The sequence below is a fragment of the Leucobacter rhizosphaerae genome, assembly GCF_022919175.1.
Lineage (GTDB): Bacteria > Actinomycetota > Actinomycetes > Actinomycetales > Microbacteriaceae > Leucobacter > Leucobacter rhizosphaerae.
This window is the reverse complement of record NZ_CP095043.1, coordinates 2,624,169-2,739,511: the sequence shown is the minus strand read 5'-3', so window position 1 is coordinate 2,739,511 and position 115,343 is coordinate 2,624,169. Positions and strand designations below refer to the sequence as shown.

97 protein-coding genes and 1 pseudogene (2 of these 98 cut by a window edge) are annotated in these 115,343 nt (G+C 68.7%); 30 read left to right on the top strand and 68 right to left on the bottom strand.

What is annotated here, in order from left to right; all coding sequences use genetic code 11:
- A pseudogene (locus tag MUN76_RS12670) lies at positions 1-278 on the top strand (pyridoxal phosphate-dependent aminotransferase) (it extends 924 nt beyond the left edge of the window).
- 84 nt (positions 279-362) lie between these two features.
- On the opposite strand, the gene MUN76_RS12665 reads toward MUN76_RS12670, so the two are convergent.
- From MUN76_RS12665 to MUN76_RS12620, 10 genes are all read right to left on the bottom strand, one after another.
- Positions 363-1,301, bottom strand: a complete 939-nt coding sequence (locus MUN76_RS12665) for a lytic murein transglycosylase (protein ID WP_244685138.1) — start codon at positions 1,299-1,301, stop codon at positions 363-365.
- Complete coding sequence (locus tag MUN76_RS12660; RefSeq protein ID WP_244685137.1) at positions 1,298-2,944, bottom strand: Ig-like domain-containing protein; 1,647 nt, start codon at positions 2,942-2,944, stop codon at positions 1,298-1,300. The genes MUN76_RS12665 and MUN76_RS12660 overlap by 4 nt, the downstream gene beginning before the upstream one ends.
- 4 nt (positions 2,945-2,948) lie before the next feature.
- Positions 2,949-3,410 (bottom strand): hypothetical protein, encoded by a 462-nt coding sequence (locus MUN76_RS12655; protein WP_244685136.1) that lies wholly within the window; start codon positions 3,408-3,410, stop codon positions 2,949-2,951.
- A complete protein-coding gene (locus MUN76_RS12650; RefSeq protein ID WP_244685135.1) occupies positions 3,407-4,126 on the bottom strand; it encodes a biliverdin-producing heme oxygenase in 720 nt (239 codons plus the stop codon). The genes MUN76_RS12655 and MUN76_RS12650 overlap by 4 nt, the downstream gene beginning before the upstream one ends.
- Before the next feature lie 111 nt (positions 4,127-4,237).
- Positions 4,238-8,725 (bottom strand): Ig-like domain repeat protein, encoded by a 4,488-nt coding sequence (locus MUN76_RS12645; RefSeq protein ID WP_244685134.1) that lies wholly within the window; start codon positions 8,723-8,725, stop codon positions 4,238-4,240.
- Positions 8,726-8,892: 167 nt separating this feature from the next.
- Positions 8,893-11,274, bottom strand: a complete 2,382-nt coding sequence (locus tag MUN76_RS12640; RefSeq protein ID WP_244685133.1) for an HtaA domain-containing protein — start codon at positions 11,272-11,274, stop codon at positions 8,893-8,895.
- Entirely contained in the window at positions 11,271-12,302 is a 1,032-nt protein-coding gene (locus tag MUN76_RS12635) for a hypothetical protein (RefSeq protein ID WP_244685131.1), read from the bottom strand. Before MUN76_RS12635 ends, MUN76_RS12640 begins: the two co-directional genes overlap by 4 nt.
- The gene (locus MUN76_RS12630) at positions 12,299-13,195 is read right to left on the bottom strand and encodes a heme ABC transporter ATP-binding protein (protein ID WP_244685130.1); all 897 of its coding nucleotides are present in this window, start codon (positions 13,193-13,195) and stop codon (positions 12,299-12,301) included. Before MUN76_RS12630 ends, MUN76_RS12635 begins: the two co-directional genes overlap by 4 nt.
- A complete protein-coding gene (locus MUN76_RS12625) occupies positions 13,192-14,367 on the bottom strand; it encodes a FecCD family ABC transporter permease (protein ID WP_244685129.1) in 1,176 nt (391 codons plus the stop codon). Before MUN76_RS12625 ends, MUN76_RS12630 begins: the two co-directional genes overlap by 4 nt.
- Positions 14,364-15,443 carry a heme/hemin ABC transporter substrate-binding protein gene (locus tag MUN76_RS12620; RefSeq protein ID WP_244685128.1) on the bottom strand — a complete coding sequence of 360 codons (1,080 nt, stop codon included), beginning with the start codon at positions 15,441-15,443 and terminating at the stop codon, positions 14,364-14,366. Before MUN76_RS12620 ends, MUN76_RS12625 begins: the two co-directional genes overlap by 4 nt.
- Positions 15,444-15,636: 193 nt before the next feature.
- Between MUN76_RS12620 and MUN76_RS12615 the strand changes: the two genes are divergently transcribed.
- Complete coding sequence (locus MUN76_RS12615) at positions 15,637-19,350, top strand: S8 family serine peptidase (RefSeq protein ID WP_244685127.1); 3,714 nt, start codon at positions 15,637-15,639, stop codon at positions 19,348-19,350.
- Positions 19,347-20,003 (top strand): class F sortase, encoded by a 657-nt coding sequence (locus tag MUN76_RS12610; RefSeq protein ID WP_244685126.1) that lies wholly within the window; start codon positions 19,347-19,349, stop codon positions 20,001-20,003. The genes MUN76_RS12615 and MUN76_RS12610 overlap by 4 nt, the downstream gene beginning before the upstream one ends.
- Here MUN76_RS12610 and MUN76_RS12605 read toward each other — a convergent pair.
- The 3 genes from MUN76_RS12605 to MUN76_RS12595 form a co-directional block, all read right to left on the bottom strand.
- Positions 19,977-20,552, bottom strand: coding sequence for a TetR/AcrR family transcriptional regulator (locus tag MUN76_RS12605; RefSeq protein ID WP_244685125.1), 576 nt, complete (start codon positions 20,550-20,552; stop codon positions 19,977-19,979). The two genes, MUN76_RS12610 and MUN76_RS12605, sit on opposite strands and share 27 nt — an antisense overlap.
- Positions 20,553-20,629: 77 nt before the next feature.
- Positions 20,630-22,777 (bottom strand): YhgE/Pip family protein, encoded by a 2,148-nt coding sequence (locus tag MUN76_RS12600; RefSeq protein WP_244685124.1) that lies wholly within the window; start codon positions 22,775-22,777, stop codon positions 20,630-20,632.
- 35 nt (positions 22,778-22,812) lie between these two features.
- Positions 22,813-23,499: a hypothetical protein gene (locus MUN76_RS12595; protein ID WP_244685122.1), complete on the bottom strand. Its 687-nt coding sequence runs from the start codon at positions 23,497-23,499 to the stop codon at positions 22,813-22,815.
- A 302-nt stretch (positions 23,500-23,801) separates the two neighbouring features.
- Between MUN76_RS12595 and MUN76_RS12590 the strand changes: the two genes are divergently transcribed.
- The 3 genes from MUN76_RS12590 (at position 23,802) to MUN76_RS12580 (ending at position 26,280) form a co-directional block, all read left to right on the top strand.
- Positions 23,802-24,992, top strand: coding sequence for an LLM class flavin-dependent oxidoreductase (locus MUN76_RS12590; RefSeq protein WP_244685121.1), 1,191 nt, complete (start codon positions 23,802-23,804; stop codon positions 24,990-24,992).
- A 10-nt stretch (positions 24,993-25,002) separates the two neighbouring features.
- The gene (locus tag MUN76_RS12585) at positions 25,003-25,446 is read left to right on the top strand and encodes a MarR family winged helix-turn-helix transcriptional regulator (RefSeq protein ID WP_244685119.1); all 444 of its coding nucleotides are present in this window, start codon (positions 25,003-25,005) and stop codon (positions 25,444-25,446) included.
- Positions 25,447-25,566: 120 nt separating this feature from the next.
- On the top strand, positions 25,567-26,280 hold the full coding sequence (locus MUN76_RS12580; protein ID WP_244685118.1) for a CE1759 family FMN reductase: 714 nt from the start codon (positions 25,567-25,569) through the stop codon (positions 26,278-26,280).
- A 289-nt stretch (positions 26,281-26,569) separates the two neighbouring features.
- Here the strand turns inward: MUN76_RS12580 and MUN76_RS12575 are convergent, their stop codons facing one another.
- Both MUN76_RS12575 and MUN76_RS12570 read right to left on the bottom strand, forming a co-directional pair.
- The gene (locus MUN76_RS12575) at positions 26,570-27,958 is read right to left on the bottom strand and encodes an aspartate aminotransferase family protein (RefSeq protein ID WP_244685116.1); all 1,389 of its coding nucleotides are present in this window, start codon (positions 27,956-27,958) and stop codon (positions 26,570-26,572) included.
- Positions 27,959-27,968: 10 nt separating this feature from the next.
- A complete protein-coding gene (locus tag MUN76_RS12570) occupies positions 27,969-29,453 on the bottom strand; it encodes a CoA-acylating methylmalonate-semialdehyde dehydrogenase (RefSeq protein WP_244685115.1) in 1,485 nt (494 codons plus the stop codon).
- A 183-nt stretch (positions 29,454-29,636) separates the two neighbouring features.
- On the opposite strand from MUN76_RS12570, the gene MUN76_RS12565 reads away from it, so the two are divergent.
- Positions 29,637-31,346, top strand: coding sequence for a PucR family transcriptional regulator (locus MUN76_RS12565; RefSeq protein WP_244685113.1), 1,710 nt, complete (start codon positions 29,637-29,639; stop codon positions 31,344-31,346).
- Positions 31,347-31,424: 78 nt separating this feature from the next.
- On the opposite strand, the gene MUN76_RS12560 is transcribed toward MUN76_RS12565, so the two are convergent.
- Genes MUN76_RS12560 through MUN76_RS12550 form a run of 3 tightly spaced genes read right to left on the bottom strand, consistent with a single transcriptional unit; the run spans position 31,425 to position 33,670 of the window.
- Positions 31,425-32,069 (bottom strand): Maf family protein, encoded by a 645-nt coding sequence (locus MUN76_RS12560; protein ID WP_244685111.1) that lies wholly within the window; start codon positions 32,067-32,069, stop codon positions 31,425-31,427.
- Between the two features lie 42 nt (positions 32,070-32,111).
- Entirely contained in the window at positions 32,112-32,846 is a 735-nt protein-coding gene (locus tag MUN76_RS12555; RefSeq protein WP_244685110.1) for an ABC transporter permease, read from the bottom strand.
- Complete coding sequence (locus tag MUN76_RS12550) at positions 32,843-33,670, bottom strand: ABC transporter ATP-binding protein (RefSeq protein ID WP_244685108.1); 828 nt, start codon at positions 33,668-33,670, stop codon at positions 32,843-32,845. The genes MUN76_RS12555 and MUN76_RS12550 overlap by 4 nt, the downstream gene beginning before the upstream one ends.
- Before the next feature lie 34 nt (positions 33,671-33,704).
- Between MUN76_RS12550 and MUN76_RS12545 the strand changes: the two genes are divergently transcribed.
- Positions 33,705-35,039, top strand: a complete 1,335-nt coding sequence (locus tag MUN76_RS12545) for a class I SAM-dependent RNA methyltransferase (protein ID WP_244685106.1) — start codon at positions 33,705-33,707, stop codon at positions 35,037-35,039.
- Positions 35,040-35,407: 368 nt separating this feature from the next.
- On the opposite strand, the gene MUN76_RS12540 is transcribed toward MUN76_RS12545, so the two are convergent.
- Genes MUN76_RS12540 through MUN76_RS12530 form a run of 3 tightly spaced genes read right to left on the bottom strand, consistent with a single transcriptional unit; the run spans position 35,408 to position 37,754 of the window.
- On the bottom strand, positions 35,408-35,782 hold the full coding sequence (locus MUN76_RS12540; RefSeq protein ID WP_244685104.1) for a cupredoxin domain-containing protein: 375 nt from the start codon (positions 35,780-35,782) through the stop codon (positions 35,408-35,410).
- A gap of 46 nt (positions 35,783-35,828) precedes the next feature.
- Positions 35,829-37,268, bottom strand: coding sequence for an NAD(P)H-quinone dehydrogenase (locus MUN76_RS12535; protein WP_244685102.1), 1,440 nt, complete (start codon positions 37,266-37,268; stop codon positions 35,829-35,831).
- 45 nt (positions 37,269-37,313) lie between these two features.
- Positions 37,314-37,754, bottom strand: coding sequence for an SIP domain-containing protein (locus MUN76_RS12530; protein WP_244685100.1), 441 nt, complete (start codon positions 37,752-37,754; stop codon positions 37,314-37,316).
- Between the two features lie 296 nt (positions 37,755-38,050).
- On the opposite strand from MUN76_RS12530, the gene MUN76_RS12525 reads away from it, so the two are divergent.
- The 3 genes from MUN76_RS12525 (at position 38,051) to MUN76_RS12515 (ending at position 43,375) form a co-directional block, all read left to right on the top strand.
- Complete coding sequence (locus MUN76_RS12525) at positions 38,051-40,864, top strand: aminotransferase class I/II-fold pyridoxal phosphate-dependent enzyme (RefSeq protein WP_429952743.1); 2,814 nt, start codon at positions 38,051-38,053, stop codon at positions 40,862-40,864.
- A 215-nt stretch (positions 40,865-41,079) separates the two neighbouring features.
- A complete protein-coding gene (locus MUN76_RS12520) occupies positions 41,080-41,883 on the top strand; it encodes a purine-nucleoside phosphorylase (protein ID WP_244685099.1) in 804 nt (267 codons plus the stop codon).
- Between the two features lie 187 nt (positions 41,884-42,070).
- Complete coding sequence (locus tag MUN76_RS12515) at positions 42,071-43,375, top strand: flavin monoamine oxidase family protein (protein WP_244685098.1); 1,305 nt, start codon at positions 42,071-42,073, stop codon at positions 43,373-43,375.
- A gap of 162 nt (positions 43,376-43,537) precedes the next feature.
- Here the strand turns inward: MUN76_RS12515 and MUN76_RS12510 are convergent, their stop codons facing one another.
- The 10 genes from MUN76_RS12510 to MUN76_RS12465 all read right to left on the bottom strand — a co-directional run bounded on the left by MUN76_RS12510 (position 43,538) and on the right by MUN76_RS12465 (position 54,768).
- Positions 43,538-45,166, bottom strand: coding sequence for an amidohydrolase (locus tag MUN76_RS12510; protein ID WP_244685097.1), 1,629 nt, complete (start codon positions 45,164-45,166; stop codon positions 43,538-43,540).
- A 13-nt stretch (positions 45,167-45,179) separates the two neighbouring features.
- Positions 45,180-45,533: a cupin domain-containing protein gene (locus MUN76_RS12505; protein WP_244685096.1), complete on the bottom strand. Its 354-nt coding sequence runs from the start codon at positions 45,531-45,533 to the stop codon at positions 45,180-45,182.
- Between the two features lie 104 nt (positions 45,534-45,637).
- Positions 45,638-47,008 (bottom strand): NAD(P)/FAD-dependent oxidoreductase, encoded by a 1,371-nt coding sequence (locus MUN76_RS12500; RefSeq protein ID WP_244685095.1) that lies wholly within the window; start codon positions 47,006-47,008, stop codon positions 45,638-45,640.
- Entirely contained in the window at positions 47,005-47,676 is a 672-nt protein-coding gene (locus MUN76_RS12495; protein WP_244685094.1) for a helix-turn-helix domain-containing protein, read from the bottom strand. The genes MUN76_RS12500 and MUN76_RS12495 overlap by 4 nt, the downstream gene beginning before the upstream one ends.
- 129 nt (positions 47,677-47,805) lie before the next feature.
- A complete protein-coding gene (locus MUN76_RS12490) occupies positions 47,806-49,332 on the bottom strand; it encodes an amidohydrolase (protein ID WP_244685093.1) in 1,527 nt (508 codons plus the stop codon).
- The gene (locus MUN76_RS12485; protein WP_244685091.1) at positions 49,329-50,426 is read right to left on the bottom strand and encodes an ABC transporter ATP-binding protein; all 1,098 of its coding nucleotides are present in this window, start codon (positions 50,424-50,426) and stop codon (positions 49,329-49,331) included. Before MUN76_RS12485 ends, MUN76_RS12490 begins: the two co-directional genes overlap by 4 nt.
- An 11-nt stretch (positions 50,427-50,437) precedes the next feature.
- Positions 50,438-51,226 (bottom strand): ABC transporter permease, encoded by a 789-nt coding sequence (locus tag MUN76_RS12480; RefSeq protein ID WP_244685089.1) that lies wholly within the window; start codon positions 51,224-51,226, stop codon positions 50,438-50,440.
- Positions 51,223-52,122 (bottom strand): ABC transporter permease, encoded by a 900-nt coding sequence (locus tag MUN76_RS12475; RefSeq protein WP_244685087.1) that lies wholly within the window; start codon positions 52,120-52,122, stop codon positions 51,223-51,225. The genes MUN76_RS12480 and MUN76_RS12475 overlap by 4 nt, the downstream gene beginning before the upstream one ends.
- Positions 52,104-53,696, bottom strand: a complete 1,593-nt coding sequence (locus MUN76_RS12470; RefSeq protein WP_244685085.1) for an amidohydrolase — start codon at positions 53,694-53,696, stop codon at positions 52,104-52,106. Before MUN76_RS12470 ends, MUN76_RS12475 begins: the two co-directional genes overlap by 19 nt.
- A 4-nt stretch (positions 53,697-53,700) precedes the next feature.
- Positions 53,701-54,768: an ABC transporter substrate-binding protein gene (locus MUN76_RS12465; RefSeq protein WP_244685083.1), complete on the bottom strand. Its 1,068-nt coding sequence runs from the start codon at positions 54,766-54,768 to the stop codon at positions 53,701-53,703.
- Positions 54,769-54,894: 126 nt separating this feature from the next.
- Between MUN76_RS12465 and MUN76_RS12460 the strand changes: the two genes are divergently transcribed.
- Complete coding sequence (locus tag MUN76_RS12460; protein WP_244685081.1) at positions 54,895-55,485, top strand: TetR/AcrR family transcriptional regulator; 591 nt, start codon at positions 54,895-54,897, stop codon at positions 55,483-55,485.
- Positions 55,486-55,490: 5 nt separating this feature from the next.
- Here MUN76_RS12460 and MUN76_RS12455 read toward each other — a convergent pair whose 3' ends face one another.
- The 6 genes from MUN76_RS12455 to MUN76_RS12430 form a co-directional block, all read right to left on the bottom strand.
- Positions 55,491-56,594, bottom strand: coding sequence for an arginase family protein (locus MUN76_RS12455; RefSeq protein ID WP_244685080.1), 1,104 nt, complete (start codon positions 56,592-56,594; stop codon positions 55,491-55,493).
- Positions 56,595-56,667: 73 nt separating this feature from the next.
- Positions 56,668-57,069, bottom strand: a complete 402-nt coding sequence (locus MUN76_RS12450; protein ID WP_244685078.1) for a cupin domain-containing protein — start codon at positions 57,067-57,069, stop codon at positions 56,668-56,670.
- Positions 57,033-58,157 carry an ABC transporter ATP-binding protein gene (locus MUN76_RS12445; protein WP_244685076.1) on the bottom strand — a complete coding sequence of 375 codons (1,125 nt, stop codon included), beginning with the start codon at positions 58,155-58,157 and terminating at the stop codon, positions 57,033-57,035. Before MUN76_RS12445 ends, MUN76_RS12450 begins: the two co-directional genes overlap by 37 nt.
- Positions 58,154-58,972, bottom strand: a complete 819-nt coding sequence (locus MUN76_RS12440; protein ID WP_244685074.1) for an ABC transporter permease — start codon at positions 58,970-58,972, stop codon at positions 58,154-58,156. The genes MUN76_RS12445 and MUN76_RS12440 overlap by 4 nt, the downstream gene beginning before the upstream one ends.
- Positions 58,969-59,820 carry an ABC transporter permease gene (locus MUN76_RS12435; protein WP_244685073.1) on the bottom strand — a complete coding sequence of 284 codons (852 nt, stop codon included), beginning with the start codon at positions 59,818-59,820 and terminating at the stop codon, positions 58,969-58,971. The genes MUN76_RS12440 and MUN76_RS12435 overlap by 4 nt, the downstream gene beginning before the upstream one ends.
- 69 nt (positions 59,821-59,889) lie before the next feature.
- On the bottom strand, positions 59,890-60,948 hold the full coding sequence (locus MUN76_RS12430; RefSeq protein ID WP_244685071.1) for an ABC transporter substrate-binding protein: 1,059 nt from the start codon (positions 60,946-60,948) through the stop codon (positions 59,890-59,892).
- 148 nt (positions 60,949-61,096) lie between these two features.
- On the opposite strand from MUN76_RS12430, the gene MUN76_RS12425 reads away from it, so the two are divergent.
- From MUN76_RS12425 to MUN76_RS12415, 3 genes are all read left to right on the top strand, one after another.
- Positions 61,097-61,861: a TetR/AcrR family transcriptional regulator gene (locus MUN76_RS12425; RefSeq protein ID WP_244685069.1), complete on the top strand. Its 765-nt coding sequence runs from the start codon at positions 61,097-61,099 to the stop codon at positions 61,859-61,861.
- A gap of 136 nt (positions 61,862-61,997) precedes the next feature.
- Positions 61,998-63,248 carry a M24 family metallopeptidase gene (locus MUN76_RS12420; protein ID WP_244688783.1) on the top strand — a complete coding sequence of 417 codons (1,251 nt, stop codon included), beginning with the start codon at positions 61,998-62,000 and terminating at the stop codon, positions 63,246-63,248.
- A gap of 158 nt (positions 63,249-63,406) precedes the next feature.
- On the top strand, positions 63,407-64,771 hold the full coding sequence (locus tag MUN76_RS12415) for an MFS transporter (RefSeq protein WP_244685068.1): 1,365 nt from the start codon (positions 63,407-63,409) through the stop codon (positions 64,769-64,771).
- A gap of 118 nt (positions 64,772-64,889) precedes the next feature.
- Here the strand turns inward: MUN76_RS12415 and MUN76_RS12410 are convergent, their stop codons facing one another.
- Genes MUN76_RS12410 through MUN76_RS12395 form a run of 4 tightly spaced genes read right to left on the bottom strand, consistent with a single transcriptional unit; the run spans position 64,890 to position 68,912 of the window.
- Positions 64,890-66,071 (bottom strand): ABC transporter ATP-binding protein, encoded by a 1,182-nt coding sequence (locus MUN76_RS12410; protein WP_244685067.1) that lies wholly within the window; start codon positions 66,069-66,071, stop codon positions 64,890-64,892.
- A 5-nt stretch (positions 66,072-66,076) separates the two neighbouring features.
- Complete coding sequence (locus MUN76_RS12405; protein WP_244685066.1) at positions 66,077-66,862, bottom strand: ABC transporter permease; 786 nt, start codon at positions 66,860-66,862, stop codon at positions 66,077-66,079.
- Positions 66,862-67,779 (bottom strand): ABC transporter permease, encoded by a 918-nt coding sequence (locus MUN76_RS12400; RefSeq protein ID WP_244685065.1) that lies wholly within the window; start codon positions 67,777-67,779, stop codon positions 66,862-66,864. Before MUN76_RS12400 ends, MUN76_RS12405 begins: the two co-directional genes overlap by 1 nt.
- A gap of 5 nt (positions 67,780-67,784) precedes the next feature.
- Entirely contained in the window at positions 67,785-68,912 is a 1,128-nt protein-coding gene (locus MUN76_RS12395; RefSeq protein ID WP_244685064.1) for an extracellular solute-binding protein, read from the bottom strand.
- Between the two features lie 359 nt (positions 68,913-69,271).
- On the opposite strand from MUN76_RS12395, the gene MUN76_RS12390 reads away from it, so the two are divergent.
- Positions 69,272-70,786 carry a PucR family transcriptional regulator gene (locus MUN76_RS12390; RefSeq protein ID WP_244685063.1) on the top strand — a complete coding sequence of 505 codons (1,515 nt, stop codon included), beginning with the start codon at positions 69,272-69,274 and terminating at the stop codon, positions 70,784-70,786.
- Positions 70,787-70,804: 18 nt separating this feature from the next.
- Here the strand turns inward: MUN76_RS12390 and MUN76_RS12385 are convergent, their stop codons facing one another.
- From MUN76_RS12385 to MUN76_RS12315, 15 genes are all read right to left on the bottom strand, one after another.
- Entirely contained in the window at positions 70,805-71,599 is a 795-nt protein-coding gene (locus MUN76_RS12385) for a crotonase/enoyl-CoA hydratase family protein (RefSeq protein ID WP_244685062.1), read from the bottom strand.
- Entirely contained in the window at positions 71,596-72,369 is a 774-nt protein-coding gene (locus tag MUN76_RS12380) for a VOC family protein (protein WP_244685060.1), read from the bottom strand. Before MUN76_RS12380 ends, MUN76_RS12385 begins: the two co-directional genes overlap by 4 nt.
- A gap of 20 nt (positions 72,370-72,389) precedes the next feature.
- A complete protein-coding gene (locus MUN76_RS12375) occupies positions 72,390-73,751 on the bottom strand; it encodes an acetyl-CoA carboxylase biotin carboxylase subunit (RefSeq protein WP_244685059.1) in 1,362 nt (453 codons plus the stop codon).
- Between the two features lie 39 nt (positions 73,752-73,790).
- A complete protein-coding gene (locus tag MUN76_RS12370; RefSeq protein ID WP_244685057.1) occupies positions 73,791-74,006 on the bottom strand; it encodes a biotin/lipoyl-binding carrier protein in 216 nt (71 codons plus the stop codon).
- 69 nt (positions 74,007-74,075) lie between these two features.
- Positions 74,076-75,644, bottom strand: a complete 1,569-nt coding sequence (locus MUN76_RS12365; RefSeq protein WP_244685055.1) for an acyl-CoA carboxylase subunit beta — start codon at positions 75,642-75,644, stop codon at positions 74,076-74,078.
- Between the two features lie 5 nt (positions 75,645-75,649).
- Positions 75,650-77,152, bottom strand: coding sequence for an AMP-binding protein (locus MUN76_RS12360; protein WP_244685053.1), 1,503 nt, complete (start codon positions 77,150-77,152; stop codon positions 75,650-75,652).
- Between the two features lie 53 nt (positions 77,153-77,205).
- A complete protein-coding gene (locus MUN76_RS12355) occupies positions 77,206-77,946 on the bottom strand; it encodes an SDR family oxidoreductase (protein WP_244685051.1) in 741 nt (246 codons plus the stop codon).
- Positions 77,947-77,948: 2 nt separating this feature from the next.
- On the bottom strand, positions 77,949-78,389 hold the full coding sequence (locus MUN76_RS12350; RefSeq protein ID WP_244685049.1) for a MaoC family dehydratase: 441 nt from the start codon (positions 78,387-78,389) through the stop codon (positions 77,949-77,951).
- Positions 78,390-78,398: 9 nt separating this feature from the next.
- Positions 78,399-79,280 carry a branched-chain amino acid ABC transporter permease gene (locus MUN76_RS12345; RefSeq protein WP_244685047.1) on the bottom strand — a complete coding sequence of 294 codons (882 nt, stop codon included), beginning with the start codon at positions 79,278-79,280 and terminating at the stop codon, positions 78,399-78,401.
- Positions 79,280-79,993 carry an ABC transporter ATP-binding protein gene (locus MUN76_RS12340; protein WP_244685046.1) on the bottom strand — a complete coding sequence of 238 codons (714 nt, stop codon included), beginning with the start codon at positions 79,991-79,993 and terminating at the stop codon, positions 79,280-79,282. Before MUN76_RS12340 ends, MUN76_RS12345 begins: the two co-directional genes overlap by 1 nt.
- A gap of 2 nt (positions 79,994-79,995) precedes the next feature.
- The gene (locus tag MUN76_RS12335; protein WP_244685044.1) at positions 79,996-80,775 is read right to left on the bottom strand and encodes an ABC transporter ATP-binding protein; all 780 of its coding nucleotides are present in this window, start codon (positions 80,773-80,775) and stop codon (positions 79,996-79,998) included.
- A complete protein-coding gene (locus MUN76_RS12330; RefSeq protein ID WP_244685042.1) occupies positions 80,768-81,796 on the bottom strand; it encodes a branched-chain amino acid ABC transporter permease in 1,029 nt (342 codons plus the stop codon). The genes MUN76_RS12335 and MUN76_RS12330 overlap by 8 nt, the downstream gene beginning before the upstream one ends.
- Positions 81,797-81,801: 5 nt before the next feature.
- On the bottom strand, positions 81,802-83,022 hold the full coding sequence (locus MUN76_RS12325; RefSeq protein WP_256451791.1) for an ABC transporter substrate-binding protein: 1,221 nt from the start codon (positions 83,020-83,022) through the stop codon (positions 81,802-81,804).
- A gap of 41 nt (positions 83,023-83,063) precedes the next feature.
- Positions 83,064-84,284 carry an acetyl-CoA C-acetyltransferase gene (locus tag MUN76_RS12320; RefSeq protein WP_429952731.1) on the bottom strand — a complete coding sequence of 407 codons (1,221 nt, stop codon included), beginning with the start codon at positions 84,282-84,284 and terminating at the stop codon, positions 83,064-83,066.
- Positions 84,281-84,700 carry an acyl-CoA thioesterase gene (locus MUN76_RS12315; RefSeq protein ID WP_244685039.1) on the bottom strand — a complete coding sequence of 140 codons (420 nt, stop codon included), beginning with the start codon at positions 84,698-84,700 and terminating at the stop codon, positions 84,281-84,283. Before MUN76_RS12315 ends, MUN76_RS12320 begins: the two co-directional genes overlap by 4 nt.
- A 167-nt stretch (positions 84,701-84,867) precedes the next feature.
- On the opposite strand from MUN76_RS12315, the gene MUN76_RS12310 reads away from it, so the two are divergent.
- From MUN76_RS12310 to MUN76_RS12300, 3 genes are all read left to right on the top strand, one after another.
- Positions 84,868-85,476 carry a TetR/AcrR family transcriptional regulator gene (locus tag MUN76_RS12310; RefSeq protein ID WP_244685037.1) on the top strand — a complete coding sequence of 203 codons (609 nt, stop codon included), beginning with the start codon at positions 84,868-84,870 and terminating at the stop codon, positions 85,474-85,476.
- 64 nt (positions 85,477-85,540) lie between these two features.
- Positions 85,541-85,786, top strand: coding sequence for a hypothetical protein (locus tag MUN76_RS12305; protein WP_244685035.1), 246 nt, complete (start codon positions 85,541-85,543; stop codon positions 85,784-85,786).
- Complete coding sequence (locus MUN76_RS12300) at positions 85,783-86,775, top strand: SRPBCC family protein (RefSeq protein WP_244685034.1); 993 nt, start codon at positions 85,783-85,785, stop codon at positions 86,773-86,775. Before MUN76_RS12305 ends, MUN76_RS12300 begins: the two co-directional genes overlap by 4 nt.
- Before the next feature lie 51 nt (positions 86,776-86,826).
- On the opposite strand, the gene MUN76_RS15525 is transcribed toward MUN76_RS12300, so the two are convergent.
- Positions 86,827-86,949, bottom strand: a complete 123-nt coding sequence (locus tag MUN76_RS15525; RefSeq protein ID WP_256451790.1) for a hypothetical protein — start codon at positions 86,947-86,949, stop codon at positions 86,827-86,829.
- Between the two features lie 164 nt (positions 86,950-87,113).
- Between MUN76_RS15525 and MUN76_RS12295 the strand changes: the two genes are divergently transcribed.
- The gene (locus tag MUN76_RS12295; protein WP_244685033.1) at positions 87,114-89,000 is read left to right on the top strand and encodes a phospho-sugar mutase; all 1,887 of its coding nucleotides are present in this window, start codon (positions 87,114-87,116) and stop codon (positions 88,998-89,000) included.
- A complete protein-coding gene (locus MUN76_RS12290; protein WP_244685032.1) occupies positions 88,997-90,010 on the top strand; it encodes an ADP-dependent NAD(P)H-hydrate dehydratase in 1,014 nt (337 codons plus the stop codon). The genes MUN76_RS12295 and MUN76_RS12290 overlap by 4 nt, the downstream gene beginning before the upstream one ends.
- A 137-nt stretch (positions 90,011-90,147) precedes the next feature.
- Here the strand turns inward: MUN76_RS12290 and MUN76_RS12285 are convergent, their stop codons facing one another.
- Together MUN76_RS12285 and MUN76_RS12280 are read right to left on the bottom strand one after the other, a co-directional pair.
- Positions 90,148-91,479 (bottom strand): thymidine phosphorylase, encoded by a 1,332-nt coding sequence (locus MUN76_RS12285; protein ID WP_244685031.1) that lies wholly within the window; start codon positions 91,477-91,479, stop codon positions 90,148-90,150.
- Between the two features lie 94 nt (positions 91,480-91,573).
- Positions 91,574-95,716, bottom strand: a complete 4,143-nt coding sequence (locus tag MUN76_RS12280; protein WP_244685030.1) for a DUF7507 domain-containing protein — start codon at positions 95,714-95,716, stop codon at positions 91,574-91,576.
- 307 nt (positions 95,717-96,023) lie between these two features.
- Between MUN76_RS12280 and MUN76_RS12275 the strand changes: the two genes are divergently transcribed.
- Positions 96,024-97,673 (top strand): sigma-70 family RNA polymerase sigma factor, encoded by a 1,650-nt coding sequence (locus MUN76_RS12275; RefSeq protein WP_244685029.1) that lies wholly within the window; start codon positions 96,024-96,026, stop codon positions 97,671-97,673.
- Positions 97,674-97,697: 24 nt separating this feature from the next.
- Here MUN76_RS12275 and MUN76_RS12270 read toward each other — a convergent pair whose 3' ends face one another.
- Genes MUN76_RS12270 through sdhC form a run of 5 tightly spaced genes read right to left on the bottom strand, consistent with a single transcriptional unit; the run spans position 97,698 to position 102,286 of the window.
- Complete coding sequence (locus MUN76_RS12270; protein WP_244685028.1) at positions 97,698-98,693, bottom strand: YihY/virulence factor BrkB family protein; 996 nt, start codon at positions 98,691-98,693, stop codon at positions 97,698-97,700.
- A gap of 34 nt (positions 98,694-98,727) precedes the next feature.
- Complete coding sequence (locus MUN76_RS12265) at positions 98,728-99,495, bottom strand: succinate dehydrogenase iron-sulfur subunit (RefSeq protein ID WP_244685026.1); 768 nt, start codon at positions 99,493-99,495, stop codon at positions 98,728-98,730.
- Positions 99,496-99,498: 3 nt separating this feature from the next.
- Complete coding sequence (gene sdhA, locus MUN76_RS12260) at positions 99,499-101,349, bottom strand: succinate dehydrogenase flavoprotein subunit (RefSeq protein WP_429952726.1); 1,851 nt, start codon at positions 101,347-101,349, stop codon at positions 99,499-99,501.
- A 60-nt stretch (positions 101,350-101,409) separates the two neighbouring features.
- Positions 101,410-101,853: a succinate dehydrogenase hydrophobic membrane anchor subunit gene (locus MUN76_RS12255; protein ID WP_244685023.1), complete on the bottom strand. Its 444-nt coding sequence runs from the start codon at positions 101,851-101,853 to the stop codon at positions 101,410-101,412.
- A gap of 16 nt (positions 101,854-101,869) precedes the next feature.
- On the bottom strand, positions 101,870-102,286 hold the full coding sequence (gene sdhC, locus MUN76_RS12250) for a succinate dehydrogenase, cytochrome b556 subunit (RefSeq protein ID WP_256451789.1): 417 nt from the start codon (positions 102,284-102,286) through the stop codon (positions 101,870-101,872).
- A gap of 297 nt (positions 102,287-102,583) precedes the next feature.
- Between sdhC and MUN76_RS12245 the strand changes: the two genes are divergently transcribed.
- Positions 102,584-103,714, top strand: a complete 1,131-nt coding sequence (locus tag MUN76_RS12245; protein ID WP_244685021.1) for a mannose-1-phosphate guanylyltransferase — start codon at positions 102,584-102,586, stop codon at positions 103,712-103,714.
- Here the strand turns inward: MUN76_RS12245 and MUN76_RS12240 are convergent.
- On the bottom strand, positions 103,711-104,463 hold the full coding sequence (locus tag MUN76_RS12240; protein ID WP_244685019.1) for a PDC sensor domain-containing protein: 753 nt from the start codon (positions 104,461-104,463) through the stop codon (positions 103,711-103,713). The genes MUN76_RS12245 and MUN76_RS12240 overlap by 4 nt on opposite strands.
- Positions 104,460-105,302 carry a FadR/GntR family transcriptional regulator gene (locus MUN76_RS12235; RefSeq protein ID WP_244685017.1) on the bottom strand — a complete coding sequence of 281 codons (843 nt, stop codon included), beginning with the start codon at positions 105,300-105,302 and terminating at the stop codon, positions 104,460-104,462. The genes MUN76_RS12240 and MUN76_RS12235 overlap by 4 nt, the downstream gene beginning before the upstream one ends.
- Before the next feature lie 194 nt (positions 105,303-105,496).
- Here MUN76_RS12235 and MUN76_RS12230 point away from each other — a divergent pair, with 194 nt between their 5' ends.
- The 5 genes from MUN76_RS12230 to MUN76_RS12210 all read left to right on the top strand — a co-directional run bounded on the left by MUN76_RS12230 (position 105,497) and on the right by MUN76_RS12210 (position 111,258).
- Complete coding sequence (locus tag MUN76_RS12230) at positions 105,497-106,576, top strand: ABC transporter ATP-binding protein (protein WP_244685015.1); 1,080 nt, start codon at positions 105,497-105,499, stop codon at positions 106,574-106,576.
- Positions 106,577-106,685: 109 nt separating this feature from the next.
- Positions 106,686-107,870, top strand: a complete 1,185-nt coding sequence (locus MUN76_RS12225) for an extracellular solute-binding protein (protein ID WP_244688778.1) — start codon at positions 106,686-106,688, stop codon at positions 107,868-107,870.
- 94 nt (positions 107,871-107,964) lie between these two features.
- Positions 107,965-108,849: an ABC transporter permease gene (locus MUN76_RS12220; protein ID WP_244685013.1), complete on the top strand. Its 885-nt coding sequence runs from the start codon at positions 107,965-107,967 to the stop codon at positions 108,847-108,849.
- Between the two features lie 9 nt (positions 108,850-108,858).
- Entirely contained in the window at positions 108,859-109,668 is an 810-nt protein-coding gene (locus MUN76_RS12215; RefSeq protein WP_244685011.1) for an ABC transporter permease, read from the top strand.
- 228 nt (positions 109,669-109,896) lie between these two features.
- Positions 109,897-111,258 carry an isochorismate synthase gene (locus MUN76_RS12210; protein ID WP_244685010.1) on the top strand — a complete coding sequence of 454 codons (1,362 nt, stop codon included), beginning with the start codon at positions 109,897-109,899 and terminating at the stop codon, positions 111,256-111,258.
- 10 nt (positions 111,259-111,268) lie between these two features.
- Here MUN76_RS12210 and menD read toward each other — a convergent pair whose 3' ends face one another.
- Both menD and MUN76_RS12200 read right to left on the bottom strand, forming a co-directional pair.
- Positions 111,269-113,074, bottom strand: a complete 1,806-nt coding sequence (menD, locus tag MUN76_RS12205; protein WP_244685008.1) for a 2-succinyl-5-enolpyruvyl-6-hydroxy-3-cyclohexene-1-carboxylic-acid synthase — start codon at positions 113,072-113,074, stop codon at positions 111,269-111,271.
- 29 nt (positions 113,075-113,103) lie between these two features.
- A complete protein-coding gene (locus MUN76_RS12200; RefSeq protein ID WP_244685007.1) occupies positions 113,104-113,691 on the bottom strand; it encodes a PLDc N-terminal domain-containing protein in 588 nt (195 codons plus the stop codon).
- A 261-nt stretch (positions 113,692-113,952) separates the two neighbouring features.
- On the opposite strand from MUN76_RS12200, the gene MUN76_RS12195 reads away from it, so the two are divergent.
- Together MUN76_RS12195 and MUN76_RS12190 are read left to right on the top strand one after the other, a co-directional pair.
- Positions 113,953-114,273, top strand: a complete 321-nt coding sequence (locus MUN76_RS12195; RefSeq protein ID WP_244685006.1) for a DUF4229 domain-containing protein — start codon at positions 113,953-113,955, stop codon at positions 114,271-114,273.
- 5 nt (positions 114,274-114,278) lie between these two features.
- Positions 114,279-115,343: the 5' portion of an FAD-dependent oxidoreductase gene (locus MUN76_RS12190; RefSeq protein ID WP_244685005.1), read on the top strand. The gene runs 78 nt beyond the window's last position; 1,065 of the gene's 1,143 nt are visible here — the first part of the coding sequence; the start codon lies at positions 114,279-114,281; the stop codon falls past the right edge of the window.

Genomic DNA, 115,343 nt, shown 5'->3' with positions numbered 1-115,343 from the left:
GTCGAGGAGCTCAACAAGGTTCCGGGGTTCAACTGCCCCACCCCGCGGGTGCCTTCTACGCCTACGTCGATGTGACGGGTGCGCTCGGCAAGACCTACGGCGACGTGACGCCGACCACCTCGCTCGAGCTGGCCGACTTGATCCTCTCCGAGGCCGAGGTCGCCGCGGTGCCGGGTGAGGCGTTCGGGCCGAGCGGGTACCTGCGCTTCAGCTACGCCCTGGGCGACGACGCGCTCCTCGAGGGCGTGCAGCGGATCCAGCGGCTGCTCGGCGCGTAGTTCCGCCGGCGGCCGTGAGTCGCCGGCGTTTGGCCACGGACTGACACGGAGGGTCACGGATCCCGGGATCCCCGACCCACCGCGTCAGCCGAACTGCGCGTAGAAGTCGGCGGCGTCGACCACCGAGTGGTTGTAGGCGACGCTCGGGTTGTAGCCGTCCACCGCGGCGATCCAGGCGTTCGGCTCGCGCAGGTCACCCCCCGAACTGCACAGCAGGCTCGCGGCGGCGAGCGCGGCGTCGTCGATCTGATCGATCTCGGCTCGACCGTCGCCGTTGCCGTCGCGGCCGAACTCCGCCCAGGTGCTCGGTAGGAACTGCATGGGCCCCACCGCTCGATCCCACACCGCGTCGCCGTCGAGGGCCCCACCGTCGGTGTCGGGCACGGCGAGGAACTGCACGCCGTCGAGCGGCACGCCCACGATCCGGGGTGTCACGCGACCGTCCGCGCCGAGCACGGAGCCGTTGATGCTGCCGTGCCCCGACTCGACGTGGCCGATGGCGGCGAGCGTGTTCCAGCCGAGGCCGCACCCCGGCTGCTCCACCGCCAGCGTCAGCGCGGCGTTCGCGTACGCACGGAGCGCAGGCTCCGGGATCCCCGATTCGGCAGACACCCGCGACACCCACCGGGTGTCCGAGGTGCGGGTGGGGCGGGGCGTCGCGGCCGACGCTCGCGCGTCGGTCTCGGCGTCCGCTGGCGCGTCGTCGAGCGCCTTGCTGTCGGCGGAGGGAGGATCCGCGGCCACCGCCTCGGCGGGCGCGGGGTGCAGCTCCGCACCGCTCAGCATGGCCCCGACGCCGACGAGGCCGAGCCCGCCGACGACGAGCACGCCCAGGGCGATGCCCGCGAGCAGGCGACGGGAACGCCCTGGGCGTGCGGCGGAGAGCGACGAGCCCCCAGTGGCGCCCTCCGCCCCGTCACCCCTCGCGTGATCCTCTGCCGATCGCGCCTCGACCGCGTCGCGGAGCAGCCGCTCGAACGGATCCTCGTCGGGGCGCTCCGACCCGTCGCCCGCGCCGCTCACCGCACGCCGGATCCCGGTGCCGGCCCGGAGCCTGCGACCCGGGAGGTGCTGAGCCCGGAGCGCCGCCCGTGACGACGCAGCAGCAGACCGCCCGCGAAGATCGCTGCGGCAGACGCCGCGAGCGCGATGCCCTGTAAGGGTGCGGACGCGCCGGTCTCGCTGAGCCGGCTCGCGCCGGCCCGCTCCCCCGCGGCACCCGACACCACAGCCCCGGCTGTGATTCCGTCGCTGGCCGTGGCGGTGGATGGCACGGGTCCGCCGCCCGTGCCGCCATCGGTTCCCCCGTCGGTGCCACCGGATCCGGGCTCCTCGCCCCCGCCGGGCCCGGGCGTCTCGACGGCCTGCTCGGCGAACGAGAGCGTGATCGGGTGCGGGATCTTCGAGGCGTCCGTCGCGACGCTGCTGCGCGCGAAGAACAGGCTGATGCCGGGGTTCAGGAGCGAGATGAACTCGTTCGGGAACGAGTCGCGGTAGTCGCTCGCCCAGGTCCCGGCGCCGCCCGCCTGCCCCGCCCAGTTGAGCGGGATCTCGGCCGAGGCCACCCCCGCATCGGTGCTCCCGATCTGCGCGCCGCTGAACGTCGCGATGGTGACTCGGGTCGGCGCGTACTCCTGGTGCACCCCGATCGCGTAGAACCCGCTGAACTCCGCGGTGAGGTAGCCGTCGCCGTTCGCGCCGATGTGGACTCGGGGATCGGTGAAGTTCCACTGGTTCCCGGTGCCGGAGGTGAGGCGCGCGGTGCCGGTGAAGTCGATCACCCGGTTGCCTGCGGCGTCACGCTGCCCCGTCCCCGCCGAGAACGTGAACGGCCGGAAGAAGTGCGCCTGGCGCTCCGGGATCGTGGTGCCCACGGGGATGTCCTCGAGCGACACGTTGCCGCTCACCACCTCCCGCTCGAACCCGACGCTGAAGTTGCTGAACCAGATGTTCGCGATCGTCCAGTCGAGGCTGGCGCCGGAGATGTCGGCGACGATGTCCGAGCCGAGCACGACGTCGGGGACCATCCGCGCGGTATCGACGACCCGGTAGGTCTGCGGCGCGCTCGTCGAGGCGGCCCACGAGGATCCGGCCTCGGGAGTGAACACCGCGACGATCGACCGGGCACCCGATGCGGGCCACCGGTCGGAGGCCAGTCGGGCGACCGCGGCGCCGCCCTCGTCGAGGACCGGAGCGGAACCGAGAGAGGTCTCGCCGTCGAAGAACTCGACCGAGCCCGCGGGGAGCCCGGGAGCGGATGGCTCCGCGCCGCCCGGTGCCGGTGCGGGCACGGACACGGTGGCGGCGAGCGGGGCCGCGTGACCGAGCAGGTAGATCGCACGGTCGGAGACGATCGGCGGCGCGACGGTGGTGACCGTGACGACCTGCGCGGCCTCGGCGAACGGGGACGGAGCGAGGGCGGGAGCCGGAGTCGGGGCCGGAACCTCCGCGGGAGCCGGCACGAGCGCGGGATCCCCCGTGAGATCCGGAGCCGGCACGCTCGTCGTCTCGGCCGGACTCGCCTCGGCGTCGTCCGCCATCGCGGCGGGCGCGGTGAGCGCGAGGGAGCACACGACGGTGCCGGCCGCGAGCAGGGCGGCGAGGGTGCGCCGCCCTGCTCGCGGGGTGACCTGAGGTCGCGAGAGCATCGGGCGCGGAGCGGTCATCGACTCAGCCCTCCGTCACGGTCACGGCGATGCGATCCTCGGCGCCGTCTGCCGCGGCATCGGCGGCCGCGGCCTCGCTCGCCGCCCCGGTGAAGACCACCTCGGAGGATCCCGCGGCGACGGCGACGATGCGCACGATGCGCGGTGCTTCGCCCGCACCGGAGTCGACCACTTCCAGCACCTCGGGGTCGCTGTTGACCACGGTCCAGGTGAGGTCGGGGGTGTCGATCAGCACGCTGATCTCCTCCCCCACCCGCAGCTCGGAGTCGACGCCGGCGAGCTCGCCGATCGGCACCTGGCCGACGGTGACCGGTTCGGTGACGCTGGTGCGGCTGACGGTGCCGTCCTCCGACGGGGTCTCCGGCTCGCCCGGTGCCGCGGCACCGGTGCTGCAGCCCGCGAGGAGCAGCGCGGCGACGAGCGCCGTGAGGAGCCCGGTGCCGCGGCGCGCGAATGCGGCGCTCATGCGGCGTACTCCTCGAAGCGTGCTTCCAGGTCGGCCGCGGCGGTGTTGTTCAGACTGTAGGCGAGCGCGACCTCGGCGGCGATGAGCTCCTGCTCCGCGGTCGTGAACACCTGGCGATCGAGCAGTTCGCGGTACGCCTCTTTATAGGTCTTCGGATCCTCGATGTCGGCGAAGACGTGGAACTCGACGCCGGCGTCGCCCTCGATCCCGTAGCTCTGCATGAACATGCGGGCGATCATCAGACCGCCCGACAGGTCGGCGAGGTACCGCGTGTAGTGGTGCGCCACAAAGTGGGGCACGGAGTCGTGCGCGACCTCGGAGATGCGGTTGACGTAGGTCTGGATGCCGGGGGTCGTGTACCTGCCGCGCACCTCCTGCTCCCAGTCGTCACCGATCCAGTGCTGCAGGTCTCGCCTGAGGCCCGGCACCCGATGCAGCTCGGGCCGCCAGAAATCGAAGCCGTCGCCGAGGCGTGCGCGGTGCGACTCCGCCGCCGACTCCAGCGCTTCGTACATCAGGAAGTGCTGCGCCGTCTGCGCCGCGATCCCCGCACGGTTGAGACCGCCCCGCAGGTACGCGGTCGAGTACCGCGGCGGCGCCTCGTCCGGCTGCTCGCCCCCGGTCCAGCTCTCGCCCGTGCCGTGGCCGCCGAACGACACGGCGCGCAGTCGCTGGGACAGCGTCGCCTCCCGCTCGATCTGCTGCGTCTCACTCATGATCTCTTCTTTCTCGGTCTTGCGGTTCCCGCGCGATCGCGGGACGTGGAAGCGGTGGCCCGGGGAACTCCCGGGCCACCGCGGTGCGGAATCGTCGCCGACCCCGGTGCCTTACTCGGCTGCCAGACCCGAGCGACGACGCTTGACCACGAGGATCGAAGCGCCCGCGACGAGCAGCAGCAGAGCGATCCCGGTCACGGCAACGGGTGCCATGGCTCCGGTCTGCGACAGGCCGGCCGTGGTGGCCTGGCCCTGGCCGCCCGAGGTGCCGGCTCCGCCGGTCCCCGTGCCGCCCGAGCCGTCGACCGGCTCCTCACCCGGGGTGACCGGATCGGCGGCGAACGAGACGTTCGCCCAGCCGATCAGGTCGCCCGCCGCATCCACGTAGGAGAGGCGGTGCGCCCCGGTGACGCCCGCGGGCACGGTGACGGTGACGTCACCGTTGGCCGACGCGAGGAACCAGCCGAGGAACTGCGGGTCGGAGTGCAGGGTGACACCGATCCAGGTGTTGCCGAACTCCTCGCCGACGTTCGCGACCACGGTGCGGCCATCGACCGCCACGACCTCGACGCTGCCCTGGTTGTCCGAGGTCAGCTCCGGCACGACGGGAGTCGTCTCCGGCTTCTTCGGGCTCACGGTCAGCGTGGCGGGTGCCGACTCGACCGTACCGAACGCGTTCGTCGCGACGAGACGCACCTGGGTGCCGTTCGCGGCCAGCGCGATGTCGGACAGGACGAGCTCGGAGGCGGTCGCCCCGTCGACGTCCGCCCACTCGCCGGAGGCGGTTGCGCGGCTCTGCCACTGCAGCTGCGGCGCCGGGTCACCCGTCACCGTCGCGCTGAAGGTGGCACCGGATCCCTCGACCACGGCGGCATCGGCCGGTTGACCGGTGATGCTCGGCGCCACACCCGCGGTGTAGGCGACGGTGATCGGCGATCCCGCCTTCGTCGCGTCGGACGAGGAGCCCGACTGCAGGAAGAAGGAACGGACTCCGGCATTGATGTGCTGCAGGAACTCGTTCGCGAAGGTCGCCCCCGTGAACGCGCCACCCCAGGTGCCCGCGGCGACCTGGTCCTGGAAGGTCGGTGCGACCGTGAAGGAGGTCACGCCGTCGGTCACGTCGGCCGTCGAACCGGTGAAGGTGGAGACGGTGACCCGGGTGGGACCGTACGTCTCGTCCTCGCCACCGAGGATGCTGCCCCGGTAGATGCCGTCGACGATCGCGGTGATGTACCCGTCGCCCGCAGCGTTCACGTGCACCTGGGGTGCGCGGAAGTTCCACTCGGGGATCGTGCCCGACGTGAGGCGGACCTCGCCGTCGAAGGAGATGACGCGGTTGCCCGCGGCGTCCTCGGAGCCGGTGCCGTTCGCGAAGTGGAACGATCCGGCGTCGAGCGTCACGTCACCCGCGAGCACCGACTTGGCCGGACCCGAGCCGAAGCTCAGGTAGTTCGCAACGGACCAGGTGAGCTCGGCACCGGTGATCGCCTTGACCTCCGCGCCGACCTCGATGCCCGAGACCAGGGGCGTGAGATCCACGATGCGGTACGTCTGCGCAGCCGAGGTCGAGCCCTCGAACTGCACCTCGTCAGCGGGTGTGAAGACCGCGCTGATCTGGTGCGCGCCACCCGACAGCACGTCGGTGGTGAGCGATGCGGAGCCGTCCTCCACGGTCGACGTGCCGAGGCTCGTCTCACCGTCGAAGAACTCGATCGCACCCGCGGCATCGGCCGGGCTGGTCGTCGCGGAGACCGTGACGTCCTCCCCGGCGAAGTCGACGGGGTAGGCGGTCGACGCCTGCGCGTCCACCCAGACCTGCGTCGCCGCAGCCGGTGCGAAGGTCACGTCCTGCGCGAACTCGTTCGCCGCCTGGCGCACGCCGCTGGCACCGATCGAGTACACCGCGAGACGGTAGTCGCCCGTGGTGGGCTTCTTGGCGAGCACCTCGGCGTAGGTCACGTCCTCGAACGTGAAGCCGAAGTCGGCACGCCCGTTCGCGAGCTTCGTCCACTTGATGTACTGGCCGCCGGTCTCCTGGGCCTCCTGCACCCACTTGGTCTCCACCGCGACGCGCGTCGCCGCAGCAGCACCCTCGGACGGCTTCCAGCCGTCGTTGGAGATCCAGCCGAGCGATACGTAGACGCCGGCGGGCGTGTCGGGCGCGCCCGGGTAGGTGGGCTTGCCGCTGATGTCGAAGCTCTCACCGGTGACCGCGATGTCCGCGCCCGCCCGATCGAGGGCCTCGGCCGGATCGATCGAGAGCGACGGAGCCGCGATCGCCTGCTCGGCGAACTGCACCGAGATCGGCTGCACCGGCTTGGTCAGGTTCGAGCCGGTCGTGCCCGTCTGCGTGAAGAACGAGCGGATGCCCGAGTACAGCAGCGAGGTGAACTCGTTCGGGAACGAGCCGGTGTACTCCCCGGCCCAGGTGCCCGCGGCGGTCTGGCCCTCCCAGATCGGCGAGACGGTGAAGGCGGTCTGGCCGTCCTCGGTCTCGGCATTGGCGCCGCTGAAGGTGGCGACCGTGACACGCTGCGGCGCGTAGTCGACCTCCGCCAGGCCCTCGATGCGGAAGAAGCCGGAGAACTCGGCGGTGACGTACCCGTCACCCGCAGCGTTCACGTGCAGCTGGGGATCGGCGAAGTTCCACTCGCTCGCGCTTCCGGAGGTGACACGAGCGACACCCGAGAAGTCGATGACGGCGTTGCCGTCGGCGTCGCGGGTACCGGTGCCGTCAGTGAACGTGAAGAGGCGGTTGGAGTTGAACTCCTTGTCGCCCACCACGGCCTCCGGAACGGTGACGTTGCCGCTGACGGCCTCCTTGCCGAACTCGTAGCCGAAGCTGCTGTAGTAGTTCGCGATGGACCAGCCGAACGAGGCATCCTCGATCTGCGCGACCGGGGCACCGACCTCGATGTCGCCGATGGCGCGAGCCAGGTCGACGATGCGGAAGGTCTGCGCCGCCGAGGTGGAAGCCTCGAAGGCCGCCGGGTTCGTCGGGGTGAAGACCGCGGTGACCTGGCGTGCGCCGCCGACGAATGCGTCGGTGGTGAGCGTCGCCGCACCCGCGGCGACGTCTGCCGCACCGAGGCTGGTCTCGCCGTCGAAGAACTCGACCGAACCGGCCGCCTCAGCGGGGGTCACGGTCGCGGAGAGTGCGACGTCCTGCCCGGCGAAGTCTGTCGGGAAGTCGGCGCTCGTCTGCGGTGCGAGGCTCGTGCTCGTGGCCGTCGCGGGGACCGCCGGAGCGTCCTGACCCGCGAAGTAGACGGGCGTGAAGGCCTCGTTCTGCGCCTTGACCGCCCCGTGGGCACCGAAGGAGAAGAAGCCGCACTGGTTCGCGAGGCAATCGATGGTGTCGCCGAAGAAGCTCGGGACGTCCTTGCTCGGAATGGTGACGGTGGTGGTCCAGTGGCCCTCGCTGTCCATCTCACCGGAGGCGACGTCGCCGTCTGCGGTGCCCTGGTTCGCCACGAAGATCGGCGCACCGTAGGTGTAGTCGCCCATGCCGACCGGGCCGCTCGTGCCGCCGGCGCTGCGCCGCCACTTCTCGGGGTCGGACGGATCCTTCATCGTGCCGAAGCCGACGTAGATGCCGCCGGATCCGGTGCCGGGTGCGACCGCGGGGCCGGGATCGAAGCCGAAGCCCTCGACCGTGACCTCGGTGCTGCTACCCGTGCGGAGATCCTCCGCGGGCGTGACCACGAGGTACGAGTCGGTGCCGCTCAGCGGAGCACCCTGCGAGGTGCCGTGCGGCTCCGGGGCGGACTCGGTGACGGTGAGCGTCGCGACGCTCGAGGTCACGCTGCCGGCCTCGTTCTGCACGACCGCCTGCACCTGTCGCCCGGAGTCGGAGAGCGCCGCGGCGCTGACCGTGAAGCTCGGGTCGACGGCCCCGGCGACGTCTGCGAACGCCTCATCCGCATTCGCGCGCGACTGCCACTGGATCGTCGGAGCGGGATCCCCCTCCACCGTCACGGTGAAGACAGCGTCCTGGCCCTCGGTGACCTGCGCGTCGACGGGCTGCCCCGTGATCGACGGCGCGACGGCCTCCCAGTTCTCGGTCGCGAAGGTGACGGGGGTGAAGACCTCGACGCCCGAGCTGACCTGCCCGTGCGCGCCGATCGTGATCACACCGCACTGCGTGCCGGCCGCGAGGCAGTCGATCTGCTGACCGGCCTGGCTCGTGAAGGTGGCACCCGGAATCGTGAGCTCGGAGGTCCAGTTGCCGCTGGCGTCCATGTACCCGAGGCCCGGCTCCGTGGTGTTGCCCGGGTAGTTGATGAGCGACTGGTAGGTGCCAGCGCCCGCAGCGTAGTCGTAGTTCACGCCGCTCAGCCCCTGCTTGCTGGGAGCCCAGCTGCCGGTGTCGCCCGCGGTCTTGGGCGTGATCACACCGAAGAGCAGGTACGCGCCGCCGAAGCTCTGACCCCAGTCATTGGTCTTGGAGTACCCCTGACCCTGCAGGGTCAGCACGGTGTCCCCGGTCGGGTTCAGCTCCTGGCCCGGCGCGACGGTGAGCGTCGGGCTGAGCGTCGCGTGGTTCGTACCGGTGCCGGTCGAACTGCCACCCGGAGCGGCGAGCGCCGGAGTGGCCACCAGCCCCCGAGGACCAGCGCTGCGGCGGTGCCGAGCGCTGCACCTGAGGCCAGTGACCGCGCGCGGCCACCTGACCTTTCACGTGTCCGTATCATCGTTTTCCTTATCTCTCATGGGTGACGCCGGGGCGTCGAGTCACGTGCTCCCGCGCAGCGGGGCCCGCAGTTCTAGGGGGTGGCGTGGGTGCCGTGCAGGATCCGCTGCCGTCGGAGCACGGCCGCGCCGAGCAGGCCCAGGCTGACGAGCAGCACACCGCCGAACAGCACGGTGCGGGCGTCTGACGACGAGGTCATCAGCGCCTGCAGGCCGCCGTTGACGCCGACACCGGCGTTCTGCGACGCGAGAGCGTTCGGGTTCGCCTGCACGGGCGCTGCGGCCGGTACGGTCGGGCGCGCGTTCGGGTCGATCCCGGCCCCGTCGGCGTCGAAGTACACGGGCGTGAACACCTCGACCCCGGCGTTGGCCTTGCCGTGCGCGCCGATCGTGAAGACGCCGCACTGGACCTCATAGCAGTCGACGGTCGCACCGTTCACGGTGGTGAACTCCGACCCGTAGATCGTGAACTCGGTCGTCCAGCTGCCGTCGGCCTGGATGCTCGGGGCCCCCGGTTCCGTGGTGTTGCCGGGGTAGTTGACCATCCACTGGTAGGTCTCCTGGCCGTCGGCGTAGAGGTAGTCGCCGCGCGCCATCGATCCGCCGGCCGACGGCATCGTGTCGACCCAGCCGAAGAGGATGTAGGCCCCGCCGAAGACGTCACCGTTGTTGCTCGTCGCGTAGCCGGTGCCCGAGAGCGTGACCTTCTGATCACGATCTGCGAGCGACCGCGCCGGGCTCACGGTGAGCGTGGCGCCGGTGTCGGGGTTGGTCCCGGTGCTCTCGCCGTAGGGATCCGGCTTCTCCGTCGGGGTCGTCGGAGTCGATCCGCCCTCCACGGTGAAGGAGTCCCATCCCGCCAGCACACTCTGGTCGTCGATGATGGCGAGCGGATGCGCTCCGGCCGCGAGGCCGGTGGGCAGGGGCACGCCGATCCTGCCGTTGGCCGGAACGAGGTACCAGCCGGCGAACTGCGCGCCCGGGTAGATCGCGGCGCCGACCCAGGTGCCGACGCGGTTCGTGCCCACGCTGACCGTCGCGACGTTGCCGCGGGTGGACTCGATCGCGATCGATCCCCGGTTCGCAGCGGTGAGCGACGCCTCGGTCGGCAGTGCGGTCGGGTCGCCCGGGCGCTCGGGGGTGATCGGGGGAACGACCACCGGAGTGTCGTCGTCGCGGTCCGGCCAGCCGCTCTCGTCCTGGCCGTCGAAGTACACCGGCGTGAACGCCTCGTTGGCGGCCTTGATCGCCCCGTGCGCGCCGAAGGAGAAGAAGCCGCACTGCAGCGCGACGCAGTCGATCGTGTCGCCGAAGAAGCTCGGGATGTTCTTGCCGGGCACGGTGAGCGTGAAGCTCCAGTAGCCGGTCGCGTCCATGACGGCGGTCGCGACGTCGCCGTCGCCGGATCCCTGGTTGCCGACGAACATCGGCGATCCGTACGTGAAGTCGCCGAATCCGATCGGGCCGCTCGTGCCGCCCTGGCTGCGGCGCCACTTCTCGGGGGTGCCGAAGTCCTGCATGGTGCCGAGGCCGACGTAGATGCCGCCGGATCCGGTCCCGGGTGCGACCGTGGGGCCGGGATCGAAGCCGAAGCCCTCGACCTTGACCTCGGTCGAGCCGTCGGCGGCGATCGCGTACCCGGGAGTGACACGAATGCTCGCGGAGTTGTCCGCGTACGCGGTCCCCGTGCTCGTGCCGTAGGGGCCGGTCGACGGGGTCTCGCCGTCGCCGGGCTCACCGGGGCCCGGGTTCTCGGGATCGGTCCCGGGATCCGTGCCCGGGTCGGTGTCGTCGGCGACCGAGACCGAGAGGGTGATCGGATCGGTGTAGTCGTTCGGGAAGGCGTAGGTCGGTCCGCCGTAGGAGGGCAGGTGCGTGAGCGCGACCTCCTCGCTGAACCGCCCGCGCTCCGTGGTCAGCGCGAGCTGACCGTCCTCGACCACGAGCCCGCCGGCCGGCACGTCGAAGGTGGCGATCGACACATCGTCGACCCGCTCCTTGACGTTGTAGCTCTCGATCATGTCGACGGTGAGCTCCGCGACACCGTCGGCGACGTCCAGCCGCACGTCCGTGAAGTACAGCCAGTCCTCTCCGAAGCCGAACATCTCGAGCGTGCCGTCGAAGGCGATCGAGGCGGTGCCCTGGGCGGCGTTCACCGTTCCCGAGTTCGCCGGGAAGGATGCGGCAGCGGCACCCCGGGTGTAGGTGGCGCCGTCGCTCGCGGCGACCCACCCCTCCGTGTGGCCGAAGTTCTCGAGGTAGTTGCGGATCGAGTGCCGCACGCCCCACTGGAGCGTGCCGCCGGAGACCGTCACCTCCTCGGTCGCAGCCGGAACGGCGTCATCGGCGACGGCGGCCTGCGCCCCGCCGACAACGGCGAGTGGCACGAGGAGCGCTGCGAGTGCGCTCCCCGCGATCGTCCGTCGGAATCCGCGTCCGCGGAGCTGGCTTCTCACTCTGCACTCACTTTCTGTCGATCCTCGGTGGTCGGTTCGGGCGTCGCGGCATCGGCCGGGGCGGCCGATGCCTCCGCTGCCGGCGGTGCGGCCGGGCCCTCGGGGTCCGCGTTCGGCGCGGGCGCGACGGGCGGGCGGGGCCGGGCGCGCTTGATCAGCACGACGACCACGGCGGCGATGAGGGCGAGCACGGCGACGCCGAGCACCCCCAGCACCAGCAGGGTCGTGTCGAAGCCACCGGCCTCCGCCTCGCCGCTCGGCTCAGCCGCGGGCTCGGCGCCCGTCGCGGTCGATCCCGTGCCGGCCGACGCGTCGGCCTCGGCGGCCGCGTCTCCCTCGGCCTGCGCTGCGGAGGCCTCGGCACCCGGCAGTTCGAGCACCGTGGCGTCGTCCGTGAAGCTCTGCGCGGCGGTGCCCGACGCGATCGCGCCGCTCGCCGTGACGAACCCGACGGGGGTGAAGGACTCGTTGTTCGCGTTCACCATGCCGTGCGCGCCGATCGTGATGATCCCGCACTGCACCTGGAGGCAGTCGATCGTGGCACCCGACTGGGCGGCGCCCGCGTGAGGGTTGCCGGAGGACGAGGCGAACGTGCTGCCCGGGATCGTCATCTGGGCGCTCCAGTTGCCGTTCGGGTCGATGACCGCGTTCGCTTCGGAGGCCGACGATCCGCCCTGGAATGCCGCGAGCAGCGTCGAGCCGGGGGTGTTCGCGTACCCGAACGTCGACCCCGACTTGCCGCCCTGGCTCGGGGCCCAGGCGTTGGTCGAGGGGTCGGAGACCGCACCGAAGAAGATGTAGATCCCGCCCTGGGCGTTGGGGAGGTACTGGAAGCCGCTGCCCGAGATGGTCACCGTGGTCGAGCCGTCGGCGTTCGGAGCCTGGGACACGTCGACGCGGCCCGCCGCGTGCGCGGGCCCGGACATCGCCGCGAGCGCCAGCGTCGCCGCGAACACGGAGAGCACCAGGAGCACCAGGATGCGGACCAGCCGATGCCGATCCTCTCGGGGCAGTGATCGCGCCGTCATGTGGTCTCCTCTGTGTCGGGGTGGTGATGCGGGTCGTGGGGTACCGATGGCGGAGCGGGAGCCTCATCGGCGAATCGGACGGGCACGATCATGAGCGTGCCGTCCGTGTCCTCGAGCACCCGCACCGGGTGCCCGTACACCTCGCTCAGCGCCTGCGCGGTGAGCACCTCCCGCGGGGTGCCGAACGCGCGCATGCCGCCCTCCGCGAGCAGCAGCACCCGATCCGCGTATGCCGCCGCCGCCGCGAGGTCGTGCAGCACGACCACGACGCCGTTGCCCTGTCGCGCGTAGTGCCGGGCGACCGCGAGCACCTGCTCCTGGTAGTTGATGTCGAGCGCCGCCGTCGGCTCGTCGAGCAGCAGCACGCCGGTCCGCTGGGTCATGGCGCGCGCGAGCGAGACCCGCGCCCCCTCACCGCCCGAGAGCGACGTGAACGCGCGCTCGGCGAAGCGGAAGGTGTCGCTCCGCAGCAGCTCCTGCGCGATGATCCGGTCGTCCTCGGCGACGGTCGTGATCGAGCGCCAGGGTGCGCGCCCCATCTTCACCACGTCCACGACGTTGAACGGGAAGCTCAGGGTGTTGCTCTGCCGCAGCACCGAGCGCCGGAGGGCGAGCTCCCGCGTCGACCACGCGGAGACCTCGCGGCCGTCGAGCATGATCGACCCGCCGTAGGCGTGGTCACCGGCGAGCGCTCCGAGCAGCGTCGACTTGCCGGCGCCGTTCGGGCCGATGATCGCGAGCATCTCCCCCGCGCGCACGGTGAAGTCGACCCCCGAGACGATCTGGGTGCCGCCGAGGGAGACGGAGACGCCATGCGCGGTGACCACCGCGGCGCCGAACTCGGAGCGGACCGGCACGGCCGCCTCGCGCGGGCGCCCGATCACGCGGCTCACAGCCAGCCCCCGTTGCGGGTGCGGCTGCTCTTGAGCAGGAAGAAGAAGAACGGTCCGCCGATGAGCGCCGTGAGCATGCCGAGCGGCAGCTCCGCGTAGGGCACGGCCGTGCGGGCGAACGTGTCGGCGACGACGAGCAGCACGGCGCCGCCGAGGGCGCTCGCGGGCACCAGCACGCGGTGCCCCGGGCCGACGAGCATGCGCACCAGGTGCGGCACGACGAGGCCGACGAAGCCGATGATCCCGGCGAACGCGACCGCGGCGGCCGTGAGCAGGGCCACGACGAGGATCGCGCCGATCCGGAGCCGCTCGATGTTGAGGCCCAGGTGCCGCGCCGCGTCGTCGCCGAGGCTGAGCAGGTCGAGCTTGCCGGCGATGAGCACGGCGAAGAGCAGGCCGACGATGAGCAGCGGGAGCACCGTGTACACCGACTCCCAGAGCGCACCGGCAAGGCTGCCCATCTGCCAGAACACGATCTGCTCGCGCTGGTTGGTGGTGGCGGCGAAGGTCATGAGGGCGAGCGCGGCGCCGCAGAACGCGTTGACCGCGATGCCCGTGAGGATGAGCGTGATCACCTGGGTGCGCCCGCGCGAGCGGGAGATGGCGTAGATGAGCAGCGCGGTCGCGACGCCCGTGACGAAGGCCCCGATCGGGATCGCGAAGCTGCTGCCGGCGGCGAGGCCGGTGATGATCATGAGGCTCGCGCCGACGGCGGCGCCCGAGGAGACGCCGATGACGCCGGGATCCGCGAGCGGGTTGCCGAAGACGCCCTGCATGATCGCGCCCGCAGCGGCGAGCGACGCCCCCACGAACACGGCGAGCACCACCCGCGGGAAGCGTACCTCCCAGAGGGCGGCGTCCGCATTCTGGTGCGACGCCGCGGCGCCGCACTCGAGCCCGACCCGGCGGCAGAGCGAGCCGATGACCTCGACGATGGGGATCTGCATCTGGCCGAGGGCGGCCGAGAGCAGCGTCACGACGACGAGTCCGATCCCGAGCACGAGGAACAGGAGGGTGACCTTGCGCTTCTTCGGCTTCGGGAGGGAGGCCGGATCCGCGTCGTAGTGCAGCACCCGCGGGAGCTCGTCGTGCGGCACCGATGCCGCCATGCGGAGCGGGATCCCGCCCGTCTCGGGCGCTCCGGGGGCGAGGTCGGGGACCGTGCGGCTCACGACAGCTCCACCGATGCGAGGTCGACGTGGTAGATCGACTCGGCCAGCGCGGTGAGCACCTCGGGGGTCCGCGGGCCCCAGGTGAACATCTCGTAGTCGCTCATGTCGACGACGCGGCTGCGCTCCCCCGCCGGGGTCTGCGCGACACCGGGCACCTCGAGAAGTCCGTCGACGCCCCCGACCGACTCGAGGCCCAGGGTCAGCATGAGCATGAGATCCGGTTCGAGCCGCATCAGCCCCTCGGCGGTGAGCGAGCCGCTGACCCACTCCTCCTCACCCGCGACGTCGACCCCGCCGAGCGCTTCGATGAGCACCCCGGCGATCCCGGTCGACCCGTCGGGGTTGTTACCGTACATGTAGTACACCCCGGCCCGGCCGCGCATGTAGAGGAAGACCATGCGCACCTTGTCCGCGGCCTCCTCGGGGGCGACGGCCTGGATGCGGGCGAGCGTGTCGTCGAGGCGGTTCTGGAAGTCGACGACGTAGTCCTCGCCCAGCTCGGGCACCCCGAGTGCGGTGGCGACATCGGTGATGAGCCGCGGGATGTCCTCGAGATTCTCCGCGCCCTCGAAGAACACGATCGGGATGCCCGCGTTGCGCATCTGCATCTGCACGTCGTAGGGGCCGACCGTGTAGTCGGTGAGGATCAGCGTGGGGTTGAGCTCGAGGATCGACTCGGCGTTCAGCGTGTGGTTGTCCATCACGAGCGGCAGATCCTTGGCCGACTCGAACCCGGTGGTGAGATCGCGCCCGACCACCTGCGGTCCGAAGCCCAGTCCGAACACGACGGACGCGAGACTCCCCGTACCGTCGAGCGCGAGAATGCGGCTGGTGTCGGTGATCTCGACGGTCACGTCGTCGAGCCCCGTGAACGTGACGGGCAGCTGCGGGTTCGGGTCCGTGGTGATCGGATCGATGTCGTCGGACGGCAGCAGCGCGGTGTCGTGCCCCTCGAAGAATCGAGGGCTGGAGGCAGCCGCCGCGTCGCGGTCGGCGATCTCGGGCGCTTCCCCCATGATGAGCGCGCAGCCGGTGAGGGCCACCGCGAGGGTCCCCGCGATCACCGCGGTCAGCACACGCCGAAGGGACCGAAAACCAGAAGGATTAGAACATCGCACGAAGGTTAGGCTAGCCTCATCTATGCGCGAGAATCAAGTTAACATCTGATCTTGTTTAGGTTTAGCTTACTTACATCAGATGATACGGTGACTCGAGCGGTACCGCGCTCACGTCACGCGCCGACCATCGATCTCTAGGGGAGTTGTTCCTGTGTCTCCGAACCCTGTCGCTTCGACGCGGCGTACCCGTCGCACGGCTGTGATCGCCCTCACCGGCTTGGCGCTGCTGCTCGGGATCGCACTCCCCCCGGGGGGCCCGCTCGCAGGCACCACCTCGGGGCTCCTCGCCCCGAGCGCGGAGCCGGCGGCGATCGATCCCGCGCTGCAGGCGCTCGTCGCGCCGGGCCAGAACGCGGACACTGAGGCGCTCGGGGCGCCGGCGAGCCGGGAGGCGGCGGACGGTGCGTCGGGAGCCACAGGAACTGACACGACGGAATCGGGAGCGACGGAACCGGGAGCGACGGAATCGGACGGAGCGGAACCGGACGCACCCGAGGACTGGGTCGATCCCGACACCGGTGCGGCCGAGATCCTCGTGCTCTTCGACGACTCGGGGGTCCCGGCCGCCGCGGAAGGGTCGCCCGAGCTCGCCGCAGACGCCCTCGCATCGCAGGCCGACGCCCAGTGGGACGCCGCAGAGCGCGGTCTCACGGCACTCGAGCGCGAGCACGACGTCGAGGTGCTGAACCGCTTCTGGGTGACGAGTGCGGTACTCGTCTCCGCAGTCCCGAGCGAGCCGGTGCTCGCCGCGCTCGCGGCCCTCCCCGGCGCGCGGGACGTGGTGCCCAACTACACCGTCGAGGGGCTCGCGGAGGACCCACCCGTCGAGCTCGAGTCGCCCAGCATTCCGGCAGAGGCATACACCGTCGATCCCGCCGCGGCCGAGGCGGCTGCTGAGGTCGTGGCCGATCCCGACGCCCCCATCACCTACGGATTGGAGCGCATCAACGCGGACGACGCGTGGCGCGACTTCGGCGCGGCCGGCGCGGGCGTGCGCGTGGCGGTGCTCGACACCGGCGTCGACGCGACGCACCCGGACATCGCCTCTCACCTCGTCGGTCGCGGCACGGGCGATCCGAGCTTCCCGGGCGGCTGGATCAACTTCGACCGCACGGGCAAGCCCGTCGTCAGCACCCCGACCGATCCCGGTTCGCACGGCACGCACGTCGCGGGCACGATCCTCGGCGGCGACGCATCGGGCACGCAGATCGGCGTCGCACCGGAGGCGGAGCTGATGGCGGCGAACGTGCTGAGCGGCGGCGGCAGCTCGGCCAAGATCTTCAGCGCCCTGCAGTGGGTGCTGGCTCCATACGACGGCACGGGCAAACCGGCCGGTCGCGCGGCGGACGTCATCAACATGTCGCTCGGCTCGGGGGCCTACGACGCGTCGCTGATCCAGCCGATCCGCAACCTCCGCGAGGCCGGGGTCTTCCCCGCGATCGCGATCGGCAACGCACCGTGCGGCCCAAACGGCACGTCCAGCCCCGGCGACATCTACGAGGCGTTCGGCGTCGGCATGACGAACAGCGCCGACGAGGTGGATCCGGGATCCTGCGGCGCCGTCACCCACTGGCCCGCGGCCACCGCCGAGCAGTACGGCTGGCCGACGGCGTTCGCGAAGCCGGACGCCTCAGCCCCCGGGGCCAAGGTGTTTTCGGCGATCCCGGGCGGCCGCTGGGGCGAGTCGACGGGTACCTCGATGGCGACGCCCCACGTCGCCGGCGCCGTCGCGCTCATCCGCTCCGCGCAGGCCGGCCTCTCGGTCGACGAGATCGCAACCGCGCTCGAGTCGACGGCGTGGCACCCGAACCCCGACGCTACTGAGCCCGACACGCGCTACGGCGCCGGCCGCATCGATGTGCACGCCGCGATCGCCGCGGTGCGCGGCGAGGCCGGGGTGGCCGGCCGGATCCTCGATGCGGCCACGGGGCTGCCGGTCTCGGGCGCGACCGTGAGCTACGGCGCGCACGGCGAGACCTGGACCACCGATGCCACCGGGCGCTTCACCGCCCGGCTCGTGCCCGGGGAGTACACCCTCACCGTCGAGCGCTTCGGGTACACCTCGGCGCAGTCCGGTGTGCTCACCGTGACGGCCGGTGTGTTCCAGACCCTCGAGCTCCCACTCACGCAGATCACGGTCGGCGCCCTCCGAGGCGTGGTCGTCGACCACGCGACCGACGCGCCCCTCCCCGGGGCGACCGTCGCGGTGGTCGGGCAGACGATCTCCACGGTCACGGCGGCCGACGGCAGCTACGAGATCCCGGGCCTGCCCATCGGCGCATACCAGCTGCGCGCGACGGCCGACGGCACGCAGGAGTCCATCTCCGCCGCAGCCCCGGTGCGGGCCGCGCTCACCACGACGGTCAACTTCCGTCTCGCGAAGATGCAGCGGGTGCTGGTGCTCGGCGACAACGGCGATCGCACGTCGACGCTGCTGTCGGAGAACGGGCTGCTCGCGGAGAGCGCTCGAGCGCTCCCCGCGGATCCCGCCGCCCTCGCCGCGTACGATGCGGTGCTGTGGGACACCCCGGAGGCCGCGACGGCCGAGCAGCTGACGGCGGCGATCGCGGCCACGGACGCCGCGGGCACCGGTGTGATCTGGCTCGACCTCGGAGCGGATGAGCAGAGCGGGATCGCGACGCTCCATCGACTGCAGGGCGACCCGGCCACGCGCGGCGCGGCCAACGATCGCACGCTCTCGGCCACCGGATATCGCATCACGCAGCCGCACGAGATCTTCGCCGGGGGCATGCTGAGCCCGGACTCGCTGCAGCCGGGCTCCGTGCTGCGGCAGAACACGGCGAGCGGCGGACCGAAGTTCACGGCCTGGTTCGAGGAGCTCACCGGGGTGCAGCCCACGGTCCTCGCCGAGGCGGTCGTCCTCCGCGACGCCGAGGGATCCGGCACCGTCGTCGAGCCGCTCGGCTCGGGCATCGCGGTGGACCAGCGGGCCACGAACCGCCACCTGTTCCTGTCGCTCCACGGCTCGTCCACCGCCGTCGACGCCCGGAGCTGGTCGCTCGCCTCGGCCCAGGTGCTCCTGAACGGCATCACGTGGGCGGCACCCGCGGCCGTGCAGGCGCCCGCTCCCGAGATCATCCTCCCCGTTCCGCCCGTCGTTCCACCCGACGGCGGCACGAACCCGCGACCCCAGAAGCCGCCGGTCTCCACGCCGGCCGAGCCGGCCGTGCAGCTCCCGGCCGCGTCTCCGTCGGCCACCTCGGCGGCGGGCAGCCGAGCACCCTCGACGCAGTCCGTGCCGAAGCCCGAGTTCGTGCCGGACCCGCCGGTGGCGTCCTCCGATCTCCTCACCTCCGAGAACGCCGGTGGAGTGACGGCGCGCGTCGAGAACGGCATCGCGTACGTGACGATCCCGGACGCGAAGCCGGGCGACTGGTTCTTCCTGCACGTCTACCCCACGAAGACCGCGGTCGACTGGATCCGCGTGAACGACGACGGCGAACTGCGGATCGACGTGGCCCGCATTCCCGGCGGGGAATACCGGTTCGCGTTCACGGCAGCCGACAGCTCGTTCGCGGGGTGGGTCGCGGTGCGGATCCCGGGCGCCGCCGAGCGCGCGGCCGAGGCCGCGCAGCTGACGACGGTGGTCGAGGACGTCGACGCCGCCACCACCGCCGGCATCGCCGGGTTCCGGCTGAGCCCCGCGGAGCAGCTCATGCTGCTCGGCGCGGCGCTGATCCTGCTCGCCGCGGCCGGCGTGACGCTGCTCGGCACGCGGCGTCCCGCGGCCGGGTTGCCTGGTACGGCCGGGGTGCCGGTTGCTGCGCCAGGCACCTCCGCGCCGGGAGCACCCCCTCCGGGCCGCGCGGCTTCCGGGAGTGCACCGCAGGGACCGGTCTCGTGAGCCGCCGCATCCGGCGTATCGCGGCCTGGGTGACGGGGGCCGTGATCGTGGGCGGGCTCGCGCTCGTGGGTGTCGGGGTGTGGCAGGTGCTCGCCCCGGGCACCGCGACGGCGAGCGGACCGGAGCGACGGGTCGTCGAGCGGGTGGCCGAACAGCTCCCCGCCGCCCCCGCGGCGCCGCCGACGCGCCTCGAGATCCCGGCCCTCGACTTCGAAGCCCCTGTTGCGACGATGTCGAGTGAGGGCCAGTCGATCCTGAACCCGCCGACCGCGTCGGATGCCTACTGGCTGTCAGACTTCGGCAAGCCCGGCGTCGGCACCGACAATACGGTCTACGTGATCGGTCACGCCTCGGCCGATCAGCGCGCGGTGTTCGATCCGCTGGTGGATCGCGCCGCGGGTCGCAGCAGCGTGCTGCCGGGCGACGAGATCATCGTGCGCACGGAGACGGGAGCAGTGGTCTACGAGGTGGTCTCCACGGAGCGCCGGGAGCAGAGCGCCCTCGCCGAGTGGGAGCTGCTGTGGAGCAACGTTCCCGGGCGGCTCGTGCTCATCACCTGCCTCTTCGACGCCACGGGCAGCACGGTGTCGGACAACGTGGTGGTGTTCGCCCGCCAGCAGGAGTCGTCAGCCGAGGCCGTTCCGAGCACCTGATCCGGCTCCGAGCACCTGATCCAGCACGGTATCGACCGACTGCTCGGGACGGAAGAGCAGCCAGTCGAGGCAGGCCCCCGCGAGCGCGCCGAAGAACGCCGCGCCGGCGGTCTCGGTGATCACGGGATCCCCGTCGCGCGCGGCGCGCAGCACATCGCGATAGCGGACGACGACGGAGGCTCGGGCCAGCTCCATCGTGTCGGCCCAGGGGCGGTCGGTGCGGAAGATCTCGGACGCCATGAGCTTGGCGAGGTCGAGGTTGCCGCGGAGGGTCTCGAGCGTTGCGGCCGCGACCGCGCGCGGCCCGGCTGCGGGATCGGCCTGCGTCGCCGCACGGGCCTCGTCGAGGGCGACGGCGAGCTTCTCGAAGCCGCCCCGGATCACCTCCTCGAAGAGCGCGTCCTTCGAGGCGAAGTTGTAGTACAGACTGCCCTTCGCGACGCCGGCGGTCTCGGCGATCAGGTCCATCGAGGCGCCGCTGATCCCGTGCTGCGCGGCGACCGACACCGCCGCCTCGGTGATGAGCTGTCGTGTGTTCACCCGTGCCATGTCCTCATTCTCTCGTGATTCCGCGGTGCTCGTGATCCCCGGACCCCGTGTGAGCGATTTCTGCTCCTCCCCGCAGGCTAGATCGCGAGCTCGGGGTGCAGGCGCTTGATCGTCCACACCTTCTGGCGCCGTGCCGAGACCGCGCTGAGGGCGAGTGACCCGACGAGGATCCCGACCATCACCGCGAGCGCGATCCAGAACCGGGCGTCGATCCCGCCGCCGATGAGCTGCCTCAGCCCGTCGACGACGTACGAGGCCGGCATGAACGGGTGCAGCATCTGGAAGAACGCGGGGGTGGTCTCCACCGGATACGTGCCGCCCGACGACGAGAGCTGCAGCATGAGCAGCACGAGGCTCACGACGCGGCCGGTCGCGGTGCCGAGCAGCACGATGAACATCTGCTGCAGCGCCAGGAACGCGAGGGTCACGAGCAGCATGAAGAGGGACATGCCGAGCCAGTGCGCGGGCTGGATCCCGATCCCGTAGACGAGCACCAGCATCATGATGACCACCTGGCCCACCCCGATGATCGCCGCGGGCCAGAAGCCCGTGAGCACCGTGCGGAGGCCCGAGGTGGTGCTCGCGAGCGGCCGCTTCGGCAGGGCGTGCAGGATCAGCCAGGTGATGAGCGCACCGACGAACGTGGCGAGGGCGATGAAGAACGGGGCGAATCCCTCGCCGAAGCCCTGGACCGGGTTCTCGGTGGTTTCGTCGAGCGCGACGGGGGCCGCCATCGTCGCGGCGATGCGGTCCGTCTGGCCCGCGGCGAACGACGGTGCCTCGGCCGCTCCCTCGTCGAGCTTGCCTGCGAACTCCGCGGACCCGTCGTGCACCTTCGTCGCTCCGGTCGCCAGCGCTGCCGACCCCTCGCTGGCCTGCTCGGCGCCGTCGTGCAGGCGCGTGACGCCCGACACGAGGTCGCCGGATCCGGCGGCGAGCGCCGATGCACCGTCAGCGGCGGATCCGACCCCGGCCGCGAGCGTGGAGGTGCCGTCGGACACCGTCTGAGCGCCGACGGAGAGTTGCGCGAGGCCGTCGGAAAGCTGCTGCGCACCGCCTGACGCCGCGGTGGTGCTCGTGCTCAGCCGGGAGGCGCCGTCGCTCAGCTGGGTCAGACCGTCGCGGAGGGTCGCGGCAGAGCTCGATGCCGATTCGGCTCCCGCCTGCACGGCGGCCGAGCCGTCCGCGAGCGCGGCGAGCGAGGATCCCGCTCCGGCGAGCTGCGCGTCGAGCTCCGCGAGCGTCAGCTCCGGGTGCGCCGCGGCGAGTTGCGCGATGAGCCCCGTGCCCTGCGCCACGCCGGTGCTGCCCTGGGCCAGGGTGCCGAGGCCCGCGGCGAGATCCCCGCTGCCCGTTGCGGCGGTCGCGGTGCTCTCGGAGAGCGTGGCCGCCCCCGCGTCGAGTTCTCCCAGGCCCGTCGTGAGGGCCGCGGCCCCCGCGGCCGCCTCGGAGGTCTTCGCCGCGAGTGCGGCACTGCCCGTCGCCAGTTCGCCACTCCCCGATCGCGCGGTCTCCAGGCCCGCCGAGAGTTGCGCTGCGCCGCCGGAGAGCGCGGGGGCGCGATCCGCGAGTTGCGCCGTGCCGTCCGACAGTTCGCCGAGACCCGCACTCAGGGTGCCACTGGCATCGGCGAGCGCGGCCGTGCCGTCGTCGAGGGTGGACGCGGCGGAGGCGGCGTCGCGGGTGCCGTCGCTCAGGCGCTCGACCCCGACCAGCACCTGCTCGGCCGCGGTCCGAGTGGTCGTCTCGGCGACGGCGTCACGCAACTGCACCATGGCCTGCTTGCCGAGCGTGGAGGCCAGGAACGAATTGTTGTCGTTGTAGACGACCTGGATCTGCCCGGCCTTCGGGTCCTCCTGCAATCCGGCGAGGGTGGCGGAGAAGTCCTCGGGAATGGTCACCGAGAAATACACCTCGCCGTCGGCGACCTGATCCGCCGCCTGCTGCGAGCCGAGCGGACGCCAAGCGAGATCCCCGCCGTCGAGCAGCTCGTCGACCACGTCGGCGCCCGCGGTGAGTTCGTCGCCGTCGGGGGTCTCGGCGGCGTGGTCGAGATTGACGATCGCGACCGGCAGCCGGTTCATGTTGTCGGTGGGGGCCCAGAACGCCCAGAGATACAGCGCGCCGTAGATGAGCGGGATGAAGAGGAGAACCGCGACGGCGATCCGGGGCAGGGTGCCCGTGCGGAAGCGGCCGAGTTCGGTGCCGGTGGAGAAGAGTGACATGGGGCGTTCGATTCGTTCAGAGATGGTGGGAGCGATTACAGCGCGATGACGGTGGGGCGCGGTGCGGTGAACCGGGCGGCGTCCTCCGGGTCCGTCGTGGCGATCACGATCGGGATCCCGGTGGCCGCGATCTCGCTCAGCCGCAGGGCGACGAGATCCCGTTCGGCTGCGCTGCGGAGCTGGTCGAAGTCGTCGAGCACGAGGGCCTCGGGCGATTCGAGCAGGGCGAGCGCGATGCGGAGGAGCAGGGCGTCGACGGGGCCGAGATCCCGCACCCGGGTGTCTGCGGACGGCTGCTCGAGAGCGCCGAACGCATCGGCCAGCAGCTCTCGAACCACGTCGGGCGCGAGGCGCGGCACCCGGCGGTACCACGGGGCGACCCAGGCGAGGCGCTCGCGCAGCGCGCCGGCGACGGAGGCCGTGGGTTCGAGCCCGTCGATGTCGTCGAAGCCGGCGATCCCGACTCGTTTCCGCAGGGCGGCGGGGCGGATGCTGCCCGCCACGCTCGCGTCGCCCGCGCTCAGTCGCATGCGCCCGGCGAGGCTGAGCAGCAGGGAGGTGCGGCCGCTGCCGCGCGGCCCGCAGACCACCGTGACCGGGGTCGTCGAGGTCGCGGTGAGCGGGCCGAAGACGGGGCCGCGCGGGCCGCGCACGGCGGCCTCGTGCAGGTGGATGGGGCGTGGGGATCCCGTATCGAGATCCTGAGGCAGAGCAGTGCGCACGGGGGCTGGCTTTCTGAGATGTTGGATTAAACTGACTAGTCAGTCTAAAAGCATTTCGAGGGAGTCGTCAACCCTGAACCGACACCTGGGCCCCCGCGGGCACCCTTGCGCCTCAACGAGCCCCCCCCTGTCCCGATCCGCTCCCGCTCCGGCTCCGGCTCCGACCCGGCTCCGGCTCCGACCCGCACCCACAACCACACCCGCACCCGACGCTCACTCGCACGCATCCACACCCCCGGGAATAGATCACCCCATCGCGTGTTATATTTACATGCATACGCATATAACTTGAGGAGAGCATCATGGAATTCGGAATCTTCTCCGTCAGCGACGTCACCCGTGACCCCGTCAGCGGAGAGACCCCCAGCGAGGCGGCGCGCATCCAGGCGACCGTGCAGATCGCTCGGAAGGCCGAAGAGGTCGGCCTCGACGTCTTCGCGATCGGCGAGCACCACAACCCTCCCTTCTTTTCATCGACCCCGACGACTCTGCTCGCGTTCATCGCGGCCCAGACGAAGACGCTGAAGCTCAGCACCTCGACGACCCTGATCACCACGAACGACCCGGTGCGGATCGCCGAGGAGTACGCGATGCTCCAGCATCTGGCGGAGGGCCGCATGGATCTCATGCTCGGCCGCGGCAACACCGCGCCCGTCTACCCCTGGTTCGGCAAGGACATCCGTTCGAGCCTGCCCCTGGCGCTCGAGAACTACAACCTCCTGCACCGCCTGTGGCGCGAGGACGTCGTGGACTGGGAGGGCAACTTCCGCACCCCGCTGCAGGGCTTCACCTCGACACCCCGCCCGCTGCACGACGTGCCCCCGTTCGTCTGGCACGGCTCGATCCGGACCCCCGAGATCGCCGAACAGGCCGCGTTCTACGGCGACGGGTTCTTCTCGAACCACATCTTCGCACCGTCCGAGCACTCGCTGCGGCTCATTAACTTCTACCGTCAGCGCTTCGAGCACCACGGCCACGGCAGCCAGAAGCAGGCCATCGTCGGGCTCGGCGGTCAGGCCTTCATCGCCAAGAGGTCGCAGGACGCGATCGACGGCTTCCGCCCCTACTTCAACGAGGCCCCCGTCTACGGCCACGGCCCCCGCATGGAGGACTTCACGAAGCAGACGCCGCTCTCCGTCGGCAGCCCGCAGGAGGTCATCGACAAGACTCTCGGGTTCCGCGAGATCTTCGGCGACTACCAGCGCCAGATGTTCCTGATCGACCACGCCGGCCTGCCACTCAAGACGGTGCTGGATCAGCTCGATCTGCTCGGCGAGGAGGTCGTGCCGGTGCTGCGCCGCGAGCTCGCCGCGAAGCGGGATCCCGAGGTGCCGGAGTCGCCGAGTCACGCGAGCCTCGTCGCCGCCAAGTACGGTGACGCCGCTCCCCGCGAGCCGCGTCCGAACGCCAACCGCGGCGACAATGTCACGGGCGGATCGCCCTACCAGGACACTCCCGCGAAGGCGGGGGCCGCGTTCGGGTTGCACGGATAATATTTCCCCCATGGAACGCAACCCGCGGATCGACGTCCGCCTCGCGAACGAGGCGTGGGAGTCGCTCATGACCGCCCACGCCTCGCTCATGGGCGTCTACGAATCCGAAGACATGTGGTGCGAAGCCAGCATGAGCGAGTACGACGTGCTCTACACCGTCGCCAAGGGCGCGGGGCCGATGCGCATCAGCGAGATCCAGCGCGGCGTGCTCCTCAGCCAGCCCGCGCTCTCTCGGGCGGTGGATCGGCTCGTCACCCGGGGCCTGCTCGTTCGCGAGGCCGATGCGACCGACGGCCGCGCGGTGCGCATCTCGCTTACCGACGAGGGCCAGCGTGTGCAGCGCGACATCGGGCGCGCGCACGCCAAGAGCGTCGCACGCGATGTCGGCGGCGCCCTCACCGAAGACGAGATGCGGGATCTCCAGCGGCTCTGCGCCAAGCTCGTCGGCAAGTAGCCCGCGACACCTGAGCGAGCATGTGCTCACAGGTTGAGCGAGCCCTCTCCCGCGGATTGCGGTCGAAACCCGTGCCTCGCCCCCGTGTTCCCACCCCACACACTTCTCGAAGGACCCACCATGAACACCCCCTTCGACGGACGTCCGGCGTCCGTCCCCACCGTCCCCGCCGAGCCTGCCGCCCGCACCCTCGCCGTCGTGAGCGCGGGCACCAGCGACCCCTCGACCACCACGATGCTCGCGAACCGGGCCGCCGCCCGAGTCGCCGCGATCGGCGCCGAGCGCGGGATCGAGATCCGGATCCGCCTCATCGACCTGCGCACGCTCGCGGAAGACATCACGGCGGCCCTCGTCACGCAGCACGTCTCCCCCGCCCTGCAGGAGGCGAGCGACGTGCTCCGCGACGCCGACGCGATCGTGGCCTCGACCCCCGTCTACAAGGCGGGTGCGAGCGGACTGTTCACCGCGTTCTTCCAGGTGCTCGACAACGATCTCCTCATCGGGACCCCGGTCGCGCTCGCCGCGACGGCCGGCAGCGACCGTCACGCGCTCGTGATCGACGACCAGCTCCGCGGGCTCTTCGCCTACCTCCGCACGATCACGGTGCCGACGTCGCTCTTCGCGACGCCCGACGACTGGAACAGCAGCGGTTTCGGCACGCGCGTCGACCGCACCGCGACGGAGCTCGTCGCGCTCATCGAGGGCGGGTTCCGGCAGGCGGTGCGCGGGGACGCCTGGGGCGCCTACCAGCACAGCTACGGCAGCGCGGGCGGCACGGAGCTCGGGATCGACCTCAACACGGACCTCATGCGCCTCGCGACGGGTGGGCGCTAGTCCCTCGCCCGGCGATCCCGCGATCCCGCGATCCCGCGATCCCGAGATCCCGAGATCCGGCGATCCCGCGATCCCGACCCCGCTGACCACCCATCACTCGTGCGGGGTCAGTTGTGCGGGGTGTGCGGGCCGAAACACCCCGCACAACTGACCCCGCAACTGGGTGTACCCAGCGACGGACACGCGCCCACGCGCCCACCCCGCAGCCGGCACAAGCTGGCCCCCGACCGACGCACACAGCCCGCCCTCCGGATCGGAGAGGCGGGCTGTGTGCGTCGAGCTCAAACGACTACTTCGTGACGTACCCGTCCGCCACGTCGAGCGCGGCGTCGATGATGTCGAGCCCGGCCACGAGATCCTCTTCCGAGATGATCAGCGGCGGCGCGATCTGCAGGCGGTTGAAGTGCACGAACGGCCAGAGCCCGGCGGCCTTGCACGCGGCGACCACCGCGTTCATCGGCGCTGCGGCCTCACCCGTCGCGTTGAACGGCACGAGCGGTTCGCGGGTCTCGGGATCGACCACAAGCTCGAGCGACCAGAAGAGTCCCTTGCCGCGGAACTCCCCCACCGACGGGTGCTTGGCCGCCAGCTCGCGCAGACGCGGCTCCACCACGCGCGACCCGAGGTCGTTCACGCGCTCCAGGATCCGCTCCTCCTCGAAGATGTCGAACGTCGCCACACCCGTGGCGCACGCGAGCGGGTGCCCCGAGTAGGTGAGCCCGCCCGGGAACGGGGTCTTCGCGAAGGTCTGGTGGATCTCCTCGGAGATCACCACGCCGCCGAGAGGCACGTAGCCCGAGTTGACACCCTTCGCGAAGGTCACGAGATCCGGGCGCAGGTCGAAGCCCTGGTACGCGAACCACTCACCGGTGCGGCCGAAGCCGACCATCACCTCGTCGGCGATGATCACGATGCCGTATTTGTCGGCCAGCGCGCGCACACCGGGGAGGTACCCGGGCGGCGGCACGAGCACGCCGTTGGTGCCGGTGACCGTCTCCAGGATGATCGCCGCGATCGTGTTCGGCCCCTCGAGCTGGATCGTCTGCTCGAGGTGCGCGAGCGCACGCTCGGTCTCCTGCTCCGGCGTCTCGGCGTAGAACGCCGAGCGGTAGAGGTAGGGACCCTGGAAGTGCACGACACCCGCGTCGAGCGTGCCGTTCGCCCAGCGCCGCGGCTCCCCCGTCAGCGTGATCGCCGTGGCGGTCGAGCCGTGGTACGAGCGGTAGCGCGCGAGCACCTTCTGGCGCCCGGTGTGGTGCCGGGCCATGCGCACCGCGTACTCGTTCGCGTCGGCGCCTCCGTTGGTGAAGAACACCGAGCGGGCGCCCTCGAACGAGTGCTCGACGATGCGCTTGGCGAGTTCGCCGCGCACGTCGTTCGCCATCGCGGGCTGGATCGTCGCGAGGCGACCGGCCTGCTCCTGGATCGCCGCGACGAGACCGGGGTGCTGGTGACCCAGGTTCAGGTTCACGAGCTGCGACGAGAAGTCGAGGTACTCGGTGCCGTCGTAGTCCCAGAACCGTACGCCCTCGCCCTTGGCGATCGGCAGCGGGTTGATCGCGTCCTGCGCCGACCACGAGTGGAAGACGTACTGGCGATCGTTCGCGCGCACCTCGCGCTGCGCCTCGGACTCGCCGAAGCTGTGCTCGGCGCCGTTCAGATCGGTGAAGTCAGACATGTCTGCGCTCCTAGCTGTTGCTCGGGAAGCCGAGGTCGACACGGGACTGATCCGGGTTCGGCCAGCGGGTGGTGATGACCTTGCTGCGGGTGTAGAAGTGCACCGACTCGGGGCCGTAGATGTGGGCGTCGCCGAAGAGCGAGTCCTTCCAGCCGCCGAACGAGAACGCGCCCACGGGCACGGGGATCGGCACGTTGATGCCGACCATGCCGGCCTCGACCTCGAACTCGAACTGACGGGCTGCGCCGCCGTCGCGGGTGAAGATCGCGGTGCCGTTGCCGAACTGGTGATCGTTGATGAGCTGCAGGCCCTCTTCGTAGGTGTCGACGCGCACGACGGCGAGCACCGGGCCGAAGATCTCCTCGCGGTAGACCTTGCTGTCGGTCTTCACGTGGTCGATGAGCGATACTCCGGTGAAGAAGCCGTTGCCCTCGAACTGGGTCTCGCGGCCGTCGACGACGACCACGCCGCCCTCGGCGGCGGCACCGGCGACGTACGACTCGACGCGGTCCTTCGCCTCCTGGGTGATGAGCGGGCCCATCTCGGACGCGGGATCGGTGCCGTCACCGATGGTGAGCTTCGACATGCGCTCGGCGATCTTCGCGACGAGCTCGTCGCCCACCCCGCCGACGGCCACGACGACCGACACGGCCATGCAGCGCTCACCGGCGGAACCGTACGCGGCGGACACGGCGGCATCGGCCGTCATGTTGAGATCCGCGTCGGGCATGACCAGCATGTGGTTCTTGGCGCCGCCGAGCGCCTGGACGCGCTTGCCGTTCGCGGCCGCGCGCTCGTAGATGTAGCGGGCGATGGGGGTGGATCCGACGAAGCTGATCGCCTTGACGGTCGGGCTGTCGAGCAGCGTGTCGACCGCGACCTTGTCGCCGTGGACCACGTTCAGCACGCCGTCGGGCAGGCCCGCCTCGCGGAAGAGGTCGGCGATGAAGACCGACGCCGAGGGATCGCGCTCCGACGGCTTCAGCACGACGGTGTTGCCGCAGGCGATCGCGCTGGCGATCATCCACAGCGGCACCATCACCGGGAAGTTGAAGGGGGTGATCGCGGCGACGACGCCGACCGGCTGCTTGACCGAGTGCACGTCGACACCGGTCGAGACCTGCTCGTCGCGCTCGCCCTTCAGGAGGTGCAGCAGACCCGAGGCGAACTCGACGTTCTCCAGGCCGCGGGCGATCTCGCCGGCGGCGTCCGAGAGCACCTTGCCGTGCTCGCTCGTGACGATGGCCGCGAGCTCCGGCGTGCGCTGCTTCAGCAGCTGGCGCAGGTTGAAGAACACGTCGGCGCGCTTGGTGAGGCTCGTCTTCCGCCACATCGGCAGAGCGGCCTGGGCTGCGGCGATCGCCTGCTCGACCGTGGCGGCCGATGCGATGCCCAGCTCGTGCTGCTGCTCACCCGTCGCCGGGTTGTACACCGGCTGAATGCGCTCCGCGGCGTCGATCTTCTCGCCGCCGATGACGTGGGGAATGCGTGCCATCCGTTCGCCCTCTTTCTGTATTCGGTCAATGTGTTCGGGGTCAGAATCCCCGATGCGACCAGTCTGTCACCGCGTGGGATCGGGATCGACCGCCAATCCATCCCCATTTCGGCCGACTGCCGTACACTTTGTCCGAACACGCCCGTCACCCGCCGGGACGCGCACCTCGACCGAGAGGGTCCCATGACCAGCCTCCCCGCCCCCGACGCGGCGTCCTTCACGGTCGGCGACCTCTTCGCACTCCCCGAGATGCAGGCCGGCGACCCCGAGCTGGTGAGCGGCGCCGACCACCTCGATCGCCCCGTGCGCTGGGCCCACGTGGTCGCGGGGTCGAGCGCCGTCCCGCTGCTCGACGGCGGTGAACTCGTGCTGACGACGGGGGCCGGGTGGCCCGAGGATCCCGCGGCGCTCGCCCGGCTGACGTCCGCGCTGGCGGAGGCCGATCCAGCGGCCGTGATCCTGGAGATCGGCACTCACCTGCGCACGCCCCCGCCCGCGCTCGTGCAGAGCTGCGCGACCCACGGGATCCCGCTCGTGGTGCTGCACCGCGAGGTGCGGTTCGTGCAGATCACCCAGCGGGTGCATCAGCGCATCCTCGCGACGCAGAACGAGGCGCTCGAGGCCCGCGCGGCCGTCCACACCATGCTCACGGAGCTCGGATTGAACCGCAGCCCGGTCGACTACGTCATCGAGCGGCTCTCGGAGACGCTCGGCGCTCCCGTCGTGCTGGAGGACTCCGCGCACCGGGTCGTCGCGTGGGCGGCGGGGCCAGGAGCGGCAGGATCCGGGACGGCGGGATCCGGGGCCGCGGACCCGGCGCGCCCGGCCACCCTGACCGAGGCGGAGGCGGTCCTCGCGCCCTGGGCCGATCCGGCCGCGCGGGATCGCCGCCTTCCCGAGGGCTGGGTCCGGGTGCCCGTCGAAGCGCGCGGCACCCGATGGGGATCGCTCACGGCGCTCCCCGGACGCCCGCACCCGGCGGGGCGGCGCACGGTGCTCGAGCTCGGCGCGTTCGCGCTCGCGCTCGACCGGCTCGCCGACCGCGACGGCGACCAGTGGCTCGAGCTGAGCTCGAAGCGCCTCTTCGACGTGCTGCTCGGCGGGCGCTACCGCCACGACACCGAACTCGCGACGCAGCTCGCGGCGAGCGGGCTCCCGGTGGAGGGGCGCATGCTCGTGGGGGCGACGCTCACGGGCATCGGCGACTTCGGATCGCACGAGTCCCTGGAGCACGCGATCCTCGAGACCGCCATGCGGCGCGCGGTCGCTCCGGAGGGCCGCGCGATCCTGACCCCCGAGCCGGACGGCACGCTGCTCGCGCTCCTGTCGTTCCCGCCCGCGGATCCGCGCCTCGACGCGGGTCGCGCGACCCCCGCGCTCGCCACCCGACTGGCGCACGAGCTGGACATGCTGCTGCCCGACACCACGCCCGCGGCCTGGCGGGCGCACCTGAGCATCGGGGTGCCCGGGCGGCGGATCGGCGGGCTCATCACCTCGCTCGAGCGCGTGCGCGTCGCGGGCTGGCTGCCCGCCGTCGCCGCGACCGGTCGCGTGACGGTGCAGCAGGCGGAGCGGCAACCGCTGGCGTACCTCATGCGCGGGCTCTCGGCGACGCCCGCCGTGCAGGAGTTCGCCGAGACTGCACTCGCGCCGCTCCTCGAGCACGATCGGAGCCACGGCCCCGGGCACAGCGGCGACCTGCAGGCGGTGCTGCAGGCGTATCTCGCGCACCCCACGAACCGCTCGCTCGCCGCGCAGCGCGCCCGGCTGTCGCGGTCGGTGTTCTACCAGCGGCTCGCGCTCATCGAGGAGATCTTGGAGGTGGATCTCGCCGACGGCGAGACGATCGCGACGCTCTCGGTGGCGCTGCTCGCGCACGGCGGCACGACCTAGGGGCGGAGCGGCCCAAGGCGAGACGGGGCGGCCCGAGGCGAGACGGGCCGGTGCGAGACCGGGCTGCGCGATCCCGCGCTACAGCCCGGGCCGGTTCCAGAGGCTCGGGTAGGCGTGACCGAGCGACACGACGAGGCGACGCAGCTCCGGCAGCGAGAGTCCGATCACGCAGCTCGGCGCCCCCTCGATGCGCTCGATGAACGCCCCCGCGAGTCCGTCGATCGCGAACCCTCCCGCCAGCTCGAGCGGCTCGCCCGTGGTGACGTAGCTCGCGAGCTCGTCGTCCGTCAGATCGGCAGCGAGGGTGACCGTGGCCGTGTCGACGCCGCCCGCGGCACCCTGCACGGCTCCGCCGGTGTGGTCGATGAGCCAGTGCCCCGAGTGCAGCACCCCCGTGCGCCCGCGGTGATGCTTCGAGCGCTCGAGCGCCACCTCGGGAAGGTGCGGCTTGCCGAGGATCTCGCCGTCGAGCAGGAACATCGAGTCACCGCCGAGCACCAACCCGTCGATCTCCGCGCCGTGGCGGCGCACCACGTCCTCAGCCTTGAGCCGGCCGAGGTACTCGGTGAGCTCCGGCGCCGACAGTGCGCGCCCCAGCTCGGCCTCGCGTGCCGCGACCGCCGCATCCTCGTCCACCTCGGGCGAGAAGCAGATCGGTTCGATCCCGGCCCCCCGCAGCACGGACAGGCGGGCGGGCGAGGTCGAGGCGAGGTACAGGCGCATGGATCGATTCTACGGATCCGGATCTGCGGGCGATCCCGACCCCTACGGCGTGCGCCGCCGCAGCGTCGCCGCCGCCAGCACCAGCGCGACCACCGTCACTCCGGCAATGATCATGAGCGGTCGCCACAGGTCCCACCCCTCGTCGCCCGAGGTCACCGCGGTCACGGCGTCGATCGCGTAGCTCAGCGGCAGCCAGTCGGAAATGGCGTGCAGCACATCGGGCATCCGATCCCGCGGCATGAACAGGCCGCCGAGAATGATCTGCGGGAACACCACGAGCGGCATGAACTGCACCGCCTGGAACTCGGTGCGCGCGAAGGCGCTCGCGAGCAGCCCCAGCGCGGTGCCGAGCAGCGCGTCGAGCACCGCCACGAGCCCGAGCTGCCAGATCGGGCCGTCCACCTGCAGCCCGCACACCACGGTCGCGAACGTGACGGTGACGATCGCCTGCAGCGTCGCAGCCAGCCCGAAGGCGATCCCGTACCCGACGATGAAGTCCCCTTTGCCGAGCGGGGTGGTCATGAGGCGTTCCAGGGTGCCGGATCGCCGCTCGCGCAGAGTGGTGACGGAGGTGATGAGGAACATCAGGATGAACGGGAAGAGCGCCAGGATCGGCCCGCCGAACTGGTCGAAGGCGCCGTCCTGCTCGTCGAACAGCCACGCGAACAACCCGACGAGCAGGCTCGGGGCGATGAGCAGCAGCGCGATCGATCGGGGGTCGTGGGAGAGCTGACGGAGCACGCGACCCGCGACGGCGAGCGTGCGACGGGGTGTCATGCGTCGGCCTCCGCGCCGTGGCGGGGGTGCGGGGCCCGGCTCGGCTGCGGGTCCTGGCTCGCTTCCGAGGCCCGGCTCGGGTCCTGGGCCTGTTCCGGATCCGCGGCCGATCCGTGCTCGGACGCGATGATCGCGAGGAACGCCGCTTCCGGATCGGTGGTCCCGGTCGAGGCGAGCAGGTCCGCGGGCGTCGTGTCCGCCACGAGCTGCCCGTCGCGGAGCAGCAGGAGCCGATCGCAGCGCAGCGCCTCGTCCATCACGTGGCTGCTGACGATCAGGGTCGCGCCGTCGGCCGCGAGCCGACGGAACAGGGTCCAGAGCTCCGCGCGCAGCACCGGGTCGAGCCCGACCGTCGGCTCGTCGAGCACCACGAGCTCCGGCGACCCGAGCAGCGCCACGGCCAACGACACCCGGCCGCGCTGCCCGCCGCTCAGTGCGTCGACTCGACGGTCGGCCTGCGCGGTCAGTCCGACGAGCTCGATCGTCCGCTCGGCGTCCCCCGACGGCGCGCCCACGACCCGGGCGAAGAAGCGGAGATTCTGCCGCACCGTCAGGTCGTCGTAGACCGAGGCCGCCTGCGTCGCATAGGCCACGCGCGTGCGCAGTGCCGGCGATCCCGCGGGTGATCCGAGCACCTCGATCCGGCCCCGCACCCCGGCCTGCACCCCGACGATCGAGCGCAGGAGCGTGGTTTTGCCGCAGCCCGACGGCCCGAGCAATCCGGTCACCTCGCCCCGCGGGATCCGGAACCCGATCCCGTCGAAGACCGCTGCGCGGCCGCGCCGCACCGCGAGTCCGTCGACCACCACCGCTGGCTCGTGCATGGCCTGATCATAACCCTGTCGCGGCAGTGGGAGAATGGTCACTATGTCTGCACCTGCGAACCCCAGCTCGTCCCTCTCCGTCGGCGACGTGATCGACCTCGATGTCACCGGCATCGCGCACGGCGGGGTGAGTGTGGCGCGGCACGAGGGTCGTGTCGTGTTCGTCGCCGACGCGATTCCGGGCGAGCGGGTGCGCGCGGAGGTCACGGAGGCCCGGAAGAAGTCGTTCGTGCGGGCGACCGCGACGACGGTGCTCGACGCATCGCCGGATCGCCGCGAGCACGTCTGGGCCGAGGCCGCGCTCGAGCGCCGACCCGAGGATCGCGCGGGCGGCGCCGAGTTCGGACACATCGCGCTGGAGCGCCAGCGCGCGCTCAAGGCGGAGGTGCTCGCCGACGCCATGCAGCGCTTCGGGGGTGTCGAGCTCGCGGGCGAATCCGACGAGGATCTCGCGGATGCCCTGGCGGACCTCGTCGAGGCGGCCCCCGGTGACGACGAGGCGAACGGACTCGGGTACCGCACCCGCGTGCGGCTGCATGTCGATCCCGAGACCGGTGCCGTCGGCCCCTACGCGGCGCGCAGCCGCCGTGTGATCCCGGTCGCCTCGCTGCCGCTCGCGAACGACGAGATCGCGAGCGTCGCTCCGCTCGCCGATCAGATGCCCGACGCGGCGACGGTCGACCTCATCGCGCCGGCAGCCGACGACCCGCGCATGCTCATCACGCTGGTCGGGGACAAGAAACCCTCGGGCGGCGCCGACCTGGTGCGCGAGCTCGTCGAGGATCGCGGCTTCCTGGTGCGCGCCGGAGGATTCTGGCAGGTGCACCGCGAGGCGCCGGCGATGCTCTTCACGGCGGTGCGCGACGCGATCCAGGATCTGATCGACGCCGATCGCTTCGATCCCGCGGCCGGCAACCTCGACCTCTACGGCGGGGTCGGGCTGCTCGCCGCCGCAATGGCGGAGGCCGGCGGCCCGGGCACGAAGGTGACGACCGTCGAGTCGGAGGCGAGCGCGACCGATGACGCCGCCGAGAACCTGTCGGAGCTGCTCGGGGCGCTCGCTGTGACCGCGCGGGTGGATCGCCACCTCGCGGACCTCCTGAAGTCGGCGAAGCCGGTGCGGGATCGCCTGCGCCGCGGCACGATCGTGCTGGATCCGCCCCGCTCGGGTGCCGGTGGCGGCGTCACGGCGCAGCTGGTGGAGCTGGCACCCGCGAACATCGTCTACGTGGCGTGCGATCCCGTGGCGCTGGCGCGCGACACGAAGTCGCTCCGCGAGGCCGGATACGAGCTGACCGGGCTGCGCGCGTTCGACATCTTCCCGCACACGCACCACTTCGAGTCGCTCGCGACCTTCGAGCGGGCATAGGGGCTCGTTCGCTCGGGTGTGGGCCCGGCGAAGCGCCGTACCCAGACCCACACCGATCACTGCGGGGTCACTTTGGAGGGGTCATCGCACCCCAACACCCCGCACAAGTGACCCCGGAAGTGTCGGGGGGGGGCGGATCTCGCTCCACTTTCGGGCCCCGATCCTGCACTCTCTGAAGCGTGAGCGAATTCTGGTGCGAGATCCCACCTTTCCAACGGAAATCGCTCACACCGCCAAGAGCAAGCAAGCAAACAAACGAGCGCGCCGCACCCAGATCCACATCGATCGTTGCGGGGTCACTTTGGAGGGGATACGACGCCCCGACACCCCGCACAAGTGACCCCGGAAGTGTCGGGAGGCGCGCGGGCCTACCCCGCGACGACCCGCACGAGACCCCGCATCTCGGGGTGGATCGAGCACAGGTAGGCGTATTCGCCCGCCTCGTCGAAGACGTGGACGTACCTCCCCGAGGTCACGAGCTCGCTCACGAAGCTCCGGTCGTTGCTGACCACGTCGTGCTCCGCGGGACCCTCGAAGATCCACTCCACGGCCTCGCCCGGTCGGATCTCGACCTCCGCGGGCTCGTACTGGTTGTCGAACGCGCGCACGGTCACCGCGGCCCGAACCCCTTCGTCGGAGGGCACCGGCTCGGGCTTGCCCGGCGCGCACCCTGCGAGAGCGCCCACCGAGGCCAGGCCGACGACACCGGCGAGCCCGCCGAGCACATCGCGGCGCGTCAGCATCCGGGATCCTCGTGCCGCAGCGCGGTTGCCCACCACCACGGCCGGGTCAGTGCTGGTGCAGCGCGCGCGCCGCATCCGTGATCGCACCGGTCATCGACGGGTAGACCGCAAACGCAGAGGCCACCTGATCGACCGTGAGGCGGTGCTCGACCGCGAGCGCGAGCGGGAAGATCAGCTCACTCGCGCGGTGCGCCACGATCACACCGCCGATCACGGTGCCCGACGCCTGCCACGCGAACAGCTTCACGAAGCCGTCGGTGAACCCGATCATCTTCGCGCGCGGGTTCACGCTCAGCGGGATCGTGTGCTCGATCGCCTTCGCCACGTCGCTCGCCTCGTCGAGGCTGCGGGCGTTCCAGCCGACCGTCGCGATCTCCGGGTAGGTGAAGACGTTCGCCGCGACGTTGCGCAGATCGATCGGCCGCACGAAGTCGCCGAGTGCGTGCATGATCGCGGTGCGGCCCTGCATCGACGCGACCGACGCGAGCGGGTAGAAATCGGTGCAGTCGCCGGCGGCGTAGATCGACGGCACCGCGGTGCGCGCGACCTTGTTGACGCGGATGTGGCCGCTCTCGGTGAGCTCCACCCCGGCCTCCTCGAGGCCGAGGTCGGCGGTGTTCGGGATCGATCCCACGGCCATCAGGCAGTGCGAGCCCTCGACCGTGCGACCGTCCTCGAGCGTCACGATCACGCCGGTCTCGGTGCGCGCGACGGACTGCGCGCGCGACTTCGACATCAGGTGCATGCCGAGGCGCGAGAACTCGCGCTCGATCACGGCGGCGGCATCGGGATCCTCGCCGGGCAGCACCTGATCCCGGCTCGACACGAGCGTCACCTCGGACCCCAGCGTGCGATAGGCGTTCGCGAACTCGGCGCCGGTCACCCCCGAGCCGACGACCACGAGGTGCTCGGGCACCGAGGGCATGTCGTAGAGCTGCTTCCAGGTCAGGATCCGCTCGCCATCGGGCTTCGCGGAGTCGAGTTCGCGCGGGCTGGATCCCACGGCCACGACGATGGTGTCGGCCTCGATGCGGTCGAAGTCGGTGCCCCCGGATCCGGCGGCGGTGGACACGAGCACCGCGCCGACGCCGTCGAGTCGGCCCTCGCCCTGCACCACCCGCACGCCCGCGTTCTCGAGGCTGTGCAGCATGTCGACCGACTGGGCACCCGCCATCGCGACCAGGCGCTTGTTGACCGCGGCGAGGTTCACAGCGATCTCCGGCCGCACCGGCTTGCCGTTGCCCCCCGGCACGAACGCCTGCACGCCGAGCCGCCCGGAGTCGCGCACCGCCTGCACGGCGCCCGCCGTGGCGATCAGGCTCTTCGACGGCACGACGTCGGTGAGCACCGCCGCTCCGCCGACTCCGGCGCGCTCGATGAGCGTGACCTCGGCCCCGAGCTGGGCTCCCGCGAGTGCCGCGTCGTACCCTCCCGGGCCTCCGCCGATGACTGCGATCCGATGCTTGCGTTCAACCGATTTCGCCATGCCCCCAGCTTACGCGTGCGCAGAGGCCTTCGCGGTCGAGGACGGTTACGACTCCGCGCAGTTGCGTGTGCAGTCGGTCTCGCAGAATCCGGGCCACCGCTTCTGCAGTTTGCGGTCGAACGCGAGCCAATAGCTCTGCATGACCGAGCTCGTGCGCGCGCCCATCCAGAGGTGGAAGTTGCGCCCCGTGCTGCTGTCGGACCACAGCCACTCGTCGAACCACGCGTCGACGGCCGACTCGAGCGCCTCACCGCAGCGACGGCCGATACCGGGTCGTGGGCTGGGCTCGCGGGCCTCGCGGCAGAGCCAGGTGACGGCTACGTGGGGCGGCAGCGGCAGCGGTTCGATCTGGATCTCGGAGAAGACCTCGATGAAAACCTGGCCGTACGCGGTCTCGGGAAGGAGTTGGAGCCAGGTCCGAATCTCGTCGAGATCTCCGGCGTCGCCGGCGGCGAGCACGCAGTCGATCCCATCGGGATCGATCACTGACGTGATCTCTGAGTAGTCTGGTTCGAACGCATCCACATGTTCATCTTAGGCCACCCTAAGTTTCATCCGGTGAACTCTCGGCGTTTGGTCAGCAATCGTTATCCGAGACGTCCGGATCCGCGCAGCGCCGTCCGCACCCCAAAGTCACCCGGCGCCACGTTCCCGCCCGGGAATCCGGGACGCCGTAGGATCGAAACCCAGGGATCCCGCGCCGAAGACCCCACGGCCGGGCCGTATCCCTGCGAGCCCATGCCGGGCTCCGCCGAACGAAGACGTTGGAAGGACAGTCGTCAATGACGAGGATCGACTCCGCACACGACCCACTCGCAGACGAGCTCCGGGACATCGTCACGATTCAGGACGGCACCGGCGGGATCGAAGGATCCGCCGACCTCTCCGCTCACGCGGGCGCACCCGGCGCGGCTGCCGTACTTGAGCGCGATCCCGGAATGCCGTCGAGCACCTGGCGGCTCCGCAGCGACGCGTGGGAGTACCTCCGCTTCGGGGTGAAGCGGCTCGCGCTCGGCAGTGACGACGCGAGTGCGATCGCGGCCGACAGCGAGATCTACCGCTCGCTGCGTGCGCTCGAGACGATCGAGATGTACTGGGCCGGCTTCGGTCAGCGGTACGTGCGGGCGATCGGCGACCTGCTGGCGAACGGCGACTATGTCACAGCGCTCGACCGCATCGGCCGCGTGGTGAACCGCCTGCGCGGCGACACCGTACCCGACGAGCCGCGCGACGAGTTCATGGACGACCAGGAGCGCATCGAGATCACGGCCGACGGCGACACCCGGCCGCGCTTCGAGGTGCTCGTCATCGATGAGACCACCGAGCTCGATCGCGACACGATGCGCGCCGAGTCGCTCCGCCTGCGGAGCCCGGCGGACGACTTCATCTACGACTTCGTGATCGTGCCCTCGCAAGAGGACGCGGTCGCGGCTGTGCTCACGAACCCGAACATCCTCGCCTGCGTGGTGCGCCCCGGCTTCAGCGACCGATCGCGTCAGCGCCTCAGCAAGGACCTGCGCGAGACGATCGACTTCGCGCGCGCGGATTCCGACTCGGGCGCCGCGACGGCGCCGTCACGCAGCTCGCTCGCCTCGGTGCAGCGCGTGCTCGGTCTCGCCGACACGCTCGCGGCCCTCCGCCCCGAGCTCGACCTCTACCTGATGGCCGGCGCGCACATCGAGGAGCTCGCGGGGGCGCTCACCCGCCGCTTCCGCCGGGTCTTCCGCCGCGAGGATCAGCTCGAACTGCACCTCACGCTGCTGCGCCGCATCTCGCACCTCTACGACACCCCCTTCTTCACGGCGATCCAGGATCACGCCAGACGCCCGGTCGGCGTGTTCCACGCGCTCCCGGTGGCCCGCGGCGGCTCGGTGGTGTCGTCGAAGTGGATTCGGGATCTCGCGACGTTCTACGGACTGAACCTGCTCCTCGCGGAGACCTCCGCCACCTCCGGCGGCCTCGACTCGCTGCTCGCGCCCGTCGGCACGATCAAAAAGGCGCAGGATCTCGCCGCGCGCGCGTACGGCGCGAAGCACACGTTTTTCGTGACGAACGGCACGTCCACGGCGAACAAGATCGTGCACCAGGCGCTCGTCGCCCCGAACGACGTGGTGATGGTGGATCGCAACTGCCACAAGTCGCACCACCACGCGGTGATGCTGACCGGCGCCCGCCCCGCCTATCTCGAGGCGTACCCGCTCAACGACTTCGCCTTCTACGGCGCCGTGCCGCTCGACCGGGTGAAGCAGATGCTGCTCGACTACCGGGCCCAGGGCCGCCTCGACGAGGTGCGCATGATCACGCTCACCAACTGCACCTTCGACGGCATCGTCTACGACCCCGAGCGGGTCATGGCCGAGTGCCTCGCGATCAAGCCCGACCTGGTGTTCCTGTGGGACGAGGCCTGGTTCGCGTTCGCCGCGTTCCACCCCGTGACGAGGCGCCGCACGGCCATGGCCGCGGCGAAGCGCCTCGAGGATCGTCTGAAGTCCTCGGCGCACGCGGCCGCGTACCACGCGCAGCAGTCGCGCCTCTTCAACGCCGACGGCACCCCGGCGCCCGATGACGTCTGGGTGAGCGAGCGGCTGCTGCCCTCGCCGCAGGCCCGACTGCGCGTCTACGCCACGCAGTCGACGCACAAGACGCTCACCGCGCTACGGCAGGGCTCGATGATCCACGTCTACGACCAGGAGTGGGTGCGCGACGCCGAGGAGCCATTCCACGAGGCGTACATGACGCATACGTCGACCTCGCCGAACTACCAGATCCTCTCCTCGCTCGACATCGGCCGCCGCCAGGTGGAGCTCGAGGGCTTCGAGCTCGTGCAGCGTCAGCTCGACCTCGCGACGAGCCTCGCCCAGGCGATCGCCCGCCACCCGCTGCTACGCCGCACCTTCCGGGTGCTCTCGGCGCACGACCTGATCCCGGCCGCGCACCGCGAGACCGGACGGCCGATGCCGCTCCGCGACGGCCTGTCGAGCATGTGGCAGGCGTGGGCGAACGACGAGTTCGTGGTCGACCCGAGCCGGATCACGATCGAGATCAGCCGCACCGGCGTCGACGGCGACACGTTCAAGCACGAGCACCTCATGGACCGGTACGGGATCCAGGTCAACAAGACCAGCCGCAACACGGTGCTCTTCATGACGAACATCGGCACGTCGCGCAGCGCGATCGCGTACCTCATCGAGGTGCTCGTGAAGCTCGCCGAACGCTTCGAGGAGGAGCAGGCGCAGCGCGATCCCGAACTGCCCGTCTCCCGGGTCCCGGCACCGCCGCTGCCCGACTTCAGCGCGTTCGCCGACGGGTACGCGACCGACGCGGTGCTCCCCGACGGCGACCTGCGGAAGGCGTTCTTCCGGGGCCAGCAGCGCGGCGCCGTCGAGCATGTATCGCCGGAGGAGCTGCGATCCCGCGTCGCCCGCGGCGAGCAGCCCGTCTCCGCGGGCTTCGTAACCCCGTACCCGCCCGGGTTCCCCGTGCTCGTGCCCGGCCAGGTCATCACGGCCGAGGTGCTCGACTTCATGGCGGTGCTCGACACCCGCGAGATCCACGGCTACGACGCGCGCCGCGGGTACCGGGTGCTGCAGGGGTAGATGGCCTGCGCGCTGGGGCCTGGGCTGGGGCTTGCGCTGGGGCTTGCGCTTGCGCTTACGCCAATCGCTGCGGAGATGTCAGATATGCAGGTCCGGCCGGCTGGAATGCCTCAGGAATGCGTGACATCTCCGCAGGGATTGACCGGCCAGCAGTGAGTGAACTGCCGGCACGCGCAGCGCCGCCGGGGGGCCCGACCGAAGCCTAGACTTGTCGCATGACTGAATCGCACGATCCCGCAGCCCTCGCGCAGCGCGCAGCCGACACCCTCGCCGAGCTGACGGGCGTCGAACGCCATGACATCGCCCTCACCCTGGGCAGCGGCTGGGGCAAGGCCGCCGACGTGATCGGTGAGACCGTCGCCGCGGTCCCGGCCGAGCAGGTGCCGGGCTTCCACGTGTCGGGCGTGCCCGGGCACTCCGGCACGCTGCGCTCGATCCGGCTCGCGAGCGGCAAGCACGCCCTCATCATCGGCGCCCGCACCCACTTCTACGAGGGCCGCGGCGTGCGCGCGGTCGTGCACGGGGTGCGCACCGCGGCCGCGGCGGGTGCCGAGCTCATGATCCTCACGAATGGCGCCGGCGGCGTCGATCCCGCGTTCCGCGCCGGCGAGGCCGTGCTCATCAGCGATCACCTCAACCTCACCGCCGCCTCCCCGATCGAGGGTGCGAACTTCGTGGACCTCACCGACCTCTACGCGTCGCGGCTCCGCGATCTCGCCCGCGAGGCCGAGCCGTCGCTGCAGGAGGGCGTCTACGTGCAGCTCCCCGGCCCGCACTACGAGACCCCCGCGGAGATCCACTACCTGCGCACCATCGGCGGCCAGATCGTGGGCATGTCAACCGCGCTCGAGGCCATCGCGGCCCGCGCGGCCGGCATGGAGATTCTCGGTCTCTCGCTCATCACGAACCCCGCCGCGGGAATGGGCGACCCGCTGGATCACGCCGAGGTGCTCGAGGCCGGGCGGGCCGCCGAGCCCGAGCTCGCGGAGCTCCTGCGCCGCATCGTCGGCCGGCTGTAACCCGCTGCGGCGCCGATGGGTCTCCCCCTCCGGCACCCACCCGCGCACCGGGTCATAACTTCATACGATGCCGCCCCGAAAGTGAGTGGGATCGTCTACTCTCGCGGGGCCGCCCGCGGGGCTAGGCTGGCGCAGGAAGCGGTCGCCGCGCGCCGCCGCCACGTACCCCGCGTCCCAGGAGAGAGCCATGCAGTCTGTTGATGTCGTCGTCGTCGGAGCCGGCTTCGCCGGACTGATCACCTCCCGCGAGCTGGGGAGGTCCGGGCTCGAGGTGGTGACCCTCGAAGCGCGGGATCGCATCGGCGGCCGCACCTGGACCGATCACCGACTCGGGCACGACCTCGAGATGGGGGCGAACTGGATCCACTGGGTGCAACCCCACGTCTGGGCCGAGATGAGCCGCTACGACCGTGAGATGGTGCGGAGCCCCGCGGCCGAGGAGGCCTACTGGCAGGGTGCCGACGGCACGCCGCGCAAGGGCACCCTGGGCGAGTTCATGGCGCTGATCGACGACGGGCAGCAGCTCGTGATCGACGACGTGCGCACCGCGATGCCGCGCGGACCGGAGCCGACGGTGGGTGAGATCCAGGATCTCGACCACCTCAGCATCCAGGACCGCTTCGACGCGCTCGGACTCGATCCCGAAGCCCGCGCCGCGAACGAATCGGTGTGGGTGGGGCACGTGAACGCCCCGCTCGACCAGGTCGGCCTCTCGAGTGCGCTCCGCTGGGTCGCCGCGACGGGCGGGCACTGGCAGCTGATGCACGAGGCCTCGTCGACCTACCGGGTCGTCGACGGCATGCGCGGCTTCACCGACCGCATCGCCGCCGATGTGCCCGGGGAGATCCGACTCAACACGGTGGTCACCGCCATCACGCAGACCGCGGACGGGGTGGTCGTCGAGACCGACGGCGGCGAGCAGATCCTCGCCCGCCGGGTAGTCAGCACGCTTCCGGTGAACGCGATCGCCGGGATCCGTTTCACCCCCGACCTGCCCGCGGCGTGGCAGCGGCAGAACGCCGAGACCGTGGCGTCGCAGGGCACGAAGGTGTGGCTGCGCGCCGAGGGGCACCTGCCCCGTTTCTTCGCCTACGCGAACCAGGACGCTCCGCTCTCCGTGCTCAAGGCCGACTTCTTCTGCACCGATGCGGACGGAAACGACTACACGATCCTCGTCGGGTTCGGACCCGACCACACCCGGATCGACCTCGACGACCTCGCCGGCGCGCAGGCGGCCGTCGACGCGTTCCGACCCGGGATCACCATCACCCAGATCGAGGCGCACGACTGGATGACGGATCCGCTCTCGCTCACCACGTGGATGACGCACCGCCCCGGGCAGCTCACCCGCGACCTCGCCGAACTGCAGGAGCCGCACGGTGCCGTGCACTTCGCGACCTCGGACAACGCGAACCTGTGGGGCGGGTTCATCGACGGGGCGATCGAGAGCGGCCTGCGGGAGTCGCGCCGGATCATCGACGCGCTGGGGTAGGTTGGCGGCGCGTGGTCGGCGTCGCCGAGCTGCCACCCTCTCGCCGAGCTGCCACCGTATTCGCGCGGCAGAGGTGGCAGGTCGGCGAGATGATGGCAGGTCGGCGAAAGAGAAAGAGTAGGCCGAAGCGTGGACGGGCCCCGGTGAGGCCCGCCCCGCCCCCTACCCCTCGAAGACGATGCGGCCGTCGACCACAGTGAGCCGGATCGGCACCTCGGGCAGCTCGTCGGCGGACGCCTCGATCGGGTCTGCGCCCCACACCGTGAGATCGCCCACGGCACCCACGGCCAGCACGCCACGATCCTCGTGCCCGCGCGCCCGCGCCGGCCACAGCGTGTAGGCGAGCAGCGCCTCCTCCGCGGTCAGTCGCTGCGACGGCTCGAAGACGTGCGCCGACGCATCGCCCGGCGTGTGCCGACCCCGTGCCCACGCCATGCCGAGGCGCGGATCGTACTGCGCCACCGGCCAGTCCGAACCGAGCGTCAGCGTGACCCCGGCGTCGAGCACACTCCGCACACGGTATCCGGTCTCGTCGCGACCCGCCCCGAGCCGGACCGTCCAGTTGTCGCTGTGGTCGGCCGTGCGCCACTGCATGTGCAGCGGCTGCATTGACGCCGTCACGCCGGATCCGCGCAGCGCCTCGATGTCCGCGTCGGAGAGCACCTCGAGGTGCTCGATCGAGTGGAACGGCAGTCCCTCCCGCTTCGGGAGCGTGGCGTAGACCTCCAGCACGCGGCTGACCGCGTAGTCCCCGACCGCGTGCGTCGCGATGAGCATGCCCGCGTCGTGGTACGCCCGCACGACCTCGCCGTAGCGCGCCCACTCCGGCCAGAACGATACCCGGCCGTCGCCGCACGCGTCCACCGTGTGCAGCCACGCGGTCCCGGTGTCGATGACACCGTCGCTGAAGAGCTTGATCGCACCCGTGCGCCAGAGGCGCCCCGCGCGATTCTTGTTCGCGATCACCCGCGCGACGGCTGCGTCGTCGTCGCCGACCGCGTGCCAGTGGTGCATCGTGATGCGGTGATCCAGCTCACCGCGCGCCTCGAGCTCGGCGAGGAGCTCGACGGTGCGCTCCTTGCCGTCCATGATCGCGCCGCCGGTGAGGCCGGTCGCGGCGAGCCGTCGGAACATGTCGCGGAGCCGATCCCGCTCCTCCTCGGGGCTCGGCGCGGGCACCGCGTCGAAGACGAGCTGGTAGGCGGTGGGCTCGCGGAGTTCACCGGTCGGGGTGCCGTCGGCGTCGACCACGATCTCGCTGGCGTCCTCGAACGCGCGCGCACCCGAGATCCCCGCCGCGGCGAGCGCCGGGGCCGTCGCGACGGCGGTGTGCAGGTCGTAGCAGATGAGGACGACGGGCCGACCGGGCGCCGCGTCGGCGAGCACGTCCCCCCGCAGCCCGACCTCCTCGAAGGGCTCGTACTCGAGATTCCATCCGCGCACCCACTCGCCCTCGGGCAGGCGGACGTGCTCCGCGGCGATCGCGGCCCGGATCTCGTCGACCGTCTCGAGCCCACCGAGGTCGATCCCGCTCGTGAGATCGGACGCCCAGTGCGGGTGCGTGTGCGAGTCGAAGAGGCCTGGGGTGACGGTGGCCCAGGAGAGGTCCCGCACCGGGATCCCGTGCTCCGCCGCGGCGGCCGCGACCTCGAGGTCGCTCCCGAGCAGCGCGATGACCCCGTCTCGGATCAGGATCGCGGTGGCGTCCGCATCACCGGAGGTGTTGGTCCGCAGTCGCGCGCCTGTCAGCGCGAGATCCCCGCCCTGCGTCCGCAGATCTCCCTGTGCCATATTGCCCGCCCTCTCAGTCGTTGATCGTCGTGTAGTGCTTGCGCAGCGGTTCGTGGATCCGCCATGTGCCGCGCCAACCGGAAGGCATGACCATCACGTCACCCGGGCCGAACTCTTCGGGCTCGGCGCCCTCCACCTCGATCGTGACACGTCCCGAGAGGATCGTGCAGATTTCGCTGTAGCCGTTGCGCTCGGCGGTGAAGACGCCGGGCGTGCACTCCCAGAGTCCCGTGTCGATGCGGTCGGTCGCCCAGACCGAGGTCGAGGCCTCCGTCTGCGCCCCCTCGATCGAGGTGGGCTTCGGAGCGTGCGGGCCGAGGTCGGTCGCTGCGGTGCCGTGGATGGCGAGCGTGGGGATGGTGGTCATGATCTCTCCTCGAGGGTCGTGGCGGGGCGGGATCCCGGCGGGTGCGGGATCGCGGCGGGTTCGGGATCCCGGCGGGTGCGGGATCCCGGCCGGATCGGAGCCGGTCAGTGGCGGCCGGTGATCACGTCGGCGACGTGCGCGATCGGCGAGGTCGTCTTCCGGCCCGCGAGCTCGGAGCGGTCCGCCATCCCGTACGCGGTGTACAGGCCCTTCGTCGCGACCCAGCGCAGCGGCTCAGGCTCCCACTTGCGCACACGGTGGTTGACCCAGGGCAGCGAGGTGAGCTCGGTCCGGTTGCCGAGGATGAGGTCAGTGATGGTACGGCCGGCGAGGTTCGTCGAGGTCACACCGGTGCCGACGTAGCCGCCGCCCCAGGCGATGCCGGTCGCGGGATCGAGGCCGACCGTGGCCGCCCAGTCGCGCGGCACGCCGAGCACCCCGGACCACACGTGGTCGATCGCGGCGCCGCGGGTGGCAGGGAAGAAGCGGTGCAGGATCTCGCTCAGGATGTCCACCGTGACCGCGGGGGTCTCACCATCGGTGTCGGTGCGCGAGCCGTACTTGTAGGGCACCCCGCGACCACCGATCGCGATGCGGTCGTCGGCCGTGCGCTGCGCGTACATGTAGACGTGCGCGAAGTCGCCGAGCACCTCGCCCTCGCTCCAGTGCAGCTCGTCCCACACCTCGGCCGACAGCGGCTCGGTGGCGATGAGCGAAGAGTTCATGGGCAGCCAGAGCCGGTGCAGGCCCTTGAGGTTCGCGGTGAACCCCTCCGTCGCCCGCACCACGTACTCGGCGGAGACGGTGCCGTGCGTGGTGCTGACCCGGTGCGGGGCGATCTCGACGGCGCGCGTGCGCTCGTAGATCTCCACGCCGAGGCGCTCGGCGGCATCCGCGAGCCCCCGGGCGAGCTTGGCGGGCTGGATCCGGGCGCAGTGCGGGTGCCAGATCGCGGCGCGCGTATCGGCGACGTTGATCTTCGCGCGCGCCTCGGCGGCCTCGAGCAGCTCGACGTCGGTGTACTTCCACGTCTGCTCCGCCTCGGCGACCGCACGAAGGCGGGTCTCCTGGGCCGGGGTGTAGGCGACGTTGAACTCTCCGCCGCGCTTGATGTCGGCGTCGATCCCTTCGGCTTCGGCGACGCGGATCACCTCGTCGACCGTCTCGTTCATCGCGCGCTGGAAGCGCTCGGCCGCATCGCGCCCGTGGGTCTTCACGTACTGCTCGCGCCCGCCCGTGATCGCGTTCGTGAGCCACCCGCCGTTGCGGCCGGAGGCGCCGTAGCCGACGTGGCGCTGCTCGATCACCACGACGCGGAGCTCGGGCTTCGCGCGCTTGAGATAGTACGCGGTCCACAACCCCGTGTACCCGGCGCCGACGATGGCGACGTCCGCGGTGAGGTTCCCGGGCAGTTCCGGGCGGGGATCCGGCGCACCGATCTCCTCCCACCAGCGTGATACGTGGCCGTTGATCATGATGCGTCCTTCCTCTGCGATGCGGTGGGGGTATTCGATGCGGTGGTGGTGTTCGGAGTCGTCGAGATGCTCGCGGGGATCGAGCCGTGCGGGATCTCGTCGGGGGTGGGTGGGCTGTTGATCCAGACCACGGTCGCGGCCGCGTCGGAGTCGTTCACGACGCGGTGCGGCACCGAGCTCAGGAACTCGATGGAGTCGTCGGCGCGCATCGTGTACGCGTCGCCGGCGAGCTCGAACCGGACCTCACCGGACGTCACCAGGAAGATCTCCTGGGAGTGCCCGTGGGAGTAGGCCTCGGGTCCGGTGGACCCGCCCGGTTCGAAGCGGCCGGCGTACACTTCGAGGTTGCGCATGGGCGGAATGGAGAGCACAAACTTCTCGGCGCCCTCGAGCGGCAGGCTCGGCCGGTCGGCGCGCCGGAGCACGCCGCGGGTGTGCGCCGAGGAGTCGTCGAGCAGCTGCGCCGGCGTCACGCCCAGCGCGGCCGCGACCTTCCGCAGCGAGGCGACGCTCGCGTTGGTGTGGCCGTTCTCGAGCTGGCTCAGAAAGCTCGAGCTCACCCCGGCCGCGGCGGCGAGCGCCCGCAGGCTCATGCCGCGGAGCTCCCGGAACGACGCGACCCGCTGGCCGAGAGAGGCGTCCGGCGCTTTCCCGTCTTGTTCTTCCAACTGTGTCCTTCCGTGGGCGTTGCAACTTCACCCACTAGTGTACATTCCGGCACAGAATACTGAACACTTTGTACAGTGGCGTTTTCAATAGCACTCGACCCGCTCACGGCCCAGAGGCCCCGGCGAGAATCACCCCACTCGAGCACCGTTGAGCACCGTGCCGAGCACACGTATTCCTGCAATGTCCTCCGGAGACACCTTGAGCGGATTCGCATCGAGAATGGCGAAGTCCGCAAGAGCGCCCTCTTGCAACACGCCTTTCTTCCCACCCTCACCCTGTCCCCGTGCCGCCCAGTCGGTAAACATGCGCAGCGCGTGCTCAGCAGATATTCGGTGCGGAGACGGATTCCCAGCCGCGTCGCGCCGTGTCACCGCTGAGGCGATATTCGAGAGCGGGGGCGCACCCGAAGGAACCGTCCCCGTGGAATCCGTGGCTCCGATCACGCGAACACCTGCATCAATGAGCTTTCGGAGAGGCTGAAAGTCATCACCCACATCATCCGATCCGACGAAGTGCGGGGTGGCGACCACGCCGATACCGGACTGGGCGAGATCAGCAATGAGCTCCCGTGGGACATAGTCTCCGGAGTGCTCGATTCGATGCGGAGCGGGAGCACGGAGCGGGCGCGATCCCCAATGCTGAGCGACAGCCGCCATCGCTGCTCGAATCCCGGTCCCGGTCACCGCGTGCATGAAGAGCTGCACTCGGGACGCGGTTGCCTCGCCCACGAGATCGGACAGTTCTTGCTCGGTCCATTTCACATCATCGAACTCTGCCCCGAGCCCGTCACCACCCTCCCCGTCGACGAAGATCTTGACACCGCCAAACTGCAGCATCGAGTCCCCGAATCCCGACGGCGCTCCGAGCGAAAGGACAGACGAAAGCGGGCCCACTCTCGGCACATGCGGGTAGAACCGGACGCGAAACGGCAACTGGTCCTCAACCCGTAACGCGTGGAGTGCTCTGACGTCCGCTACAGAGGTCGGAATCGTACACAGGCTGGTGATCCCATGCGCCGCCACCAGTGAATGCGCGTGGCGCCGGAGCGCAGCATAGGATTCGATCTCCGTCGCAGCAGGGAGTCGATCCCAGACCTCGGTAAAGATCCCGCTGGGTCGACCGTCCCTCCCCCGGTGCACCGTCATACCGGGGTCGAGTCGTTCTGGCATCTCGAGTTGCACAGCGCGCATCCCGACCGTGTTCAACGACGCGACGTGCAGGCCAGCGAGGACGACAACCGGGGCGTCCGGACTCACGCTGTCGAGTTCGTCCCGACCTAGGAGTCGACCCTCAACGACTTTGCGGTCGAGCGCAAACGAACTGCGCACCACGATCCACCCATCGGGTTGCGTCGCCCTGCGCTGTCGGATCTCCTCGAGGATCTGAACGAGCGACGTCACCGGCGGGGCATGCATCTGCAGGTGTTGCTCTTGTGTGATGCAACTCAGCTCGAGATGCGTATGCCCGTCAACGAATCCGGGCATGAGGACCGCGCCATCCATGTCGACTTCTTCGACATCTTGTCGGCCAGCACTGGCCAGCAGATCCTCGCGCGAGCCGATGCCGGAGATGCGCCCCGAGTCCACCAACACGGCGTCACCGTGAGCATTCGAGAGCGTCAGGAGCTGAGCTCGGCTGAACAGCTTCAGGGTCATGCTCCCGCCTCGGTGACGAGCACGGCGTGTTCCGGGGACCAACAGACGGTGACCTCAGCCCCGAATCTCAGAGGTTCGGCGTTCTCCCCGCGCTCCTCGAGCACGACCCGCGTGCCGTCGGCCAATTTCACGCCCACGCGCCGATGTGAGCCGAGATACGCCAGTTCGGAGACGATACCGAAAACCCGGTTGTCGGACCCTCGGGGTCCGCCGGTGCCGGATATGCGGAGGTGCTCCGGCCTCACCACGAGGGAGGCGTGTCTCCCCACCGGTATCCCATTGGGATTGCGGCCCTGCAACAGCGTGTTTCCCCATTCGATCGCGCTCGAGTCCCTGAGCACGCCGGTAAAGCTGGTCGACTCTCCGATGAACTCTGCGACGAATCGAGATTTCGGTCGTTCATAGAGCTCCTCCGGTGATCCGACCTGAGACACACGTCCACTCTCGAAGAGCACAATGCGATCGGAAAGTGCGAGTGCTTCGCCTTGATCATGGGTCACGAAGAGAAATGTCGTCCCGAGGTCTCGATGCAGGCGGGCGATCTCGACCTGCATCTGATCGCGCAACTGCTTGTCCAAGGCCCCGAGGGGCTCATCCATGAGCAGGATCGGCGGACGATACACCAGCGCTCGCGCAAGCGCGACGCGCTGCTGCTGCCCACCCGAGAGTTCTTTCGGCCTCCGAGCACCCATACCCTCAAGCCGCACCAGTTCCAGGGCTTCCGCAACCCGGCGACGCACCTCCGCAGGAGCGACTCCCCTGCCGTGCATCCCGAACGCGACATTTGCTTCGACTGTCATGTGCGGAAAGAGTGCGTAGTTCTGAAACACCATGCCCAGGTTGCGGCGGTTCGGGGGCAGACGTGTGACGTCTCGTCCGTCGATATGCACCGCGCCCGACGTCGGCGCGACGAACCCAGCGATCGTGTTCAGCGTCGTGGTCTTCCCGGACCCGGAGGGGCCGAGGAAGGTCACGAACTCCCCGGGCCGAACGGTGAGGGAGATATCAGCGATGCCGACGGCACCGGACGGGAAGGTTTTTGAGACTCTGGCGAGATCGATTCCACCGCGTCGTCCACCGTCTTGGGATGTCATTGTCGTACCTTTCATCGCTGTCGCGAGCGAGTGAGGGCGGGCACCAGCACCACGGCACTGGTCACCGCCAAGATGAGCGTCGAGACCACAGCGATCGTCGGGTCCACTTCGTTGGTGACGCTGACGAACATCTCGACCGGGAGGGTTCGAATCTTCGGTGATTGCAAGAACATTGCCGCGACAACCTCGTCGAACGAGGTGATGAAGGCGAACAGGGCGCCAGCCGCGACTCCGGGTGCGATCAGCGGGAGCGTGACTCTCATGAACACCCGCACCCGTCCAGCGCCGAGACTCGCTGCGGCCCGGTCGAGATTCCTGTCATATCCTGCAAGGCTGGCGTTCACCGTCACCACGACGAACGGAATCGCGAGAACTGCGTGAGCGAGCACAAACCCCATCGCGTTGCCGTTGAGTTTCCATTTGAGGAAGACCGAGTAGATCGCAACGGCAGAGACGATGCCCGGGATGATCAATGGGGCGAGCAGCACACCCTGCGCAATTGCGGCGATCCGGGCGGGCAACCGCTGGATCCCCAGAGCCGCAAGGGTTCCCAGGACACTGCAGATTACAGCGACCACCAGACCGATCCACACTGAGTTCCAGAGCGCTTGCAGCCATGCGGCGTCACCGAAGAAGTTCTGGTACCACTCAATCGAGTACCCGTCGGGGGGAAACTTGAAGCTGCGTTTCGCTGTGAATGAGAGCGGGACCACCACCGCGAGAGGGGCGATGAGAACGATCCCCACAAGGACCGCCCAGATTCTCAGTGCGAACCCTGGTCGCGAGTGCTGTGCGCTCATCGTGCCCCTCCTGAGATCGGTCGTGACGCTCGCCGCATCGCGCCAGCGGAGATGAGGAGCAAGAGGACGGTGATCACCAGGAGCACCGTCGAGATGGCTCCGGCACCTGCAAAGTCGAGAAGCTTCCCGACTCTGGTCTCGATGAGTTGACCGACGAGCGACTCCTGCGGTGAACCGATGAGGCGGGGTGTGACCCAGAACCCCAAACTCATGATGAAGAGCAGGACCGATCCCGCGAACACCCCGGGGAGCGAGAGTGGCGCATACACTCTGACAAACGCGCGTAGTTTCGACGCCCCCAGGGACGAGGCTGCATCGAGGAGACGTCGGTCGATGCCGCTCATGGTGCTGTACAGGGGTAACACCATGAACGGCAGCAGCACCTGCACCATCGCAATCGTCACGCCCAGCTGCGTTCCCAGAAGTTCGACCTCGTGGAGGCCAACCACGCGGAGTGCAGAAAGGACGACTCCTTCCGGGTGAAAGAGTGCGATCCACGCGAACGTGCGCGCCATCAAGCTCGACCAGAACGGCAGCAAGACCAAAAACATCAAGATCGTGCGAGTCCGGGTCGAGACCAGCGTCATCAGGTACGCATACGGGTACCCCAGGATCAGGGTCACGAGCGTCACTTGGAAAGCCACCGAAAACGTTCGCCCGAGAATCCTCATGGTTGTCGCATCTCCCAGGACCGCGACATATTGGCCGAATCCAGGGGTCGGTTCGACAAAGCTTCGCGCGATGAGGGACGTCAACGGAACAATGAAGCACACCGCAACGAAGATGACCGCCGGGGCGATCAACACCCACCCCCCAATGGCTGTTACCCCCCGCGGTCGATTCAGGAGTGTGATGATTCCCGTTGTCGTGCCCGCGCTCAGCCGTTTCTCTGCCATGTGGCCCGCCCTCCCACAAACGTCATTTCGGTTTCCATGGTCAGCAACTCAGATGTTTCAGCGGCACGTGGGTCTGTTGCGTACACTCCGAAATCTGCGGCCGAACCCGGTGCCAATGAACCCACGACCCTCTCGAGGCCAGCGGCTCGTGCTGCGTACGTGGTGTAGCCGCGCACTCCTTCAGCCACTGACACGCGTTCATCCGGTGCGACCAATTGGCCGGCCCGATTCCTCCGCTCAACCAGGTGCGCGATTCCGAACCAAGGATTCGGAGCCTCCGCAATAGCCCCTCCCGTGTCGGAATTCCCTGGAGGTTCGAGGCCGGCCTCGCCCAGTGTCCGGAATGCGTATCGTCCGCTTCCGTCGTCAGTGGAAATAAAGTTCGCTGTCGGGACCGGAATCACCTTGAGTTCCACCATTCGCCGGAGTTGGCGGTGATCGAGCTGCAGGTTACCCGCGTGTTCCAACCGAGTCCGGAGTCTTGGGTCTCCGACCCGATCGCGCGATTGCGAAACGGCTTCGAGCATCAGATCTTGAGCGAGGTCTCCGATCGCGTGAACCCAGACCTGCACATCCTGTTGATTCGCCCAGATGAGTTCCTCACGCAGTTGGTCGACGGTTCGTGTGACAGCTCCCCAGTGGCGGGGCTCACGTGAGAAACCTGCGGAATGGAACGCCTGATCATTGTCACCGTCGATGAAAATCTTGATTCCACCGGAACCGATCAGGTCCGAGTCCTCACGGTCGCCGAATTGCTCTGCAGTCCAATCAGCCATGCGTTCGAGAAGGGGGCTCAGACCGGGAGATACCACCGGGGTCAGCGTAATTCGCGTTGGCAGCGCTCGCCGATTCGCAAGATCTGTATATGCCGCGACGCCTGCCCTCGTCGCAGGAATCTCGAACACGGTAGTCACTCCGTGGCGGGCAAACGACTCCCGGAGCTCTCGTTCTAGAAGGTCGGCGAGTGTGTCGACCGACGGTGCCGGAATAGGGAAAAGATCGAAACCCTCCTCCACCAGCCCCGTCGGACGGCCAGCGGGGTCGACATGCACGACGATCCCGGAACGGACTGAGGGTGCGCGATCCAGGAACCCTGCCAAGCGGAGGGCCTCGGAATTGGCCTGCAGTCGGTGCATGCTTTCACGGACGATCACGGGTGTCCTGGGTGCGACACGGTCGAGGTCAGCCCGATCCGGCAGCTCTTGGAGGAACGTGCCCTGGGCCACCACCCACGCTCCCTCACCCCGGTTTCGTATGGACTCCGCTACCGCGTCGCACGTTGCCCTCGGTGACACCCCACGCACGTCGAGCCATTCGTTCCTCGCGAGCGCCGAAAACTCGACGTGGGTGTGCGCATCGATGAACCCGGGCAAAATGGTGCATCCAGGGACATGAAGCTCTCGAATGGATACGCCGGCACGGGCCCGCATTCGGTCCAGAGAGCCCACCGCGTCGACCACGCCGGAGCGAATGAGCATTGCCTCTGACGCCTCAGTGTCGTCCGCATTCTGGAAGACACGCCCACCGGTGACGAGCAGGTCGTCACCGGTGAGCTGGCTCGCTGTAATGGCCACGTGCTCAGCCCGCAGTCCAGGCGGTCCATCGCGAGAGGACCTCGTCTGCGTTGTCACCCCACCAGGCCGGATCAATGGACCACGACAGGTCACGGTGCGCATCGGCGCCAGAGTCCCAGTCGGCCTCCGCCGGATCGAGTTCCGGCGTGGCCTTCAGGTTAGCCGCCCCGTACGCGATGCTTTCCGCGAACAGCGCCTGAGGCTCGGGAGATACGGCGTAGTCGATGAACTGCTGTGCGGACTCTGGGTTGGAGCTTCCCTTAACAATCGCCAGGGATGCCCAGTGGTACGCGTTCTGATCCCACATCGGAGCGAACTTGGCTCCATTCTGGACCGCCTCGAATGCGCGACCGGACCAGGCAAGGATCATGTCGGCACGACCGGACTCCATCATCTCCACCTGCTCCGCTCCAGAAGTCCAGAACGTCGTATCTGCTTTGATCCCATCGAGCTTCTCGAATGCTCGGTCGTAGTCGAGCGGGTACAGGTCCTCAACCGCTACCCCATCTGCGAGCAGCGCCATCTCGAGATTGCCCTCGGCAGGATCCCCGGACATGGCCCGCGAACCGGGGAAGTTCTCGAGATCAAAGAAATCGGCGAGACTCGTCGGTGGGGTGTTGCCATACTTCTCGGTGTTGTAGGCCACCACGTACGAGTACGTGTCCACGGGAACACCGCAGTCGCTGATCGTCCCTTCGGCGAAATCAGCGCGTTCGATGTTCGAGAAGTCGAGCTCCTCGAAGAGCGTGCCGCAGTATGCGAACGACTCCGCCGACCCCGCAAGGTACACATCCCAGTCCGGATCACCGGTCTCGACCATGACCTTGAGCTTGGCCAAGTCGGTCGGGGAATCGACAGTGATCTCCGTCCCCGTCTCCGCAGCAAAGGGATCTACGAATGCCGTCTCTTGGGCTTCCTGAAATGCGCTTCCGAAGGTGACGAACGTGAGCGATCCCGAGGCCGCCGCTTCACCGCCAGCCTCCACCGAGTCCGAGGCGCAAGCGCTGAGCAGAAGCGCTCCGCTCGCGAGCAACACTCCACCTGTGACCATCCGTGAACGTGCAGACTTCATTGTCGTTACTCCTTAGCTCGGGCATTGCCGTTATACAACAGTGTATTAAAACGATGTTTTTTTACAATACACTCGTGGAAGCGACCTCGGTCAAGGAGAGATTGCGAAGCGTTACCCAAACGTCATTTGGACAGGAGTGAACCACGGATGCCTCACATGGTCGACGAAGATGAACGCCGTCGAGAGATTTCTGAGGCAACACTCCGAATCACCGAACAGCGGGGCGCCAGTGCCGTCACCATTCGTGCGGTCGCCGACGAACTCGGCCGGTCCACCGCCTTCGTGACGAACTACGTGCCGAGTCGAGCCCAGCTCATGTTCAACGCGCTGGATCACGCTCGCGACCTCTGGGTGAATGAAAGAGACGAGGCCACCCGGCGAACGAGCGGTGTCTCCCGACTAGTCGAACTCTCGCGGTGGATGTGTCAGACGGGCACGCACGACACCGCGCTCCGCAGTCTGTGGATCGAGGTCATCGCAGGGTCCGGAGAAGAGATGAAAGTCGTCACCGATCTGACGGACGATACTTGTGCAGAGTTCCACGAGAGTGCCTCCGCAGCGGGTCTCGAACGTGCCGCCGAAATCGCAGACATCCTCTACCTGTATGCGCGCGGTTTTCACGTCAAGAACGTCGAGGACCCGGCGAACTGGAATGATGTGCGCGTGGGCCGTGCCCTTGAGGTGCTTCTCACCAGCCTTCTCACCGAGCCGAGCTAGGCCTCCTACGCCGCGTCGGCGAGCATGCGCGCGATCTCCGCGAAGCGCTCGTCGAGCCCGAGCGTCTGGTCGGGCACGTACGCCAGCGGATCCGGCGTCGTCGGCGCTCCGAGCAGCCCCTCGACGGTGGCGAGCAGGCAGTACGGGGCGTACGACGGGTTGTAGCCGCCCTCCTGGATCAGGATCGCGCGGCCGTCGGTGTGCGCGTCCGCGAGCGCCCGCACGCGAGCCCCGATTCCGGCGAAGCCCGGCATCGACACGTTGTGACGACCGTTCGGGTCGTAGGCGCTCGCGTCCTGCCCGCTGGCGCACACGATCATGCCGGGGCGGAACCGCTCCGCGAGCGGCGCGACGACCTCGTCGAACGCGCGCAAGTACGCGGTATTGCCGGCGCCGAGGGGCAGCGGCACGTTCTGGTTGAAGCCGAGCCCCGATCCGGCGCCGCGCTCCTCGAGCCGGCCGGTCTGCGGGTGACTCGGCCCCCAGGCTCCGTGATCCATGTGCAGGCTCACGGTGAGCACGTCATCGCGCTCGTAGAAGATGTCCTGCGTGCCGTTGCCGTGGTGCACGTCCCAGTCGATCACGAGCACCCGCTCGATCCCGGCGCGCCGTGCGGCGTCCACGGCGAGCGCCGCGCCGTTGAAGAAGCAGTAGCCGTCGGCCTGCGCCCGCTGGGCGTGATGCCCGGGCGGGCGGGTCAGGGCGTACGCCATCGGCGCCGCTCCGGAGAGCACCGTCTCGGCGGCGGCCAGTGCCGTGCCCGCCGCCGCGCGGAGCGGGTCGTAGGATCCGGCCCCGAGTCGGGTGGTCCCGGTGACCCAGCCGCCACCGGCCTCGATGGCCCGCCGCACCTCGCGCACGTACGCGGGATCGTGCACCCGCGCGAGTTCGTCCTCGTCGGCCAAGCGGCCCGGTGCGAACCGGATCGACTCGGCGACGGGGCCGCGCTCGAGGATGTCGTGCATGCGCTCGATGCGCAGGCGCCCCTCCGTGTGCGGCTCGTTCGCCGCGAACCACGGGCTCGGCGCCGCCTCGTGCAGCGCGGTGCCCGTGTCGTGGTCGAGCACGCGCTCGTCGAAGTGCAGTGCCAGCGGCTCTCGCTGCGTCATCGTTCGTCCTCTCGGATACGGATCGGTCGTGCGGCGCCGGATCACTCCAGCGCCAGGGTCGGTCAGCGCCGGATCACTCCTGCGCCGGCGTCATGTTGTAGACGAAGAACGCGGGCTCGTCCCCCACGTTCTCCAGGTGGTACGTCCACCCGGGCGCGAGGTACACCGTGTCATCCGGCCCGAGCTCGAAGACGCCCTCGTCCCAGGTCAGCCGCAGCCGGCCTCGGATGATGTAGTACGTCTCGTCGACCGGCCCGTACCAGTGCTCGGCCTCCGAGCGGTCGAAGGTCTCGCGGCTCGACCAGCGGTTCGTCTGCTCGCCAGGATCCATCCAGCACACCCCTTGCGTGAGCTCGCTCTGGTGCTCGGCGCGGGTGATGATGCGGCGGATGCGCACCCGCGTCGGTGCGGTCTCCGCGTCGACGGGGGTGAGCTCGCTCAGCTTGACGTGGACGGGGCGAGGGTTTCGGTCCATGGGTTGCTCGTTTCTGTCGGATCCGGTTCGGTGTGGAAAACTGCGGTGTTCTCGGCTGACCAGGCGAGGCGCACGGTCGACCCGAGCGACGGCATCGCCGCCTCGACACCCGCACGCACGATGATCGGGCCCTCCGCGGTGTCGAGCTCGAGGCGGCTCTGCGCGCCCAGGTAGGTGATGTCGGCGACCGTGCCCTCGATCGCACAGTCTCCGGCAGGGGCATCCGGCGCGACCACGCGCAACCGCTCGGGCCGCACGATGGCGACCGCGGGGCCCTCGCTCAGCTGCGGAGCTGGAACGCGCACGCCGTGGCGGCTCAGGAACTCGCCGTCGCGCACCTCGCCGGTGATCGCGTTCGACTCCCCGATGAATCGCGCGACGAACAGTGTGGCCGGGCGCTCGTACAGCTCCTCGGGCGTGCCGACCTGCTCGATGCGGCCCTCGTTGAAGACGGCGATCCGGTCGGAGAGCGTGAGCGCCTCCTCCTGGTCGTGCGTCACGAACACGACGGTGATCCCGAGCTCACGATGCAGCCGGCGCAGCTCGAGCTGCAGGCGCTCGCGCAGTGCGCGGTCGAGGGCGCCGAAGGGCTCGTCCATGAGCAGCAGTCGCGGCTGGAAGACGAGCGCACGGGCGAGCGCGACACGCTGCTGCTGGCCGCCGCTGAGCTGGGTGGGCTTGGCGTTCGCCCGCGCGCTCAGCTCGACGAGCTCGAGCGCCTCGAGCGCCCGCTTCACCCGCTCGGGCTTCGCGACCCCGCGCTGACGCAGCGGGAACTCGACGTTCTCCCGGACCGTGAGGTGCGGGAAGAGCGAGTAGTTCTGGAACACCATGCCGAGCCCGCGCTTGTGCGGCGGCACCGACGTGATCTCCGCGCCGTCGCACACGACCCGGCCGTCGGTGGGCACGGTGAACCCGGCGATCATCGACAGGGTGGTGGTCTTGCCGGATCCGCTCGGCCCGAGCAGGGTCACGAACTCACCGGAGGCGACCTCGAGGTCGACGTTCGCGACCGCGGCGGTGCCGCCGTAGCGCTTCACCAGGCCGCTGAGGCGCAGCTCGGCACCGGGGGTGGGGGTCACAGTCATGCGACGTCTCCTTGTCGTCGGGCGGCACGTCGTTCCTGGATGACCTGCACGATGCGGGGAATGAGGATGATGCACGTGGAGAGCACCAGCAGCAGCGTCGAGGCTGCCGCGATGCTGGGATCGGTCTCCACCGTGACGGAGCTGTACATCTGCACCGGGAGGGTGCGGACCGAGGGCGACTGCAGGAAGTAGGCGATGACCACCTCGTCAAGGCTCGTCACGAACGCGAAGATGAAGCCCGTGATGATGCCCGGCAGCAGGATCGGCAGCTGCACCTGCATGAAGCGCGCGATCGGGCTGGCCCCGAGCACCGCTGCGGCCCGAACGAGCGTCTCGTCGAGCCCCCGGAGCGCGGTTCCCACCGGGATCAGCACGAACGGCAGTGCGAGCGCGATGTGCGCGAGCACGATCCCGAGCGGCGAGCCGCTGAGCCCCCAGCGCAGGTAGAGACCGAAGATGGCGATCGCGGCCACGATCCCCGGTACGAGGATGGGCAGCATCATCGACACCTGCGCGACGGCGGCGAGCCGCGCGTTGAGTCCGCGCAGGCCGAGGGCCGCCAGGGTGCCGAGCACGGTCGCCACGACGCCGACCACCAGCGCGAGGCTCAGGCTCGTGCCAAGTGAGTTCATCCAGCGCTGATCCGTGAAGAAGTTCTCGTACCACTGCAGCGACCAGCCCTCGATGGGGAACGCGAAGCTGCGCTTGTCCGAGAACGAGAGCGGGATCACGACGAGCGTGGGCGCCACGAGCAGCAGGGCTGCGACCGTCGCCCAGATGCGGAGCGGCAGGCGGATGCGGGTGCGTTCGTTCACCGGGTCTCACCTCCGTTCACCATCTGGGATATGCCGCGTCTGAGCGGGGCGACCGCGAGGATCACGACGCAGAAGAGACCGAGCGTCGCGAGGAGCAGGATGCCGGAGAGCGCCCCGGCGCCGGCGAAGTCGACGATCTTCTCCACGCGCTGGCCGATCACCTGCGCGATCATGGCCTCCTTTGGGCTGCCGATCAGCTGCGGGGTGATGTAGAAGCCGAGCGCCAGGATGAACACGAGCGAGCTCGCGGCGAAGAGGCCGGGCAGCGACTGCGGCAGGTAGACCTGCCAGAACGCCTTGTACCGGTTCGCGCCGAGGCTCTGGGCCGCGGCGAGCTGGCGCCGGTCGATGGACGCGAGGGCGGTGTAGAGGGTCAGGATCATGTAGGGCAGGAGGATCTGCACGATCGCGAGCACCACTCCCGTGAGGGTGCCGCGCAGCGTGACGTTCTCGGCTCCGAAGAACCCGAGCACCGCCGACACCGGCCCGTCTCGCTGGAGCAGCGAGATCCACGCGAAGGTGCGCGCCATGAGGGAGGTCCAGAACGGCACGAGCACGAGCACCATGAGCAGGGTGCGCGCCGTGGGTCCGACCAGGGTGAGCAGGTAGGCGAAGGGGTAGCCGAGGCCGATGCAGACCACGACGGTGATGATCGCCGTCACGAACGTGCGGCCGAGCACGCGGAGCGTGGTCGGGTCGGCCAGGGCCGCTGCATACTGCCCGAGTCCCGGTTCGGGATCGGTGAACGACCGGGCGATGATCACGCCGATGGGCAGCAGAAAGAAGATCAGGATGATGACGAGCGCTGGGACGACGGCAACGCTGCTGAAGAGGCGCGATGGGCGCATGGTTCCTCCGGGGTGTGGTGCCGGCGTCGACGCGCGGCGCGAGGCCGCGGTCGACGCCGACGATGGGGGCTAGCTCGTCGACCAGGCCGTCCACTCGGCCTCGGCGTCCGCCGAGTTGTCGGCCCACCACTGGACGTTCGTCACGATGGACTGGGACTGCACGTCCTCTTTCGCGACGTTCCACTTCTCCTGCAGCTCGTCGAGCTCGGGCTTCGCGGAGAGGTCGGCGGGGGCGTAGGGCTGGAGCTCGGCGAACCGGGCCTGCGGCTCCGCCTGCGCGGCGAACTCGATGAAGCTCTGCGCCTGCTCGAGATTCTTCGATCCCTTGACGATGCTGAGGCTCGCCCAGGCGAGGAGGTTGTCCTCCCACACCGGCGTGATGCTCGCCCCGTTCTTCTCGGCCTCGTAGCCGCGGCCCGACCACGCGAGCCACATGTCGGCCGAGCCGTCCTCCATCGCCTGCTGGGATTCGGAGCTTGTGTTCCAGAACGTGAGATCATCGCGGATCGTGTCGAGCTTCGCGTAGGCCCGCTCGGTGTCGAGCGGGTAGAGATCCTCCGGAGCGACGCCGTCGGCCAGCAGGGCGAACTCCAGCGCACCGGCACCGGCCCAGCCCGGCACCATGCGGGTGCCCGGGAACTGCTCGACGTCGAAGAAGTCCGCCGGGGTGCTCGGCACGGCCGAGCCGCTGTAGGTGTCGGAGTTCACGATCATCATGGTCGAGTACTGGGCGATCGGGATCGAGCAGTCCGACCACGTGCCTTCGGGGTAGTTCGAGGTGTCGATGTTCGTGAAATCGATCTCCTCGACGAGCGTGCCGCAGTTCGCGACCGGGAAGTAGGGCTCCGTGTCGACGACGTCCCAGATCGTGTTGCCCGACTCCACCATCTGCTGGATCTTCGGGTAGGAGGTCGGGCCGTCGTTCTGCACAGTCGCGCCGGACTCCGCGGCCCACGGGTCGAGGAACGCCTCGTTCTGCGCGTCCTGGTACGCGCTGCCGTAGCTCGCGAACACGAGCGAGCCGCCGCCGCCATCTCCGCCCTCGGGCGCGGAGCCCGACGAGCACGCGGCAAGCGCGAGCGCGGCCACGGCCGCGACCGGCAACATCATTCGAGTGGTCTGACTCATCTTCCTGACTCCTTCGTCAACAGCTTGGGGTTATCATAATAACGCATTATTGTCATCGCGCAAGATCCGGCGAGAACCGTGACCATAGGGTGAGGTACATCGGTAGCCCGGGGATTGCCGCCGGTGCACCAACGAGAAGGGACCCTCCGTGACCATCGGAACTGAGCAGGCGGCACCGCTCGACCTGGCGACGCGTCGCCGCGCCGAGATTCTGGCCGGATCGATCCGCGTGATCGCGCGCGACGGCGTCGTCGCGGCGAAGCTCAAGGACATCGCGCGCGAATCGGGTGTCAGCCTGGGCCTCATCCAGCACTACTTCGACACTCGCGAAAACCTCGTCGACGCCACGTTCGGCGCGATGATGCGCGTGATCTCGCGGGAGAGCGCGCAGCGCGTGGAGAACATCGACGATCCGCTGCGGTTCATCTACGCCATGAACCACCTGCACGTCTTCGGCACCGTCGCCTTCCCCGAGCGCTGGGGCTTCTGGAGCGAGCTGTGGTCGGGATCGGGCCGCTCCGACCACCTCCGCGGGGTCGCGACGCAGGTGTACCAGCTGTGGGCGAGACCACTCGAGTCCGCCCTGCGTCAGCTCGCGGAGCAGCGACGCCTGCCCGCGACGGCCGACACCCGCAGCCTCACCCTGGGCATGCTCGCCCTGATGGACGGCCTCTCGATCCGCACCCTCGCCGAGCCGGACATCGTGACACCGGAGTTCATGCTGCAGATCCTCAACGACTGGACGAGCCTGCAACTCGGCGTCGATCCCGCCGAGGCGAAGACGCACCTCGCCGCCCTCGAGCAGGACCGACGGCTCGCACAGCCTCGCGCCCTGACGCCGGAGGTTGTCGCGGAGGCGCTGCTCGATCCCGAGCTCACGTCACCCGAGCGCACGTCACCCCAGCTCGCCTGACCCGAGCTCGCGCACCCCCGGCAGCCCCGACCCCCGGGCTCTGAATACGTCGAGGCAATAATATGTTATTATCACAATCGCAGCGCGGCACATCGGTGTGAGCGCGACGTCTCCGCACAGAAACTCAGAGGTGAGCATGCTCGACTCCACCATCACTCAGTTCCTCGCCGATCAGCAGGAGCGGATCTCGGGCACCGAGCCCCACATCGCCTTCTCCGAGGCGGAGTACGCGAACCGGCTGACCCGGCTGCAGCAGGCGATGGCCGAGGACGGCGTCGACACGCTGGTGCTCTCCTCGCCCGAGTCCCAGAACTGGCTCCACGGCCTCGCGCTGCGGTGGTACAAGGCGAACGGACCGCGCGACTGGCGTCCGCTGACCTGCACGGTCGTGCGCGTCGACGCCGGTTTCATCCTGTTCGAGGGCATCGAGCACACGGAGATGATCCGGCGCACCTCGGCCGCGAAGGACGTGCGACTCCTCCCCCGCTACGAGCGCGACGGCATGCTGCGCTTCATCGTGAACGAGTCGAAGAAGGAGGGCTGGGTCGACGGATCCCGCGTCGGGATCGAGCTCTTCTCGGCGATCCCGAACCCCGCGGTGTCGCGGATGATGGAGGGGGCGCTCCTCGACGCGGGCGCCCGTGTCGTCGACGCGACGCTCACCGCACGGCGCGTGCGCATGATCAAGTCCGCCGACGAGATCGTCGCCGTCAAGAAGGCCGCCGCGATCTGCGACGCCGGCCTGCTCCACCTCGCCGAGGTGCTGCGACCGGGCATGACGGAGCTCGACGCGCACGGCGAGCTGATCCGCGGGCTGTCGGCGGCGGGCGGCGAGCCGGCAGGTCTCCACCAGGTCGCCTTCGTCGGGCTCGCAGCTCTCGGCGTCTACCACGAGATCTCGGGGCGCAGGGTGATCACGGAAGACGACTTCCTCGACGTGGATCCGTGCGGCGTCTACAAGCGGTACCACTCGAACCGCTCGCAGCTCTACGCGTTCAAGGAGCCGGACGCCGGTGCGGTCGAACTGCTGAAGGTGCTCACGGGCGCCTTCGACATCCTCACGGAGCGCGCCCGGCCGGGGGTCCGCATCGGCGACGTCAACGCCGAACTCTACGCGTACTACAAGGACGCGGGTGTCTTCGAGATCAACTCGAGCGTGTGGATCGGCGGGTACGAGATGGGCATCGCCTTCCCGCCGGACTGGGTCGGCGAGTGGAAGTTCACGGTCGTGGGCGGCGAGCACGACGACCGGGTGTTCGAGTCGGGTATGGTGGCGAACTTCGAGAGCATGTGCGGGATCGGGCTGCTCGACACCTTCGTGATCGAGGACGATCGGACGAGCCTGCTGTCGAAGCTCCCGCACGAGATCATGGTGGTCGGCCAGTAGGGGTCGGGCACGAGGGGCCACACCCCGGAACGTGAGATTCTGGCAGAACGGGCGTATGCTTACCCCGTTCTGCCACAAGTGGACACGCCCGATGTCGCGCGCTCAGCCCGACCTCGGCCCAGGCGCACGGCTTTTCCGCCTCATCTGAAAGCTCCACTGTGTCAGCCACCACCTCCCCGACCGCACCAGCCGATCCCGCCGCTCCTCGGAACTCGCGATCCCGCGTCATCCTCGCGAGCCTCATCGGCACCACCATCGAGTTCTACGACTTCTACGTCTACGCGACGGCGGCGGTGCTCGTCTTCCCTCACCTCTTCTTCCCGTCCGACAACGAGACGACCGCGCTGCTCGCGTCGTTCGCGACCTTCGGTGCAGCGATGCTCGCCCGCCCCGTCGGCGCCGTCTTCTTCGGCCACCTCGGGGATCGCCTCGGCCGCAAGACCACACTCGTGGCCTCGCTCCTCACGATGGGCATCGCGACCTTCCTGATCGGCGTGCTGCCGACGCACGCGATGGTGGGCGCCTGGGCGGCCGTGCTGCTCCTCATCCTGCGCCTCACCCAGGGCTTCGCGATCGGCGGCGAATGGTCGGGGGCGGCGCTCGTCGCCACCGAGAACGCCCCCGAGGGCAAGCGCGCCTGGTACGGGACGTTCCCGCAGCTCGGCGCTCCGATCGGGTTCATCATCGCGAACATGCTGTTCTACGTGATCAACATGGTGCTCGCCGATCCCGCGAACCCCGGGCAGCCCTCCGCCGCGTTCCTCGAGTGGGGCTGGCGGATCCCGTTCCTCTTCTCCGCGTTGATGGTGATCGTGGGGCTGTGGGTGCGCTTGAAGCTCGTCGAGTCGAACGCGTTCGAGGAGACGAAGCGGCGCGGCACCGTGAAGCGGGTGCCCATCGCGGAGGCGTTCAGGTTCCACTGGCGCGGGCTGATCCTCGGCACGCTCGCGATGCTCGCGACCTACGTGCTCTTCTACCTGATGACCTCGTTCACCCTGACCTACGGCACACGGCCGGGCGACGCTCCCGTGCCCGGCGCCGGGTACACGTACAACGCGTTCATCCTCATGCTGGTGTTCGGTGTGGTGTTCTTCGGGATCTTCACGCTCGTGTCGGGCCCGCTCGCGGATCGCTTCGGCCGCCGGCGCACCCTGCTGGTGGTGACCGCCGCGATCGCGGTCTTCGGCCTGCTCTTCGTGCCGATGCTCGGCGGCGGCAGCACGCCGATGGTGATGTTCTTCCTGGCGCTCGGCTTCACGTTGATGGGGCTCACCTTCGGACCGATGGGCGCGTTCCTCCCCGAGATGTTCCCGACGAACATCCGGTACACGGGATCGGCCGTCGCGTACAACGTGTCGTCGATCCTCGGTGCGGCCCTCGCCCCCATCGTCGCGGTGTGGCTCTGGGGCCTCGCGGATGGCAGCCCGCTGCTCGTCGGGCTCTACCTGACGGCGACCGCGCTCGTGACCTTCGTGTCGCTGCTGCTGACGCGCGAGACGAAGGACGTCGATATCGAGGCGTAGGGCCTGGGGCCCAGGCACGGGATCCTCGGCCGCGGGATCCTCGGCCAGGGATCCTGGGCCGCGGGATCCTCGGCCGCGGCCCCGTGCCCCGACGGGGCCCAGCGGGGGTCAGCGCGACCTACGTCGCGGACTCCCCCGCCTCGCCGGTGTCGACGAGCAGCACGCCCGACGGGATCTCCCACATCATGGTGACCTCGTCGCCCCGGTTGTGGATCCGGGCATCCTGCCCGAGCCGCACCGCGCCCTCGCTGCCGTCAGGCAGCCGCACCGAGTACCGCCGCGACGCACCCAGGTAGGTGACGTCCATGATGGTGACCGGGATCGCGTTCTGGCTCTCGGTCGGCACCGTGCCGGCCGACTCGAGACGCAGGTTCTCGGGTCGGATCAGGATCGCGAGGTTCTGGTGGGCCGATTGCCCGTCCGCCACCACGCGGTGCCCGGCGACCTCAATCGCCGTGTGCCGCTCCCCCACCGGAACCCCGGTGCCGAGCAGCACCGTGGACTCGCCGAGGAACCGGCCCACGAACAGCGTTTGCGGGGCCTCGTAGAGATCCTCCGAGGTACCCACCTGCTCGATCTTGCCGTTGTTGAAGACCGCGATGCGGTCGGACATCGAGAGCGCCTCCTCCTGGTCGTGGGTGACGTAGACGAAGGTGGATCCGACCTCGCGGTGGATGCGCTTGATCTCGGTCTGCAGCCACTCGCGGAGCTTCTTGTCGAGTGCGCCGAGGGGCTCGTCCATGAGCAGCACCCGCGGTTCGTACACGAGCGCGCGGGCGAGCGCGACGCGCTGCTGCTGCCCGCCGGAGAGCTCCGACGGGTAGCGATCCCCGAAGTCGCCCATGCGTACCATGCCGAGCGCCGCGGCGACCTTCTCCTTCTGCACCGCCTTCGAGAGCTTCCGGCGCTGCAGCGGGTACGCGATGTTCTCCGCGACCGTCTTGTGCGGGAACAGCGCGTAGTTCTGGAACACCATGCCGATATCGCGCTTGTGCGGCGGCAGTTTCGCGACGGGCTTGCCATAGATGTGGAGCAGCCCCTCCGTGACGGAGGTGAAGCCCGCGATCATGTTCAGGGTCGTGGTCTTGCCCGATCCCGACGGCCCGAGGAAGGTCATGAACTCGCCCGGCTCGATCACGAGGTCGATCTCATCGACCACCGTGCTCTCGCCGTAGCGCTTCGTGACCGAGTTCAGGCTGATGCCGGCCTCGCCGATCGCGTGGATCGCCGAGGTGTTGAGGCCCTCGGTCCGCAGTTCCTGCTCGTGCCCCTCGGGCACAGGAATGTCGTTGTGGGTCATAGCGTTCACGCTACCGGTCGCTTTCTCTTCCGCGTGGCGAACTGGGCGATGAGCATCACGATCACCGAGGTGAGCATCGTGATCACCGCCACCGCGGCCACTGTGGGGTCATTGGTTTGCGTGACGCTGTTGAAGATCTTCACCGGCAGCGTCTGCAGGGTGGGGCTCTGGATGAAGAGCGACAGGATCACCTCGTCGAACGACGTGACGAACGCGAACAGGGCCCCGGCCGTCACACCCGGCGCGATGAGCGGCAGAGTGATGCTGAAGAAGGTCTGCACCCGGCCGGCGCCGAGGCTGGCCGAGGCCTGTTCGAGGCGAGGATCGAGCCCCTGCAGCGACGCCATCACGTTGGTGATGACGAGCGGCATCGACACGATGGTGTGCGCGAGCACGAACCCCGGCAGGGTGCCGAGCAGATCCAGCCGCAGGAACAGCGAGTAGAGACCGACCGCGAGCACGATCCCGGGCACGATCAGGGGCAGCAGGAAGTAGCCCTCCATCAGCCCCTTGCCGCGGAACTTCACCTTCGAGAGGCCCAGCGAGGCGAGCACGCCGACCGTCGTGGCGACGATCATCGTGAGCACCGCGACCTGCAGCGACGAGAAGAGCGCCTTCAGCCAGCTGGCATCGGTGAAGAAGTTCTCGTACCAGCGGGTCGAGAAGCCCTTGGGCGGGAAGTTGAACGAGGAGGCCTCGTTGAACGACATCGGCACGATCACCAGGGTGGGCAGGATCAGCCAGATCACGATGATCACGGCGAAGACGCCGAGCAGACGTTTGGAGGTCATCAGCGATCCACCCCCGGGAACAGGCTGCCGCCCTTATTGAATCTCGACACGACGACGAGGATCAGGATCGTGCACACGAGCAGGAAGATCCCGAGCGCCGTGCCCTGTCCCCACATCAGGAAGACGCTGATCTGCTGCTGGATCATCGCCGAGATCATGATCTCCTTCGAGGATCCGAGCAGCGCGGGGATGATGTAGAAGCCGAGGCCGAGGATGAACACCGTGACGCCGCCCGAGAAGATACCGGGCTTCGACAGCGGCAGGTAGACCGTGAAGAAGGCCGTCACCGGGTTCGCGCCGAGGTTCGACGCCGCCGGCAGCAGCCGCTTGTCGATCTTCGACATCGAGGAGTACAGCGGCAGCACCATGAAGGGCAGCAGCACCTGCGTCATGCCGAGCGCCACACCGAACGTCGTGCGGATCAGCGGGATCGGCCCGATCCCGAACCACGCGGCCAGCAACCCGTTGATCGGACCCGTGTCCTGCAGCAGCACCATCCACGCGAGCGTGCGCACCAGGATCGACGTCCACAACGGCATCATGATGAACAGCTGCATCAGGTTGCGCGTGCGATCCGACACGATCGTCATGAGGTACGCGTACGGGTACGCGAGGAGCAGACACACGAACGTGACGAGGATCGCCGTCCCGAAGGTCCGGAGCACCACGTTGAGGTTCGCCTCGGTCGTGAACAGCCAGACGTAGTTCTGCACACCCGGCACCGGATCGGTGATCGAGCGGATGAACACATCGGCCAGCGGCGCGAGGAAGAACATGGATACGATCACGAACGCCGGGATCAGCAGGAGCAGCGGGCGCCAGTTCTTCGGCCCGCGCTTCTTCGCTCCCACGGCATCCGCACCGGGGGCCACTGCGCCCGCAGGCGCAGCACCCCCGGTGACGGTGTGGTCAGTCATGACGATCAGTTACCCGTCGCCCAACCGGCCCACGCTGCGGAGAGCGCGTCGTAGTTCTCGACCCAGAAGTCGACGTTCGGGGCGATGCCCGTGTCGAGGCGCTCGGTGGTGATCCACTCGCTGAGCAGGTCGTCGACCTCGGGCTTCGCGTCGACGTTGACCCCGCCGTAGGAGGTGAGCTCGGTCATCTTGGCCTGCTGCTCCGCTCCGATCGAGTAGTTCACGGCGGCGAAGGCGGCCTGCGGATCCTTGACCCCCTTCGGGATCCCGTTCGAGTCGACCATGATCATCCACTCGTCCCACATCGGGGCGACGGGCGCTCCGGCGGCGGCGGCGCCGTAGCCGCGACCCGACCAGACGAGCCCCATCACGGCCTCGCCGGACTCGAGCTGCTGCTGCGCCTGCGCGCCGGTGGTCCAGCCGATCACATCGTCGCCGAGATCCTTGTACATGTCGAAGGCGCCCTCGATGTCGCTCGTCTCCAGTGATGTGATGTCCTTGCCCTGGGCCGTGAGCGCGAACTCGACGGTCTGCGGGTCGACGTAGGTGGACTGGCTCACGGTGCGCTTGCCCGGGAACTTCTCGGTGTCGAAGAAGTCGGCGGCGCTCGTGGGCGGGTTGTCTCCGAACTTGTCGGTGTTGTAGACGACGACCAGGCCGTAGAGGATCTGCGGCACCATGCACTTGTCGGTGATCGTGCCCTCGGGGATCTTGGAGATGTCGATCTGCGAGTAGTCGTACTCCTCGTAGAGCGTGCCGCAGCCGCGCGCGGTGTCGAACTGGGTCGTGTTCACGATGTCCCAGCTGACGTTGCCGCTGTCGACCATGGCCTTCAGCTTGCCGGCGTCGAACGCGTCCTGATTGACGGTCGCGCCGGAGGCCGCGGCGAACGGATCCCAGAGCGCCTCCGTCTGGCCATCCTGGAACACACCGCCGGAGCCGGCGAACGTGAGGGTGACGCCGTCGAGCGCGCCCTCCTGGATCTCACCCGCGACGGGGGTGCCGAGGTCCCGCTCGGGTGCGGGCTCCGCTTCACCGCCGCCGCTGCAGCCGATGAGCGTCAGCGCAAGCGCTGCGGATCCGGCGACGAGCGCGAGCCCTCGGCGGGTCCTGATGGTCTTCTGAGTGGACATGTACTCCCTCACTTCATCGTGATCGTGGTCACCGCCGGGACGCGATCCCGCACCTCTCACGAGGCTCGGATCCGGCGCCAGTGCTCGGCGGCTGCACCGAACGTACCAGCGAGATTCGCGCCCGACGCCGGTCCTGTTACCCCTTCGTTACCGCCGGGCCGATCTTTCATAGCTTCGTACACCGCACCCCATCGAGGTCGTACGAACATAAGGATTTGGCCGCAGTGACGGCCCCCCGGTCGGCGCCGCAGATCCCTCTGCATACGATGGGGACGGGAGCGCAATTGGTTCAAGGAGGAACGCGCAATGGGAGCAGAAGTGGTCGGTTCGCCGCGTCACTCGGGTCCCCGCGCGCCGCAATGCCGACCCTCGCCTACGACCGCACCGCGCGGCTCCCGTCGGGGCCGCCGCGCATGACGTTCACGGTGCGAGCGCTCCTCGAACTCCCCGCTGCGCAGACGGTGTCGTTGACCCCCGGCGTCGGCGAGGAGCGGACCATCGCGTGGGCGCACGTCTGCGAGCTGCCGGAGCCCTGGCGCTGGCTCGGTCGCGGCGCGCTCGTGATGACGACGGGTCTCGGGGTCCCGGAGACCACCGAGGAGCAGTGCGCGTACCTCGACGGCATGCACCGCGCCGGGATCGCCGCCGTGACGATCGACGGGGTCATGATCGAGACCCCGTTCACGACGGCGGCGCTGACGCACGCCGCGCAGATCGGGTTTCCCGTGCTGCAGACGGCGCACGAGGTGCGCTTCGTCACCGTCGCCATGGCGGTCGCCGACAGCGTGCAGCAGGATCGTGCCGCCCGGGTGCAGCTGACGGAGCAGATGTACGCCGCGCTCGGCGAGCATCCGGACGATGCCCCGATCGAGGATCTGCTCTCGGCGCTCGAGCCGCTGCTCGGCGGGCCGCTCGCGCTCCTCCCGAGCGGCAGTCTCGGCATTCCCCGTACCCCGGGCACGATCCAGCGCGTCTCCCCGAACGTCGTGGCGATGTCGGTCCACGCCCCCGGGGATCCCGAGCTCCGCTTCGAGTCGACGACGCCGATCAACCGCGGCCTCCTGCAGCACGTCGTCGGGATCGTCGGCAGCGCGCTCTCGATCACGGCCGCGAACCACCGGAGCGAGTGGCTGCACGGCTCGCTGCTCCTCGCCGACCTCTGCGACGGCTCGGTGCCGTCGCCTCCGGCGCAGCACCTCGTCGCAGCCCACCGGGTCGAGCCGCCCTACCTCCTGGCGGTGCTCCAGAACGACAGCACGCGAGACGCGATCGACCGGGTGCACACGGTCTTCGCGGCCCAGCGCACCCCAGCTCTCGCCACGACGAAAGACGGTCAGGTGGTGGTCCTCGCCTCACTCGGGCAGGATCTCGATCTGGCGCTCGAAGCGCTCGCCGACGCCGAGACCCGGGTCGGGGTGAGCGCGGCGTTCTCCGGCCTCGACGACCTGGAGAGTGCGCTGCGCCAGGCGCGCAGCGCACTGATCCGGAACCACCAGGCCGGTCGCGTGATGCGCTTCGAGGAGCACGAGACGAGCTCGCTCTTCCTGCCGAACAACACCGAGCAGCTGCGCCACATCGCCCGCCAGGTGCTGGGGCCGCTGCAGACCTACGACGAGCAGCGGGGCACCTCGCTGACGCAGACGCTCCGCGTGTTCCTGGAGGAGAATCGCAGCTGGGTGCGGGCGTCGGAGCGGCTGTTCGTGCACCGCCAGACGCTCATCGCGCGGGTCTCGCGGATCGAGAAGATCATCGTGCGGGATCTCTCCTCGATGGAGGACACGGCCGAGTGCTGGCTCGCGGTGCAGGCGGCGATCGGGTGCGGCGATCTCGAGCCGAGCGACGTGGTGACGCACTCTTCAGACGATGAACTCTGAACGTGCCCGTCGTCCCTCTCAGGTCCCGGAGTAATCCGGGAGGCGTCGCTCGGCGAACGCCCTCGCCCCCTCCTCAGCGTCGCGGGACGACCACACTGGCCGGGCGATCTGATCTTGCATCCGCCAGGACTCCTGGAGACTCCAGTCCCGTCCCTCCACCAGAATCTGCTTGGTCGCTTGGACGGCGAGCGGCGCATTCCGCGCAATGCGCTCTGCGATGTCACGAGCTCGGTCGACCGCCGACCCTGGAGGCACCGAGTACCCCACCAATCCCGCCCGCAGCGCGTCCTCTCCGCTGATCGGCTCCCCGGTCAACGCGAGTTTCATCGCGAGTTGATAAGGAACACGACGGGAGAGATGCAGGAGGGCGCCACCGTCGGCGACCAGTCCGCGCTGCACCTCCGGAATCCCGAGCTTCGCATCCGACGCTGCGACGATGAGATCGCAGGCCAGAGCGATCTCCAACCCTCCCGCGAGTGCGAATCCCTCGACGGCGGCGATCACAGGCTTCAGCGGAGGCTTAGATGTCAGGCCCGCGAAACCACGTTCCGTGTGCATGCCGGTCTCTCCAGCGAGAAAGGCCTTGAGATCCAGGCCAGCGCAGAATCCTGACCCGCGTCCACTAACGACAGCGACCCGCAGCTCGGGGTCACGATCGAATTCCTCGAGACAGGATGCGAGGAGCTGCGCGACCTCATCGTTGATCGCGTTCCGTGCCGCAGGGCGGTTGAGCTCAATCTCCAGAACATGAGGCGTGGACGTGCGACAGACGACGGGTTGGCCCGGTCCCGACAGGGAGTGAATCGTGCTCATCGTGGTGCTCCGTCCTCGGAGTCGGGAGTGAGCCGCGCACTCCCAATGGCCATGCCGGTCGACGGGCCGCCTCGATACCCCAGGACACGGACTCCACTCTCGGGTCCGTCATGCACTCGCAGTACCGACTCCCCCCACGCAATTTCGACCATGCGATCGGCCGATGATGTCACGCGACCACCGAGCGGGCCGGTGAAGAGGCGCGCGATCCCGGCGACATCCTCGGACTCGAGTTCCACGCGCACCAGATGCGCGGGGGACGAAGGGCCGGGAAGCTCTCGAACACTCCGCCACCAATGACGATCGATGCCGTCCCGGTTGTGGGGAATGCTCGCGGGGTCCTCGACCACATCGGAGATGAAGTCGCGCATGGGCGGATACTCAAGATTCGTGTCCGCAATCTGCACGACCACTCCGAGTCCGTGATCGGTCGGCATGATGAATGCCTCCCTCCAAGGTGCGTAGTCGAGGTCGACTTGCACCACGGTGTATCCGGCCTCACGAACGTCACGAATGGTTCGCTCGACGTCGGGGACTGTGAACGTCAAGTGGTGCACGCCCTCACCCCGTTCGGCGAGAAACCGGCGCATGAACGTATCCGGACCGCCCTGAGGCTCGATCAGCTCAAGTTGCATTCCCAACTCTGCGTCCCCCATGCGGGTCAACACATACCGGAACCGAGCAGTCTGCTCACCACTGAGGGGAATGATCCCCATCGCTCTCCGGAGAGCTTCAAGCGTGGCTTCGGCATCTCGGACGCCGATCGACACGTGATCGAATTGTACGTCCCTCATGATTCAGCAGCGTTCGTCTTGAGCCAGGTGCGATCGCTCACCAAATCGGAACACGTTTCCGCATTGCGCCACTGAGAGGACTGCAGCAATGCTCGATGGAAGGGAATGAGCGTCGGGATACCTTCGATGCGATACCCATCGAGCGCGCGTATCATCGCCTCAGTCGCACTGTCCCGGTCGGGTCCGACGACCAGAAGCTTCGCGAGCATGGGATCGTAGAAGCTCGTGACCACAGTGCCGGCTTCCACCCCAGAATCGATTCGAACGTCAGTTCCGGTGGGCTCCGCATATTCGGTAATGGTTCCCGGCGCGGGTAGGAATCCTCGACTGGCGCGTTCCGCGTTGATCCGACACTCGATGGCGTGGCCCGTCAGTCGCACGTCATTCTGAGTGATCGAGAGCGCCTCTCCCGCGGCGACGCGAACTTGCTGTTCAATCAGGTCGATGCCCGTCACCAGCTCGGTGACCCCGTGCTCCACCTGGATCCTCGTGTTCATTTCGAGGAAGTAGTAGTCGTCCCCCACGAGCAGTCCCTCGACGGTGCCTGCCGACACATAGCCCACCGAGTGCGCAGCCGTCACGGCGATCTGCCCGATTCGCTCCCGGAGCTCAGGCGTGACCATCGGTGCAGGAGCCTCCTCAACGAGCTTCTGATGACGTCGTTGCACTGAGCAGTCCCGCTCGAACAAATGGATAACGTTGCCGTGAGAATCCGCGAGAATCTGTACTTCAATGTGACGTGGGTTCTCGAGATAACGCTCCAGATACACGCTCCCGTCACCGAAGAACCGCTCGCCTTCGCCCGAAGCACCCTCAATCGCAGCCTCAAGTTCGTCCTCAGCGTGAGCGACCCGGAAGCCCTTTCCCCCGCCCGCAGCTGAGGCCTTCACCGCGACCGGGAACCCGAGATCACGAGCAGTTTCGAACGCGAGTCTCCGGTCATCGATCGCCTCAACCGTGCCGGGAACGACCGGCACCCCTGCGTCCTGCATGGCGATCCGGGAGCCAATCTTCGACCCCATGGTGCGCATCGCATCCGCCCCCGGACCGATGAACACGATGCCTGCCTCATCGCATGCCATCACAAATTCGGGATTCTCGGCGAGGAAACCGTACCCGGGATGGATTGCGTCAGCCCCCGTGCTCCGAGCCGCTTCAATGATCCTGTCGGATCTGAGATAGCTCTCTCCCACCGGCGACGGTCCGATATGCACCGCCTCCCCTGCCTGTCGAACATAGGGGCTATGAGCGTCGGCGTCCGAGTAGACCGCGACTGACGCGATTCCCATTCGGTCGAGTGTCGCGATGACCCGAGAAGCGATCTCGCCTCGGTTCGCGATCAGCACTTTCGTGAACATGACGTTTCCTTTCCTGGCCCGTGAGCGTGCTCCTCCGCACTACTCGATAGTTGCGAGAAGCTGCCCTTCAATGACGCTCTCACCCTCGGCGACGTGCAGCTCGATCAATCGGGATGCCCGCTCCGCCTCGACGGGAATCTCCATCTTCATGGACTCGAGAATCATGATGGGATCCTCCGCGCCCAGGGATTCACCGACCTGGGCGGTGATCTTCCAGACCGTTGCGTTCATCTCGGCGGTAACTTCTACGGACATCTTCGGCTCCTTCTGCTTGGTTGGTCGGGGTGAGCGGTGCGTGACAGCGTCACGAGGGGACGGTCGGAGTCATGGACGGAGGCTCCATTGGCGGCGTTGCGGCCCGAGCTTGGTTTTCACCGCGTTCAGGCTCGCGTTGAGAAACGCCGCGACGACCGGTCGCGTCTCGCGGGGATCGATCATTTGTTCCACGCCGAAGGCCTCCGCAGTTCTCCAGGGGTCGGCGAGCTCCATCATGCGCTCTTCGACCGCCCGTCGATACGCCACGGGGTCGTCGGCAGCCTCAATCTCTCGACGGAATCCGGCTTCGACTCCACCTTCTACCGGCAGGTCCCCCCACTCTGCCGACGGCCAGGCGATGCGAAGACTCAATCCATCAGGGCTCGAGGTCGCAGACACCGCCATTCCATAGGCCTTCCGGACCTGCACGGTGACGACCGGAACCTCCGCTTCGACGAGCGACTGCACGGCTCGCATTCCCCAGCGGACAACATTGCCGCGTTCGGCATCCGGTCCGACCATGAATCCCGGAACGTCCACGAAATAGACGATCGGGAGGTGGAACGTGCTGCAGGTGTCGACGAAGCGCACCTGCTTCTCCGCTGCGGCGGCATCCAGCGAACCACCGAGATGCATGGGATTGCTCGCCAGGATTCCGACGGGGATACCGTCGATCCGCGCGTATCCAGTGACCAAGCTCTTTCCCCAGTTCGACCCCACTTCGAAGAAGGAGTCCTGATCCACGATGCAGGACACCATTTTGCGGACCTTATAGGGACGTCGTCGGTTCTCCGGAATGATGGTGAGCAACTCATCGGCCGTCCGGTCGACGGGGTCGCTCCGGTCTCCCCGCGGCGGCATCTCCCACACGTTCTGGGGCAGGTAACTCAGGACAGTACGCATCTGCTCCATGGCGTCATCCTCGTCCTCCGCGAGGTTGTCGACCGCTCCGGAGATTGCAGTATGGATCTCTGATCCGCCCAATTCGTACTTCGTCAGGTCCAGGCCGAGAGCTCGTTTGACGAGCGGGGGGCCGCCAGCGAACATCACCGAGTCCTTGGTCATCACACTGAAGTGGCTGAGAACGGTGCGCCCGGCAGTCCCTCCGACGGCTGCGCCACTCACCATGGTGAGTACCGGAACCTCGGAGAGCAGTTCGTACGAGCGCTTCCAGCTCATCGAACTGACGAGATACGCATGCCCCTTCTCCGCCTGTGCAGCGACATCGCCGCCGATGCCTTCCATAAACATGAGGAGAGGGATGCGGTATTCGTGTGCAAGGTCTTCGACGAATCCGCCGAGCCCGCCCTTCAATCGGTCCAGGTACGTTTGCGGAGCTCCACCACGGACAGTGAAATCTTCCCCACCCAATGCCACCGAGCGCCCATCGATGGTCGCGAGACCGCACACGTAACTCGAGGGCATCTTTCCGAGCAGATTTCCGGTCGCATCCACGTCGTCGTAGGCTGCGAATTCGCCGACTTCCTGGAATGACGCCGACAGCTTTTCGATGCGTTCTCGAATGGTGTATCTGCCCTGTGCGTGCGTGCGATCGACCCGTCGCTGGCCCCCGAGCTCACGAGCCAGTTCCTTTCGTCGCCGGAGTTCGGAGAGCGCATGTTCCCATGTGAATGACATCGTGGTTACCTCGATTCACCGAGTAGGAGCACCCGGTCGTAGATGGTGTCGCCCTCGATTTGCTTCGAGAGTCTGTGTTTCTGAATCACGCCGGTGCCGACGCTGTACACGAACGTCCCCGATGGGACGAGCTCAATGAAACGCGGTACCGCGAAGCGAGGCAACTGTTGAGCGCAGAAACGGAAGAATGCCTCGGGGTCGAACTGCTCTGCGACACGGGCGACGATCTTGATCTCGTCCTCGCCCCCCAGTGCATCGTGCACACTCACGGCTGCGCACTCGACCATGTGAGGTGCGTCCTTAAGTACCGCCTCGAGTTCGTATGCGGAGATGTTCTCGCCCCGACGACGGAGGCTGTCTGTCAATCTCCCCTCGTAGTACAGGAATCCGTCCTCATCGAACCTCCCGAGATCTCCGGTGTGATGCCAGAGACTCACCCTCGAGGCCAGCGTTGCCTCGGGACGTCTCCAATAGCCGAGCGAGAGCATGTTGGGGTACGTCGGTCGCAGCACGATCTCACCGACGCTGCCGGCGCTGAGCGGTTCCCCCTCTGGACTATGGATCTCCACCTCGATCCCAGCGCAGGCCCACCCGGCGCTGCCATCACGGTGACGGTCCACGGTCTCAAAGGTCGGCCCGTCGCATTCGGTCTGACCGTAAAAGGCCTGAATACGAATCCCTGCCTGACCGAAGAAAGAACGGGAGGTGGAGGGGATCGGTGCCCCGATGAATCGAGTCACTCGATGCCCATGTGACGGCACCTCACGCGTTTCGAGTGCAGATAGGAGAGCCCCGATGACGAAGACCCAAGACGCATCGAACCGACTCGCCTCCTCCCAGAACCGGCTCACGCTGAATCTGCGATTAAACGCGATGGTCGCCCCCGACTGGATCGCCGCAGCGAAGACGATGTGGAAGTCCACGTGGAAGAACGGCAGTGTGAAGTAACCGACGTCGCTCGTGTGCATCTCCAAGACGGAACCGAAGACTGAGCCGAGATTTGCGAAGTACCCCTGCGACAGCATCACCCCTTTCGAGGGACCTGTCGTGCCGGAGGTGTACAGAATCGTGGACAGATCCGCAGCGGCGATCGTTGCGTACTGCTCGTCGAGGAGCCGCGCCGCTTCGTGGGTGGCAGGAGCCGGAGTGGCGTCGGCATCGACGCGCGACACGGTGTCCAGGATGCCTGCCAGATACGGGGTGAACTCGTTCTCGGCGACGATAAGGCTCGGGTCGGAATCCTCCAAGCAGTGCTGCAGCATTGCTCCGCGCAACTCCGAGTTGATCGAGACCTCAACGGCTCCGAGCCAATAGATGCCATACTGCCAGGCCAGCCTCCATTCGGAGTTCCCGCTGACGATGGCAACGCGCTGGCCCCGTTGCACACCCAATTCGGCGAGGCGCTGAGCGCACGCGCGAGCCGCATCAGCAAATTCGCTTACCGTCCACTGCGTGTCTGCCCAACGGAGCAATGGCGCATCCGACCGGATGCGCTCCGCTTCGATCAAGTCAGCGACGGGCCCTCGACGATTGAGTTGAGCTCCCGGCAGTATCGAAGTATTCACAGGTGCAGTTCCCCTCCGTTGACATCGAGCACGTGCGCATTGATGTAGGACGATTCTTCCGACAGGAGGAATGCCGCCGCAGCTGCGATCTCCTCAGGTTGCCCGAGGCGCCCCAGCAGGATGGTTTCCTTCCAGGTCGCCTTTACCCGCTCCGGGACCTGATTGGTCATCGGAGTTTCGATCGCGCCGGGCGCTACAGCGTTGCTCCGGATCCCGTACCGCGCTTGCTCCAGCGCGACGCTCTTCGTCAGGCCGACGATGGCTGCCTTGGCCGCGGAATAGTTCGTCTGTCCGAACACACCGTGCCGCCCCGAGGAGGAAATGTTCACGATGGAACCCCGACCTCCGGCTCGCATCGATGGGATCACCGCCTTGCACCCGAGCCAACTCGCACGCACATGCGTTGCGATGACCACGTCGAAGGCTTCCGCGTCCATCCGGAGCATCGAGGCGTCTCGCGTGATTCCAGCGTTATTCACCAGGCCGGTGATCTCACCGAACCGTGCACGCCCGCGCTCAACGACGCCCTCCCAATCCGCGGCGTTCGTCACGTCAAGTCTGCAAAATTCTGCTCGATCCAAGACTTCCGATGCGAGAGATCCGCGGAACTCTCCGAGAGCGTGTTCGTTGATATCTGTGATGATCACCGGGCGAGCATCGGCGAGCAAACGCCGCGCAATCGCCCGTCCGATTCCAGACCCTGCGCCGGTCACGATCACTGGTGCTTCTGCGTTCATCTTCACTCCTCCCCGCCGACGAACAACGTATCGATGCCGTCCTGCACGATCTCATCGTTCTGATTGCGGGTCTCTACCCTGACGTGGACCACGCCGGCGCCTGCCCGCGACCGGCTGGGCGCGAGTCCTTCGATCGTCTGCATGACCCGCACCGTATCTCCCGGATACACCGGGGCGATCATTTTCCGTTGCACCTCCAGGTAACCGAGAATATGGAGCTCATCGATTCCCGGTGTCCTGATTCCGCTCCCGATGGCGAGGACGAGCAGGCCGTGAGCGATGCGCCCCGGGAAGTCGGTATGTGCCCGCACCCACTCCACGTCGGTATGTAACGGATTGAAATCCCCGCTCACACCGGCAAAGGCTTGGATGTCTGATTCGGTCACTGTCCGACCGGCGCTCTGATATGTCTGCCCAATCTTCAGTTGCGCAAAATAGATCATTCGAGGCACCTACAGCTTTACCGTTTTCTTCACGCCGACGAAGCCGTTGGGGCGGAAGAGGAGGAACACGATGAGGACTCCGATCACGATGGCATCGAGCAGTGTGGTGGAGATGTACGCGCCGACGAGCGACTCGAGGATTCCGAGTGCCATCCCGCCGATGAATGCTCCTCGAATGGATCCGATCCCACCGATGATCGCCGCGATGAAGGCCTTCAAGGTAATGGTGAACCCGAGGTCAATCGTGATGGTCCTGAAGTTCGTGATGTACAAGATCAGACCCAAAATGCCGATAATTGCACTAAGCGCATACACCAGAGCAACGATGCGGTTGACGTTGATTCCCATGAGCTCTGCGGTCTCCCGGTCTTGCGACACCGCGGTGATGGCCTGACCATGACGAGATCGACTCAAGAAGATCTGGAACGCGACGACAACCACGATCGCAACGACGATATTGATGATCGCATTTGAGGTCACTCGGAACCCTCCGAGCACGAATGTCTCACTCGGGAAGAGTCCCTCCCCAATCGTCACGGGCGACACCCCCCAGATCAGGCGCGCGATGTTCCGCAGAATGAACCCGGCTGCCATGGCAGCGATGAACGCCATGAAGATCTGCTTCCGCGACATCAGTGGACGATAGACGCCTCGCTCAATCAGCACCGCGATCAACGCGGCGATCAACATGGCCACCAGAATCGCAGCCCACAATGGAACTCCGGCGATGACGAGGGTGGTGAACACGAATGCCGCGAATATGAGCGTGTCACCGTGGGCGAAATGCATGAGTCCGAGCACCTGGTAGACGAGGCCATAGCCGACCGTCCAGAGCGCGTACTGCGAGCCAATGCTGATGCCATTGATGAGCTGTTGGATAAAGAGTTCCATCACTCGGCCACCTTTTCGAAGTAGTGTGATCCGACAGCCTCGGGAGTCGTATCGGTGACAGATGAACTGAATGTGATCTCGCCGCCGTTGAGTACTGCAACCCGATCGCAGAGCGACATGGCCTTGACCACGTTCTGTTCGACCAGGAGCACCGAGAGATCCCGCTCCTCCACCAGTTCCTTGAGGGCCACATACACCTGATCGATGAGCACGGGGGCCAAGCCGAGGGAGGGCTCGTCAAGGAGGAGGAGCTTCGGCCGAGACATCAGCGCTCGCCCAATCGCAAGAATCTGCTGCTCTCCACCCGACAAGAGGCCAGCAGCCGAATCGCGACGGCGAGCGATGACCGGCCACCGATCGAGGAACTGCTCGATCTCTCGACGCACCGCGCTCCGGTCACTCCTCGCGTATGCCCCGATCTGCAGGTTCTCCTCGGTGGTCATGCGGGGGAAGACTCGTCGGCCCTCCGGGCACAACGCGATTCCACGTCGCACCACCTGTGATGGAGACACCTGCTTCAACGAGGCGTGTTCCCACATCACGTCACCGCGACGCAGGGCGAGCTGTCGGGAGATGACTCGGAGCAGCGTCGACTTCCCCGCGCCGTTGGGGCCGCATACGGAAAGGACTTCACTGTCGCGAACCTCGAGTGACAGGCCGTGAAGCACCTTTGTCATCCCGTACCCCGCATGCACATTGTCCATCACGAGCATGGCTATTCACCTCCCACGTAAATGTCGCGAACGACCTGGCTCACGGCAATCTCTTCCGCTGGACCATCTGCGAGAACACGACCGCCATCCATGACGATTGCCCGATCTGAGACGTCGAGCACGAGCTCCAGCCGGTGTTCGACAAGGAAGAGAGCCATCGGTTGTTGCGGATCACGTGCCAGCTGCACGATCATTCTGACCAGGTGATCCGCCTCATCAACTCCCATGCCGGCCGTTGGCTCGTCCAAGATGAGATAACGCGGTTTGAGCGCGATGGACCGCGCGATCTCCAGTCGTTTCTGTTCGGCATACGATAATTCGCTCACCCGGTCGTTGAGCCGATGCTCAAGGTCGACTCGGTGCAAGGCTTCTCGGGCGAGGAGATCGGCCTCCCAAGCTCTCCTCCGTGCAACGGGGAGGCCCAAGAGCGACGCAAGTGATGCACCCACAAAGCCGTACCCGGTCGTCAGCATCGGGTAGACCCCGGCGAGACAGTTTTCCAAGACGGTCATCTCGTCAACCAGGCGGAGGTTCTGGAAGGTCCGCACGAGGCCTTCACGACGCACTCGTTCTGGTGGAAGATGCGACAGCGAAGCGCCGTCGAGTGTCACAGCTCCTGAAGTGGGGCGATAGAACCCGCTGATCACGTTGATCAGGGTCGACTTTCCAGATCCATTCGGACCAATGACGCCCAGAACTTCGCCGTCTTCGACTCTGAAGTTCACGTCGTCGAGAGCAGTGACACCCCCGAACTTCATCGTAATCGCTGATACTTCAAGCATCTTCGTTCCTCCGTCGTCGCTTCAGCACCAGCCGCTGGTAGGCGTCGCGCACGACGCCGCCACGGATGAAGACCGCGATGAGCACTGCGATCCCCACGATGCCGACGCTGTAGTCGCTCAGTCCTCGAGCTTGCTCGTTCAGCCAGGTGAATCCGAAGGCGACGAGGACGGCTCCAGGGAGGCTCGCCATGCCGCCGATGATCACGTAGAGACTCATCATGAACGATGGATCGAAAGCGAAGTCGGCCGGGGTGATGAACTTGATGCTTCCAACGAGAAAACCTCCCGCAAGGCCCGCGAACGCCGAACTGATCACCATGCCAAATACCCGAGTTCGGAGCGGCGATATTCCGAGACTCCGTGCCGCGAGTTCGTCGTATCGCAGCACGAGCATGGATCTTCCGGTGAAGCTCCGGCTCATCCGATGAACGATGAAGTAGACGAATGCCAAGAGCGCCAGACAGAGGTAATAGACATGGACCTTGTTTGAGAAGTCGAGTCCGAGCAGCGACATTTCTGGCAGCCCGAAGAACCCCTCGCGTCCGCGAGTGAGGTCCGGAAGGTTGGCGAGCGCTTGCGCGACTGCGATCGTCACGCCGAGGGAGACGAGAACAAAGTAGTCTCCTTCGACACGCGCACTCGCTGTGGCGAGAATGGCCCCCGCAATACCCGCGACGACGACGCCTGCGAGCAGTGCCGCTCCGAAACCCCATCCATGATCTGTGACAAGTATTGCAACGGTGTATGCACCAAGTCCGTAGAACGTCGCTTGCGACAGGTTCAGGAGTCCAAGGTAACCCAGAGAGAGGACCAGGGGCGCAACGACCGCGGCGTTCAGGAACCCGATGGAGAACACCTGCAACTGCAACGCAGAGGAGGTGATCAGGGGGACCACGAACGCCGCGGCGATGGCGATCGGCACGCCCAATCGCAATACGCGTGAGACGACTCGACGAACACTCAGATCCGTGGCGCGAATCTGACGAATCTGCTGTGTTTCCGAGAGCTTTCGGGCGGCCATTGCGTTTACTTCCCTGCTACTGTTCCGTCACCGAAGGCGGAGTAGTACTTGACGAGTTCGCGGTCGCTCGGCTCGGGGCCAGTGACGCGCGAAATGGTCACGATGCGCTCTTCCGGACGCAGGTCCGAGTTGAAAGCAATCGGCCCCAGAAGCCCTTCACCCTCAACCTGCGGAATGTACTCGATGAGTTGTTCACGCTCCGTGGCGCCTGCCTCGATAGCTGCGGCGATCGTCAGCACGCTATCGAACGTGTGAGCGGCCGCGGCGGGCATGGTCTTGCCGTACTCGGTGCGGAACTGCTCCGAGATCTCTGCGGCGAGCGAACCATCAGCGGGGAACGCATCCATGGGGTCGAGCTGGTAGAAGTCTCCAGTATTCAGCGCCGATCCGGCGGCCGCGCCGAAGCTCTCGCCCCAACCCTCACCGAGGAAGTCGACGAAGGGCTGATCCATCCCCATGCCCCGCATTTGGCTGGCGATCTTTCCGGCGTCGGACTGGAAGGCGCCAGACATCACTACGTCCGGACTGCTGCTCTCAATACTGGTCAAGAGCGTGGAGAAGTCTGTCGTGCCCTCCGTGTAGGTCTGCTTTGAGACGTTGGATGCACCCCCGGCTTCGAGGCCCTCATCTAGCCCCGCGTAATACGAGTCGAGGAAGGAGTAGTCGCCAGCAATGGACCCCACCGAGGTGGCTCCCAGCTCTTCCGTCACAAACGCGCCGCCAACGAGACCGGTGTTCGAGACCGCAGTGAGCACGAGCGCGAGGTTGTCAGCCTGATCAGTGAGGAAGTCCGCGGCTGCGAAGGAGACCACCATGCCCATCCCAGCACTGTCCAGCACGGTGCCGGCGGCCTGCGCCTGCGCGCTGGTGATGAAGCCAGTGAGCGCGAAGATGCTCGGATCGTCGATGACCCGCGCAGCAATAGTGGTCGCGGCTTCCGTACTTTCTTGGTCGTCCACGCCCTCGATCTCGAAGGTCGCCCCCGCGAGATCCCCCGTCTGCACTCCGCCCTGTTCATTCAGGTAGGCAGCGGCAAGCTCCGCACCATGCAACATGTCTTGACCTGACTCCGCAGATCCGCCGGTCAAGGGTGCCGCGACGAGGATCTTGATGGTCTCTCGCCCATCACTCCCCGATTCCGTAGCTCCTCCGGAACAGCTGGACAGGAGCAAAGCCGCACTGCTCGCCAACGCAAAAACTCCGAAGAGTCGTTTTCCGTGTCTCATTGTTCGTTCCTTTCGTCTCACATGTGATGTTCGGTCAGATTTCAGTTGAGTCTCTGCAGAATCATGGCGGCCCCCTGCCCCCCGGCGACGCACATCGTCACGAGCCCGAGCTCCTCATCGCGCTCTTCGAGCGAGTGCAGCAGAGTCGTCGTGATCCGGGCTCCGGTTGATCCGAAGGGATGGCCTAACGCGATGGCACCACCGTTGACATTGAGCCTGTCGTCATCGACACCGATAGCACGGGCCGAGGCAATGACCTGCGCCGCGAAGGCCTCATTCAACTCCACCTGGTCAATGTCCCCGATCGACATTCCCGCACGTGAGAGAGCTCGAGCTGTCGCCTCGACGGGCCCCAATCCCATGATCTCGGGTGACAGCGCGGAAACTGCAGTGGAGACAATCCTCGCAAGGGGCCGCACTCCCAACCGACGAGCCTTTTCAGCGCTCATGACGACAACGGCGGAAGCCCCATCGTTCAGCGGGCATGCATTCCCTGCAGTGACGGTGCCGCCCTCTCGGAACACAGGCTGCAGCGATTCCAGTGCGTCGAGGGTCGTACTGGGCCTAGGGCTGTCGTCGGCGGCAATCTCTGTGCCATCGGGAAGCGTGAATGGATCTATCTCAGCGGACCAGAACCCTCGATGGTCCGCCGCAGCCGTTCGTCGCTGCGACTCGAGTGCGTACTCGTCCATTTCACGACGAGAGATACCTGCGAGGCTTGCCACATTCTCAGCCGTCTGACCCATCGACAGGTACACATCGGGGAGCGCCCCACGTGATCGAGGATCGGTCCATCTCGAGTTCTGGTTCCCGACACCCTCGTCTCCGCCGGCTCCACTCAAGAACTCCGGATTCTCTGCGTCCGGAAAGACATCAGCGTCTCCGAAACGATAGGCGGAGATGCTCTCCACTCCGCCGGCAACAAAGACGTCGCCCTCGCCTGCTACCACGGCGTGGGCCGCCATGCGGATGCTCTGGACGCTGGAGGCGCAGTAGCGGTTCACGGTTGTCCCGGGCACGCTGTCGAGCCCACGGAGCACCGCAACGACCCGCGCGATGTTGAAACCCTGTTGGGCCGCTGGTGAGCCGCACCCAATAATGATGTCCTCGATCTCGCGAGCCTCGAGACCGGGGATTCGTTCGAGTACGCTCCCAACCGTGTGTGCCAGAAGGTCATCTGGACGAACGTCACGGAGTGACCCTTTCACGGCTCGTCCGATCGGCGACCGCGAGGTTGCGACGATGACAGCGTCTCGGATCATGACCGGCCCTCATTCTCGATTCGAAGTGATTCAACTCGGGCTCGCTCCTGCTCCGTGAGCGCACGAGACTTGCGGCCGGTGGCATCCCAGAGCACCACAACTGATCGGCTCTTCGCGCAGATCTCATTCCTTGACGCGATCTCTTCAACCAGTTCAATACTCGAGTTCCCCACCGCGCACACGATGAAACGCGCGGCGATTGCTGGGGGGTCAATCGTCAGCTCTCTCAGATAGTCGATTTCGAGACGAGCAAGGACGTACGCACTCGGGTTCTCAAATCCGAGGTCCGCAAGAAATGCCGTACGGGCCTCGTCCAGGAGCGTCAGGAAAGTGCCGTGATAGACGTGCCCTTGATTGTCGAGATCGCGCCACCGCAGCCCGACGGCATATTCCTTGACCTCAGCCCCGTTGCTCACATCACACCTAACTAATCTATTTCGTTCGGATGAAATAAAATGTAGCGGTGTACGCGAAGTCCGTCAAGATGTGATTCAACATTGCCGAAACCGCATTGCATCCCATTGGCAAACCCGTATGATGAAGGAAGTTTTGTAACACATGTGAAACATTACGGAGTGATGCAATGCCCAAGATCGTGGACCACGACCTCCGCCGCGAGGAGGTATCGGATGCCGTCCTGCAATTGATTGCGCGCGAAGGCATCGGGGCTGTGACCCTTCGCGCTGTCGCGCGCGAGTCCGGGTGGTCGACGGGCGTCATCGGGCACTACTTCGCCAACCGACACGCGATGCTCATCGCAGCGCTCCGTCGTGCCGCTTACCTGCAGGCGACACAGTTCAAAATGACCCGCCAGGAGGGCGGCACAGCGCTCGAGCAACTGCGCCGCGCACTGATCAGCGTCCTCCCCCTGGACGAGCGCAGAGTCGCACTCACCCGAATCTTCCTCTTCTTCTACGCCGAGGGCGCACAGGACGAAGCCTCTCGTGATGAGATCGCCGAGTATCTCGAGAACTGGCGACGAATTGTCGAACGGATTCTGAGCCGAGCCGTCGAGCAGGGAGAGCTGTCGGAAGACATTGACACCGTGGCGAAGGCCGCGCAGCTGGTTGCCTGCGCCGACGCTATCTCGAGCCACGCCATTCTGGATCCACAGATCCTCAAGCTCGTGCAGGACCGGCCGGATATCGCGTTCGACGGTCTCCTGAACACTGCGATCATCCCCCAGCTCTAATAGCGAAGACGCCGCAAGCAACTCCGGTTGACACATTGTGACGTGTCAATGTAGGTTGCTGAACATGGAATCCACTCAGCTCGCGGCGGTTGCCGCGGACACCAGCGATCCGCGCGCGGGCCTCCGCGCCGTCGCCTCGCTGCGCGCACTCACCGACCGGCTCGAGCTCACCCAGGTGGAGGCCGCGCTCCGGGCGGGCTTGAACTGGCAGCAGGTGGCCGACGCGCTCGGCGTCTCCCGGCAGGCGGTGCACAAGAAGTTCGCGAAGCGGATCGATCCGACGATCGCCGTGCCGAAAAGGACCTCGTGAGCAAGTTCGCCGATGCCGCCAACACCTCGCACACCCTGTCGCTCGCGGCCATGGAGGAGGCCTCCCGCCTCGGTCAGCGCACCGCCGACATCGACCACCTGCTGCTCGCCCTCGTGCTGAGCGAGCAGACCGCGGGGCAGGTGCTCCGAAGCTTCGGCATCGACCTCGCGGGTGCGCGCGACGCGGTGGCGGCGCAGCACGCCGAGCACCTCGCCGCAGTGGGCGTCCACGCACCCGCTCCCGAGCCGGGCGGCATCGTGTTCCACGAGACCGACGGTTACACGTGGAGCGACCGCGCCCTCGCGCTCATCGGCCGCGCGAGCGGTGGCGACCGACGGGGGGATGCGACAGCCGTGCTCCGCGAGCTCGTCGCGGAGCCCAGCGGCATGATCGAGGCGACACTGGTGCGCCTGGGCACCTCACCCGCGGCCGTGACGGCCCGGCTGGACGAGGTGGAACGCACGTCGCCGCACCGACCGCAGCGCCCGATTCGACCGGGTGAACTCTCCGGGTCCTCGGAGGCCTTCATCCCGGCTGCACCCGACGCGGTGTGGGCCGTCCTCGCCGATCCGGCCCGCATGCCGGGGTGGGAGCCGAGCATCGGGAGCGTCTCGAACGCACCGGCAGCGATCCGCGTCGGCGACACCTGGGCGGCGCACGCGCGCACCGAGCGACCCGACGGCAAGCCGATCCGGGTCAAGCCCGCCTTCATCGACCAGGTCGTCGAACTGGCCGTCGCCTCGGACCCGCACCTCATCGAGTGGCGCTTCTCCTATCCCGATGCCCCACGGGCGAACGCGCGCCGGCTCCGGATCCAGCTCGAACCCGCAGCGGGCGGCACACAGCTCCGGATCGCCCTCGCGTGGGAGCGCCACCCGGATCGGGCGCGGAGACCGCTCCTCGGACTGCTGATGCGCCCGGTCGTCCGGGTGGTGCTGTGGCTCCAGCTCTCCCAGCTGGGGAGCGGCATCAGCCGCGTGTTCCGCTAGGCGCGAGCGCAGGCGCGGATGCAGGCGCGGGGGCTCAGCCCCGCAGCGCCGCTAGTCGCGGACGCAGGTGCACCGGCGCTCGTCGGGAACCCCCGCCAGCGCCTCCTCGATGTGCTGGCCGCAGCCGACCCAGGTGACCTTGCCGCAGGTATCGCAGGGGGCGGGAGCGCACATCGTGTTTCCTCTCTCGGTGGCCACCGCAGCGGCCGGCCGGGGCGTCGGCATCGAACGGATGCTCCGAAGATTCTACTGCGGGCAGCCTGAGCGCCGTTGCCCGGCTCAGAATGGTAGCTTGAAACCGTTCCGGCAGGCGGTCGGAACGGGAGGGAGTCGCGCCGATGACACCGCACGACCAGACATCACCGGACGCTGCAGCTGCCTCCGAGCCGGTCCACGAGACGGACCGTGCGATCGCGACGGCGCTCGCCTGGGCGGAGGCCGACCTCGATCCCGAGACCCGCGCGCAGGCGCAGAACCTGATCGCCCTCGTGCGCAGCGGCAACGCCGAGGCGCTCACCGAGCTGCGAACGGCCTTCGGCGCGCGGCTCGCCTTCGGGACCGCCGGACTCCGCGGACCCATCGGTGCGGGCCCGGCGCGCATGAACCGCGTGGTCGTCTCCCAGACGAGCGCGGGCTTCGCCGCCTACCTCCTCGGTCGATCGCGAGTGCTGACGGGCGGCAACGCCCCCTCGATCGTCATCGGGTACGACGCGCGGGTCAACTCCGAGATCTTCGCCCGCGACACCGCCGAGATCATGGCCGGGGCCGGCGTCCGCGTGATCCTGCTGCCGGAGGCCGGGCCGACCCCGCTCACCGCCTTCGCGGTGCGGCACCTCGGCACGTCTGCGGGGGTGATGATCACGGCCAGCCACAATCCGCCGCAGGACAACGGATACAAGGTGTACCTCGGCGACGCCGACGGCGGGTCGCAGATCGTGCCTCCGGCTGACGGGGAGATCGCGGCGCACATCGACCGGCTCGCGGCGGGGCCCGTCGCGGATCTCCCCCGCTCCTCGCAGTACGCCATCGCGGGACCCGAACTGCTGAGCGCGTACGTCGCGGAGACCTCGGCGGCGCTGCTCGCCGGCTTCCCGCTCGCGGCCGACGGGGTCGCCACGGCTGCGGGATCCTCCCTCACGATCGTCTACACCGCCATGCACGGGGTCGGCTCCGCCCTCGCGCACCGCGTCTTCTCATCGACCGGTCTCCCGCCGGTCACCGTGGTGCCGGAGCAGGACGCCCCCGACGGTGCCTTCCCCACCGTCGCGTTCCCGAACCCGGAGGAGCCTGGCGCCCTCGATCTCGCATTCCGCACCGCGCGCGAGGTCTCGGCCGACCTCATCGTGGCGCACGACCCCGACGCCGACCGCCTCGCGATCGCCCTGCCTGCCCCCGGCACGGCCGACGGCTACCGGCGTCTGACCGGGAATGAGCTCGGGCTCCTGCTCGGCTGGCGCGCCGCCGAGCGTGAGCGGGTGCGCGCCGAGGCGGGCGAGCGGCCGGCAGCGGGCACCCTCGCCTGCACGATCGTCTCGTCCCCGGCGCTCGGCGCGGTCGCCCGTGAGTACGGCCTCGGCTACGCGGAGACGCTCTCGGGCTTCAAGTGGGTCTCACGGGTGCCGCAGCTGCTCTTCGGCTTCGAGGAGGCCCTCGGGTACCTCACGCACCCCGAGATCGTGCGCGACAAGGACGGCATCTCGGCGAGCGCCGACGCCATCGCGATGGCGCGCGAGTGCGCGGCCGAGGGGCGCACCCTCTGGGATCTGCTCGACGACGCGAGCGCGCGCTTCGGGCACTTCGCGAGCGGGCAGGTCACCCTCCGGCTCCCCTCCATGGCCGCGGCAACGATGCTCAGCGAGCGGGTGCGGAACGCCCCTCCGACCTCGTTCGCCGGGATCGCGGTCGATCGCACTCTCGACCTCCTCACCCCCGGGGCCGCCGAGGTGCCCGCGAACGTGCTCCGCTTCGATCTCGCCGACGGCTCCCGCATCATGATCCGGCCGAGCGGCACGGAGCCGAAGCTCAAGGTCTACATCGACACGTTCAGCGACGCGGGCACAGTGCCGGAGCGCCGCGCAGCCGCGGAACAGACCCTCGCCTCGCTCGAGACCGCCGTGCGGCAGACCCTGCTCGACGCGCAGTCCGAGCCCGGATCGGGATCCGGATCTGGAGCGGGCACCGAATCCGCCGACGCATCGGGCGCCTCGGGAGGCGCCGCGTCATGACCGAGCACTGGTCCGACGCGCGGGCGGCCTCCTGGCTGCCCGCGCCCGGGCCCGCCGACGACAAGTACCGTCGCGGAGTGCTCGGCCTGCGCACGGGATCGGCGCGCTATCCCGGGGCGGCCGTGCTCGGATCCTCCGCCGCGTGGCGCACCGGCGTCGGGCTGTTGCGCTACGTTCCCCCGCGCGACGACGTCGCGTCGCCCTTCGGACTGCCGAGCCCCGCCGCCGCCGTGCTCGCGCGTCACCCCGAAACCGTCTTCGACACGGGCGACGCGCACTGCGATGCCTGGGTCATCGGCTCGGGCACGGACCCCGCGGAGCGGTCCTCCCGCGAGCGCGACGACCTCGTCGCCCTGCTGGGGAGCGGCACCCCCGTGGTCGTCGATGCCGGCGCGCTCGATCTGGTGCTCGACTCGGCGTCCGACGGCGGCACCGGGATCGAGCCGCACGCGGGAGCGCGGCCACGCCGGCCGCTGATCCTCACCCCGCACCGCGGGGAATTCACGCGCCTCTGGCGGGGCGCCGGGCTCGGCGACGCTCCCGACGGCTGGCCGGACCGCGCGGATCGTGCGGAGCAACCTGATGCTGAGGCCCTCACCCGGGCGGCGCAGCGCCTCGCCGAGCGGCTGCGCGCCACGATCCTCCTCAAGGGGTCGATGAGCGTCGTCGCGACGCCCGGCGGCCTATGCCTCGCGGTCGGGCCGGCGACACCCTGGCTCGCCACCGCGGGCACGGGCGATGTGCTCGCCGGGATCCTCGGCGCGCTCGTCGCCGCACACGCCGAGCAGGTGCGTGAGGATCCCGAGCGGCTCGCCGAGCTGGGAGCGACGGCGGCGCTCCTGCACGATGCCGCCGCGCGGCTCGCGGCGGCGGATCCGGGCAGCCGGGAGCCGAGCGGTAGGGAGACGGGCAGCCGGGATCCGGAACCCACGAGTGCCGGCACGCCGATCACCGCGTCGGACGTGGCCGAGGCCGTGCCGGGCGCGATCGCCGCCATCGCCGGACGCTGACGCGCAGTCATGCAGAGATCTGCGCTCCCGCTGACCCGTCGGACCGCAACTCTCAGCAGGAACGCGGATCTCTGCACGAACGTTCACTGACCCGCACGCCGAACCCCGAGACCGGGCCATGAAGCGAGACAGCGAGACTAGCCGCCGATCGAGGCCGCGCCGATCCGGTCCGCGTCGATCCGGTCCGCGATGAGCGCCCGGGGCGCGGGTGCCGCGTCGCCGAGCTCGACCGCCGTTGCGGCGAGCCCCAGCCCGCGGTCCATGCGCTTCGGCTGATCGCAGGCGAGCTCGAAGAGCGGATCCCCGGCCTCGACGCGGTCGCCCGGGCGCACGAGCACCTCGATCCCGGCGGCGTGATCGACCGGATCACCGGGGCGAGCCCGGCCTGCGCCGAGGCGCCAGGCCGCGACACCCACGGCACGGGCGTCCACCCGCTGCACGATGCCCGAGGATGTCGCGCGGACCGTCTCCCGCGTCTGCGCGCGCGGCAGCGGGGCGTCGGGGTCGCCGCCCTGCGCGCGGATGAGGCGACGCCAGGCATCCATCGCCCGGCCGTCGCGGAGCGCCGGAGCCGGGTCGACGTCCGGAAGCCCGGCGAGATCCAGCATCTCCCGGGCCAGCGCCAGCGTCAGCTCGACGAGATCCGCCGGGCCGCCGCCCGCGAGCACCTCCACCGACTCCCGGACCTCGTTCGCATTGCCGACCGCGCGCCCGATCGGGGCGTCCATGTCGGTGATCAGCGCCACGGTCCGCAGGCCGGAGTCGGCACCGAGCTGCACCATCGTGGCGGCCAGCTCGCGCGCCACCTCGAGGTCGGGGAGGAAGGCGCCGGACCCGAACTTGACGTCGAGCACCAATCCGCCCGCGCCCTCGGCGATCTTCTTGCTCATGATCGACGAGGCGATGAGCGGGACCGACGCGACCGTGCCGGTGACGTCGCGCAGCGCGTACATCCCGCGATCCGCCGGTGCGAGACCGGGTCCCGCGGCGCAAATCACTCCGCCGACCTCCCGGATCACCTCGCGCATCTCGTCCGTCGTGAGCGCGGCGCGCCAGCCCGGGATCGATTCGAGTTTGTCGAGGGTGCCGCCCGTGTGCCCCAGGCCGCGCCCGGAGAGCTGCGGCACCGCGACGCCGAGGGACGCCAGGAGCGGCACGAGCGGCAGCGTGACCTTGTCGCCGACGCCACCGGTCGAGTGCTTGTCGATCGCGGGCCGCCCGAGCCCGGTGAAGTCCATCCGCTCACCGCTCGCAATCATCGCGGCGGTGAGATCCCGGATCTCCCGCCGCTCCATGCCCTGGATGACGATCGCCATGAACAGGGCGCTCATCTGCTCCGGCGCCACCGCACCGCGGGTGAACGCGTCGACGACCCAGGCGATCTCGTCGGGCTCGAGGGCCCGGCCGAATCGTTTCGTGGTGATCAGGTCGACGACATCGTGGGGTTCGACCGCGCGCTGGTGCTCCATGGCTCCAGGGTACTGGGGTGCACCGACCGCGGAAACGCCCGACGGGGCGGCGATCCGGAAGACTCCGGTCCGCCGCCCCGTCGGGCGCGTCAGGCTAGGCGCGTCGGCGACGCATCAGCCACAGGGCCGCACCGCCGCCCACCAGCAGGAGCCCGATCGCTCCCGCCAGCCAGGGCGCCGCACCACCGGTGATCGACAGCCCCGGCCGAGCCTCGGCGTGGTACCACGACTCGTCGTCGGCGGAGACGTTCCCGCCGGCCGGCGTCGCCGCGGTGACCACCGCGACGTTGTGGTACTGCCCGCTCGTCGCGATGCCCGTGGCGATGAAGGTCACGGACTCACCCGGTGCCAGCGTGCCGTCGAAGCCCTCCGGCGGCGCGATGACGCCCTCCTGGTCGTCGACGAGCTGCACGTTGCGCAGGGTCGTCGAGCCGGTGTTCGTGACCTCGTAGCTCCACTCGACGGCGTCGCCAACGGTCAGCTGCACGCCGGGGGCCTCATCGACCTCGACCCCGTTCGTACGCTTGACCAGGCTGATGCCGGACTCCGGGGTGAAGCAGACGCTCGCGTCGTCCTCACCGCTCGGCACCGCGCGGTCACCGGGGGTGGTGCCCTCGGCGCTCGCCACGTTCGTCACGCATCCGGCGTCGACATCGCTCTGGGTGAGCGTGGAGGGCGCCGTCGCGGTGACGGAGTCCCCCGGCTCGAGCGTGAACGCCTCGCCGGGCCACTCGCCCCAGGTGATCTCGCCGAGCCCCTCGAGCTCATCCGCGATCGCCAGGCCGTCGAGGGTGACGTTGCCGGTGTTGGTGAGCGTGAAGCCCCACTCAACCTCGCCGCCGACCACGGCGTCACCCACCATCTTCCCGGTCTTCTGGAAGAGCAGCGAGCCGCCCTCGGGCAGGACCACGGTCGCGTCCGCGGGATCGTCGACCTCGGTCTGGTTCGGATCCAGCCCGGTCACGGTCGCGGTGTTCACCACGAAGCCGCGATCCACGTCCTCCTGCGTGAGCTGGGTGCGCGCGGTGGCTGGCACGCTGGCGCCGGCGGCGAGCTCGCCCGCAGTGCCGGTCCACTGGACCTGCAGGTCGACGACACCCTCGAGGTGGTCAACGAGCTCGACGGAGGTCAGCGGGTTCTCGCCGACGTTCGTGATCGTGAAGGACCAGTCGATCCAGTCCCCGGCGACCGCGTCACCCGCGAGCTTTCCGCTCTTCGTGAGGTCGATGTCGGAGACCCGGGTCACGTAGCCGAAGTCCACGAGACCCCGGTCCTCGGCCTTCGCCAGCGAGATGACACCGGAATCACTGTTGTGGTCCCCGTCGAGGTCGTAGGTGTTCACGACCACGAAGTTCGCGGGGTAGCCGAGCGTCGAGGTGTCGACGACCACGGTGTAGTCGCCCGAGTGCAGTGCCGGGAAGGTGTAGCTGCCGTCCGCACCGGTCTGTGCGGTGGCGATCTCGGCGCCGCTGGCGTCGAGCAGCCGCACGGTGGCGTCGCCGATCAGCGTCTCCGAGGCGTCGCGCACGCCGTCCGCGTTGGCGTCCTCCCACACGACCCCGCTGATCGAGGCGTCCACGACGTCGATCCGCGCCGGGTTCGACCGGCCGAGCTTGCCGCTCACACCGAGCAGACCGTTGATCGTGTTGACGTACTGATCGCCGTCCTGCTGACCCTCAACGTCCATCGTGACGAGGAGTCCGCCGACACCGGCCTGGCCGCTCGCGAAATCGGCGACGTTCACGCGCAGCGCGGTGATGCCGTCGATCGTCGAGAGATCCACACCGTCGGCGTCGACCCAGGTGATGCTCGGGTCGTCGACCTCGGCGGCGTACACGGTCGCCGCCGGAGCCGTCGTGTACTGCAGCGTGCCGTAGCCGGGCGCCGCGGCCGCGCCGTTGCCGTCGGTGATCATCGCGGAGGCGAGCTTCGCGGTGCCCGAGAAGCTCGTGCCGCGGGCGTCACCGTTGTAAGGCAGCACATCCACGAAGGAGCTGGCGCCCTGCGAGATCGTCTGGAAGTTGAACCAGCGCCCCTCCCAGGAGACCTGCGGATCCCCGACCTCGATCTGCTCCTCACCGACGACGACCTTCTCCTCGGTGATCACCTCGGCCTGGAAGATGCTCGTGGTGGTGGCATCGGTGCGCGCGCGAGCCGACTGCGTCGTGCCGAGTGCCGACACCGTCGCACTGTTCACGAGCGTCCGGCTCGCCGGCGCCTGCACCGAGGTGGTCACACCGTACGTGATCGCCGGGACCGCTTCACCGGTGCGCGCGGTGCCCGTGTAGGTGAAGGTGAGCTGCAGGCCCGACGCCGCGGTGCCGCTGCGAGTCACCTGCCAGGCGGGATCCACGGCGCTCGTGTCGACCGACACGAGGCCCGCGGGGAGCTGGTCGACGACCGTGAGGTCGTAGACGTCGATGTCCTCGATCGCGCCGAGGGCGCGGGTGATCGTCGGAGCGAGCGTGTAGGTGAGGCTCGATCCGCTGACGATCGACGAGCGGTTCACCGTCTTGTCGATCGCGAGACGGTAGGAGCCGACGTTCACGAATCGATTGACGGTCGTCGACACCGGATTGCTCTCCAGGTCGGTGAACGTGGTGCGCGCCGTATCCCGGGCGCTGCCGCCCAGGTCCGCGACGACGGTCATGGGCGCGGCCACGAGGAAGTATCCCGTGCTCGCGGGCAGGCCGTCGCCCCAGGTGCCGGCGGTGTACGCGACGCGCATGCCGGAGACCTGGCTCACGCCACCCGCCGCGGCGATGGAGTTCACCCAGGTGTTCGCCTCGGGATTCGCCGAATCGGTGCCCGACGTGTACTGGATCGTGTAGTCCGCGCTGTCGAGGGGTGCCGTGCCGTTGTTCTGCCCGACGTAGACATCGGCGCCGTCGACGATCTGCTGCTCGGCCGGATTCCAGAAGTCGTAGGCGACGAGATCGGTCGCGGTGGTCACCGCGCCCGTCTCGAGGTCGAGGCCGGGCCGCACGTAGAACCGTGCCGTGACCGTGCTCCCCTTCGAAATCTCCTGCTCGCTGACGTTCCGGAACGGCTGACCGGGACCACCCGGGTCGGCCGTGAGCGAGAAGTCGCCGCTCTGGTCGTTGAACAGCATGATCTCTTTGCCGTACGCCACCGTGCCGGTTCCGGTCGGGGGCTTCATGACCGTGCCCTCGGCGGTGTTCCCGGAGGGCTCCTCCGCGACCGGCTCGCCGTCGCCGTCGACCCAGTCCTGCGGCGCGATGGTGTTGATCACCTTGAGCGCGCCCTGTGCGTCGTTCGGCACATCGGCGTCGCGGATCCAGAATCTCACGGTCGCCGAGGCGTTCGGGATCTGGGTGAAGCCGTCGAAGGCGAGATCGAGCGACTGCCCGCTCTGCGCGAGATCAACCGTCGCACCGGGCTCCGACTTCGCCACGACCTGCGCCACGAACTCGCCGTCGCCGAAGCCGTCCGGGGCCTGCAGCGTGTAGTCGTCGGAGAGTCGGACGGGCTGCTGCAGCGTCGTGTTCTGCGCGCCGATCTTGCCGGCGGCGGTGTTGAGCGTGACGACGAAGTCGATGTAGCGCGCGGGCACCGCACCGGCGCCGTCGCCGAAGTCGAACGTCGACAGGATGTTGTTCGCGGCGCGCGTCTTCACCGCGTCGGCGCGCGGGGCGCTGCGCACGGTGATGGGATCCGTGACGGCAGTCTGGACGACGTCGTCCACCGCGACACTCACCTCGGGGGTGTAGACGCTGTCATTGGGCACGTCGCTCGACGGGATCGCCTTCAGCGTGCCGAACGCGACGACGCTCGGATTGCCCGTGCCGCTGCCGATACTGACGGTCGCGGTGAGCGTGCGCCCGTCGGGTGAGATGGTGTAGCTCGACTGGTACGCCGAGCTGGAGCTGTCGAGCGACGTGAGGGACGAAGGATCCCAGCGCCAGCCCTCGGGCAGCGTCTGCGTCAGCACGCCCTCGCTCAGGTCCGTCGCGTTCAACTCCCAGCGGAAGCCGACGACGTCGTTCGTCGCGACGATGCCGTTCGCGGCGCCGTCGTCGAAATCGTTCGGCACCTGCGCACCGTCGTACACCGTGACCAGGTCGATACTGTTCACGGTTCCGGACGCGGCCTGCGCCCCGGTCGCGAAGACGACCGATCCGGTCAGCACGAGCGCGAAGCCCAGTACTGCCGCTACGAGCCGACCCCAGACCGATCTGGGTCCGTGTCCGCTCCGCTGCTCCTGCAGATTACTCATCTCAACCTCTCCCCTGTCCCGGTTCGGCACCGGGTCCAATGTCGGCCCGGTGCCTGCGCTGGGGGGGCATTTCATGGGGGGGGAAATACAGCGCAGGTACCGGGCTCACCAGTAACACGGGGAAACATCCGAATCGTGACGGACGGATGAAAAGAATTTTGTGGAGTTCGCGAAGAATGTGACTTTTCGGGGAAATCGCGGATACTGGATCGGGGGAGGAAGCCATCCGAATGCGTGATGGTCATTCGGCGTGCATCGCGTTCTGGCGTGCGCACCGGGTCGGGGCGACGAGTTGGGGAGGACTCGCATGACCCACAAGACGTGGAAGACCGCTGCCGACAGCGAGCTGCTCGACGCGTGCCGCGACGGGGAGACCGAGGCGTACGCGGTGCTGTGGGAGCGCCATCACCAGGCGGGCGAGGCGGCGGCGCGCGGCATCGCGCCGTGGCTCGATGCCGGCGACCTCGTTTCCGGTGCCTACCTCAAGATCCTCGAGCTCATCGCGGACGGCCGCGGCCCCACGGGCGCCTTCCGCCCCTATCTCTATCGTGTGATCCGCACCCTCGCCGCCGACGAGTACCGATCCCCGGAGGACGCGAGCGACGAGCTCGACGCGATCCCGGATCTCACCGAGGCGGGCCCCTGGGAGGACGGGGCATTCGACCGCAACGCCGCAGCGCAGGCGTTCGCCGGCCTCAACGAGCGCTGGCAGGCGGTGCTCTGGTACACCGTCGTCGAGGGCATGCCGCCGCGGAAGGCAGCGGTCCTGCTCGGCATGTCCGCCAACAGCGTGTCGGCGCTCGCGGTCCGGGCGAAGGAGGCCCTGCAGTCGGGATGGGTGGAGGCGCACGTCAATCGTGAGCTCGCCGCCGCCGAGTGCCAGACGACCCTCACCCACCTCCAGCGCTATGAGCGCGGCAAACTCACGGCCGCGCTGCGCCGTGACGTCGAGGCGCATCTCGCGCGGTGCGAGACCTGCCCGGGTGCCGTGGCGGAGTACTCCTTCTTGAACCAGAAGCTGGCGCTGGTGCTCGCGAGCCTGTTCGTCGGCGGCGGCGCCGCGGGATCCCTCCTCGGCGCGTTCGGCCAGGCGGCCCCCGCAATGGCCGCGGGTGGCGCCGCGGGTGGCGCCGCGGTTTCCGCCAGTGGTTCGGCCACCGGGGCCGGGGCGGCCGCGGGCGGTGGTTCGGGATCAGCCGGTGGTCTGGGCGCCGGCGGATCGACGGCGGTCGGGGTGCTGACCGGACCCGCGGCACTCATCGCGGGGGTGGCGGTCGCCGCCGTCGCCGTGATCGCCGGCGGGGCGATCGTGCTCTCGAACGTGCTGGGCGGGAGCGGACCCGATGCGACGGCGGCGGAGTCGACGACCTCCGAGGTCCCGGCCGAAGCGGAGCCGTCGGCGAAGCCCGAGCCTGCCACCACCACCGCGCCGAAGCCGTCGACGCCGGCCCCGACGACGGACACCCCGGTTCCCGAGGTTCCGGAGGTCGTCGTTCCCGACCCGACCGTGCGGGCGGATCCGCCGCGCGATCCCGGAACGGGGACCACGACCCCGCCGGTCGATCCGACACCCACCCCGACGCCGACTCCCACTCCGGATCCGGATCCGACCGTCGACCCCACGCTGACTACCGGAGTGCCCGCGTGCAGCACCTCGCAGAACGGGGTCGGCGGAACGTTCGTCTACGGTCTCGCGTCGCGGGCCCTCGACGGTGCCCGCGTGCGGGTCACCCAGTTCCCGAGCACCACCCCGGTGATGCTCCCCGCGTCAGTGGTGAAGACGTGGAGCGGTGCGCTCTGGATGTCGAACTCGATCACCCCGCTGTCCCAGTGGCCCGGACTCGCGGATTCTCCCGGATTCACCGACGCGGTGAACCCCGCCGTGATCGAGATCCAGCTCACAGGCCGGGACGGCCGCGTCTCCGCCTGGACGGAGCTCGACCTCTCGAACTGCTGAGCCCCACCCCTGAGTGACCGGTGACTAGCCGAGGAGGGTCGCCCCGGCGCCCTCCCCCTCGACCGGCAGACCGAAGCTCGGGTGCTGCCCAACGGAGATCCACGCCGCGGTGAGCAGCAGCACCCGGCAGATGAAGTTGAACCACAGCAGCAGACCGATGAACACGGCGAAGGTCGCGAGCAGCGCGTTGCTCGAGGCGCCCCCCAGCAGGGCCGCGCCGAGGATCTTCAGCCCGAGCAGGCCGAGACCCCCGAGCGCGCAGCCGCGCAGGAGCGACCACCGCGGCACGCGCACCTCCGCGAGGAAGCGGTGCATGGCGATGAGCACCAGCACGTCGAAGGCGTACATGGCGCCGTAGCGCAGCAGGGAGCCCATCGTGCCGAAGAACCAGCTGTCCGAGTCGACGCCGAGCCACGACAGCAGGCTGTCGGCGACATTCGAGCTCAGCAGGGTGAGCGACGCGGAGACGAGGATCGCCAGGAAGAACGCGACGGCGAGACTCAGGTCCCGGAGCTTCAGCAGCAGCGCGTTGCGGTACTGCTTCACCTCGAGGCCGAAGATGATCCGGATCGACCGGCGCGTGCCCGTGAACCAGTTCAGGGCGACCCAGAGCAGCGAGGCCCCCGCGACGATGCTGGTCCAGTCCAGCACGCGCGCGCCGAGCAGCACGTCGAGCGAGATCGCCCCGGGGGTGCCGGACTCGGAGAGCAGCCCGGGAATGAAGGTGTTGATCTGGGTGACGATCGAGTCGAGGAGCTCCGGGCGATCCCGCAGCCAGATCCCGAACACCCCGAAGCCGACCCACAGCGCCGCGAAGACCGCGAACAGCGCCTGGTAGCTCATGCCCGCCGTGAGCACGTTGCCGCCGACGTTCGTGAAGTGCGAGAACGTGCGCCAGGGCCGCGTGAGCTGCACCCACTCCCAGATGCTCCGGCCGCGTTCGACGGTCTCCGCCACACGCGACGACGCCCCGGCCTCCTCGCCCTCGGGGCGGTGGGGAGATCGGGGCGTCGACGTCATGACGTGCGCGGCGGGATCGACGCGGGTGCGTCGATCAGGAGGTCTTGCCGGTGCGGATGGCCGCCTTGACCTCGGCGATCGCCTTGGTCACCTGGATGCCGCGCGGGCAGGCGTCCGAGCAGTTGAAGGTGGTGCGGCAGCGCCACACGCCCTCGGTGTCGTTGAGGATATCGAGACGCACCTGGGCGTTGTCGTCGCGCGAGTCGAAGATGAAGCGGTGCGCGTTCACGATCGCAGCGGGGCCGAAGTACTGGCCGTCGGTCCAGAACACGGGGCAGGACGAGGTGCACGCGGCGCACAGGATGCACTTCGTGGTGTCGTCGAAGCGTTCGCGGGCCGCGATGTCCTGGATCCGCTCCTTGCCGGGCTCGGGCGCACTGTTCGCCACGAGGAAGGGCTGCACCGCGCGGTAGGAGGCGAAGAACGGCTCCATATCGACGATGAGGTCCTTCTCGAGCGGCAGCCCCTTGATCGCCTCGACGTAGATCGGCTTCGAGATGTCGAGATCCTTGATCAGGGTCTTGCACGCGAGCCGGTTGCGGCCGTTGATGCGCATCGCGTCGGAGCCGCAGATGCCGTGGGCGCAGGAGCGGCGGAACGCGAGCGTGCCGTCCTGATCCCACTTGATGCGGTGCAGCGCGTCGAGGATGCGGTCCGTCGGGTACATCTCGACGTCGAAGTCCTCCCAGTACGCATCGCGCTCGGACTCGGAGTTGTAGCGGCGCACCAGCAGGGTGACCGTGAACGGCTTCGGAGCGTCCGGGGCCGCGGTCGTGACGGCTTCAGCAGTAGCGGTGCTCATGGCCTAGTACTTCCTCTCCATCGGCGGGTAGTTCAACTCGCCCTGCTCGTTCTTCGTGAACACCACCGGCTTCCAGTCGAGCCGGATGTGATCCTCGGGGTCCGCGGAGTGCGGGTCGCCCGAGAGGTACGCCATGGTGTGCTGCATGTAGTTCTCGTCATCGCGATTCGGGTAATCGTCGCGCATGTGGCCGCCGCGGCTCTCCTTGCGGTTGCGCGCGGTGTAGGCGAGCACCTCGGCGAGGTCGAGGAGGAAGCCCAGCTCGATCGCCTCGAGCAGGTCGGTGTTGTACCGCTTGCCGCGATCCTGCACCCCCACGTTCTTGTAGCGCTCGCGCAGGCCGTGGATCACGCCGAGCACCTCGGTGAGCGACTCCTCGGTGCGGAACACCTGGGCGCCGCGGTCCATGGCCTCCTGCAGCTCCTTGCGGATGTCGGAGACGCGCTCCGTGCCGCTGCCGGTGCGGAACCGATCGACGAGCTCGCGCACCTCCTTCGAGGGATCCTCAGGGAGGGCGACGAACTCGGCGGTGTTCGCGTAATCGGCGGCCTGGTTGCCCGAGCGCTTGCCGAAGACGTTGATGTCGAGCAGCGAGTTCGTGCCGAGGCGGTTGGAGCCGTGCACGGAGACGCAGGCGCACTCGCCCGCGGCGTACAGGCCGGGCATCACCGTGTCGTTGTCGCTGAGCACCTCGCCCTGGACGTTCGTCGGGATGCCGCCCATAGCGTAGTGGGCCGTCGGGAAGACGGGCACCGGCTCGGTGACGGGATCGACGCCGAGGTAGGTGCGCGCGAACTCGGTGATGTCGGGGAGCTTCGTCTCCAGCACCTCGGCCCCGAGGTGGGTGCAGTCGAGGTAGACGTAGTCCTTGTGCGGACCGGCGCCGCGGCCGTCGAGCACCTCCTGCACCATGCAGCGGGCCACGATGTCGCGGGGCGCGAGGTCCTTGATCGTGGGCGCGTAGCGCTCCATGAAGCGCTCGCCGCTCGCGTTTCGGAGGATCGCGCCCTCACCGCGCGCGCCCTCGGTCAGCAGGATGCCGAGGCCGGCGAGGCCGGTCGGGTGGAACTGGTAGAACTCCATGTCCTCGAGCGGCAGACCCTTGCGCCAGATGATGCCGACGCCGTCACCCGTCAGGGTGTGCGCGTTCGAGGTCGTCTTGAAGATCTTGCCGAAGCCGCCCGTCGCGAAGACGATCGACTTCGCCTGGAAGACGTGCAGGTCGCCCGTGGCGAGTTCGTAGGCGACGACGCCGGAGGGGCGCTTGGTGCCGTTCTCCTCGGTCATGACCAGGTCGAGCACGTAGTACTCGTTGAAGAAGTTGACGCCCAGCTTGACGCAGTTCTGGAAGAGCGTCTGGAGGATCATGTGGCCGGTGCGGTCGGCGGCGTAGCACGCGCGGCGCACCGGAGCCTTGCCGTGGTCGCGGGTGTGCCCGCCGAATCGACGCTGGTCGATCTTGCCCTCGTCGGTGCGGTTGAAGGGGAGGCCCATGTTCTCGAGGTCGATGACGGCCTCGATGGCCTCTTTCGCCAGGATCTCGGCCGCGTCCTGATCCACCAGGTAGTCGCCGCCCTTGACCGTGTCGAAGGTGTGCCACTCCCAGTTGTCGTCCTCGACGTTCGCGAGCGCCGCGGCCATGCCGCCCTGCGCCGCTCCCGTGTGCGAGCGCGTCGGGTAGAGCTTCGTGATGACCGCGGTCTTGGCCTTCGGCCCGGCCTCGATCGCGGCACGCATGCCGGCACCGCCAGCGCCGACGATCACCACGTCGAACTGGTGGTACGTGACGCCATCCTTGACGGTCACTTCCTCGCCCTGGTGGGTGTTGGTGGTCACGGGTGTCCTAACTTCCATTCAAGAGATCTGTGAGTCTGAGCGAGCGGAACGCCCGGGGCGCGCCGCTCGAGGCACACGCTAGGGCGTGTTGCAGAACGAGGCGACGAGCGCCGGATCCGCGCCCGGGGGGCAGGGATCGAAGGTGTAGATCACGAAGGTGCCGAGCAGGATGAGCAGCGCCGCGGAGAGGAAGAGCGCGACGCGGAAGGCCTTCGCCACGCGGGGCTTCGACACGTAGTCGTTCACGATCGTCCGCATTCCGTTCGCGCCGTGGATGAGCGCGAGCCACAGCAGCAGCGTGTCCCAGACCTGCCAGAACGGGTTCGCGAGCTTGCCGCCGACGAAGCCGAAGTCGATGGCGTGCACGCCGTCGCCGATCATCAGGTTGGAGAACAGGTGGCCGAACACCAGCACGATCAGCAGCACGCCGGAGACGCGCATGTAGATCCAGCCCCACTTCTCCCAGTTGGTCCGCTTCTTCGCCGGCGTCTGTGCGCGCGGGGATTCAATCGTCATCGTCATGTCTGTTTCCCCTCGCCTAGTGGCCGAACACGTTCATCAGGTGGCGCGGCAGGAAGCCGGCCATGGTGATCGCCCAGGCGGCGATCACGATCCAGAACATCACTCGCTGGTACTGCGTGCCCTTGCGCCAGTAGTCGACCAGGATGATCCGGATGCCGTTGTACGCGTGGAACACGATGGCCGCGACGAGCGCCGCCTCGCCGAGACCCATGATCGGGGTCTTGTAGGTCGACATGACCGCGTTGTACGCCTCAGGGCTGACGCGGATGAGGGCCGTATCGAGCACGTGCACGAGGAGGAAGAAGAAGATGGCGACGCCGGTGATCCGGTGCAGCACCCACGACCACATGCCCTCGTTGCCGCGATAGAGCGTCCCTCCCGGGCGACTCTTCTTCTTCGCCGTCGGTGCGACCGCTGCCGTTTGGGCTGACACGAGCTTCCTCCTTGGTCCTGCTTCGTTGAGCGTGGCCCAACAGCTGACAACGCGGAGCTCAGGGAGCGCGGGCGACCTGCACCCGAACAGACTCGTGTCTGAGAATCCGCTGCGCACCCATTATGTCACCATTCTCGGCGCGTCCCGGCCAGCGGAGCAGCGCCGAGACCCGCGCATTCATCTGATGAATCGGGATCCGGCGCCATGGTCGGCGCCCGATCCGCACTCTGATCGACACGGCGATCCGCGCCCCGATCGGCACAGCCGTTCCGGAGCCGCGCTCGCTAGGCTGGGGCCATGCCTGAGCCCTCCGCGACGCCCTCCGCGCTCGACCGCCTCACGTGCGTGATTCCCGCGGGAGGAGTCGGATCGCGACTCTGGCCGCTCTCCCGGGCGAACGCTCCGAAGTTCCTGCTCGACCTGACCGGGTCGGGAGACTCGCTGCTCCGTGCGACCTGGGACCGCCTCGCGCCCATCGCGCCCCCCGAGCGGATCCTCGTCGTCACCGGCAACGCGCACCGCGACTCGGTCGCGGCGCAGCTCCCCCATCTGCTGCCCGAGAACCTCATCACGGAGAGCGAGCCCAAGGACTCCTCCGCCGCGATCGGTCTCGCGGCCGCGATCCTGGAGCTGCGCGATCCCGATGCGATCCTCGGCTCCTTCGCCGCCGACCACGTCATCCGGGGCGACGTCCTCTTCCAGCGCGCGGTCGCGACCGCGGCGCAGGCGGCGGATCAGGGCTACATCGCCACGATCGGGATCCACCCCGGCCACCCCGCGACCGGGTTCGGGTACATCGCCTGCGGCGCGGCCCGCGGCGACCTCGCCCCGTTCGACGTCTACGAGGTGACCGAGTTCGTGGAGAAGCCGAGCGCCGCGAAGGCCGGCGAGTACCTCGCGCACGGCGGATACCTCTGGAACGCCGGGATGTTCATCGCGAAGGCCACCGTGCTGCTCGACCAGATGGCGCTCGCGGAGCCGGACATGGTGCGCTCGCTCCGCGAGATCGCCGCGGCCTGGGGCACGGAGCGCGGGGCGCAGGTGCGCGAACGCGTGTGGCCCGCCCTCCCGAAGATCGCGATCGACTACACGGTCGCGGAGCCCGCGGCCGCCGCCGACAAGATGGTCTGCGTCGCGGCCCACTTCGACTGGGACGACGTGGGCGACTTCGCGAGTGTGGCGAACCTCCTGACCCGCGGCCGGGGCAGCGACCTCGCGGTGCTCGGCGACGGCGCCCAGGTGCTCTCGGACGCCTCGAGCGGCATCGTGGTGTCGGAGAGCGATCGCCTCGTGGCGCTCGTCGGCGTCGAAGACGTCGTCGTCGTCGACACGGCCGACGTGCTGCTCGTCACCACGAAGAGCAAGGCGCAGGACGTCAAGAACCTCGTCAGCCGGATGAAGGTCTCCGGCGGCGGGCACCTGCTCTAGTTCGCTCCCGCGCCGGATCCGATGAGCGCGAACGGGTAGCGCGCCGACCGCGCGATGCGCACGCCGTCGGGCGCGGATCCCGCGGCGACGAGGGCGTCGATCCCGGATTCCGGATCGGCCCCGAGGTAGCGATCCCCCGTCTCGTATCCGGGATCGGTCGACACCACGACCCGGCCGCCGAGGTTCACGAGGGTCGCGTCGACGAGTTCCGCGACCCGCGGCAGCAGCACCCGCTCGAGGGAGGCGACGATGACGTCGGCGCAGATCACGCCGCAGAACCGGCCGTCAACCTCGACGGGCAGCGCGGAGGTGATGGTGATCTCGTTCGAGCAGAGGTAGTCGACGAAGGGACCGGCGACGTGACGCTCGCCGGTCGCCGCGGGCACCCGGTACCACTCGAGGCGGACGAGGTCGATCGCGGCCTGCCCCGGGCCGAACGTGGAGGAGGCGAGCAGGCTGCGCTCCGGACCCTGCCACCACGCGAGGGGATTGCCCTCGGTCACCACCGCGTCGCTGGCGCAGTACCCGGCGCCGTAGAGCGGGCGCTCCGCGTTGTCTAACATGCGGGTGACGTCCTCCTCGACCAGCGCGGCGAGCTGCGCCCCGGTGAAGGACTCGTCGTCGATCCAACCGCTGACGCGGGTCCGCAGCGGCGGCAGCCACTCCTCCAGCGGGGCGAAGACGCCGTCGAAGAAGTCGTCGACCCGTGCGATCGCGTCGTCGAGCGAACGTCCCACTGCTTCGCTCACGCCGATTCCTCCCCGCTGAGTGCACCGCCCGAGTCGCCGCGCGTGTGTCGAGATCCCAGTGTGGCACGAAGGTCGCCGGTCTGCGAGGTTTCGAGGAGTTCGCCGCGGAACCGCACGAGCCAGCGCGCCGAGGCGCGGACGCTCTCCCGCACCGCGGTGCGGGCCGCCGCGACATCGCCCGACTGCGTCGCGGTGATCTGGGCGAGCAGCGCGTCGTGGGTGGCGAGCCGCGCCTCCACGTCCTGGTCCTGCAGCGCGAGGAACGGGGTGAACTCGGTCTGCAGCCGGACGTGCTCGTTCGTGAGCCGCACGGACTGGCTGAGCGCGGCGAGCTCCAGCTGCACCTCCGTGATCCGGCGGCGCCAGAGCTGCGCGGGCAGGTCGCGCGTCTCGCGCAGGATCCGCTCGACGATCCGGAGCTCCTCGGGGGTCGCGCGGAGGCACGCGTACTCGGCGCACGCGCTCGAGATGACCTCGTAGTGCACACCCAGGTCGGCGAGCGCCACCCGCGGCATCTCCATGAGCGCGCGAGCGTTCACCTCTTCGACGGTGCCGTGGCTCGGCCGCACGAAGCTCCCGCCGTTGCGTCCGCGCCGGGTCTCGATGAGGCCGCGATGGCGGAGTGCGCCAAGCGCCTCGCGGACCGTCACCACCGCGACCCCGAGCAGGTGGGAGAGCTCGGTCTCGCTCGGCAGGCGCTCGCCCTCGATGAACGCGCCGACCGAGATCGCCTGCACCAACCGGGATTCGACGAGCTCCGTGCGCCCCTCCTCGCCGATGGGAGCGAAGGCGGCGATGCGCAGGCGGCTCGGGGGTGACTGGACAGGCGTCTGGCTCACACTGCGCTCCCTTCCGTGTGCGGTTCCGCAGTCGAGTCTGGCACGGCCGCGCGGGGAAACCTCTGTGATGCATCGTAATCAAAACGTGACGCCGCCGCCCGCTCCGCGAAACAAAACCTATAAACCCATATGTTATGGTTTCTGACATTGGTTCGACAGGCCATTCCGACAACGACGTTGAGGAGCAACGGCACATGCCTCACACCCCAGCCCCCACCACCGGCAGCGAGAGCGCCGTGTCCGTTCAGGGCGTGCTCAAGCAGTTCGGCGACTTCACGGCGGTGAAGGACCTCGACATCGAGATCCGCGCCGGGGAGTTCTTCTCCATGCTCGGCCCCTCGGGCTCCGGCAAGACGACCGTGCTCCGCATGATCGCGGGCTTCGAGGAGCCGACCGCAGGCAAGATCCTGCTCCACGGCACCGACGTCACGCGCACCGCGCCGTTCGACCGCGAGGTCAACACGGTGTTCCAGGACTACGCGCTCTTCCCGCACCTCACGATCTCGGAGAACGTCGCCTACGGCCTGAAGGTGCGCGGGATCTCCAAGGCGGAGCGCGCCCGCCTCGTGGGCGAGGCGCTCGAGCAGGTCCAGCTCGGCCACGTCGCGGATCGCCGTCCCTCGCAGCTCTCCGGCGGGCAGCGGCAGCGCATCGCGCTCGCCCGCGCCCTGATCCTGCGCCCCAAGGTGCTGCTGCTCGATGAGCCCCTCGGCGCGCTCGACAAGCAGTTGCGCGAGCAGATGCAGGTGGAGCTGAAGCAGATCCAGCGCGAGGTCGGCATCACCTTCATCTTCGTGACGCACGACCAGGAGGAGGCGCTCACGCTCTCCGACCGCGTCGCGGTCTTCAACGACGGCAAGATCGAGCAGGTCGGCACACCGCACGAGGTGTACGAGTTCCCCGAGACCGAGTTCGTGGCGAAGTTCCTCGGTGTCACGAATCTCGTGCCGTCGGATCTCTCGCTCCGACTCTTCGGCGACGCGAATGTCCACAGCCTCCGCCCCGAGCGGGTGCACCTGGCCGACACGACCGCGCCCGTCGACGCCGAGACGATCGCGATCTCGGGGATCGTCGCCGAGACCGTCTACGCGGGCCCTCACACCCGCTACCTCGTCGACACCGAGGACGGCGTGCGGGTGATCGCCGAGAAGCAGAACTCGCACACGCCGCGCGTCGGATCGAGCGTCCACCGCGGCGACGCCGTGAGCCTGCGCTTCCAGCGCAACCACGCGACCGCGATCCCGGGAACGGTCGCGGCTGCGGTTCCGGCGTAGCCGGGAACCGCCGATCCGGAACCACGCACCCCGGCCCGCGCCCGCCCGCACCTCACGACCCACGACCACACCTCACGAACCACGACCATCACCCAAAGGAGTACTGATGATGAAGAAGAAGATGCTGGCAGTGCCGCTCGCCATGACGGCGGCACTCGGCCTGATCCTCACCGGCTGCGCGAGCGGCGGCGGCGAGGAGGCCGGGAGCGGCGAGCTCAAGATCGACGTTCCCGAGATCCCGATGCAGGAGGAGCTCGGCGAGTTCGAGGACGAGGTCAATATCGTGGCCTGGTCCGGCTTCGTCGAGCCGGCCTGGTCCGACCAGTTCACGGCCGACACCGGCTGCACGGTGAACCGCAAGGTCGCCGGCACCTCCGACGAGATGGTGCAGCTTATGCGCACGGGCAACTACGACCTCGTATCGGCCTCGGGCGACGCGAGCCTTCGCCTGATCGTCGGCGGCGACGTGCAGCCGCTCAACCTCGATCTGATCCCGAACTTCGGCGACGACATCGTCGAGGGCATGAAGGGACAGCTCTACGACACGCTCAACGGCAAGTCGTACGGCGTGCCCATCGGCCGCGGCGCCAACATCCTGCAGTACAACACGGATGTCGTGACCGAGGCGCCCACGAGCTGGGACGTCGTGTGGGAAGAGGACTCCCCCTACGCCGGCAAGATCATCGGCTACGACGCACCGATCTACATCGCCGACGCGGCCGTCTACCTGATGGCGCACGAACCCGATCTCGGGATCACGAACCCCTACGCGCTCGACGAGACGCAGCTGACCGCCGCGATCGACCTGCTGAAGCAGCAGAATACGATCATCGGCGACTACTGGTCGGATCCGGTGAAGCAGATCACCGCGTTCAACGGCGGCGACGTCGTGGCGGGCACCTCGTGGGAGGTGCTGAAGAAGCTGTCGGAGAACCCGGCACTCGAGGGCACGCTGCCCGAGGAGGGGTCGACCGGCTGGTCCGACGCCTGGATGCTCGCCGCAGAGTCCGCGAACCCCAACTGCGCCTACGCGTGGATGGACTACACGAGCGCGGCCGAGGTCAACGGTCAGATCGCGATGAACTTCGGCATGGCACCGGCCAACGCCGCGTTCTGCGAGACGAGCGACGAGGCGAAGGCGCACTGCGACCAGTTCAACGCCACCGATGAGGAGTACTTCTCGAATGTGTGGTTCTGGACCACGCCCATCGAGCAGTGCATCGACGGCCGCACGGATGTGACGTGCACCAACTTCCAGCAGTGGACCGACGCCTGGCTCACGGTCAAGGGCTAAGCAGCCCGTCGCGGGTGTGGGGCGGTCGCACCGCCCCACACCCCGATCCCCACCCCCAGCCGCACCACCCCACCTCTTCGGAAACGGAACCGACGTGACCACCCAGATCTCCCTCGAGACGCGGCCGAAGCCGCTCTCCTCAGCGCTGCAGCGCCACCCCCGCGGTCGCCTGGCCGCCCTGCTGAGCCTGCCGATGGTGTGGCTCGTCGGTGTGTACATCCTCTCCCTCGCGCTCATGCTCGTGACCGCGTTCTGGGAGACGGACTCCTTCACCTCGAAGGTGAAGCCGGGATTCTCCCTCGACAACTTCGCGAGCATCTTCACGGTGCCCGCCTACTTCGCCGCCGCGGTCCGCACGCTCGGGATCGCCCTCACCGTGACCGTGGTGTGCGCGATCCTCGCGGTGCCGCTCGCGATCTTCATGGCGAAGGTGGCGAAGCCGTGGCTGCGGGCCGTGCTCGCCGTCGCCGTGACCCTCCCGCTCTGGGCGGGCTACCTCGTGAAGATCCTCTCCGTCCGCATCGTGTTCTCAGAGCAGGGCTTCTTCAACTGGCTGTTCGGTCCGCTCGGGATCCAGAGCCCGGGGTACGGCATCGTGGTCACGATCATCGCGCTCATTTACCTCTGGTTCCCCTACATGGCGATCCCGGTCTACACCGCGGTATCGCAGATCCCGGCGAACCTCTTCGATGCGTCGTCGGACCTCGGCGCGAAGGGCCTGCGCACCATCTCGACGGTGGTCGTGCCGCTCCTGAAGCCCGCGCTCATCGCCGGGTCGATCTTCACGTTCTCCCTCAGCCTCGGCGACTTCCTCGCGGCGAAGTTCGTGGGCGGATCCACCCAGATGATCGGCACCATCATCGCGTCGAACATCAACCTCAATCCCCCGGTCGCGGCCGCATTCTCAGTCGTCCCGATCGTCCTTGTCCTCATCTACCTGCTCGCCGTCCGTCGCACCGGCGCGCTCGAGAACCTCTAGGAGCCCGCCATGCTGAGACTGAGCCGCGGAGCGAAGATCTCCCTCTGGGTGGTCGCCTCGCTCGTCATCGCCTGCACCTACGTGCCGCTCCTCGTGATCATCATGAACTCCTTCAGCAGCTCGCGCATCGCGGGGTGGCCGATCAGCGGCTTCTCGCTGGTGTGGTGGGAGAAGGCGCTCATGAACGAGGCCGTGCACGCCGCGGTCATCAACTCCCTCGTCGTGGCGGCGGGTGCGACGCTGATCGCGCTGCTGCTCGGCACGCTGTCGGCGTTCGCGCTGCAGCGCTTCACGTTCTTCGGCCGCGAGGTCGTGAACCTGCTCATCATCCTGCCGATCACCCTGCCCGGCATCGTCACCGGCGTGGCGCTCTCGAACACCTTCTACGGGGTGCTCGATCCGATGGGCATCAAGGTGGGATACGCGGGCATGATCATCGCGCACGCCACCTTCTGCGTGGTGATGGTGTTCAACAACGTCATCGCCCGGCTGCGCCGCATGAACCCGAACCTCGAGGAGGCGTCGATGGACCTCGGGGCCGGGATCGGCCAGACGTTCCGGCTCGTGACCTTCCCGCAGTTCCGGAGCGCGTTCATCGCGGGCGGGCTGCTGGCGTTCGCGCTGTCATTCGACGAGGTCGTGGTGACGATCTTCACGGCACCCCCGGGCGTCGAGACGCTGCCGCTCTGGATCATGAACCAGATGGCGCGGCCGAACGAGGCGAACCAGGTGAACGTGGTGGCGACGGTGATCATCCTGCTGTCGCTGATCCCCGTGTACTTCTCGCAGAAGGCGTCGGCTGCGGCGGACGCGAAGTAGGGCTGGGGGCTGAGGGGCTGGGGGCTGCTGGCTGAGCGGGTGCGGGCCGTCATGCGGATCTGAGCGCTCATGCGGATGTAACCGGGCGTTTCCATCCGCATGACGGCCCATATCCGAATGACGGTTCGGGATCCGGATCCCGGGGCCGACCCCGCGTCGGCAGCACTCAGCGCGGAGCGGTAGATTATGGGAGTGTCCAGCGATCCCGAGGTGCCTGCTCTCCGAGCGGTGACCAGACCCCTCGCCGAGACCCCGGACCTCATCTCGCTCGCCGATCCGTCCGAGCCCCTGCTCTGGACCCGTGGCGACCGCGGCTGCGTCGGGATCGGCGAGACCCTGCGGCTCCACTTCAGCGGTCCAACACGGATCCGGGATGCGGCACGAGCCTGGCGCGCGATCGCAGCCGCCGCGGAGATCGACGACCCCGTCCGCATGCCGGGCACCGGCCTCATCGCCCTCGGCACCTTCGCGTTCGATGACGACAGCACGGCCGAGAGTGTACTCATCGTGCCCCGGCTGCTCGTCGCGCGGCATCGGGGATCCGCGTGGATCACGGAAATCGCTCACACCGATGTGCTCGACGGCTCGGCAACAACCACCGAAATCGCTCACACCGGCACCGGCACCAGCACCAGCACCAGCACCAGCACCGGCACCAGCACCGGTTCCGACTCCGGTCCCGACTCGGGCGAACATGCGCCCCGCACTGAGCCCGCGCTTCCCGACGCCGCGCCGCACGGCCCCTGGCCGGGGGTCGCCCTCTCCCCGTCGGCCGACGGCGCCGATCCCGTCGCCGCCTACCTCACCGGGGTCAACGAGGCCGCCGACCGCATCGCCGCGGGCGGCGTCGAGAAGATCGTGCTCGCACGGCAACTGACCGGTCGCATCGATCCGGGATCCGACCTCCGGTTCCCGCTCACCCGGCTCGCGGATCGCTACCTCGACTGCTGGACGTTCGCCGTCGACGGCCTGATCGGCGCGAGCCCGGAGACGCTCATCCGCGCGACCGACGGGGCGGTGTCGGCCCGGGTGCTCGCCGGCACCCGCGCGCGTCACCCCGAGTCCGAGCAGCGCGACGCCCAGGCGCGCGACGAGCTCCTCACGAGCGCGAAAGAGCAGCACGAGCACGACTTCGCGGTGCAGAGCGTGGTCACAGCACTCTCACCGCACGTGCGCGACCTTCGGACGAGCGAGGAGCCCTTCCCGCTCCAGCTCCCGAACGTCTGGCACCTCGCGACCGATCTCGGCGCCTCGCTCGGCGAGCAGAGCTCCGCGCTGGAGCTCGTGGACGCCCTGCACCCGACCGCGGCGGTCGCGGGCACCCCGACCGCCGGGGCCGTCGCGGCGATCGCCGAGCTCGAGCCGTTCGACCGCGGCCGGTACTCGGGTGCGGTCGGGTGGATCGACGCCGAGGGCGACGGGGAGTGGGTCATCGCGCTGCGGTGCGCGCAGGTGGGTCCGGATCTCCCGGAGGGGCGGACCGTCACCGCGAGCGCGGGCGGGGGGATCGTGGCGGGATCCGATCCCGCGCACGAACTCGGCGAGACGGACTCGAAGTTCCGCCCGATCACGGAGGCCTTCGCCCGCTAAGGGCACCCCGTCAGCGCTCCAGCGGCACCTCGACGAGTGTGGGGCCGGTGACGGGCGCGGTGAGCAGCCGCTCGAGCTCCCCACGGGTCTCGACCCGGAGGAACTCCCAACCGTAGCTCGCCGCCAGCGCCGCGACGTCGACCCGCTGCGGAGTGAGCATGACCCGATCGAACGCCTCCGCCGCCGTCGACCCCGCGACCTCGAGCCCGTCGAAGATCGTGCCGCCGCCGTCGTTGCCGACGAAGAGCTGGATCCTCGGCCGCTCCTCCCCCTCGGTGAGCAGCAGCGACCCGGCATCGTGCAGCAGCGCGAGGTCGCCGAGCAGCACGCGAGTCGTTCCGGCAGCGCGGCCGGGATCCGCCGCCGACTGACTCGCCGACGCGATGCCGAGCGCCGTCGCGACCGTACCGTCGATGCCGGCGAGGCCCCGATTCGATCGCACCTCGAGGCGCCGCGCGGGAGCGAGGCCGTCGAGCACCCGCACGAGGCGCGAGGCCGCGAGCACGATCCGGTCGTGGGGCCAGGTGGCGCGCCACACGCTCTCCACGAGCAGTTCTCGCGAGATCGGTTCGCGCAGCGTGGCCACCTCGGCGCGCGCGTAGGCATTGCGCTCCTTGTACCCCGTGGCGCGCGCCGCTTCGAGGTCGGGTTCGTGCAGGGTCGTGCGATCCCGCTGCAACTCGCGGTCGGCCACGACCCACGCGCCGAGCCACCGCCGCAGCGCGCGGGGATCGTGCTCCGCGGCGACGTGCGCCGATCGGACAACCCGGGCGGACCTGTCGGGGGTGAAATGGTCGGTGTCGCGGTGCGGATCGACGACCACCACGTCGACATCCTCACGACGGAGCAGGCTCGGCACCTGACGGGTGAGGGTGGGGTGACCGAACACGATCGCCTGCTCGATCAGGCCGCCGAGCTGAGGATCGTCGAGCAGCGTGGCGTAGGCGGTGATGGACTCGCGGCCGAACCGGGCTCCGCTCACCACTTCCGCGAGGAGCGGGATCCCGGCTGCGTGCGCGAACGCCTCGGCGTCGGATCCGGATCCTTCACCCGCGATGACCACCGCGAGGGTGTCGCCGCTGAGCTGGAAGTCATCGGAGGTCGGGGGTTGGGGTTGTTCGGTGGGCGCGGCTGCCAGGTCTGCCGCTTCCTCGGCTGCGGCCTCGAATCCCGCCGCGATCATCGCGTCGAACCCCGCGGTGCCCGAGAGCGGCTCACGGAACGCGAGATTGAGCTGCACCGGCCCTGCGGGCGCACCCCCCGGCGATCCGATCGCGGCGGCGAGCGCGTCGGCGGCGAGGCGGCCGGGATCCCGATCGGCATCGCGGCGGAGATCCCCGTCCGGCCCGAGTTCCGGCGCCGGCACGTCGAGCACCCGGCGAGCGATCGAGGCGAAGAGCCCCGCCTGCGCGGTGGTCTGGTTGCTGCGGATCCCGCGCAGTTCCTCGGGCCGATCCGCGGTGAGGAGGATCAGCGGCACCCGCCCCTCGTGCGCTTCGAGCGCCGCGGGCAGGAGGTTCGCGACCGCCGTGCCGCTCGTGACGACGACGGGCGCCGGCATGCCGGTTTCACGTGCAACGCCCAGGGCGAAGAATCCGGCCGATCGCTCGTCGAGACGCACGTGCAGGCGGATCGCTCCGGCGTGCTCCGCGGCGGCGGCGGCGAGCGCGAGCGCCTGCGAACGCGATCCGGGGCACACGACCACGTCGCGCACCCCGCGCCGGATCAGTTCGGCGAGGAGTTCGACGGCGAAGATGGAGGCCGGGGCCGGGCCGGTGGCCGTCACGTCAGGGTCCGTCACGTCAGAGTCGGTCACGTGCGCGCGTCGATCACTCGGCTGCCGCGTCACTTCTGCGTCGCGCCGGAGTCGCCATCAGCCGTCGTCTCGGCGTCCGACGCGCTCTCGTCCGCGCCGCTCTGCCGCTTCGGCTCTGGTCGATCCGTCGCACCCGAAGACGTCGATTCCGGTGCACCCGGGCCGGTGCTCGATGCCGAGCTCGACCCGGTGCCCGAGCCCGAGCCCGAGCCCGAGCCCGAACGACCGTCAGCATCGCTCGCGGCGGATCCGCCCGATGCGCCGGGCTGCGCAGATCCACGGGGCTCATCGGGCTCACCCGGGAACACCTCGTCGTCGAGTTCGCGCAGGCGATCCTCGAGGTCGCGCATGTGGACGTCCAGGTCGACCGGTGACATCCGCGTCCCGGTGAACCGGGGGTCGTCGTCCGGTGCCTGCGGTCGCTTCGCCGGGGTCGCGCCCTTGCCGATGAGGAACCACAGAATGCCACCGATCACTGGCAGCAGCACGATCACCACGACCCAGACCGGCTTGCTCACCCCGCGCGCACGTGAGCCGTCCGTCATCGCCGCGTCGACCAGCGCGTACAACGTGAAGGCAACGGCGATGACGATCCCGATAATCAAGAATCGCACCATGGATCCATGCTACCGCGCACTCCTGGACCCTCCCGGAGACTGGGGGGGGCTGCTCGCACTCTGGGTGGGGCGCACCCCTGGGCCCTTCGGCCCGTGCACCCCCGCACCCCCGCACCCCTGCACGAGTGAACGCTCAAGCACCTTGTGAACACGCAGGCGGTGCACGTGCGTTCACTCGGCAGAGGGCGGGGCGTCGTGAGCGCGGGATCGCGGGGCGTCACACTCCGGAGCGGCTCAGACGGGCCGGGTAGAGTGGCACCCGTGACCAACCCCCGCACTGCCTGGATCGTGTACTCCGTTCTGCGACTGCTGTTCTTCGCGATCCCGTTCGCTCTGCTCTACGTCCTGGGCATCTGGCCGTGGCTCGCCGCCATCTTCGCGGCGCTCATCGGGGTCTCACTCTCGATCATCTTCCTGTCGCGTCCGCGAGCGACCGCATCGGAGAGCATCTACGACTGGCGCAATCGGGATCGCACGGCCGACGACATCGTCGAGGACGAGGCCGTCGAGGAGGCCGAGGGAACCGACGTTCAGCCGTCGGAGACGAACCGGCCCTCCGCACCCGACGCCGAGCGCGGCTGACCCGCATGAGCCGCGCCGCGCAGGTCGACACGATCATCGTCGGGGGTGGCGTCATTGGTCTGTCCACGGCGTGGAACCTCGCCCGGCGCGGCCAGCGCGTGCTCCTGCTCGAGCGCTTCGCCCCCGGGCACACCCGCGGCGCCTCCCACGGCGCCACCCGCAACATGAACAACGCCTACGGCGAGCCGTTCTACCTCGACCTCTACGATGAGGCGCTGCAGGCCTGGCAGGAGCTGGAGGAGCGGTCCGGCGAACGGCTGCTGACGCTCTGCGGCCTCGTGAGCCACGGCGATCCCGACGCGATCGCCGGCTCGTACGCAGCCCTGCAGGCACGGGGCGCCGCGGCCGAGCTGCTGTCGGCCGAGGAGGCCGCGTCCCGCTGGCCGGGCATGCGCTTCGAAGGGACGGTGCTCGCGAACCGCGACGCCGGCCGCATCCACGCCGCCACCGCCCTCGAGGTGTTCGCCGCGGAGGCGCGCGCGTTCGGGGCCGACCTCCGCTTCGGCCACCGCGTCACGGCACTCTCCGTCGTCGACGGCGGGGTGGAAGTGCGCGCGACGGATCCCGACGGCGCCGAACTCTCGTTCTCGGCGAGCGGCGCAGTGGTCGCCGCGGGCGCCTGGTCGCGGGAGCTGCTCACCGGCCTCGTGGAGCTGCCGCCCCTCACCGTCACCGAGGAGCACCCCGCCCACTTCCAGGTCAGGCCGACGCTCGTCGAACCCGGCGGGGAGTCCTGGTGGCCCTCCTTCAACCACTTCGCGACGGCCTCGACCGAGCCTGGCCGCACCAACGTCTACGGCATGCTCACTCCGGGCGAAGGGGTCAAAGTCGGCTTCCACATGGCGGGCGACGAGGTGGATCCCGACGCGCGCCGGTTCCGCGCGAGCGACCTGGCGCGCGACGCACTCCGGGCCTACGTCGCCGAGTGGTTCCCGGGGCTGGATCCCGACACCGCCGACGAGATCAGCTGCACCTACACCTCGACCGCGGACGGCCGGTTTGTGCTCGACCGCGTCGGCCCCATCACGGTCGCCGCGGGATTCTCGGGGCACGGGTTCAAGTTCGCTCCC

Excerpts from the sequence above, each read along its gene's own strand:
- MUN76_RS12660 (WP_244685137.1), bottom strand. The coding sequence starts at position 2,944 with ATGACCGCTCCGCGCCCGATGCTCTCGCGACCTCAGGTCACCCCGCGA.
- MUN76_RS12655 (WP_244685136.1), bottom strand. The coding sequence starts at position 3,410 with ATGAGCGCCGCATTCGCGCGCCGCGGCACCGGGCTCCTCACGGCGCTC.
- MUN76_RS12650 (WP_244685135.1), bottom strand. The coding sequence starts at position 4,126 with ATGAGTGAGACGCAGCAGATCGAGCGGGAGGCGACGCTGTCCCAGCGA.
- MUN76_RS12635 (WP_244685131.1), bottom strand. The coding sequence starts at position 12,302 with ATGACGGCGCGATCACTGCCCCGAGAGGATCGGCATCGGCTGGTCCGC.
- MUN76_RS12605 (WP_244685125.1), bottom strand. The coding sequence starts at position 20,552 with ATGGCACGGGTGAACACACGACAGCTCATCACCGAGGCGGCGGTGTCG.
- MUN76_RS12600 (WP_244685124.1), bottom strand. The coding sequence starts at position 22,777 with ATGTCACTCTTCTCCACCGGCACCGAACTCGGCCGCTTCCGCACGGGC.
- MUN76_RS12590 (WP_244685121.1), top strand. The coding sequence starts at position 23,802 with ATGGAATTCGGAATCTTCTCCGTCAGCGACGTCACCCGTGACCCCGTC.
- MUN76_RS12585 (WP_244685119.1), top strand. The coding sequence starts at position 25,003 with ATGGAACGCAACCCGCGGATCGACGTCCGCCTCGCGAACGAGGCGTGG.
- MUN76_RS12580 (WP_244685118.1), top strand. The coding sequence starts at position 25,567 with ATGAACACCCCCTTCGACGGACGTCCGGCGTCCGTCCCCACCGTCCCC.
- MUN76_RS12575 (WP_244685116.1), bottom strand. The coding sequence starts at position 27,958 with ATGTCTGACTTCACCGATCTGAACGGCGCCGAGCACAGCTTCGGCGAG.
- MUN76_RS12570 (WP_244685115.1), bottom strand. The coding sequence starts at position 29,453 with ATGGCACGCATTCCCCACGTCATCGGCGGCGAGAAGATCGACGCCGCG.
- MUN76_RS12565 (WP_244685113.1), top strand. The coding sequence starts at position 29,637 with ATGACCAGCCTCCCCGCCCCCGACGCGGCGTCCTTCACGGTCGGCGAC.
- MUN76_RS12560 (WP_244685111.1), bottom strand. The coding sequence starts at position 32,069 with ATGCGCCTGTACCTCGCCTCGACCTCGCCCGCCCGCCTGTCCGTGCTG.
- MUN76_RS12555 (WP_244685110.1), bottom strand. The coding sequence starts at position 32,846 with ATGACACCCCGTCGCACGCTCGCCGTCGCGGGTCGCGTGCTCCGTCAG.
- MUN76_RS12550 (WP_244685108.1), bottom strand. The coding sequence starts at position 33,670 with ATGCACGAGCCAGCGGTGGTGGTCGACGGACTCGCGGTGCGGCGCGGC.
- MUN76_RS12545 (WP_244685106.1), top strand. The coding sequence starts at position 33,705 with ATGGTCACTATGTCTGCACCTGCGAACCCCAGCTCGTCCCTCTCCGTC.
- MUN76_RS12540 (WP_244685104.1), bottom strand. The coding sequence starts at position 35,782 with ATGCTGACGCGCCGCGATGTGCTCGGCGGGCTCGCCGGTGTCGTCGGC.
- MUN76_RS12535 (WP_244685102.1), bottom strand. The coding sequence starts at position 37,268 with ATGGCGAAATCGGTTGAACGCAAGCATCGGATCGCAGTCATCGGCGGA.
- MUN76_RS12525 (WP_429952743.1), top strand. The coding sequence starts at position 38,051 with ATGACGAGGATCGACTCCGCACACGACCCACTCGCAGACGAGCTCCGG.
- MUN76_RS12520 (WP_244685099.1), top strand. The coding sequence starts at position 41,080 with ATGACTGAATCGCACGATCCCGCAGCCCTCGCGCAGCGCGCAGCCGAC.
- MUN76_RS12515 (WP_244685098.1), top strand. The coding sequence starts at position 42,071 with ATGCAGTCTGTTGATGTCGTCGTCGTCGGAGCCGGCTTCGCCGGACTG.
- MUN76_RS12510 (WP_244685097.1), bottom strand. The coding sequence starts at position 45,166 with ATGGCACAGGGAGATCTGCGGACGCAGGGCGGGGATCTCGCGCTGACA.
- MUN76_RS12505 (WP_244685096.1), bottom strand. The coding sequence starts at position 45,533 with ATGACCACCATCCCCACGCTCGCCATCCACGGCACCGCAGCGACCGAC.
- MUN76_RS12500 (WP_244685095.1), bottom strand. The coding sequence starts at position 47,008 with ATGATCAACGGCCACGTATCACGCTGGTGGGAGGAGATCGGTGCGCCG.
- MUN76_RS12490 (WP_244685093.1), bottom strand. The coding sequence starts at position 49,332 with ATGACCCTGAAGCTGTTCAGCCGAGCTCAGCTCCTGACGCTCTCGAAT.
- MUN76_RS12485 (WP_244685091.1), bottom strand. The coding sequence starts at position 50,426 with ATGACATCCCAAGACGGTGGACGACGCGGTGGAATCGATCTCGCCAGA.
- MUN76_RS12480 (WP_244685089.1), bottom strand. The coding sequence starts at position 51,226 with ATGAGCGCACAGCACTCGCGACCAGGGTTCGCACTGAGAATCTGGGCG.
- MUN76_RS12475 (WP_244685087.1), bottom strand. The coding sequence starts at position 52,122 with ATGGCAGAGAAACGGCTGAGCGCGGGCACGACAACGGGAATCATCACA.
- MUN76_RS12465 (WP_244685083.1), bottom strand. The coding sequence starts at position 54,768 with ATGAAGTCTGCACGTTCACGGATGGTCACAGGTGGAGTGTTGCTCGCG.
- MUN76_RS12455 (WP_244685080.1), bottom strand. The coding sequence starts at position 56,594 with ATGACGCAGCGAGAGCCGCTGGCACTGCACTTCGACGAGCGCGTGCTC.
- MUN76_RS12450 (WP_244685078.1), bottom strand. The coding sequence starts at position 57,069 with ATGGACCGAAACCCTCGCCCCGTCCACGTCAAGCTGAGCGAGCTCACC.
- MUN76_RS12445 (WP_244685076.1), bottom strand. The coding sequence starts at position 58,157 with ATGACTGTGACCCCCACCCCCGGTGCCGAGCTGCGCCTCAGCGGCCTG.
- MUN76_RS12435 (WP_244685073.1), bottom strand. The coding sequence starts at position 59,820 with ATGCGCCCATCGCGCCTCTTCAGCAGCGTTGCCGTCGTCCCAGCGCTC.
- MUN76_RS12430 (WP_244685071.1), bottom strand. The coding sequence starts at position 60,948 with ATGAGTCAGACCACTCGAATGATGTTGCCGGTCGCGGCCGTGGCCGCG.
- MUN76_RS12420 (WP_244688783.1), top strand. The coding sequence starts at position 61,998 with ATGCTCGACTCCACCATCACTCAGTTCCTCGCCGATCAGCAGGAGCGG.
- MUN76_RS12410 (WP_244685067.1), bottom strand. The coding sequence starts at position 66,071 with ATGACCCACAACGACATTCCTGTGCCCGAGGGGCACGAGCAGGAACTG.
- MUN76_RS12405 (WP_244685066.1), bottom strand. The coding sequence starts at position 66,862 with ATGACCTCCAAACGTCTGCTCGGCGTCTTCGCCGTGATCATCGTGATC.
- MUN76_RS12400 (WP_244685065.1), bottom strand. The coding sequence starts at position 67,779 with ATGACTGACCACACCGTCACCGGGGGTGCTGCGCCTGCGGGCGCAGTG.
- MUN76_RS12395 (WP_244685064.1), bottom strand. The coding sequence starts at position 68,912 with ATGTCCACTCAGAAGACCATCAGGACCCGCCGAGGGCTCGCGCTCGTC.
- MUN76_RS12390 (WP_244685063.1), top strand. The coding sequence starts at position 69,272 with ATGCCGACCCTCGCCTACGACCGCACCGCGCGGCTCCCGTCGGGGCCG.
- MUN76_RS12385 (WP_244685062.1), bottom strand. The coding sequence starts at position 71,599 with ATGAGCACGATTCACTCCCTGTCGGGACCGGGCCAACCCGTCGTCTGT.
- MUN76_RS12375 (WP_244685059.1), bottom strand. The coding sequence starts at position 73,751 with ATGTTCACGAAAGTGCTGATCGCGAACCGAGGCGAGATCGCTTCTCGG.
- MUN76_RS12370 (WP_244685057.1), bottom strand. The coding sequence starts at position 74,006 with ATGTCCGTAGAAGTTACCGCCGAGATGAACGCAACGGTCTGGAAGATC.
- MUN76_RS12365 (WP_244685055.1), bottom strand. The coding sequence starts at position 75,644 with ATGTCATTCACATGGGAACATGCGCTCTCCGAACTCCGGCGACGAAAG.
- MUN76_RS12355 (WP_244685051.1), bottom strand. The coding sequence starts at position 77,946 with ATGAACGCAGAAGCACCAGTGATCGTGACCGGCGCAGGGTCTGGAATC.
- MUN76_RS12350 (WP_244685049.1), bottom strand. The coding sequence starts at position 78,389 with ATGATCTATTTTGCGCAACTGAAGATTGGGCAGACATATCAGAGCGCC.
- MUN76_RS12345 (WP_244685047.1), bottom strand. The coding sequence starts at position 79,280 with ATGGAACTCTTTATCCAACAGCTCATCAATGGCATCAGCATTGGCTCG.
- MUN76_RS12340 (WP_244685046.1), bottom strand. The coding sequence starts at position 79,993 with ATGCTCGTGATGGACAATGTGCATGCGGGGTACGGGATGACAAAGGTG.
- MUN76_RS12335 (WP_244685044.1), bottom strand. The coding sequence starts at position 80,775 with ATGCTTGAAGTATCAGCGATTACGATGAAGTTCGGGGGTGTCACTGCT.
- MUN76_RS12330 (WP_244685042.1), bottom strand. The coding sequence starts at position 81,796 with ATGGCCGCCCGAAAGCTCTCGGAAACACAGCAGATTCGTCAGATTCGC.
- MUN76_RS12325 (WP_256451791.1), bottom strand. The coding sequence starts at position 83,022 with ATGAGACACGGAAAACGACTCTTCGGAGTTTTTGCGTTGGCGAGCAGT.
- MUN76_RS12320 (WP_429952731.1), bottom strand. The coding sequence starts at position 84,284 with ATGATCCGAGACGCTGTCATCGTCGCAACCTCGCGGTCGCCGATCGGA.
- MUN76_RS12310 (WP_244685037.1), top strand. The coding sequence starts at position 84,868 with ATGCCCAAGATCGTGGACCACGACCTCCGCCGCGAGGAGGTATCGGAT.
- MUN76_RS12305 (WP_244685035.1), top strand. The coding sequence starts at position 85,541 with ATGGAATCCACTCAGCTCGCGGCGGTTGCCGCGGACACCAGCGATCCG.
- MUN76_RS15525 (WP_256451790.1), bottom strand. The coding sequence starts at position 86,949 with ATGTGCGCTCCCGCCCCCTGCGATACCTGCGGCAAGGTCACCTGGGTC.
- MUN76_RS12295 (WP_244685033.1), top strand. The coding sequence starts at position 87,114 with ATGACACCGCACGACCAGACATCACCGGACGCTGCAGCTGCCTCCGAG.
- MUN76_RS12290 (WP_244685032.1), top strand. The coding sequence starts at position 88,997 with ATGACCGAGCACTGGTCCGACGCGCGGGCGGCCTCCTGGCTGCCCGCG.
- MUN76_RS12285 (WP_244685031.1), bottom strand. The coding sequence starts at position 91,479 with ATGGAGCACCAGCGCGCGGTCGAACCCCACGATGTCGTCGACCTGATC.
- MUN76_RS12280 (WP_244685030.1), bottom strand. The coding sequence starts at position 95,716 with ATGAGTAATCTGCAGGAGCAGCGGAGCGGACACGGACCCAGATCGGTC.
- MUN76_RS12275 (WP_244685029.1), top strand. The coding sequence starts at position 96,024 with ATGACCCACAAGACGTGGAAGACCGCTGCCGACAGCGAGCTGCTCGAC.
- MUN76_RS12270 (WP_244685028.1), bottom strand. The coding sequence starts at position 98,693 with ATGACGTCGACGCCCCGATCTCCCCACCGCCCCGAGGGCGAGGAGGCC.
- MUN76_RS12265 (WP_244685026.1), bottom strand. The coding sequence starts at position 99,495 with ATGAGCACCGCTACTGCTGAAGCCGTCACGACCGCGGCCCCGGACGCT.
- sdhA (WP_429952726.1), bottom strand. The coding sequence starts at position 101,349 with ATGGAAGTTAGGACACCCGTGACCACCAACACCCACCAGGGCGAGGAA.
- MUN76_RS12255 (WP_244685023.1), bottom strand. The coding sequence starts at position 101,853 with ATGACGATGACGATTGAATCCCCGCGCGCACAGACGCCGGCGAAGAAG.
- MUN76_RS12245 (WP_244685021.1), top strand. The coding sequence starts at position 102,584 with ATGCCTGAGCCCTCCGCGACGCCCTCCGCGCTCGACCGCCTCACGTGC.
- MUN76_RS12230 (WP_244685015.1), top strand. The coding sequence starts at position 105,497 with ATGCCTCACACCCCAGCCCCCACCACCGGCAGCGAGAGCGCCGTGTCC.
- MUN76_RS12225 (WP_244688778.1), top strand. The coding sequence starts at position 106,686 with ATGAAGAAGAAGATGCTGGCAGTGCCGCTCGCCATGACGGCGGCACTC.
- MUN76_RS12215 (WP_244685011.1), top strand. The coding sequence starts at position 108,859 with ATGCTGAGACTGAGCCGCGGAGCGAAGATCTCCCTCTGGGTGGTCGCC.
- MUN76_RS12200 (WP_244685007.1), bottom strand. The coding sequence starts at position 113,691 with ATGGTGCGATTCTTGATTATCGGGATCGTCATCGCCGTTGCCTTCACG.